This window comes from Lentzea sp. NPDC058450, from assembly GCF_042721395.1.
Taxonomy (GTDB): domain Bacteria; phylum Actinomycetota; class Actinomycetes; order Mycobacteriales; family Pseudonocardiaceae; genus Lentzea.
The window spans coordinates 227,540-342,882 of record NZ_JBHXLO010000004.1 but is presented as its reverse complement, the minus strand read 5'-3'; the positions used below and the strand labels follow the sequence as shown (position 1 = coordinate 342,882).

Here is a 115,343-nt window from a genome sequence, read left to right as displayed (position 1 = left end):
TACGACACCACGAGCGCGATGGCGCCGAACATGATCGGCACCGACGCCCAGCCGGTGTGCTTCACGTCGCCGAGGGTGAAGTCGATCGCTCCCCAGCCGGCACGGGCGATCAGGTAGCCGGCGAGCAGGAACATCACGACGTAGACGGCGGGACCGCAGAAGTCGATGAACCGCCTGATCGTCTCCATGCCCGTCCAGAACACGGCCGCCTGCAACAGCCACAGCGCCGTGAACGACGCCCAGCCGAGCAACGACAGCCCGAGGAACCCGTGCTGCTGCACGTCCGCGTACGGCAGCAGCGACGGGAACAGCTTGAGCAGCACCACGTCCAGCGCCGCCGACGCGAGGTAGGTCTGGATGCCGTACCAGGCCACCGCGATCAGCCCGCGGATCACCGCCGGGACGTTCGCCCCGAGCACCCCGAACACGCTGCGGCAGATCACCGGGAACGGCACGCCGGTCTGCTGGCTGGGCTTCGCGACCAGGTTGCAGAAGAAGTACACGATGCCGATGCCCGCGAGCAGCGCGACCAGCACCTGCCAGCCGCTCAGGCCCAGCAGGAACAGGCTGCCCGCGGTGACGTACCCGCCGACGCTGTGCACGTCCGACATCCAGAACGCGAAGATGTTGTAGGAGCCCCAGGTCTGCTTCTCCAACGGGGCCAGGTCGGCGTTGGTCAGCCTCGGGTCGTAGGCGGGCCTGGTCTGCGTGTTCGCCGCTGTCGCTGTCATCGCCGCACTCCTGCCTGGTGGGGTGACGCCACCGTAGGAAGGAGTTGTTTCCCGATTGCTACGGGAACCGTATATCTTCCCCGTCCGCGAACAGCCCGGTGTCGCGCGGCACCGCCGCCAGCGACGACCGCAGCCGTTCGTGGTGCGTCCGCGCCGCCTCCACGAGTGCCGCCGCGTCCCGTGCGACGAACGCCGCGAGCATGCCCTCGTGGTCCGCGTGCAGCGCCACGCGTCGTTCCTCTGCCACGTGTGCCATGGGCTGCAACGGTTCGGTGAGGTTCCAGGCGGACTCGAACATGCCCAGCAACCGCTTCATGCCGCTCGGTGAGACCAGCGCGAGGTGGAACCGGCGGCTCTCCCGGTGGTACGCCCGCACGTCGCCGGCGGCCAGCGCGTCGGCCAGCGCGGAGTGCGCGGCACGGGCCTGGTCGTCGTGCTCCGGGAGCGCCCGCGAGACCGCGGCCCCCAGCGCCGCGGCTTCGAGCACGCCCCGCACCACGTACAGCTCGTGCAGCTCCTCGGGGGTCAGCTTCGCGACGAAGTAGCCGAAGTTCGGCCGGTGCTCGACCAGGCCCTCGCCGATCAACGTCTTGAGCGCCTCCCGCACCGGGATACGGCTCACGCCGAACACCGCGGCCACCTCGTCGAGCGGGATGGCGCTGCCGGGCGGCACGCCGTCCAGCAGGCACCTCCGCAGCTCGGCGAGGATGGCCGCCTGCGCACTGCCACCGCGGCCGGCCTCCAGCCTGGCCACCACGATCGACCTTCTCCTGGGCGCTCGCATCGGGTCACGGTAGCCCTCGGAGCTCGGCCCCTACCTCCAGGCGGAGGCCAGGGTCTGGGTCACGACCGGCCGCAGCTCGGCGTTCCCGCCGGACGCGCCGAGCGTGATGGCGCCTCCGCTGGGCAGGTAGCACCGCGAGATCGAGACCTCGCCGTCGTTGGCGAACACCTCGATCGAGGTGCGGTCGATGACGACGTCCAGCGACGTGACGGGCCCCGCGAGCGGCTGGGGGCCGGATCCCGCGTCGACGGTCTGCCTGGTCACGAGGATCGGCACGCCGAAGACGTCGAACCGCAGCGTGGCCTGCGCGGACACGTCGACCTCGGCGGTGATCCGGAACTCGCCCCTGGCGCTGCTCAGCGTCCGCGGCGATCCCGGGCGCAGCGTGCCGTACCACTGCTTCTGGCTGCGCCGCAGGAGGTCCAGCTCCTTCACCGGGGTGCGCACCAGCCTCGGTTTGCCACCGATCGTGCGCAGCTTCAGCTCGCACGGGATGGTGACCTGCTGGTTGAACGGCATGCCGGGGTACGCGCCGTCGCGCATCCACGCCGCCTGGATCCGGCGGCCGTCCCCGGTCTCGGTGTTGTTCCAGGTCTGGGTGGCGTAGAAGTTCAGCCCCGCGTCCGACCGCTGCCGCGAGGTCTCCTCGGTGAACCGCTGCCCGTCGAACCGGCCGGTGGTGTAGTCGCCGTTGCCCTGGACGAGCACCCACTTCTTGGTGGCGGCGTTGCCGTCCAGGGGCAGCTCGAAGAAGTCCGGGCACTCGAAGCTGTTCGGGATCGTGTTGCCGGTCCTGGTCCAGTGCAGCAGGTCCGGTGAGGTCAGGACGTGGTAGGCGCCGTCGCCGTAGAGGAACATCACCCAGTGGCCGCCCGGCTCGTACCGGAAGACCTTCGGGTCGCGTTCCGCCATGGTCAGGATCGGGTTGCCCGGGTAGTACTTCCAGGTGCGGCCCTTGTCGAGGCTGTAGGACAGGCACTGGCTGCGGTTGTCGTTGCGGGACCAGAAGGCGACCATCGGCGGCGTCGCCGGGTTCGGGGACAGGCCGGAGGTGTTGCGGTAGTCGATGACGATCGACCCGGACTGCACGCCGGAGCCGAGCGACTCCTCGAAGAACGCCGGGCGCAGCTCGGTCCAGTGCACGAGGTCCGGGCTGACGGCGTGGATCCAGCACTTGTTCCAGCGCTGGGCGAACAGGTGGTACTCGCCCTCGTAGTAGACGAGCCCGTTGAGGTCGTTCAGCCAACCTTCCTGGCGCTGACCGGGTTCCAGGCGGTCCATCGCCCACTGGCGCGCGGTGAAGTGCACCTGGGGCCGCCAGGTCTCGCGGTACAACGGCTGGGTCGAGAGCGGGGGCGTCTCGGGCTCGTCGGTCTGCACGATGTGGTCGACGAGGACGTGGCCCCAGTCCCCCGTGGCCGTGTCGACGATCTGGAGCTGCGCCCGGCGGCCGGCGAACTCGGCGACGTCCCAGCTGCCCTGCTTGAAGGTGTCGCTGGTGCGGCCGGTCGCGGTGCGGACCACCTGGCCGTCCACGAGCAGGTTCAGGCAGGTCACGTACTCGTAGTCGCCACCCGCTACGCCGTAGGAGATGTACCGGCGCTGCACGGTGAACGGCGGTGAGGTGATCGTCCCGGTCGGGCCGTCGCCGGCTCGTTCGCTGCTCGCGATCCCGTCGCCGCGGTAGCCGCGGACGTCCATCGACAGCAACTGCTGCCCGCCGTGCACGGGGCCGTTGCCGAACGCGTCACCGGTGACGGTCCAGCCGTTCCAGTCCGTGCCCTCGAAGTCGGCGATCACCAGGTCCGAGGCCGCCTTCCGGCCACTGGACGCAGGTGCCGCGGAGACGGGTGGAGCGGCCGCGGGCGGCAGGCTCAGGGCGAGCCCGGTGGCGGCACCGGTGCGGAGCAGATCTCTACGCTTCATTGCGTACCTCCTGCAGGGTTTCGGAGCGAGGGAAGTTCCACAGAGGACTGTTCAGAGGACGCTGGAGATGACCAGGTCCGCGCGGGAGGCGGTGGCGTTGATCAGCACCGCGTTGTGCTCGTCGGAGCCGAGCGTGCGGGTGCGGGCCTCGTCGAGGCTCCGTCCGAACTCGCGGTGCCGGGCGATGAGGCGGTCCCGGCGCAGCGCGTCGTCCGGGCGCAGGAACCAGACCTCGTCCAGCAGGTCGCGCACGGGCCGCCAGGGGCCGTCCATCAGCAGGTAGTTGCCCTCGGTCACGACGTAGCCGTGGTCGCGCCGGACCGGCACCTCACCCGCCACCGGTTCCTCGATCTCCCGGTGGAACCGCGGCGCGTACACGACGCCGGACTCCTGGTCCCGCACGCGGCGCAGCAGGTCGACGTACCCGTCCGGGTCGAACGTGTCCGGAGCGCCCTTGCGTTCCGCCCGGCCGAGCCTCGCCAGTTCGGACTGGGCGAGGTGGTAGCCGTCCATGCCGACGCAGATCGCCTCGCCGAGGGCGGCGGTGAGGCGGTCGGCCAGCGTCGACTTGCCCGCGCCGGGTGGTCCGCAGATGCCCACGAGCGGCCTTCCGGGCAGTGCCCGCACCCGCGCCACGAGCTCCGCGAACCGCACCCGCGCCGTCACCGGCCAAGTCCGGTGGTCAGCCCGACCTCGTCGATCACACCGTCGCCGTTCATCCGCAACGCCCCGGTCAGCAGGCCGACGACCGTGTTCATCGACTGCTCCCGCGGCGACACGACCGCGACGCGCCGCCCGAGGCGGTGCACGTGGACGCGGTCCGCGATCTCGAAGACGTGGGGCATGTTGTGGCTGATCAGCACCACCGGCAGGCCGCGGGCGCGGATCCGGTCGATCAGCTCCAGCACCTTGCCGGACTCCTGCACGCCCAGGGCGGCGGTCGGCTCGTCCATGATGACCACCCGCGACCCGAACGCGGCCGCACGGGCGACGGCGACCGCCTGCCGCTGGCCGCCGGAGAGCGTTTCCACGAGCTGGTCCATGGACTTCACGCCGACGCCCAGCTCGTCGAGCACCCGGCGGGCCTCCTCGCGCATCCCCCTGGCGTCGAGCCGGCGGAACACCGAGCCGAGCAGGTCCGCGCGGCGGCGTTCGCGGCCGAGGAACAGGTTCGTCGCGATGTCGAGGGCGGGTGCGAGCGCGAGGTCCTGGTAGACGGTCTCGATGCCGGCGCGCCGGGCGTCGAGCGGGCCGTGGAAGCGCACCTCCTCGCCGTCGAGCAGGATCGTGCCCTCGTCCGGGACCACCGCGCCGGACAACGTCTTGATCAGGGTCGACCTGCCTGCGCCGTTGTCCCCCACCACGGCCAGGACCTCGCCGGGCCGCAGGTCGAAGTCGGCGCCGTCCATCGCGGTGACCCGGCCGTACCGCTTGACCAGGCCGCGTGCCTCGATCACCGGGGTCATCGCCGCCTCCCCCGGGAGAACCGGTCCACGGCCACCGCCACGATCACCAGGGCGCCGGTCGCGATGTCCTGGTAGAGGTTGTCGATCCCGGCCTGGGTCAGGCCCGACCGCAGCACCGCCACGATCAACGCGCCCACCAGCGTCCCGAGCACGCTGCCCCGGCCGCCGAACAGGCTGGTGCCGCCGATCACGACGGCGGTGATCGAGTCGAGGTTGCCGAGTTGGTAGGCGTTCGGGTCGGCGTTGGGCACCCGGCCGAGCGCCTGCCAGGCCGCGAACCCGTAGCAGAGCCCCGCGACCGCGTACACCGACACCATCGTGCGGCGGACCCGGATGCCGGAGAGCCGGGACGCCTCCGGGTCGTTGCCGACGGCGTAGACGTGCTTGCCCCAGCCCGTCTTGGTGAGCGCGTACCAGAGGCCGGCGAACATCGCGATCATCACGGCCATGCCGTAGGTGACCTCGACCTGGCCGAACAGGTACTGGGTCGTGCCGAGCCAGCCGAGCGCGTCGTCGGTGACGGGAAAGCTCTGGCCTCCGGCGTAGACGCGGCTGACCGCCGTGACGATCGTCAGCAGACCGAGCGTCACGATGAACGGCGGCAGCCGCAGCCCGGTCACGAGACCTCCCGTGACCGCACCGATCGCGGCCGCGGCGAGCACTCCGACGACCACCGCGAGAGGCCCCGCGGTGCCGGTCAGCGTCAGCTTCGCGATGAGCAGCGTCGCGAAGACGGCGATGGCCGCGTTGGCGAGGTCGATGCCGGCGATGAGCACGACCAGCGTCTGGCCGAGCGCGAGCGTGCCGACCACGAGCGACTGCTGGACGACCAGCGACAGGTTGTCGAGGGTGGAGAACGTGTCGGTGGTCAGGGCGAAGACGGCCACCGCGACGACGAGTGCGATCGCGGGTCCGACGGCAGGGGTGCGCAGCACGAACTCGCTGGGCGAGAGGCGGGTCGTCATCGGCTCAGCCCCAGCAGTTCTGCAGGCCCCAGGCGGTGTCCTTGCTGTCCACGCCCGCGACCGGCTTGTCCGTGATCGTCGCGGTCTCGGTCTCCACCAGCCCGCTCGGCTTCTTGCCGGTCTTGGCGAACTCGACGCCGAACGTCACGCCCTGTTCCGCCATCTTCTTGGGGAACTGCATGACGGTCACGGCGATCTCGCCCTTCTGCACCGCCCGCACGCCGTCGCACGACCCGTCGATGGAGCCGATGACGACCTTGTCGCTCAGTCCCTTGGCCTTCAGCGCGCTGAACGCGCCACGAGCGGCGGGTTCGTTGAGCGTGTACACCGCGTTGATCTTGTCGGCGACCCGTTGCAGGAGGTTCTCGGTGGCCTGCTGCGCCTTGTTCTGCTCGCCGTTGGTGGACTCGGTGCCGAGGTCCTCCGGCGCGGCGGCCTCGACGAAGCCGCGGTGGCGCTGCTCGGAGACGGTCGAGCCGGGGGTGCCGTCGAGCAGGATGGACCGCACGGGTTGCCCGTTCAGCGCGGCCTTGACGTACTTGCCCTGGAACGAGCCCGCCTTGGTGTTGTCGGTGGCGATCGTGGCGTCGACGGCGTCGCGCGGGTCGGTCTCGGTGTCCAGGGCGATGACCAGCACACCCTTGTCCCTGGCCTTCTTGATGGCCGCCAGGATGCCGGTCGAGTTGCTGGGCGTGACCAGGATCGTCTTCGCGCCCTTCTGCACCAGGTTCTCGATGGCGGCGACCTGCCCGTCGTTGTCACCGTCGAATTTCCCGGCGAGCGCGATCAGTTCCGCACCGCTCTTGTCCGCCTGCGCCTTGGCGGCGTCGCGCAATGCCACGAAATAGGGGTTGCTGTCGGTCTTCGTGACGAGTCCGATCCTGATTGGACCGTCGCCAGTGGACTCACTGGAGCCGGATTTCGCGCTGGTGCAAGCACCTGTGAGCGCGACGGCGGCGAGCAGGCTGAGGAGAACAGGACCTCGGTGTCCCATGCGAGCCTCCCGGGCTGGCGGATTTCGACGAAAGGTATTGCGCTCGGCAAACGCGACGCAATAATTTGCGCAAACGCCTCCCGCCTCACTGCCGAGGAGTTCCCATGGCCACGATGAAGGACGTTGCGGACCTCGCCGGGGTGTCCATCACGACCGTGTCGCACGTGGTGAACTCGACGAGATCGGTCGCTCCCGAGACCAGGGCGCGGGTCCTCGACGCCGTCGAACGGACCGGGTACACCGGCGACGCCGTCCCCCGGACGGTCTCCACGAGCGGCACCCGGACGGTCGGCGTGGCGATCTCCCTGGTCGCCAACCCGTACTTCGGCGAGCTGCTGACCGCGATCGAGCACGAGCTCTCCCGGTCCGGGTACACGCTGCTGCTCGTGGACACACACGACCAGCCGTCCGCCGAACAGGCCGCGGTGCGCACGTTGCGGTCGCGCAAGGTCGACGGCCTGATCCTCACGCCGTCGCAGGGCGGTGGCGCGTCCACGCTGGCCGAGCTGCGGCAGCTCAAGATGCCGGTCGTGCTCGTGGACCGCCTGACGACCGCGCAGGACGTCGACCAGGTGGGACCGGAGAACATCTACGCCACGGCCGGGCTCGTGCGGCACCTCGCGTCGCTCGGCCACCGGCGGATCGGGATGATCAGCGGCGCCGAGGGCCTCGCCACGTCGACCGAACGCGTGCTCGGCTACCAGCTCGGGCTCAGCCGCGAGAAGCTGCCGCTCGACCCGGAACTGGTGCTGTGCGGGGAGTCCGCCGCCGCGCCCGCGGCCGCCGCGCTAGGCCGGTTGCTCGCGTTGCCGTCGCCGCCGACCGCGGTGGTGGCGGCCAACAACAGCATGCTCTCCGGAGTCCTGCACGAGTGCCGGCAACGCGGGGTGCGGGTCGGCCGCGACCTCGCGGTCGTGGGCTACGACGAGGTGGAGTGGGCGGACCTGGTGGACCCGCCCGTCACGACGGTGGCGCAGCCGATCGCCGCGATGGGCCGCACGGCCGCGCGCATGCTGCTCGACCGGATCGCGGACCCGACCAGAAAGCACTTCACGGCAAGGCTTCCGACGACGTTGCGGCATCGCAGCTCCTGCGGGTGCGGGTTGTGAGTCAGGAGCCGACGCCGAACGCCTGAAGGTCTGCCGGCAACACCGCCCGAAAACGAGTGCAACGCTTCCTCCCGTACCGGCCACTCCCCGGCGGCACCACTGGCTGACTGGGGGCGAGGACTGTGCGCAGACTGATGACGGGAGCTCTCGTCGCGGCCGCGACGTTGGGGACGACGACGGGTACCGCGGCGGCGCAGGACGGCGGCGAGGTCGAGATCTTCTGGGACCACGACCGCGACGGCGTGAGGCAGGACGGCGAGCCGCCGTTCGTCGGCGGGTCGTTCCAGGTGTCCACATCGGACCACCTCGCCTACCGGCTGACGACCACGTACACCGGGGAGGCGACGCTGGACCCCGGCCGGTGGACGGTGACGTTCGACGACAGCCGGTTCCTGGTCACGACGGCCGCGAGTGGCGTCGTCGATCCGGCGCGGGGCAGTCCGAAGCTGGTGATCGGCGTGGTGGGCGCCTCGGTCTGCGGCACGGCGTGGCTCGACGAGAACGCCGACGGCGCACGCCAGGACGGGGAACGCGGGATCGAGCAACACCTGATGTACATCGACTACCTGGGGGCCCAGCGCGGCGACACGACGGTGGCGACGGGCGGCGACGGCACCTACTGCTTCCACGACGTGCCCGCCGGCGAGGCCGCGGTGCGATCCCACGACCGCCGCACGATCGACGGATTGGCCTGGGGCGACGCGGACTGGCGCGCCGAGAACCCGGACGAGGGACAGGCGTCGAGGTTCGACGTGCGGGACGGCAGGTCCCGCACGCTGACCGTCGGCGCGGGCGCGGAGGTCACCGGCCTCGACACGGCGTTCGTCTCCACGGAGGGCAGGGACGCACGAGCGCTGTCGATCACCATCGTGAACGACGACGGTTCGACTGATCCACGTGACCTCCGGGTCGGCGACCGAGTAGCGGTCAAGGGCCGTTATCGGGTCGACTCTCCCGCCCGTGACAACTACAAGACGCTGGTCGAACTCCCGCTCGGCATGAAGGTGGTCGAGATCCACGGCGTTCCGGGCGCCGCCAACGGCAACGACGACACGTCCGTCTACGCCGAGTTCCCCGATCGGCAGCCACCGGGTCAGGAGGTGGAGGTCGTGGTGATCGCGACGGTCGACGAACCGTTCGAGCACCGCGAGATCGCACTGCACGTCGCCGGCCTGGACGCCGACCGGGGCAACGACCGGTACTCGGTCCTGGTGCGCGCGCTGCCCGCGGACCCGAAGCCGGAGGGGTGGCGGTGGGACCTGTTCGTCCCGTTCCTCGCCGTCTCGGCACTGCTCGTCGGAGTCGCCCTGTGGCGCAGGAGGAGTGCGAAGTGAAGGCCCTGCTGCTGACCGTGCTGATCCTGCTCACCGGCACCCCGCTCGCCCACGCGTCCGACGGCGCGCTCATCACGGTGTTCTGGGACCGCAACACCAACGGCGCCCGCGACGAGGGCGAACCCGGCTACCGCAACGCGGAGATCGCCATCCGCGACGACTCGGGCTACTCCGCCATCGTCAACGCGAACGACGAGGGCACGTACCGCCTGCCCCGCAAGGGGAACTGGAAGATCAGCCACGAGGAGGCGAAGTTCGCCACGACCACTCCCACCTCCGTCGAGTCGAACGGCGAGGACGTCGAGTTCGGCGTCCGCGGCGCCGAGGTGTGCGGCACGGTGTGGCGGGACCACGACCAGGACGTGAAGCTGGGCGACGCCGACCCCCGAGTCGAAGGACATCGCATCTCGGTCGTCGGCAACCCCGAGCTCAGCACGACGTCGGCGGCCGACGGCACCTACTGCCTGCACGACCTGCCCGTCGGCAGGATCCGGCTGCAGTCGCAGGACCGGGCTCCCGTCGACGGGATGGCCTGGTCCTACGCGGACTTCTCCAACACGGCCGTGGAGTTCTCCTCGAAGTTCGACTGGCACACCGGCCAGACGAGGGAGATCGTGATCGACAGGCCCGGCGTGGCGATCACCGGCTACGACTCGGGCATCACCGAGCCGCGCGGCCCGAGCGCCGACGCGGGACCGGTCACGATCGACGAGATCGACTACGACGGAGTCCGCGTGGGCGACACGCTGATCATCCGATGCGAGTACCGGAAATCCGGCAACGTGCCCGACACCATCGGCGCCACCCTCACCCTGCCGGAGGGGCTGGAGGTCAAGAGGGCGTTCGGCCACCGCGACTCGAAGACCGGCATCGAGGACCAGGTGGTGGTGGAAGGTCAGAAGGTCGTCGTTCGCTCGAACGTGCGCGTCATGCGGGACGGGAATTCGGAGATCATCGTCCACGCGGACGTGCGGCACGCGTTCGTCGCCCAGGACATGGTCTGCGAGGCCCACCCGAGCATCTACGTGGCGCAGCCGCGGGAACCGTGGCGGTTCGAGATCGCGGCGGCGAACGCGGATGGGTCGGGCCCGTCGAGCTCGGCACCGTTCTGGCAGACCGCTCTCGTGGTGGCTCTCGTGACCGGGGCCGTCCTCCTCGTGGTGCGCCACCGCAAGCGCGCGTGACGGTCCACCTCGCGTCTACTTCGGACGGTCAGGCGGCCGGACCTGCCGTGTTCACCATGATGTAGACGACCTGTTGCATCTGGGTCCAGTCGGCGGCGTTCGAGGCGCCGTAGACGATGTAGTCGAGGCCCGCCCGCCGCCAGTAGCGCGCGAACGCGTGCCGTTGCACGCCTTCCGCCGTGTACAGGAACTCCCATTCCACGACTTCCGCGCTGGACGACACGGTGGCCAGCTTGAGCCGCTGGTAGCCGTTCTTGACGCCGGACTCGTTGGCGGCGACCGCGTCGTAGAGCGGGCGGGCCTCGGAAGCGCTGGCTCCGTAACGGATGACGGCCCCCGGCGTGGCCGGGTCCTCCGCCTGGTGGTTGGTCGGCTGACTGCCGGGCCCGACGGTCCAGGTCTGCGGGATCGAGACGAAGACCCCGTTCGGTCCGGACACGGCGCGGTATCCGGTGGGAGTGGACACAGAACTGGACACCGAAGTGGACGGTCGAGTGGTCGTGTACCTCTGCTGCGGCGGCGTGGTGACCGGCGCGAACCTATTCGACGTCACGGGGACTGGTGCGCCGCCGACGCCCTGTCCGTTCGGGGATTCCTCTTCGCCGCGCATGAAACTGACGGCCACCACGGCGGTGACGGCCACGAAGGCCACGACCACGGCCGCGATGACGGCCTTGCCCTCAACGGACTTCTTCACCGCCGGTGGCGCGACGTACGCACCCGCACCCCACGCGGGCGGGTCCTCGTAGACCGGCGCGGCCGGTGGCGGCGGCGTGCCCCGCGCCGGGGCCGGGCCCCACAGCGGAGCTCGCTGACCCGCGTTTTCCCTTGTCACATCGGTGTTCGCGGCGTCTTCCATGCCGGTCCGTCCTTCCCGAGACCACTTCCACGAGAAACAATCGCCACCACATCGCGCGATGTTTCTCGCATGACGAGGAGAGCACGATGACCGACGAGCGTTCCGCGGCAGGAGATCTGACGGACCGGCCCGTGCCGGGCCGGGTGGCGGTCGGCACCGTCACCCGGATCGGCGCCGTCCGCCAGGAGCCTTTCGCGAGGAGAACCGGCCTGACCGTCGCGGCGTGGGGATGCGCCGCGCTGACCGTCGCCGAGGTGGCGGTCAGCGCGGCGGTCGGCGGGATGTCCTTGCTGGCCAAGGCGATTGTGGTCACCGTTGTGGTCACGGCGGCGGCGTACGTGCTGCGTCGCTCGGCGCCCAGGCCGGGCGAGGTGGACGTGCATCACCTGTGGGTGAAGGACGCGGACGGCGCGGAACATGCCTGTCGCGTCAGGGGTTCGATCAAACAGGGCCTGCCGCTGGAGGGCACCGGGGTCGAGGTGTACGGCCGGGCGGAGAAGTCGGGATCGGTGCTGGTCCGGGAGCTGGTCGCGGACGGCGGCGAGACGTGGCGCCCCAGGTTGCCGCTGCCCCAACGGATCTCGCGCGGCGCCGAGGTGCTGACCGTCGCGCTGTGGGCCGGAGCGGCGCTCGCGGTGGCGTGGTTGCTGGTGTTCTCACGATGAGCGGTTGCTCCGGTCGAGTGACTGTTCGGCGGAAGTCCCGCTCGGCGTAATGGATTTTCCGCCGCGGTCGATGAGACCGGCATCGAACGCGTGACGTCCTCGATGGACATGAGGGAGCTGGTGGCGTGCCGAGGCCGCTGATGAACAACAGGCCGGACTCCACGACCTGGACCGGGCGGACGACGGGGTCGACCTCCCCGGCGCGGACGAAGGTGCTCGATGGGCGCCGGTCCGCGCGGTACCTGAAGGCACTGCGGGCGCTCGACGGTTCCGGCAAGCTCGCCACGGCCGACGTCGACGAGCTCGTCGGCGCCGTGCACCGGGAGTTCGCCGAGAAGTTCTGCACGGCGCCGCTCGGCATCGTCTCCCGCTGCTACCTCGGCGCACCGTACGAGGTGCACACGCTCGCGCTGGACGGCTCGATCATCTCGCACTACCGCGCCGGGGAACCGTTGCCGCACGGCATGGACCGCGCGCGTTCCCTCGCGGAGTCCGAACGCTACCTCGCCATCGAGGTCTACCCGGACCGACTGATGTGCGTCCGCCCCGACGGCACGACCGTTCTGCTGGAGAGTGACCGGTGAACTCGATCCACATCCCTCAGCTCGGCCAGTTGACCGATGCCGTGCGAAAGGTGACGCAGAACCAGGAAGCGCTCAACCAGCAACAGATCGTGTTGCACGGAGCGATGTCCACCGTGCAACGCAACCAGGACAGTACCCAGCGGGAGCTGCTGGACCTCAAGTCGCAGTTCGTCGAGTACGTCCGGCGCGACGAGCTGCGGCAGAACCTCCAGCTCGCCCAGGTGCAGATCCTCGAGGTGCGCGGCGAGCTGAACGACAAGTTCGGGAAGTTCGCCGAGGTGCGCGAGCTCGCCACCGGCACGTTGCAGGCGCTCGACGCGGGCATCGTCTCGCAGGGCGCCATCCGCGACCTGTCCGAGGAGCTGATGCTGCGCACACCGGGCTACTGGCTCGCGCCCGCGCTGATCGCCGTGGCCGCCTGGATCAGGGACGAACCGGCGCTCGCGACCAAGGCGATCGGTGAGGCGCTGCGCAGGGACAACGACAAGGCGTCGCTGTTCTTCGCGCTCGTGCTCCGCCGGCACCAGCGCGACCGGGCGACCGCCGCCTGGGTGCGGCAGTACGCGGCGCGGCAGGACCCGACGAAGCTGTCCCGCGAGTTCGTCGTCGTGCTGGACGCAGTGTCGACCGGCGCGTTCGGGCGCGAGGCGAAACCCATGCTGCTGGAACAGATGTCCGAGTGGTACGGACGACTGGGCCAGGATCAGGACACTGTGGACAGACAGGTCGAGCGCTGGGCGAAGATGATCGACACGATGCGCCGCCCCGCCGACGCCCGCTACGAGCTGCTGCCCGCGCTCAGCCCCACCTGGCCACAGCTCAAGGATCTGCTCGAAGGCGCGACCGTGCACGGCGCGACGGAGGAGATGCTGCGCACCACGTTCGAGGGACCCGTCCCGCAGAGCCAGGACCTCCACGAGCGCGTGGACGGCATCCTCGACAACCTGGTGCGCGACTTCGACGCGGAGGAAGCCCCGTACCGCAAACGGGAAGCGGAACTGCAGGCCATCGTGGAAGCGCAGGGCGACCACGACCTGGCCAAGAAGAAGATGGCCGCGGAAGACCCGTTGCACGAGCAGACGGTCGACTTCCTCACGCTGCTCAGCAACGCCGCCCTGCACGGCGACCGCGCGGGGGCCTCCGCCGGCACCCAGAGGTTCACGCTGGCGCTGGCCCGCGACTGGCTGGTGCAGGGCGCGGGACGACTCGAGGCCGCCAACATCGCCGCCATGCCGTCCCGCGTCGAGCTGCGTGCCGAGGGCTGGACCGGCTGGGTCGACGGCGACACCGACGAGCAGCAGCTGGTCGGATCGCTGTCCGAACACATCGACCGGGAGACGGCGAAGGCCGTCAGCGAGGTGCAGATGAGCGGTGCCGCGCAGGCGGCCGCGGTCTGCGGTGGCCTGGCGCTGCTGGTGGCGTTGCTCTCGGCGGTCGGTGGCGCCAGCGGGTTCGCGGTGTTCCTGCTGCTCGTGGCGGCCGCGCTGGGCGTGTGGGTCGGGTTCGACATCCGTGCGCTGCCCGCCCGCCGCGCGGAGATCCGCCGCAGAGGCGACCAGCGACGCGTCGCCGCCGTGGTGCGGCTGCGCGGGGCCATCGCCGAACTGGTCGACCTGCGCGGCGAGTGGCAGCGGGAGATCGCGAAGGCGGACTCGCTGCGCACCTTCGCGGAAGGGCTCACCGCCACCGCCTTCGTCGCCATCGCACCCGACCAGCCGCGAGGAGCCTGACCATGCCCGGCCCGGCACACAGCCAGGAACAGCAGCACCCGAACCAGCAGCCCGTCGCGCGGCACGGCGTCTCCGAACAGGACATCGCCGTGCAGCTGCCCGCGTGGGACCTCCTGCCTCCCGCGGAGTTCCTCGACCGACACCGCCGGCGGTAGCCCGATGCGGAACGTTCCCGGGCCCTACGCGGACTGGCGCGCGTGGCTCGACGCCTTCGGCGAGGGCACCGACCTGCCGTCGGACCACCTCGCGCCGATCGGCGAGCAGATGGGGCCGCACGTGCAGGAACGGGTGCTGCGGCACGTCGCCGAGGCGTTCTCGCGCCGGCAACGCCGCTGGGCGGACACGTTCCAGCGCGATCTCGGCGCCATCAGCGGGGATCCGGTGCACGCGCTGGCCGCGACGCTGACGAGCGCCCGCACCCGGCTAGCGCCGTTGCGCAGGTTCTGCGCCTCGCCCGCCATGTCACCGGAGTTGCGCGAGGAGCTCACCAGCGCCCTGAACGAAACCCTTCGGTCGTCGCAGCAGAGCCTCGACGACTCGGTCCGGCACGCCCCGATCGCGTTGCAGGCCGTGGTGCGCGAGAACCGCCTGACGACCGCACCGCCCCCTCCCCCGTCGCCCGGCAGGCAGAGCCCCGGCCGGCGCGTGATCATCTGACCATCGGAGAACCACATGCCCAACGGAGCGGAGACCAAGGCCCGCGTCGAGTCGTACCTGCTCGCCCGGATCCCGTTCGTCTCCATCCGGACCGTCGAACGCGCCCGCGTGCTGGACGCGCTCGGCGAGCTGGCCCGCGAGAAGCAGCTCGACGTCCTGGTGCACACGCTGAGTCAGGGGCTGCGCGACCTGCGGACCAGGACGACGATCAGCGAGGACAAGTCGTTGCTGGGCGCGCTCGACCTCGCCGGCGAGTGGTTCCAGTCGAGGTCCAACCTGACGATCGTCTTCACGGACGTGCAGCACCTCTCCGACGACAACGACGTCGCCCGGCGGTTCGCCGACCTGGCCGCCCTCGCCGAGGAGCACGGCGGCTGCATCGTGATCATCACGTCCGACCCGGTGTGGAGCACGTTGCAGCGCATGGGCATGTCCGTGCGCCTCGACCTGCCGGACTTCGACGAGATGCACCAGGCGATCCGGGAGTTCCTCCGCCCGTACGCCACCGACATCCGCATCGAGTGGAACCCGGCGGACTACGAGCAGGCGGCGTCCATCCTCGCCGGCGTGACCAAGACCGAGGCGCTGAACATCCTCGCCACGTTCGTGGTGAAGAAGGAGATCACCAAGGCGGACCTCGTCCAGCTGAGCCGTGCCAAGGACTCCATCTTCAGCGAGCTCTCCGGCATCGAGCGCGTCGAGCTGCGCCCCGGCGAGTACGAGGTGGGCGGCCTCAACGGACTGCGGCAGTGGCTCGACCGCAAACGCGACCTGCTCACCATGGACCTGCGCGACCGGGGCATCCGCGCCCCGCGAGGCGTGCTGCTCGTGGGCGTGCCGGGCTGCGGCAAGTCGTTGTCCGCCAAGACGATCGCCTCCGACTGGCAGCTCCCCCTCTACCGCCTCGACATGGGCTCCGTGCTGGGCGCGTACGTCGGCCAGTCGGAGAAACGCCTGCGCGAGGCACTGGCCACCGCCGACACGGTCGCCCCGTGCGTCCTGTGGATAGACGAGATCGAGAAGGGCCTCGCCGGCTCCGGCACCGACTCCACCGGCGTCACCACCCGCCTGGTGGGCCAGTTCCTCTACTGGCTGCAGGAGTCGCGCGCGCGGGTCTTCGTCGTGGCGACCGCGAACGACGTCCGCTCCCTGCCCCAGGAACTGCTGCGCAGCGGCCGCTTCGACGACATGTTCTTCGTGGACCTGCCGGAGCCCGACGAGCGGCGCGAGATCATCTCGATCTACCTGCGCAAGTACCTGCGCACCCCGGTCGAGCCGGACCTCGTGGAGGAGCTCGTCCGCATCAGCGACGGCTTCGCGGGCTCCGACATCCAGTCGGCCGTGACCGAGATCTGCCACGAGGCCATCCGCGTCGGCGACCAGAACGTCGGCAGGGACTACTACCTGAGCTGCTTCCGCAACGTCGTCCCGCTGCTGCGGTCCGCGCCGGAGAAGGTCGAGGAGATCAGGCAGCTGCGCGACCGGGCGATCCCGGCGTCAGGCCGCACCCGTCCCGCGGTCGTCGAGTCGGCCGCGAGCCGCCGGGTCGTGCTCGGCTGACCGCGGCACCAGGCATCGGCCGCGCGTTTTCCCAGCCGATGATCCGGGCCGTCCAGCCGGTCTGGTGTGCGATCCCGGTGCGCCGGAGACCAGGTAGGCGATGCGAGGCACGTGTTCCCCTCCCGCGCCGGGCCCGTCATCGCGCCCGGCGCCGTGGGATTACATCGCAAAATGGCCCGCCGGGCACCCTCAGGCGCGGGCGATCGGGTGCAGGAACGGCAACGTCGGGAGGCGGTGCGGACCGTAGAGGAAGCTCGACATCAGGACCACCAGCCAGGGCACCTGGGGCCCGGCGAGCTGAAGCGGCTCGGCGCCGTCGAAGATGAGGTAGCAGACGCCGTTGAGCATGTCCGCGTTGAAGTCCACGACGGCCGGATACGCGAATCGCAGCCACTGGCCGTGCACGAAGCACATGACGCAGTAGTTCGTCACGATCACCCTGGCCAGGCAGTGTTCTCGCCATTGGGCCGCGGCCAGGTTCTGCGCGCGGTTCTTGGCGCGACTGTTGCTCACCGCGGTGGCCGCCATGCCCGCCGCCACGAACAGCGCCGACCCGAAGAACATGCTGTCGGACCGCTGGTAGGTGACGTCCATGCCGTAGTAGCGGGCGTAGCGGAACGGGAGGTCGCAGTAGGTCGCCTCACCGGGCGCGAGCAGCAGGGACGTGCTGACCTCGTCCGGCACACCGCCCGCCACGATGTGCCGGTACAGGTGCACCGCCGCGTTCCAGGACGCGGCCCACTCGGGATTCGCCGGCAACGGCTCGAGGGTCATTAATCCATACCTCGCTGATCACATGTTTCCTCGTCGAGCTGGAATACGACGAAGCGAGCACCGCTAAAGCGTCAGTTCCCCAGCCCCACTGCCACTGTCGCACGGTCCACATCAGTTGTTACGGCCGCACCGGAGATCGACACCATGCCGCGTGAACTGGTCCGGATCAGGTCATACCGGTCCTGTCACGACCCTTCGACGGCATTTCACACGATCAGGTGACGAATTCGCGTCCACTCAGAAATGTCCATGACCACTATTACGTCCACTTCGAAGTTCTCATTGATGCATCCGCGCCGGGCGTGCAAACATTCGCATCCGAACAGCGAGAGGCGCGCTTTCCAGCGCAGGATCCGCCGGTCGCCAGAACCTCGAGCACGGAGGACGTCAACGGGTGTCGCACACCAGTCGCAGGATCAGTGCAGTGCTGGAGCGAAGACAGGTCCAGCTGCCGTTGGTGGACCACGAGATCGCCAGGTGGAACAAGATCACCGAGCTGCTCGCCCGGCTGCGTCCGTTCGGTGTGGACGATCACGCGCTGGAGCGGGCGGGCCTGCTCGACGCCGATCTCGCCGACCTCGCCGGGCTCGCGGCGGAGTCGATCGTCCTGCTGGGACGCGTGCGCTCGCGCGTCTCGCGGCGCACGGTGAACATCGGGGTCAGCGGCCAGGCGCGCAACGGCAAGAGCACCCTGCTGCGCTCGCTCTCCGGGCTGGGCGACGACCAGGTCCCGACCGGCAAGGGCCGTCCGGTGACCGCGGTCCGCAGCCGGATCTTCCACTCGACCGAGCACCACCACGCCCGCCTGACGACGCACACCGAGTCGTCGTTCCTGGACGAGGTGCTCTACCCCTACTACGCCGAGTTCGGTGTGGTCGCCGCGCCTTCGAGCCTCGGCGAGTTCACCGCGCTGCCCGACGTGCTGTCCGACACCGCGCTCGCGGACCGGCTGGCCGCGGACCCCCGGACCGGTCCCCTGCTGGCGCGGCTGCGCGAGATCCACGCGAGCGCCCACACCTGGCTTCCGTTCCTGACCGGCGCGGCCGTCGACGTGCCGCTCGCCGACCTGCGCACCTGGGTCGCCTACCCCGCCGAGGAGTCCGCCGACCCCGACCGCCGCTACCTCGCGGTGCGGGAGGCGGTGATCCACTGCCCGTTCCCCAGGACCGACGCCGTCGCCATCGGCCTCATCGACCTGCCCGGTCTCGGTGAGCTGACGCCGCGCGCGGAGGAACGCCACATCGCGGGACTGCACAACGACGTCGACCTCGTGCTGATGGTGAAGTGGCCGACCGACACCAACGCGCTGTGGACCACCGCGGACGCGATGGCGATGGACCTCGCGAACAAGGCGCGGGGCGCCGCCGCGATGCGCGACTTCGCGATGATCCAGGTGAACACCGGCCTGTGCGACCCGGCGAACGTGGCGGCACTGCGGGCCGACCTGTCCGAGCGGGTCAACAACCGCACCGCCGAGGCGTACTTCCGCGTCCTGGAGGCGGACGTCGCCGATCCGGAGATCGTGCGCGAGGCCGTGCTCGACACCGTGCTCGACCACCTGGCCGACGCGTTGCCGAGGATGGACGCCGCGGTGATCGGCGACGCGATGGAACGCTGCGCGCGCAATCGGGACACCATCGTCGAACGGGTGCGTGCGGCGCTGCAGGCGATGCGCAAGGTGGTCACCCACACGCCCAACGAGACGCTGGTCATCCTCGCGCGGTCGTTGCAGGCCGAGCTGGCGCAGTCGTTGCAGGGGTGGATCGCCGGCCTGGAGGACCAGGCCTCCCGCGAGGACGTGGGCGACAGCTTCCTGTCCCGCGCGCAGGAGGTGCGGGCCGACATCCGGGCGTGGATCGACGGTGGTTTCGGCGACGGCCCCGAACACTGGCAGGAGCTGGCCGTCCAGGACTTCAGCCGCAAGAAGGCCTCCCGCCCGTTCGCCGCGGCCGCGCTGAACGGCGTCCGGGTCGAGCTGGCCCGCAGGCTCGCCGCCGTGGACGACGTGCTGCTGGCCAGGCGAGCCGAGTTCTGGGCGAGCCTCGTGGCCGCGCTCGGCCGGCTCGGGGTGCTGTGCGCGGACGAACGCGACCCGCACACCGCGCTGACCCGGCTGGTCGACGTCCTGCGGGAGCTCCCCGAGCCGTGCCCGGCCACCGTGGAGGCGTTCGAGTTCGTCCTCGACGTGCGCCTGGACTTCCGCACCCTGGTGCTCCCCGACGTCCGCGACGCGCTTCAGCTGCTCTACCCCGAACCTCCCGGCGAGGACGGGGTGCACATGGCGTCCCTGCTCGGTGTCACCCACGACGCCAAAGGTGCTTCCCTTCTCTACCAACGGGTCACGCAGCTGGCGCGGCAGGGCGTGCACGACAGCGGACGGGTGATGACCACGATCCCCGAACGCGCGGCCAAGGTGCTGCTGGCGTTCGCCGAGCAGTTCGAGGACGCGCTCATCCGGGGCAGGGAGGCCGAGCACGAGCTGGCGCGGGTGGTCGACGCGTTCCGGGACCAGATGTGGCCCGTCGAGGGCAAGGCCGACGCCGCCGTCGGCATCGGGTTGCAACGGCTGCGCGGGGTGCTCGCGGAGCTGAACGCCACCCTCTCCGACGAGTGGGAGGTGGCGGCGTGACCGAGTCCTTCAAGGCCGCGATGGTGGGTCCGAGCTCGGTGGGCAAGACGACCCTCCTGTCGGCGATCCTCTCCCAGACCCAGACCCTGCTGGCCGGCACGCCGATCGAGGTGGCCGCCGACGACGAGACCAACCGCAAGCTCGCCGCCAACCGCAAGGACCTCGCCAAGGCGCTGGCCGCGGAGGAGTTCGAGGCCGCCGCGCTCACCAGCACCCAGCGGGTGACGAACTACGACGTGCGGCTCCGGTCGGTCGACGTGCCCTCGCTGTCGGTGCCGTTCTCGATCCTCGACTTCCCCGGCGGCTGGCTCGACCCCGAGGTGCGGGCCGACTCACCGCTGGGGAGCGCCCAGTGGCCGCAGTGCGTGGAGCACATCCAGCAGAGCATGATGCTGGTGGTGCCGATCGACGCGGCCGTGCTGATGGAGACCTCGACCGGCAAGGAACGGGCGGCGCGGGTCGTGCGACTGGGCCTGACCGAGGTCGTCGAGGTCGTGCGCAGGTGGGCGCAGCAGCGCAACCAGGTGCCGGAAGAGCCCGCGATCCTCGTGCTCGCACCGCTCAAGTGCGAGAAGTACTTCTCCGACAACGGCCGCGACACCGGCTTCACCGGCCGCGAGCTGGCCGCCGAGGTCCGCGCCGTCTACGAGGACGTGCTCGACGCGGCCCGCGAGCAGGCCTCCGCACGTCCCATCAGGATCGTGTACGCCCCGATCGACACCTACGGGTGCGTCGAGCTGATGGAGGCGTTCTGGGAGCCGGCGCCCGACGGGGACCTCAAGCTCACCACCCGCTACCGGTTCCGCGGAGCGCCCCCGAAGATCTCGATCCGGGCGGCGTCGACCATCACCCAGGAGCTGTGCCAGGCGATCGTCGCGGCGCGCAGGGCCGAGGAGGAGGCGAACCGCGCGGGCACCAGGCGCAGTGTCGACGACCTGACCGGGCGGCGGGACCAGAAGAAGGGGTTCTTCGGGACGTTGCGCTACTACGTCAGCGGCGAGGCGTCCAAAGTGGACGCCGGTATCGAGTCCGGCACGTCCCGCCTGGCCCTGATCGAACGGCGGCACTGGCAACTGGCCGCCGCGCTCGAGGCGCTCGCCGCGCACCAGCACGACGACAGAGTGGAGATCTGGTGAACCGGACGCAGGTCACCGCCGTGATCACGCGCGGTCTGACCAAGGACTACGGCTACCTGGGTGCGCGTGGGGACGAGTGGTGGGCCGAGGCGGCGAGCTTCGTGGACGTGGACGAGCCCGCCGTCATCGCGTCGCGCGACGCCGACGGCCTCCGCCTGCTGGTGAGCGGCATCCCGTCCGCCCGCAGGGACTCCGCGCACCGCCGGATCCGGGTCACCCTGGTCCTCGCGGGCGACGACCGGCCCGACGTGCTCCGCACGCTCGTCCGCACCGTGCTCGACGACGCCTGCCGCGCCGACGCCGGCGCCAGACTCGACGCCGTGCTCCCCGAGTCCGCGGTCGAAGAACTCCTCGGTGACCGAACGCGCCCGATCGCCGACCTGGGCGACGCCGTGCTCGACGCCCTCGCCCCGTCGCCGAGCACGCCCCACAGCGCGCGCAGGGACCTGCCCCACTCGTGGGTGGGAGCCGTGCACGACGAGGAGTCGACCGGCCGGTTCCTCGGGAGGTTCGACGCCCTGCTCGCCGGCGAGGCCGACGGGTACGCCCTGGCGACGCACCAGGTGGTCAGCGCGGAGGGAGCCACCCGCGCGGCGGCGGCCCTCGGCACGGACACCGCCGTCCTGACGCTCAGCGAACACTCGACGGTGACGGGCGTGACGCGCCTGGGAAAAGCCGGCAGGCCGGACCCCGTTCCGGCCACGACGCGCCCGACCTCGAAGGTGCTGGTCGCCGCAGCCGCGCTGGTGCTCCTGGTGGTGGCCGTGGTGATCTGGCTCCGCTGACCCTGCGCGTCCCGCTCACCTTCGACGTCGAGCTCTGGCACGCACCCCCGACGCTCCAGGGCGCCCTGCCGGACGGCACCGGCTTCGCCGGACGGTTCCTCACCGCCGAGCAGCTCGCCGACGGCAGCGCACGAGCCGAACTGGACCTGTGGCTCGCCAGGACCACGATCCCGGACCCCTTGCCCCACAACGGCGACGTCCCCGGCATCCGCCTGACCGCGGTCGTCCCGCCACCGCTGGCCGACCGGGTGCTGGCGGCGGCCGGCGGACTGCCGTGGACCGACGACGTGCCGCCCACCCGCACACCGATCATCACGCTCTCGATCGACCTCGACGACGTCCCCGCCGTCCTGCGGAGCACACTCCGCATGGCCTTCGAGCTCGGCCAGGCCACCTGCCTCCAGGTCGTCCGGATCATCAGGACGGTGCTCGACGGCGAGATCGGATCACCGCTCCACACCACCGGAGCACGGGCACCGGAACCCGTGACCGGATCGCGCCCGGAGACGTGACGGCTCAGCCGTGCTGGACGATCTGGATCAGGTTGCCGCAGGTGTCGTCCAGCACCGCCGTGGTGACCGGCCCCATCTCCAGCGGTTCCTGGGTGAACCGGACCCCGAGCCCGGTCAGCCGCTCGAACTCCTTGCGCACGTCGTCCACCGCGAACTGGGTGGCCGGGATGCCGTCCTCGACCAGCGCCGTCTTGTACGGCCGCACGGCGGGGTGGCCGTCGGGCTCCAGCAGCAGTTCGGTGCCGTCGGGGTCCTCCGGTGAGACGACGGTCAGCCAGCGGTCCGCGCCGATCGGCACCTCGGTCTTCTTCACGAAGCCGAGCACGTCGGTGTAGAAGGCGAGCGCCTTGTCCTGGTCGTCGACGAAGACGCTGGTCAGGTGGATCTTCATGAGGTGCCCTCCGGCGGTCTCGGCCTGAGCCATCGGGTGACGACGTGCTCAAGCGGTGCGGTGTCGAGGTCGTGGAACTTGTAACGGCCCTCGCGGCGCGAGCGGACCAGACCCGCCTGCTCCAGCACGGCCAGGTGCTGGCTCACGGCCTGCCGGGTGAGGCTCAGCCCGTGCTTGGTCAGCAGGCGTGTGCAGATCTCGAACAGCGTCTGCCCGTCGCGTTCCGTCAGTTCGTCGAGGATGCGCCGCCGGTTCGGATCGGCCAGCGCCTTGAACAGCTCCTCTTCCACGACACCCACCATAGGCAAGTGACGGCTTGCCTGCAAGCCGTCACTTGCCTATCGGGCGATCAGCTCGCTCTGAGCGGGATCGCCCAGCGCTGCTGCGGCGTGCCGACGCAGTCCCAGAGCTGCATCTTCGCCCCGTTCTCCACGCTCGCCGACTGCACGTCCAGGCACCGCGAGGCCTCGACGTGCACGAACGTGGCGTTCGGGCGGACCGCCCACTGCTGACTGTTGCCGTTGTGGCAGTTCGCGATGACGGTCGGGGTGCCGTTGGTCAGCGCGCTGACGTCGAGGCAGGCGCCCATCGACCGCGCCGAGCCGTCCCCGATCGCCGCCCACACCTCACCGGGCGGGCTGAAGCACTGCCACAGCCACACCACGCCGTTGGCCGGGTTCTCGCCCTTGACGTCGGCGCACTTGCCGCCGTTGCCGACGATGCTGCCGGTCCACAACGACTGGGCGCTCATCCGCCACACCTGGTTCAGCCCGCCCGAGCAGTCCTGAATGGACTGACCGGAGCCGTTGACCAGACCCGAGGCCGTCAGGCACCGGCCCGACACCGGGTTCACGACGGAACCGTCGGTGCGGGCCTGCCACTGCTGGTTGGCGCCGCCGTTGCAGTCGAAGATGTTCACCGCGGTGCCGGCGGCCGTGCCTCCGTTGAAGACGTCGAGGCACTTGCCGCTGCTGGTGATCCTCCCGTCACCGGTGACGGCCCACTGCTGCGCGGAGTTGCCGTAGCAGTCCCACGACTGCGCCTTGTTGCTGCGCGAGTCGTTGTTGGCGATGTCCAGGCAACGGCCGGAGGCACCGTTGACGAAGGCGCCGATCTGGCCGTGCTGGTCGGGCAGTCCCCACACCTGGTCGGACCGCGAGGTGCAGTCCTGCAGCTGCAGGGCCGCGCCCCGGTCCGAGGTGGTGGGCGTGAGGCAACGGCCGGAGCGGACGTTGACGACCGCGCCGTCCGGGCGGACGACCCACTGCTGGTAGTACTCCGGGTTGCACGCCACCAGCACGACCGGGGTGCCGGCCGCGGTGCCCTGGTTCTGCGCGCCGAGGCACCTGCCGACGTTCGTGATCAGCATGTCGACGGTGGTGGTCCAGCGCTGGTTCGGGAAGCTGTTGCAGTCCCACACCTGCACCTGGCCCGCCGCCGGGTCGTTGCCGACCACGTCGAGGCAGCGGCTGTTGATGCCCTTGATCTCGCCGTTGCGCACCGCCGTGTTGTTCTTCACGCGGAGGTTGCGCAGGTACGACGTGCGGAAGGCGCCGTCGTTCTGCACGCCGATGAAGCTGTTCGCGAACGCCCGTCCGGCCGCGGTCACGGTGTGGCGGTTGATCTCCTGGCCGTCGAGTTTGACGATCACCGTGTTCCACGCGACCGTCACCTCGACCGCGTGCCACTGGCCGGGTGCCGGGGCAGGGCGGGTGATCGGCTTGCCCGGCAAGATCGAGCCCATCGTGTCGTCGGTGGACAGGTCGACCTCGACGCCGTTGTCGCGCGGGACCGCCGGGTTGGTGCCGGGGTCCGGGAACATGACGAACAGGCCGCTGTTGACGCCCGTCGAGTTGCCCTTCCAGTCGAACTTCACCGTGTAGTCGTTGCCGAACGAATGCGCGGCGTACCAGCTGATGTCGGTGCCCTCGGTGGTGGCGAGCTCACAGCCGGACGAGCCGACGGACGTACTGCCCGCGACCCGCCACGCGGACAGGTTCGTCTCCGCGCGGCCGTCGAACATGCTGGTGTAGCCCGCTTCCCCGGTCGGCAGCGCGCACGCGCCGTCGTCGGTGAACCTGGCGCCGCCCAGGAAGTAGCCCTGCGCGTCCAACGCCACCTGCGCGTTGCCGCGCTCGTTGCGCACGGCCACCTTGCCGCTCGCGCCCAGCGGTGCGAGCACGGTCGTGGACAGCCGCTGCCGTTGCCTGGTCGCGATGTTCGTGACCGGGGACCACGCGCTCTCCCCCGGCGACACGGACAGCTCGGTGCCGAGCGCGTCCTCCGCGACCGACGGCATCAGGACGGCACCGGTGGCGTTGGCGGGAACTCCGGCGAGGCCGGTGACCTGGAACCGGGTCGTCTCGCCCTGGCCCAGCGCGGCGTTGTCGGCGATCCGGGTCGGCTCGTCGAGCGGCACGTACTTCGCCCCGTCACCGGGACCGAACCAGCCGGCGACGTCGAGCAGCACGTGCGAACGGCCGGAGGCGTTGCGAATCCGGATGTTCCCGTCCTCGGCAATGGCGACGATCGACGCGTTCGACCGGCGTTCGTTGCGGTTGACGCTCAGCGCCGTACCACCGTTCTCGGTCGCGAAGATCCCCATCGCGGTGCCCTGCGTCGACTCCACCGAGGTGAGGCTGACCGCGACCGCCGTGGCGTTGTCCGGCACACCGTTGGCACCGCGGGCCTTCACGGTGATGACCTCGCCCGCGCCGAGCGGCGTCGAGCGCGGGCTGCCGTTCAGGCCGCGGGTGTCGAGCACCCGGACCGGGCTGTGCTGCGGGAAGTAGCTCGACGCGCTGTTCTCGCTGAAGTAGCCGAGCAGGTCGACGTTGTCGAACACCGGCCCGGCGCCGGCGCGCAGCCGGATCGCGCGGTCCTGGCCGACCTTGGCGATCACCAGGGCGTTGACCCAGCCGTCGCCGGGCTGCACCCGCACGGTCGTCGCCTTGCTGGTCGACTGCGCCGGGTTCTCCGGGAACACGTCGAGGCCGCTCGGCACGTCGGCGGCACCGGACGCCGGGTTGGTGCGCACGGAGACGTTCAGCGCCACGGCCGTGGTGTCACCGGGGATGTCCGGAATGGGCAACGTGAAGATCTCGCCCGCCGTGAACGCCTTGCCGTGGATCGTCGCGATCTTGGGGAACGGCGTGTACCCGTTGCCCTTCACGACCGGCACGGTGTCCGGGGTGCCCATCGCGAGCACGCCGGTCCCCCACTGGTTGTCGGACTTGCGCGGGTTGGTGCGGGTCTGCAACGCGCTCTGGATCTGCCCGGGGTCGAGCTGCGGGTTCGCGGACTTGAGCAACACCGCCGCGCCCGCCACGTGAGCTGCCGCCGTGGACGTGCCCGCGAGCTGCTGCGGGCCGTAGGTGGAGGTGCTGACCTTGGTGAACCCGGTGATGTCCGGCTTGGACCTGCCGTCGATCGTCGGGCCCTGGCCGCTGTAGCCCTCGACCGTGCCGCTGCCCGGCTGGGTCGCGCCGACCGCCATCACGTACGGCGAGGTGGCCGGCTCGGTCACGCTGCCGGCAGGAGTGTTGTACTGCAACGGATCGCTCGGCCCGGACACGAACAGGTCGAGCCGCGTCGTGAACTTCGCGGTGTGGTTGCGGACGTAGAGGTAGTAGAACTGCGCGGCGCCGGTGTCGTTGGTGAACGTCACCTCCTCGGTCGGGCGCGCACCTCCCGCGACGTCGCGCTGGTTGGTCGTCGAGGCCGCCTTGATCGCGGTGTCGGCGGGGTCGCTCGGCACCTTCGGCTGCTTCATGACGTAGAGGTCGAGGTCCTCGTTCGTCTTCGGCCACGCGTCCCACTTCAGCGCCACGGTGGCGGTCGCGCCCGCCGCGAGGTTGAAGCCGTTGTTCTGCGCGGTGCCGTCGAACTCGACGTACCCGTTGCCGTTGGCGTCGACGGCCTTGCCGGCGAAGTGCGTCCTGGCGAGGTTGCCCGCCGCCACCGACCACGTCACCCCGGCCTCGCGGGCCTTGCGGACCACGTCGGCGGGGCTGCCCGGCTCACCGGTGCCGTCGCCGCGGCCGGAGCTGAGGAACCCGATCGCGGCCGTGATGACCTGGACTCCCTGCTGCTGCAACCACTCCGTGGCCGCCTGGAAGTCCAGCGGGCCGTCGATGCACGCGAGGAACAGCTGGGCGTCCGGGGCCATGTCGTGCACGACCTCGGCGATCGCCGTGCCGTGGTCGTCGGACCTCGTCACGTCGTGGCAGCCGTTGTTGTTGACGGCGATGCCGGCCGGCAGTTCGCCTTCCTGCTGCGCCTCGTCCAGGCGGGCGAAGCCGACGTCGATCACGCCGACCTTGACGCCCTGGCCCTTCTTCCCGTCGGCGATCCACCCGGCGGCACCGGAGGCCTGCACGCCCTCGGACGTGATGGCCATCGGGACCGCGCGTTCCGGCCGCTTCAACTCGACGACGGCCTGCTCCTCGCCCAGCGCGGCCACCTGGTCGGCGGGGACGGCGATCTGGGCACGGGTGCCCTGAGCACCGGTGACCTCGCCGCCGTGCTTGGCCACCGCGTCGCGGACCGACTTCTGGTCGCGGCCGTCGACGTAGAGCAGGACCTTGCCGTCGCGGTCCTTCGGGGTCGCCTCGCCGGGTCTCGGGTCGGCGATCGCCTGTGGGACGTCGGCCGTCGCGACCGCCGGAGCGGTCACCAGCCCGGACAGTCCCAGCGCGACCCCAGTGGCCAGTGCGGCCACGCGCTGTCGGGTTCTCACTGTTTCTCCCATCATCGGTTTCAGATCCCGTTCGCGCCGGCGGGGTTCTGACATCGCGGCCGTGGCGCGTACTTGTCCCACTTCTCCCTGGTGTAGAGATCTGTGTTCGGGATGATCTGCACGCACAGGAATCCCTTGTCCCCCACCGCGTAGAGGCTGATCGACGAGGGAATCGCCGTGGTCGCGTTGTCGTACTTGGCGACGACCCGGTAGTAGACGCGCTGGCCCTGGTACCCCACGGCACGCGCGATGTCGTTCTCCACGTCCCGCATCACCGGCGTGTTCGACTTCTCGTACTGCGGAACGATGTTCTCCACCTCGCGGCTGCCGTGGAACTGGTGGCCGATCAGGTGGCCGCGGTGCATGCCGGGCAGGCGGCCGACCGGGTCCTTCGGTCGCTTGCGCTCCTCGCCGTTGGTCTCGGTGAGGCACACCTCGCCGCCGGTGGCGCGTTCCGCCGGGCTGCCCTGGTAGGTGAACGCCTCCATCGGGTCGTTGTAGGCCTCGTCGGTGTCCACGGTGGAGTCACCGTCGAGACAGCCCTCCTCGTCGGGCTTGCGCTTGGGGCCGCCGCCGAAGACGAACGGCAGTGCCAGACCGGCCACGTCGACCAGGGCCTGGAGTCCCGTGCTGACCGTCGTCACCGCGGTCGCCCCGGCCGACGTCACCGCGGTGGCGGCGTCGACGAGCGCCGCGCCGATGTCCGTGATGAGGGTCAGCGGGTTCGTCGGGTCGTACGAGCCGGGCGGGTTGATCACGGTGTGCCCGGCAGGCGGCTTGGGGATGCCCTTGTGCAGGTCCAGCCACCAGCGCGGCGGGGGCGGCGGAGCGGGCTTGGTGATCGGCTTCGGCCTGCCGCCGGGACCGGTCGGCTTGCCGCCCTTGGTGCCGGGCACCGGCGGCGGTGGCGGTGGCACGTAGCGGCGGGCGTCGCAGCCGCCGATGTTGTACTTGCAGTTGCCCATGCGCAGATCACCGGCGTCGCCCTGCTTGTTGCACCGGTAGTACCAGCACTCGGCGTTCTGCACGGGGCTCGCGCTGCAGACCATCTCGTCGAAGATGAAGCCGATCACGGTGCCGGCCTTGATCGCGCGCTTCACCCAGCGCTTCGCCGTCCTGACCCCCGAGCCGCCACCTCCGAGGTCGCAGACGTCCTGGATCCAGTCGTGACCGGACGGGTCGGTGCCCGAGAGCGGGCTCGCGTTGCCGTAGGCGAAGCGGTTCGCGGCGGCCGAGGGCGACGGGTCGAGCGTCCAGTCGTCGCGGCTCGCGAACGTCCCGGTGCCCGGCTGGTACCAGCGCGCGGCCATGTTGACCGCGCCGGTGTCGCCGTCGGTCCAGCCGCCCTGGTAGCCGACCGTGGACGTGTCCCCGGACGACGCCGTCACGCTGCCGAACGGGTCGAACGCACGTTGCCCGTCGACGGTGTTGCCGAGGTAGCGGCCGACCACATCTCCGTGGCCGTCGGCGAACAGCATCCTGGCCGTGCCGCTGCCCTTGTCCGCGAAGGCGGTCCCGTCCGGCAGGCGGCTGACCGTGCGGGTGCCGTCGGTCACGGTCTCGTTGGTCTGGGCCAGGTACTGGAAGTTCGTGCCGTTGCGCGACGACACCCGGTCCAGCGAGTCGTAGTCGTACTTGGCCGCGCCCATCGACGTCAGGCGGTCGAACGCGTCGAACGCCGAGGCGTTCGCGTTGCCGTCCTTGGTGACCGAGGACAGCGTGCCGCGTGCCGTGTAGGTGTACGTGGCGCCGTCACCGGTCTTCAGCCGGTTCCGCTCGTCGTAGGAGAACGCCCTGTCCCCCGCCGACGTCCGGTTGCCGGAGTCGTCCCAGCCGTAGGCCGTGGTCCTGCCCGCCGGGTCGGTCCACGACGTGAGCCGTCCGGCGCCGTCGTACCCGTACCCGTTGGCGCCCTTGGCGGTCAGCTCGTTGTCGCGGTCGTAGCCGTAGGTCGTGCCGAGCAGGACCCGTGGCGGCACGCCCGCGTCGATCGTCTGCTCGACCTTGTCGGAGGTGAGGCGGCCGAGCTCGTCGTAGCCCAGGCGCCGCACGGTCTTGCCGCCCAGCGCGCGGTCCGCGATCGAGGCCGGGCGGCCGGCCTGGTCGTAGCCGTAGTCGACGGTGCGGCCTGTCAGCCCGTCCGCCATCGACGTCAGGCGGCCCGCCTTGTCGTAGCCGAACGTCGCCGTGCCGCTGGCGTCCGTGCGGGTCGCGACCGTGCCGTCGCCGTTGTAGGTGAACGTGGTCGAGCCGCCAGGGCCGCGCGCGGTCAGCAGGTTGCCGCGGTCGTCGTAGCGGTAGAGGTCGTCTCCCGCCGCCGCCAAGCGACCTGCGGCGTCGTAGCCGAACGTGCGGTCCGCCGTCGGTGCCTCGGCGCCGGATCCCTTCTCCCGCTTCACCCTTCCCTGCGCGTCGAACTCGCGGTCGACGGCGACGCTGCCCGGCTTGACCAGCTTGATCGCCTGGCCCGCCGCGTCGTAGGACGTGGTCCAGGCGCCGCCGCCGGGTTCGACGACGGACTCCGGCAGGCCCCAGGACGTGAAGGTGTACGCGGTGGCGTTGCCGCGCCCGTCCACGTACCGGCTGCGGTTGCCGAGCTTGTCGTAGCCGGTGGTGGTGACGATCTGCTTGGTGTCGCTGACCTTCTCGGTCTGCTGCACCTGACGGTCGAGCGTGTCGTACCCGTACGTCACCGTGCGGCCCTCGGCGCTGACCGTGGCGACGATGTTGTCGTTGGCGTCGTAGTCGGTCCGGGCGGCCCGCTTCTCCTGCCCTCCGACGGACTGCGCGACGCGCACCGCCCGGCCGAGCAGGTCGTAGGACGTGGTGGAGGTGAGCCCGAGGGCGTCGGCCACCGTGCTCCGGCGACCGGCGATGTCGTAGCCGTAGGTGGTGGTGCGCTGGGTGGCGTCGGTCGTGGAGGTCACCTGGCCGGCGGCGTTGTAGGCCGCGGTCGAGGTGAAGTTCTGCGGGGTGGTGACGGCGACCGGGTTGCCGGCGTCGTCGTAGTCGGTCCTGGTCGTGTAGAAGAGCGTGCCGCCCGGCGTGCGGTCGGCCTGGGTGGCGGTCAGCCGCCGGCCCAGCTCGTCGTAGGTGAACGTGGTCTGCGCGCCGCTCGCGTCCGTCCGGCCGGTCAGCTCGCCGTTCTTGTCGTAGCGGGACGTGAGCACCGTCGGCTGGTCACCGACCTGCGGCAGCGTCTCGGTGAGCACGCGGCCGTACGGGTCGAAGGTGCGCGTGGTGATCCGGTTCAGCGCGTCGGCCGACTTGACCGGGTTGCCCGCGCGGTCGTACTCGGTGCGCGACCCTGCTCCCTTGATCGGGACGCCGCCGGGCGGGGTGTACTCGGGCAGCTTCGCCCCGGCCGCACGCCCCATCGGGTCGCGGTCGGTCGTGGTGACGCCGCCCGCGCCGTCCCTGGTGTGGGTGGTGTCGCCGAACGTGTTGTAGCCGACCAGTTCGGCGCGGGTGAACGAGGCCGTGCGGGTGCCGGCGACCCAGGCCTCGGCGGCCGGGCTCGTCGTGCGGGTGAGCCGTCCGGCTAGGTCGTGGTCGTAGAAGGTGGTGATGCCGCGGCGGTCCGTCGTGCTGCGCGGCAGTCCTCGTTCGTCGCGGTCGACGCTCGTGGAGAACGTCGTCGAGGCGTCGAGGAACGCGTCCTCGCGCACCAGCCTGCCCTCGGGGTCGTAGCCGAACGTCGTGGTCTCGACCCGGTTCGGGTCGGCCGCGCCGCGCAGCTCGGAGCGGATCACGTTGCCGTCGAGGTCGAACTGGTCGGTGGTCACGCGGTTCAGCCCGGCCGGGTCGAACGCCGTCGTCACGACGTTGCCCGCCGCGTCGTGGGCGAACGTCGTGCGCCGCCCGCCCGCGGTGGTCCGGTCGGTCAGCTGTCCCGCCGGGTCGTAGCCGCGTTGGTCGAGCTTGACGTCGCGGCCCTGCACCTTGCGGGTCGTGCCTTCGAGCAGGTCGTCGTCGTAGTAGCTGTAGGAGGTCAGGCGGCCCATGGCGTCCGTGACCGAGGCCAGGCGTCCGGCCGGGTCGTAGGCGCGGGCCTCCAGGGTCATGGTGGTCGCGGCGGGGTCCTCCGGGTTGACGCCGGAGCCGGTCGCGACGCGGGACAGCAGCCTGCCCAGCTCGTCGTGGCGATCGGTCCACGAGGTGCCGCGGACGTCCTTCACCACCTCGGTGAGGGTGTCCGGGTAGCTGCGCTCCTCGACGCCGCCGTCCGGGAACTCGGTGCGGCTCAGGCGGTCCGCGCCGTCGTAGGCGTACTTCGTGGTGCGGGTCGGGTCACCGCCGGTGGCATCGGAGACGGCGGTCTCCAGCAGGTTGCCGTTGCCGTCGTAGCGGTGGGTGGTGACCCTCGTGTGCGTGACGCCGGTGACCTCGTTGCGGATCGCCGGTTCGGTGACCTTCAGGACCTCGGAGCGGGGCGTGTACTCGTAGGTCGTCGTGCCCAGGTCGCCGTTGCCGCTGTTCAGCGACGACACGGCGACCTGCCGCCCGAACGCGTCGTAGCCGTACCTCGTGCGCAGCCCGGTCGGTCCGGTCAGCTCGTCGAGATCACCGTTGGCGCGGTACGAGCGTTTCGTCAGCTGGCCTCGCGCACCGGTCTCGGTGAGCAGCAGACCTGCGGGCACCTTGCCACCACCGGCGGCGTCCTCGGCGCCCGTCGAGTACCCGGTGTTCTCCGTCGGCGCGACGGTCTGGCCTGCCGGGACCGGGTAGGCGACGCGCACCGGCCGTCCGGCGGCGTCGTAGGTGTAGCTGGTGCGGTAGCGGGTGTCGGCCGGGCCTGAGGACCGTGCGTCCGAGGCGGACTCCAGCTTGTCGCGGCGCGGGTCGAGCACCACGTCGGACTTGACGTAGGTGAAGTAGGCCGTGTTGCAGGACTTGTCGGTGCGACAGGTCTTGCGGCTCAACATGTTGCCGCGCTCGTCGGTGGTCTGCTCGGTCCGGTGGCCGTTCTCGTCCACCACGGCGGCGGGGAACCCGGCGACGTTGTACTCGTACCGCACCACGTCGTCGCCGTGCGCCCGCGAGGTCAGCCTGCCGCCGTTGTCCGCGTCGAAGGTGTAGACCCAGTCGCCGTAGCCCGACGGTCCGCGCACCTTCGCGGTGCGCACGGAGTCCTGCAGGACCGGCGTCTCGACCGTCCACACGCGACCGAGGTGGTCGGTGAGCGTGCGCACCCGGTCGTGGATGTCGTCGTAGCTCACGGCGGCGAACCGGCGTTCGTCCTGCGGCAGCTTGATCTCCGTGAGCTGCTCGGTGGCGGCGCCGGCTCGGAAGTGCGTGGCGGCGGCGAGCGAGCCGAGGGTGTTCTGGTAGAGCGCCACCTCGTCGATGGCGCCGGCGAAGTAGAAGTCACCGCCGTTGGTGGCGGGCCAGTCCTTGGTGTTGCCCGCGCCCAGGGTCAGGCGGCCCTGCCGGCGGTGGTCGACGAACCCGAGCAGTTCGCTGCCCGTCGGCACGCCGTCGAGGTACATCCGCTGCCGGTCGATCGCCGCGGACAGCACCACGTGGTGCCACTTGCCGTCGTCGACCTGTTGCGTGCTGACGATCTGGCGCGGTCCGCCGGTGTCGCGCAACGAGAAACCGCCGTACAGCAGGCCGTCCGTGCCCACGTACAGGATCGGAGTCGACCTGCCCGGCGCAGCGGGGAACGACTCGTCGGCGTAGCTCAGGAGCGTGCCCTGGGCGTCGGTCTTGAACCACAGCTCGGCGGCCAGGGACATGGTCGAGGTGGTGAGCTGCTCCGGCAGCGTCACGTAGCTGCTGCTGCCGTCGAACGTGCCCGCCTTGTCGGCCGTGCCGGCGATCCCGCCCGCGCCGCCGAGCAGGACGCCGTGCTGCTGCCCCGCGTCCGCGCCGGCACGCCGGGCGACCGCGTTGCCGAACGTCGAGCCGCTGGTCTCGCCGAGCCGCCAGTAGCCGCGCGGGGCGTTGTCCAGCACCGTGCTGCGGTAGTGCGATCCCTGCTGGTAGCCGTACGTGGTGCAGTTCGGTGCGGCGCCGGGCGCGCAGGCCTTGGTCAGCTTGTCGCCGTCGTAGGTGTAGGTCCACGTCTGGTCGCCGCCCGCCGTGACGGACGTGACGTGCGCGCCCTGCCAGGTCATCCTCAGCGACCGCTTGCTCACGTCGTTCGTGATCGTCGTGACGCGGTCGGCGGTGTCGTAGGTCAGCGTCTCGGTGAGGCCTGCCGGATCGGTGATCGTCACCAGCCTGCCGAGGTTGTCGAACGTCCAGCGGCTGCCGGAGACGTCGCGCATCGTGTAGGTGGCGGTGTCCGTGCGGTACACCAGATCCACGTTCTGGCCGAGCGGGGAGACGTAGCCGCCGTCGGGGTTGCGACCGAAGCGGACCTGCCGCCCGGTCGGGAACGTCAGCACCTCGTTGCCCGAGCGGTCGTCGTCGTGCCGGAGCCGCATGTCGAGCCGGGACGCCCAGCCGAGGCCGAACGCGGTGTCGCGGCGCGGGTCGAGGCTGTTGTAGGTGCGGGTGATCGTGAGGTCGGGGCCCACCGTCGATACGGCAGCGTCGGTGGCGACCGTGGAGTAGTTGCCGATCTGCGGGTCGACGCCGGGCGCCTCGGTACCGTCGGGGTTGCCCGCGAGGTGCGAGGTGATCTCCGGCTGGTGCACGCGGGTCGTGAACGACAGGCGCACGCCGTCCTTGACGCTCACCCAGAACGGCGTCTCGTTCACGGTGTCGAAGACCTTGACACCCCAGAAGTAGGTGCGGCCCCAGAACAGGCCGGGTGGCGCGTACGACTGGGCGGTCCAGCCGGACTCCTGGCAGTCCTTGGTCAGGTCGGGGTCGGAGCAGACGCGGAACTTGTAGGTGAAGCCCTTCTTCGGCCAGTCGTCCGGGTCCACGCCCTCGGCGTAGAGCGTCGGTGTGAGCGTCTCCACGACCGCGCCCGCACCCGGTTGCTGCAGGTTCGACGTGGGCGGGACGTTGCTGACCTTGAGCGCGAACTCGCCGTACGGCACCTGGTAGGCGACGAAGAAGTCGTTGCCCTGCGGGTTGAACATCGTCAGGAAGACCCGGTAGTCGCCGGGGGTGAGCGGGTCGATCGGCACCTCGAACGTCTGCGTCTGCATCGGCGCGACGGTGGCCTTCCAGCCGCGCGCGGTCCGGACCTTCGTGCTGCCCTGCAGGATGATGTAGCCGAAGTCGAAACCGTTGGACGGCATCCACGTGGTGGAGCCGAGGTTGGTGACTTTGGCGGTGATCTTGCCGGCGGTCGCGGCCGTCGGCAGCGTCACGGCCGTGACCTCGAACGCCACGCCCTCCGGGGAGTACCGGACGTCGAGGAACGGCGGGTTGGGCGAGTTCGCCGAGCCGAAGCGCATGCCGTTGGGGTCGGCCTCGTCGCTCGACCGGAGTGAGAGGCCGTGCTGCAGCGCGGTGCCGTGCGACCACCGGGACATCAACTCGTACGGCAGCGGGATGGCCTCACGCGCGGAGGTCGCGCAGCCGGGGCCGCCGTGGGCGAAGGCCTTGCTCGCGATCGCCTGACCGACCTCGGCGCCGGGCCAGTTCGTGCCGCCGTTCCACGGGCTCGTGACCTCGTACACCGAGACCGAGCGGGCGGCGCAGGTGGTGGACTGGACGTTCCACAGGTTGAGAGAGGCGCCAAGGACGTACTGGTTGCGCAACGAGCTCTGGGCGCCACCGAAGTGCAGGTACGACCTCGCGAGCCCGCCGGCCATGAACCCGGTGCGCAGCTCGTCCGAGTCGTCCCTGGTGGTCTGGCCCCTCTGCACGAACTTGTCGTCGAGGTCGGCGTTCGGCTGCGCCGCGGACGGGTCGACGACGACCGGGTAGGCCCGCGCGGGATCGCGCAGCCAGGCCTGGTCCAGCTCCACTTTCAGCTGCCAGCGATTGTCTGTTTTGGACAGTCCATAGCGGATGCCGTCGGAGCGCGCCCCCTGGGCGTCGTCCATGAAACCGGACGGCACGACGCCGATGACCTTCTCGCCGTCGCGCAGCTCGATCGCGCCCGACTCGGTCAGCTTCGGTTCGAGGCCGGTGAGACGCAGCGAGAACGTGTAGCTCGGTGAGACGTCCGGCCGGGCGAGGACGAGCTCCTCCTTGAGGCCGGTGCGCTGGGCGGTGAGGCGGAGGTCGACGCCGCCGTGCACCTGCGGGTAGGTGATCGACGCGGCGGCGACCTGGCCGCGCACGTCCGCGGCGCCGTCGAGCGTGAACTCCATGCGGTGCTTGTCGTCGAACGCGATGGTGGTGATGCCGGTGCCGGTGTGCCCGAAGCCGAGTTCGACGGCGCTGTTCTTCGGTTCCCAGCGTCCGTCGCGGTCGGTCAGCGCGAGGTCGATCGGCGCCCACGAACCGTCGGGCCGGCGAGCGTTGTTCGGCGCGGAGTGCAGCCGCAGCGTCCGGGTGCCGTCCGGGTTCTGGAACGTCTCGGTGGTGGCGGTGCGGTCACCCGTGCGTTCGCGGGCGGCGGGATCGATGGCCGGGATGTCCGTTCTGGCGGCCAGATCCGGTTTTGTCTGGTGCGGTGCCGCCACATCGGGCTGCGGGTCCGCTGTGGACGGTGCCACGCGGTCCGCGACCGCTCCGGCCGGTCGGGGTTGCTCGCGAACGGGGCCGGCGAGCGTCGTTCCGGTCTTGCCCGCCCGGTGCTCGACGCCGTCCGCCGTGCCGCTGACCTGTTCGGGAGCCGTGTCCGACGCACCGAGCGGCACCGAGCCACCGGACAAAAAGGATCTCGGTACCGAAGCAGTCGAAACGGATGCCACCAAAGCAAGAACGACGACGGCGATCAACGAACGGCGCGCTAAAGCGACGCGTCTGCGCATGGCCCATCCCCCAGTGCCGGCGGATGCCTCCCTCTAGGCACCCAAGCCGGGGCGAACAATGCTCGGCCGACCTTGCACGAACCTGTCACGCGTCTGATAGAACCAACGGCATGGGGATTGGGGACCCTGTGAGCGCTCGGTTTCGGCTGCTCGGGGAAGTAGGCGTGGTGGTGGCCGGGCAACCGGTACCGATCAGGCATGCACGCGTGCGATGCGTGCTCGCGGCTCTGCTCGTGGACGTGAACAGGACCGTGTCCGCCGACACGCTCGTCGAACGGTTGTGGGACGAGCGGCTGCCGCGCCGTCCCAAGGACGCCGTCTACAGCTACCTGTCCCGGCTGCGGATGGTGCTGGCGGACGCGGAGAACGTCGAGATCGCGCGGCGGTCGGGTGGATACGTGCTGCGCGCCGACCCGGACGTCGTTGACCTGCATCGGTTTCGCGAGCTGGTCGCGCGGCGCGTGCCCGACGACCGCGCCCGCGCCGACGTGCTCACCGAGGCGCTCGGGTTGTGGACCGGCGAGGCGCTGACCGGGGTGGACTCGCCGTGGGCGGCGGCGTTGCGGGAGGCGCTCGCGAGCGAGCGGCTGGCCGCCCGGCTCGAGGACCACGACCTCCGGTTGCGGCTCGGCGGCCACGCCGGTCTGGTGGCACCGCTGACGGCGCTCGCCGCCGCCAGGCCGTTGGACGAGCGGGTCGCGCATCAGCTGATCGACGCGCTGGCCCGCAGCGGGCGGCAGGCGCAGGCGTTGGCGCACTACGAGACGGTGCGGCGGCATCTGGCCGATGAGCTCGGCGTCGACCCGAGTCAGGAGCTGCGGTCCCTGCACCAGCGGCTGCTCGCGCCGGCCGCCGGGGTGCCGCGGGACGTGCCGCGCCAGCTTCCGTTGGCGCCCAGGCACTTCCAGGGCCGCGCCCGCGAGCTGGACGTGCTGTCCGAGGGTCACACCGTGATCGTCTCGGCGATCCGCGGGTCCGGCGGCGTCGGCAAGACGTGGCTGGCGCTGCACTGGGCTCACCGGCACGCTGCGGCGTTCCCGGACGGTCAGCTCTACGTGAACCTGCGCGGGTTCGACCACACGGTGAAACCGACGGACCCGGCGGTGGTGCTGCGCGGGTTCCTCACGTCGCTCGGCACCGCGCCGGACCGGCTGCCCGACGACGTGGACACGCTCGCGAGCATGTACCGCAGCGCGGTCGCGGGGCGCACGATGCTGATCCTGTTGGACAACGCGGCCGACACCGAGCAGGTCACGCCGTTGCTGCCGGGCACCGACACGTGCCGGACGCTCGTCACGAGCAGGCACCCGCTGACGGGCCTGGTCGCCACGCACGGAGCGGTACCCGTGCCGTTGGACGTGCTGTCCGACGACGAGGCGTCCGAACTGCTCACCGCGCGGCTCGGCGCGCGCGAACCCGAGGCGATGGCCGAGATCCTGCGGCATTGCGGAGGCCTGCCGCTGGCGTTGGGCATCGTCGCCGCCCGTGCCGCCGTCCGCGCGGACCTGAGCCTGGCCGCGATCGCGGCCGAACTGCACGACTCCCGGCTGGACGCGCTCGACACCGGGGACGTGAGCCTGCGCGCCACGCTCTCCTGGTCGCACCGCGCGCTGAGCCCCGCCGCCGCCACCCTGTTCGCTTTGCTGGGCCTGGCTCCCGCGCTGGACCTGAACACCGCCGCGATCGAAGCACTGGCGGGCACCGACTCCGCCGCCCTGCCCGAACTGGAATCCGCGCACTTGGTCGTCCGCACCACCGCGGACCGCTACCGCATGCACGACCTGGTCCACCACTACGCCCGCGAACAGCAGGCGTCCGACAGCGAGGCGGCGCTACAGCGTCTGGTGGACCTCTACCTGCACACCGCACACGTGGCAGACCGCCTGCTGGAGCCCGAACGCCCGCCCTACCCGCTCCCCTCCTCCACCGTCGCACCCCTGGACCTGGCGGACAAGGACGCCGCGCTGGCGTGGCTCGAGGCAGAACACCCGATGCTGCAAGCGATCCAGCTCATCGCGGCTGACCACGGCTGGCACAGCCGGGCGTGGTCGTTCGCCTTCACGCTCATGTCGTACCACTGGCAACAGGGCCACCGCACCGAAGCCCTGGCCGTCGGCCACACCGCCATCACCGCGGCCGAAACCGCAGGCGCCCAGGAGAACCAGGCCCGCCTGCTGCACGCCCAAGGTCACCTCTACGCCCGCGCGGGCCTCAACGACCAGGCCGTGGCACACCTGGAAGAGTCCGCGAGGCTCAGCTTCCAACTGGGCGACGTGGTCTCCGAAGGCCACGCCCACCTGATCCTGGCCCGCGCGTGGGGCCAGCAGAACGACCTGGACCGAGCCAAACACCACGCCGCCACCGGCCTGGACCTGTACCGCCAGGCCGAAGACCCTGGCCTGCAGGCCAGAGCGCTCAACAACCTGGGCTGGATCTGCGCCCTCCGAGGCGAACACGCCGAGGCACTCCGCTACTGCGAGTCCGCCGCGCTCCTGCACCGCGCCGCCAACCAATTCTCCGGAGTGGCCGAAACCCTGGACAGCATCGGCTACATCCACGAACAGAGCGGCGCCCTCGCCCAGGCCGCCACCGCCTACCGCGAATCGATCGACCTGTTCTCCCGGCACGGCCACGACTACGAGGCGGCCGTCACCCTGGAGCGCCTGGGCGGCGTGCTACCGGACCCGGCGGCGGCCCGCACGGTGTGGGAACGGGCCTTGAAGATCTTCCGCTCCCGGGGACTGGCCGAAGCCGACGCACTGGAACGCCGCATCGCCGCACTCTGATCAGGTCGTCTGTCGCTTGATGACCTTCCAGGCCGCTTCTCCGACCACGAACTTCACCACGACGTCGAACTTTCCGTCCGCGGTCTCCTTGATCTTCTCGAAAACCTTCTTCAGGCCTTGGGAAGCTTCTTCGGCGGTCTGACTCGCCACGAGGCAGTACCCGAGCGTGACGAACAGGACCGGCAGCACCGACCTCACGGACGCGGGCATGACCGGCACGCTCAGCACCAACAGCAGAAGACCGGTGGCGGGGACCAGCAAACGGGCCAGGCGGTCACTGCGCAGCGACTGCATCAGCACGACAACGGCGGCGCCCCAAAGAAGTCCACCAGCCAACACCGCCACGGACCCGTCCTGCGCTACGACGAGCCCGGCCACCGCGCAGGAGAACAGACCGATGACCTGGAAACCCGACAGAAGGGTCGGCCGACCCGAGGTGAGTGCAGCGGCGACCTTCGGCCACATCACCCGCAGTTCCTTCGGCTTCTTCCCGCCGCACGCGGTATCGAGTTGATCGGTCGCGACCGGCGTGCGGGCCCGGAGAATCCCCGATGCGGCCGCCGCGTACCAGACGTGCGGCTTCGCGCGGAGGGCTTGTGCGTCCACGACGCAGTTCTCGTCCAGGAACTGCATCGCCTCGAGAGCCCAGGCGATCTGGACGTAGGCCAGCCCGAACAGCCCGACAGCGACCGCGACGGCCACGACGGTGCCCGTGCCGCCGCCTGCGATGACCGCACAAAGATAGCCGCGCGCCGCGTAGCCGCAGGCGGTCAGAACCGACAACACCGCGAACGACCACCTCGCGTGCCTCCACTCCAAGGCGTCTTTCCAGGTTCTGCACTTCTCGTACAACACGGCGAGAACCACCACGGCGACGCCCGCTTGGAGCAACGCCTGCCGATCTTCGTCGGTGAGCACCGGAGCCAGGCCGGGAACGAGGCACACCGCCAGCCAGAGCACCAGCCGCAGCGCTATCCCGCTGAGCAGCAGCCCCACCTCCGATGCGCGGAGGCCGTACGGCAGCCGCGCGCGATCCTCCCTGTCGCCACGTTCCTTCTCGGCATCGATCCCACGCAGGTCGTTCCACGAGTACCGCGCCTGGTAGAGCACCATCTCGAAGACCACCAGCGCGAACACGACCGACGACGCCCGGACGGGGTGATCAGGGATACCGACGGCCCACACGTACACGACCGGGAAGATCACGGTCGGCAGCTTCGCCAGGCCATCCCGTCGCGGCAGGAAGAACCTGACCAGCACCTCCGGTCGGATGCCCGCGCCGTCGCCGCTGCGGATGCTCGCCTTCCACAGCGAGGTGGTGTGCAGGTTGCCTCTGACGGCACAGACCAGCACCAGGACAACAGCGAGCCCGTACAGGATCGTCAGCCACCCGCCGAGTACCGGGTGGTCGTGGATCAGCCGCGCGGCCAGCCCGACGCAGGCCGCCGAGAAGATCAGCAGCACGAGCCCGACACCGAAGGTCAACAGCCAGCCCAGCGGCTCACCCGGCCGTGGCCGCGCTATCCACAGATGGGCGCGAGCGGTGCCCGGTATGGGCACCTTCGGAAGGAGCGCCTTCTCGACGTCATCGCGTCCACGCGCGGAGGTGTGGGTCGCCCCCACGCGTTCGTTGAGCTCACGCTCGACCTCGCGGAACTGCTTGGCGCGGAACGAGATCAGCGCGGTGAAGTAGACCAGGACGGCGAGATACGCGAGCGGCACGAGCGGAGCGCACGCCTGGATCCACAGTGGAGCGGCGGCGAGGATGGCGCCGACTTCCTTGGCCACGAAGAACAGCGCCACCAGGCCGATGCTGCCGATGGAAGCGAGTGTCGACGCGGCCGAGGTGTCGTAGCTGCCCAGCATCTGGTACTCGGTCTTGAGCAACTGCACCGCGTCGTCATTGCTCGGCGCGGGTTCGCCGTCGGAAGGCGTCATCTCGGCTCCTGCTCGCGGTGTGGTTCGGTATCGACCACTCCGCGAGCAGCGTTACGAGCGCACCGCGGGTTGCGGTGCCTTGATGCGGTCGAGCCGGACGATGGTGGAGGCCGGGGTCGGGCTCGACGACGTGCGACTGTCAGCGACGTCCGGTGGTCAGCACGACGAGGAACTGGCCGCCGCCCGCCTCGACGCCGGCGGTCACCGACAGGCCCGGCACGAGGCGGGAGAAGCGGTCCTCCAACCACTCCGCCGCCTCCTGGGCGTCCTGCCGCGTGGGGCACCGGGCCACGAGTTCGCGTCCGCCCTTGCGCTCCAGCCGACCGGCGACGGTGATCAGCGGCGCCGGCTCGGCCACGTGCAGGCGGTCCGGCCACGCGATTACCACCTTGACCGCCCCCTTGCGGGTGTTGCAGCCGCGGTGGGCCAGGCGCTCGGCCACCTTCGCCTTCCGATCCGCGGTCCGGCTGTCCACGCTGGGGCCGCGCGGGTCGTTCACCGACATGCCGGGGTCGACCGGCTCGTCGCACACCCAGCACCGCCAGCCGTCGCGTTCGGCCACGTCGTCGAGAGAGCTCACGCGAGCAAACTAGCGCCCCGGACCGCGAGATCCCGATCGTGGGTGCGCCCCGACGTCGCCTGGGCCGCGATGCGCACGATGGACGGCGGCCGCCACCTCGGCACGGCGAGCACAAGAGAGCGCTTCCAGCCGTGGTTCCACGCCATCGACGCGGTCAGCACCAGCCGAGCGGGGCCTGGAGCAGGAGCCGTCCGAACTCACCCTGTGCCGCCGCATCCAGACCGGCTGAAACCCTTCGGCGCGGTCATGCCGGGTGACCTGGCATCCGACTAACACCGCCTGGTCGTCCGGCGACTGCACAGGCATGGCAACAGCGATCTTCGGCTTCGTCGGAGTGCTGCTCGGCTCGCTCACCACGTTGCTCGCGGCCATCTACAAGGAGCGCGTGACCGACCGGCGCGAGGCCGCACTCCGCGACGTGGTGCACGAGCGCGAACGCCTCAGCACCCGCAACGCGTTCCAGCGCGACAGCGTGCTCGCGCTGCAGTCGGCCGTCACCGACGTGATCCAGTCCGCGTACGCCGAGCTGGATCGCGTGATCGCCGCGGAACGGGAGACGGGCACCTGGCCCGCTCGGCAGTGGGCCACCCCCACCGCCGAGGGATGGTCCCAGGCGATCCTGGCGCTCGAGTCCGCCCGCGCACGAGTGTTCGACGACGAACTGCGCAGGCGAGCCGACGAACTGCGTACTCGCGCTGGTGAGTCCGTCTGGGCGGACAGCCACGCGACCGCGCAGCGCACCAGCGAACCCCTTGAGCGGCTGCTGACGGAGTTCCACGACGTGGTGAACAGGACCTTGCCCAGTCTCTACTGAGGATGGCGTCCACAAACGAATACGGCCGACCTGGAATTGGCCGGCATCAGAAATCTCGATCGTGCTTTTGTAACGAGAATCTCCGCGGAACCTATGTGCGTGGCATGACGTCGCCCAAACGAAGACCAACGACACAAATGAATCGACTGGCGTCTTTCGCGCTGGCCACCTTCCTGACCGTGGCACCCTCCGCAGTCACCGCACCCGCGGGCCAGGCAGAGCCGGCCCCGTGCGGGAAAGTCGAGGTGGTGACGTTCCGCGGCAGCGGCGAGGACGGCGTGGACGACGCGGGCAGGTCGAACGGCCTGTCCGGCGCGACCCTGCAGAAGATCATCGACAAAGCCCGCGCACTGCCGTCCCCGACGGGGTACACGCTGGCCGACGTCACTGTGTACGGCGTTCCCTATCCGGCCATTCCGCTCGCGGAGTACAACGACGAGGACCAGGACCTCTTCGACTCGGTCGAGTACGGTCGCCTGTTCGGCAACGCTTATCTCCAGAAGCGCCGCGAAGAATGCGAATCTGTCGGCACCCGGTTCGTCCTGGCCGGCTACTCGCAGGGTGTCATCGCCGCCCGCGAGGTCGCGCAGGACGTCCCGGCCGGCTGGATCGCCGGTGTATTCGGTCTGGGTGATCCCGCGCAGAAGCCCAACGCGCGTGGTGTCACCGGTGGTGGTGCGAACGGCAACGGGATGTACCGCGAGCTGATCAAGAAGGAGGACGGCACGGCCGGCAGCGACTCGTTCTACGACCTGCTCGTGCCCAGCTTCCTCTTCTGCCACGACGACGACCCGGTGTGCGACCTGACGTTCAAGGCCCAGTGGCCACCGGTCGACATCGGTCCGCACACGAACTACGGCGGCACCGACGCCGAGCTCACCGACCTCGCCGCCAAGTTGCGCGGCATGGCCGAGGACGCCACGACCGCGCCCGCTCCCCCGGACGGCACCGGCACCGGCCCCGCGGACCTGATGTTCGCCATCGACACGACCGGATCCATGACGCCGTACCTCTCCGCCGCGGTCGCCAGTGCCAAGAGCACCGCCGACGCGATGCACGCGGCCAGTTCGAAGGCACGCGTCGGCCTGGTCGAGTACCGGGACCACGGCGACGCCTACGTCGCCCGCGTCGTCGTGCCGCTCACGGAGGACTTCGACGCGTTCGACGCCGGGTTGCGCGCTCTCAGTGCCAACGGTGGAGGCGACACCCCGGAGGCCGTCTACTCAGGCCTCGTCACGGCCCTCGGCGCGGACTGGGACAGGTCCGCCACCCGCGCGCTGATCGTGCTCGGCGACGCGCCCGCCCACGACCCCGAGCCGGTCACGGGACTCACCGCCGCAGCGGTCACCGAGATCGCCAAGGGCATCGCACCGATGCCGGACCTCCCGCCCACCGTGGGCACCGCCCGCGTGGCTGCCGAACCGGACGCCCCCGGCCAGGAACGCACCGAGAAGGCCGAAGAGGCGGCCCCGGCAGCACGACTCGCCGCCGCGCCAGGCGAGAAGATCCCCGCCGTGCCCGTCTACGCCCTCTCCGCCCACGACGACCTCAGCACGCAGATGGGTCCGATCACCACCGCGACGGGCGGCGCGACGTTCCCCATCGGCTCGCCTGACGAGGTGACCAAGAGCGTCGTGCGCGCCGTCGAGGACGCGTCGACCGCCCCCACCGCGCGCCTCAAGGCCGCGGGCACCGTGCTCGCCGGCAACAAGACCACGCTCAGCGGCCTCGCCTCCAGCCACGCCGGCGACGCCACCTTCGCGTTCGACTTCGACAACGACGGCACGATCGACCAGACCGGCCAGGAAGCCGCGGTGGCACACACCTACCCGAACACCGGTGGCGTCAAGGCACGACTGGTCGTGACCGACGACCGCGGCCGTTCGTCCGAGGCCGTGGTGGACATCGACGTCCGCGCGCTCGACTCGCTCCACTTCGACGTGCAGGCCCCGACCACGGGACCGAGCACCCCGCAGTCCCCGACGCCGGGCCCGTCCTCCTCGCCGGCACCGGTGCCGGCACCGAACCCGCCGTCGACCGGCGGCCTGGCCCTCACCGGCACCACCGGGCTCGTCACGTACCTCGGCCTCGGCTGCGTCCTGCTCGGCTGCGGCGTCCTCCTGTTCGTCACGGCGAAGCGCCGCAGGCGAGCCGCCCCTCGCCCCTGAACGGCCGGGGACGTCACCTGGTCCTGTCGGAGTTCCTGAGGTCCTCGACGATCTGCTGCACCGCTGCCTTGATCTCGTCGTCGATCGGGACCTCGGACACCGAGATCCGCACGTTCCACCGTCCGGCGACGGCGTGCACCGACAGTCCGCCTTCGCCGGGCGGTCCGGCCTCGCACGACTTGGTCTTCGCGTCCAGCACGCCGCTGGTGCAGAGCATCGGGGTGAGGCGCTCCGACTCCTCCTCGCTCGCGTACGCCACGAGGCCCAGGCCGAGCACCTTCTTGCCGGTCGACACGAAGACCTGGCAGCTGTCGGGCACCTCGGAGTTCACCTCGGAGACCTGGAGCCCCTGGGTGATGACCGCCACCGGTTCGGGCTTGAGCAGGCCAGGACAGCCCGCCTCGATCTTCTCGGCCAGTCCGGACGGCACGTCGGTGCCGCACGCCGTCACGAACGCGAGCGCCGCCAGTGCTCCCGCGAGCCTGATTCCCACTGTGTTCCCCCAGAATCGCGCCTGGTCGTGCGGCGCGCCGGGCCATGATCGCACGGCCGGGGTGCCGGCGCCGGGATGTTGCACGTGACGTAGCGGCATGTGCTGTCCTTTGTGGCACCACAGCTGGAAAGGCACCGTCCACGATGCACCTCTCGTTCACGCCGCCCCGTCAGGTCAAGATCGGTGATGCCGCCGCCTTCGCCGGGACGACGCCGCGTGCGATCCGTCACTACCACCAGATCGGCCTGTTGCAGGAGCCCGCGCGGGGTGCGGACGGCCGTCGTCGCTACGGCTACGACGACATGATCCGGCTGCTGTGGATCCGGCGGATGGTGGAGGCCGGGGTCGGGCTCGACGACGTGCGGGCGGCGTTCGACGGGACGCAGGACGTCGACGAGAACCTGCGGCGCCTCGACGAGAGCCTGGCGGCACAGGAGGCTCGCCTCCAGCGACAGCGTGCGGTCATCCGGCGTGTGCGAGCCGTGGGCAGTCCCTTGGGGTTGTTGTCTGACCTGGTGACGGATCGACTCGCGGACCTGCCCGCCGGCGCGGTGCGTCCGTCCGATGTGGACAGCCTGATGGTCACCGAGCGGATCTTCGGTCCGGTGGCCGCGGCGATCCAGGCCAGCACGTTCATCGTGCTGGCCACGCATCCCGAGTTGCGGGCCGAGGACGACCGCCTCGACGCCGCCGAGGCCGCGCTCGACGACGGGGTCGAGCCTGACGACCCCCGCGTCGAAGCACTGGCCCAGCAGCGGTTCGCCCACTACAAGGCGTTGGAACGGGCCGGCGCGGCCGCCGGGCTGGACGTGGTCGAGAAAGAGCTCTTCGAGCGTGACGAGGAGGAGCACGACCTGCTGATGAGCGCCTACGAGGCGTTCACCAAGATGCCGTACGACTTCTCCCCTGCTCGGTTGCGCTGCATGGAACTCACCGGGCAACTCCTCGGACAGGACACGGACGATGACTCGTGACGGACCCGCGCACTAACCTCACGCGGGTGAGCGATGTGTGGCACGAGTTCCGCCGAGAGGTGTTCGGCGATCCGTACCTGGTGTGGCACGAAGGCGCCGATGTGGACGCGCTGATCGCCGAGCACGCGCGCGGGCCCGAGCGAGCGGAACGGATGTTGCGGGCCGGCCTCGGCGAGCACGATCACGTCGCGGTCGAGTCGCTGGGCGCACTGGCCCGCGTAGGACGTGCGCCCTCGGACACCACCGAGTTGCTGCGGTCGGCGATGTCGTCCGCAGACGGCGTGTTCCGCGTGCGCCTCGCGCAGGTGCTGTACGAACTGACCGGCGACACCGAGCACGTGTCCGAGGTGGCCGCGGTGCTCGAAGGCGACGGGCACTGGGGCGAACGGATCGACGCGGCCATGGCGCTCGCGACGCTCCCCGTCACCCCGCGCTCGGTGGCGGCGCTGCACAGCGGGATGCTCGACCAGGAGTACCTGGTGCGCTACCACTGCGCGAACGGACTGCTCCGGCTGGCAGGAAAACGGACCGACATCGCCAACCACAAGGACTTCCAGCGCGTCAGCGGCGAGGACCCGGCCCAGTGGCGGGCCGTGGCCGACGAGCTGCGCACCGCGGTCGGCAGGTGACAGCGGCCGTCAGAACCGGCTGATGTCGACCGCCTCGTGCGCCGTCGTCTCGCGGGTGGCGGACGCCAGGAGCGCGCTGATCTTCTCGGCCGACGCGGGGGCGGCGGCCGCGGTGAGGTAGACCCAGCCCGCGTACTCCTGCAGGTCGAGGCCTTCCGGAGCGGGCTCGTGGTACGGGGCCACGTACGCGGGCATGTCGCGTTCACTGCGCCAGCTGTCGGCCAGGGTGCCGTAGTCGAGCGCGTCGAAGCCGAGGTCGTCCAGCAGGCGCGTCACCTCGGCCTTGGCGGACTCGTCGTCGCCCGCGATCGGGAGCGTGGCGCGGTCCGGGGAGCCGGACGGGCGGGGCAGGTCGGCCAGGTGCCGGAACACGATGTTGTTGAACGCCTTCACGACGCGCGCTCCGGGCAGTGCGCGCTGGAGCAGGCCGGATTCGGTGAGCTCGCCGCTCTCCAGCTCGGCGATGTCGCCGTCGCGCTGCGGGTAGTAGTTAATCGCGTCGATGACGATCTTGCCGGCGAGCTGGTCCGCGGGCAGGTTCCGGTACGCGAGCAGCGGCACGCTGACGACCACCAGATCGCTCTTGGCCACGGCTTCCTCCGCGGTGGCGGCGGTGGCGCGGTCGCCCAGGGACGCAACGAGTTCCGCGAGGGTCTCGGGGCCGCGCGAGTTGCTCAGGACGACGGTCCAGCCGGCGTCCACGGCGAGTTTGGCGATGGCTCCGCCGACGTTGCCGCTGCCGATGAGGGCGAGAGTTCCAGACATGATCACGACTACTTTCTCGGAAGCTGATTAAGTCGACCCGGCGGTCGACTTAGAACGCTAGCACGAACTCGACCGGGTGGTCGAGTTAGCTAGGATGACCCCATGACAGGTGACAGGACCGCGGCACGGCCGATGCGCGCTGACGCCGTGCGCACCAGACGAGCACTCCTGGCGGCGGCCGCGGACGTGTTCGCCGAGCTGGGGATCGACGCGTCCGTGGCCCAGGTCGCGGCCCGCGCGGGCATCGGCAAGGGGACGGTCTTCGGCCACTTCCCCACCAAGGAGTCCCTGCTCGCGGCCATCGTCACAGACGAGGTGGACGGCCTCGTGGCCGCGACCGCCGCGCTGCCCGGCGACCTGGGCCCCGACGCGGCGCTGCTCGCGTTCATGAAGCTGCAGGTCGACCGGTACGCGAGCAACCGCGCGTTCATCGAGTTGCTCAACACCTCGCGCGCGGCGGAGCAGCCCGACATCCAGGCGCAGGTGGGCAGGTTGGTCGAGGCCGGGCGCCCGCTCGTGGACCGCGCCCACCGCGACGGCACCCTCAACGAGGAGCTGGACGCGCGCGACATCGTGTTGCTGGCGTGCGGGCTCTACGGCGCCGCGGAACCGTTGCTCGCCGCGGAGCCAGGGGCCGGAGACCGGTACCTGCGGGTGGTCTTCCGGGGCGTCGCGCGCGGCGACTAGTCCTGCGCGAACCGTTCCAGCAGGCCGAGCGCCCTGGCCAGCACAGGTGAGTCGTCGTCGGCCCGGACGGCGGCCATCAGGTCGATGCCGTCCCGTCCGGCCAGTGGACGGTAGGTCGTCCCCGGCACGCCCAACTCCGCCACGGGTTGCGGGACCACGGCCACGCCCAGTCCGGATGCCACGAACGTGACGAGCGTGGAGGTCTCCGCCACCTCGTGGCGGATCCGCGGGGCGAACCCGGCCGCGCGGCACAGGTCCGTGACGATGCCGTGCATGACGGAACGACCCTGTGCGGCGTGCACGATCAGGTCCTCGCCGCGCAGGTCCTCGATCTTCAGCCTGCGCCGGTGAGCGAGCCGGTGGCCTTCGGGCAGCGCCACGATGAACCCGTCGCGGCGCAGGGTCAGGACCCGCACGTCCGGGTGTTCGACGGGTGGGCGCAGCAGGGCCAGGTCGATGCGGCGGGCGAGCAACGACTCCAGCTGGTCCGGTGCCAGCATCTCGCCGCGGAACACGAAGTCGACGGCCGGCAGCTCGTCGCGCAGGACGCGGGCGAACGCGGGCAGCAGGCTGTAGGTGGCCGACCCCACGCACCCCACGACCAGGCGCCCCTGCCGCCCTTCCGCCACCCGCAACGCCTCCGCACCGGCATCGTCCACAGCGGACAGCACGGCTCGCGCGCGGTCGAGGTAGACCGTGCCGGCCTCGGTCAGCTCGACCTTGCGGGTCGTGCGGCGCAGCAACGTCACGCCCAGCTCGGCCTCCAGCTGCTGGATCTGCTGCGACAGCGGCGGCTGGGCCATGTGCAGGCGTTCGGCGGCGCGCCCGAAGTGCCTCTCCTCGGCGACCGCGACGAAGTAGCGCAGGTGACGGAGTTCCACCCGATTGATACTCCCAGAGTCTCAGCGGCCGCGAAATGAGTATTTCCGGATATGAGAGTGGCGTCCTAGGGTCGAGGACATGACCGACGTCGTGATCTGTGAGCCCCTCCGCACCCCGGTAGGACGGTTCGGCGGGGCGTTGTCCTCGCTGAGCGCCGCCGACCTCGCCACCGCCGTGCTCACGGAACTGGTGCGGCGCACGGGACTCGGCGAGGGCGACGTCGACGACGTCGTGCTCGGGCAGAGCTACCCCAACGGCGAGTCGCCCGCGGTCGGCCGGATCGCGGCGCTGGACGCGGGTCTCGGCGTCGGCGTTCCCGGGCTGCAGATCGACCGGCGCTGCGGCTCCGGGTTGCAGGCGGTGCTGTACGCGGCGGCCCAGGTCGCGACCGGGGCGGCGAACGTCGTCGTCGCCGGCGGTGTGGAGTCGATGTCGCAGGTCGAGCACTACGCGCTGGGGTTGCGCGCGGGCGTCCGCAGCGGTGGCGTGCAGCTCGCCGACCGCCTCGACCGCGCGCGGGAGACGGCCGGTGGACGGTTCCACCCGGTGCCCGGCGGCATGCTGGAGACGGCCGAGAACCTGCGTCGCGAGTACGGCATCTCCCGCGCCGAGCAGGACGAGTACGCGGTCCGGTCGCAGCAGCGCTGGGGCGCCGCGCACGAGGCCGGCCGGTTCGCCGACGAACTCGTGCCCGTCACCGTTCCCGGCGGACGCAAGCCGGACGTCGTCGTCGATCGCGACGAGCACCCGCGTCCGGAGACGACCCTCGAAGACCTCACCAAGCTCCGGCCGGTGCGGCTGAAGATCGACGCCGAGTCCACCGTCACGGCGGGCAACGCGAGCGGCCAGAACGACGGCGCCGCGCTGTGCGTGGTGACCACCCGCGCCGAGGCCGAGAAGCGCGGCCTGCGGCCGATGCTCGCGCTCCGGTCGTGGGCCGTCGCCGGGGTCGGGCCGGAGGTGATGGGCATCGGGCCCGTCCCCGCCTCGCAGGCCGCCCTCGACCGCGCCGGGCTCACCCTCGACGACATGGACGTGCTGGAACTCAACGAGGCGTTCGCCGCCCAGGTGCTCGCCGTGCTGCGCGAGTGGAAGGTCGACAGCGCCGACGAACGCCTCAACCCCAACGGGTCCGGCATCTCGCTCGGTCACCCGGTGGGCGCGACCGGCGCGCGGATCCTGGCCACCCTCGCGCACGAGATGCACCGCCGCGGCAGCCGGTACGGCCTGGAGACGATGTGCATCGGCGGCGGCCAGGGCCTCGCCGCGGTCTTCGAGGCGGTGCGCTGATGGCCGTCGCCGAGGTCCACCACGTCGTCAGCGGCAACCCCGCCGGCCCGGTCGTGGTGCTGTCCAACTCGCTCGGCTCGACGCTGGAGATGTGGGACGCCACCGTCCCCGCGCTCGAGGAGCACTTCCGCGTCGTCCGCTACGACACGCGCGGGCACGGCCGGTCCCCCGTCCTGCCCGGCCCGGCCACCATCGACGCGCTCGCCACCGACCTCGTCGTGCTGCTCAACCGCCTGAACGCCGAGAAGGCGCACCTGGTCGGCCTGTCGCTCGGCGGCATGACGGCCCTGCGCGTCGCGATCCGCAACCCCGAACGCGTCGACCGGCTCGCCGTGCTGTGCACCAGCGCCCACCTCGGCCCGGCCTCGAACTGGACCGACCGCGCCGCCCTCGTCCGCGCGGAGGGAACCCAGGCCGTCGCGAAGGCCGTGGTCGACCGCTGGTTCACCCCGGCCCACCGCGACCGCGCGCGCTGGGAGGCGATGGTCGCGGCCACGCCGGCGGAGGGCTACGCGGGGTGCTGCGAGGCGATCGCCGCCATGGACCAGCGCGCCGACCTGCACCGGATCACCGCGCCCACCCTCGCGATCGCGGGCGCCGACGACCCGGCCACCCCGCCGCCGCACCTCGACCACATCGCCACGTCCGTGCGGGACGGCCGGCTGCTGGTCGTGCCGGACGCGGCCCACCTCGCCAACGCCGAACGCCCCGAGGTCGTCACGGCGGCGCTGCTCGACCACCTCACGAAGGAGAGCTCATGAGTCTGGACAAGGTGGTCGGCGGCCCGGCCGAGGCGGTGGCCGGCATCCGGTCCGGCGCCAGCGTCGCGGTCGGCGGGTTCGGGCTCGCGGGCATCCCGTGGTTCCTCATCGAGGCGTTGCTGGAGCAGGGCGCCGACGACCTCACGATCGTCTCCAACAACTGCGGTGTCGACGGCGCGGGCCTCGGCCTGCTGCTGGAAAGCCGCCGCATCAGCCGCGTGATCGCGTCGTACGTCGGCGAGAACAAGGAGTTCGCCCGCCAGTACCTCGCGGGCGAGCTGACCGTCGAGCTCACTCCACAAGGGACACTCGCGGAACGGCTGCGCGCCGGCGGTTCCGGCGTGGGCGCCTTCTACACCCCCACCGGCGTCGGCACGCTCGTGTCCGAGGGCGGCCTGCCGTGGCGGTACAACGCCGACGGCACCGTCGCGATCTCCTCCCCTCCCAAGGAGGTGCGGACGTTCCACGGCAAGGAGATGGTGCTGGAGGAGTCGATCGTCACCGACGCCGCCCTCATCCGCGCCGCCGTCGCCGACCGCGCCGGCAACTGCGTCTTCCACGCCGCCGCCCGCAACTTCAACCCGGCCGCCGCGATGGCCGGCCGGTTCACCGTCGTCGAGGCCGAGCGCGTCGTCGAGGTCGGCGAGATCCACCCCGACCAGGTCCACCTGCCCGGCGTGTTCGTGCAGAGCGTCGTCGCGCTCACGCCGGAGCAGGCCGCCCGCAAGGACATCGAGAAGCGCACCACCCGCAGCCGGGAGGCGAACTGACATGGCCTGGACCCGCGACGAGATGGCCGCCCGCGCCGCGCTGGAACTGCGCGACGGCGAGTACGTCAACCTCGGCATCGGCCTGCCGACGCTGATCCCCGACCACCTGCCCGCCGGCTCGACCGTCACGCTGCACGCGGAGAACGGCATCCTCGGCGTCGGCCCGTTCCCCTACGACGACGAGGTCGACCCCGACCTGATCAACGCCGGCAAGCAGACCGTCAGCGTGCTGCCGGGAGCGTCGTTCTTCGACTCCCCCACCAGCTTCGCCATGATCCGCGGCGGCCACATCGACACCGCCGTCCTCGGTGGCATGCAGGTCTCCGCGCACGGCGACCTGGCCAACTGGATGGTGCCGGGCTCCATGGTCAAGGGCATGGGCGGCGCGATGGACCTCGTCAGCGGCGCGCGCCGGGTCATCGTCCTGATGGAGCACAACGCCCGCAACGGCGACGCCAAGCTCGTCGCCGCCTGCACGTTGCCGCTCACCGGACGCCGGGTCGTCTCGCGGGTGATCACCGACCTGGCCGTGCTCGACGTCGAGGACGGCACGTTCCGGCTGGTCGAACTCGCACCCGGCGTCACGGTCGAGGAGGTCGCGGCCAGGACCGGCGCCCCGGTCGCGCTCAGCCCGGAGTCGCCAGCCGGTCACCGTCCACTCGTGTCCCCGCCTGCTTGAGCTGCCGGAGCACCGGACTGACCTCCATCGTCTCCACTCCCGGCAGGCCGCCGAGCCTGCCGGTGCTGAACTCGAAGAGGTGGTCGAGGTCGCGGCACTGCACGACGGCGTGCAGGTTGTGCGGTCCGGTCACGGCCGCGGCGAAACCCACCTCGGGCATCTCCGCGGTCGCCCGGCCGACCGCCTTGATCTTGCTGGGGTGCACCCGGAGCCACAGGTTCGCGCGGGTGCGGAAGCCCAGCGCCTCGGGCGTGATCTCGACGTCGACGTGCACGACTCCCCCGGCGACCAGCGCCTGCAACCGCCGTGACGCACGGCCGGGCGTCAGATCCGCGGCGGCGCCCAGGTCCACGAAACTGGCCCGCCCGTCGACGGCGAGCGCGGCGAGCAGCTTCGTGTCCTGGTCACTCAGCCGGTGCGGTTGTCGTTGCACGGCAGGGCGTTCGGTGAACGGGGTGCCGGCCGCTCCCAGCGCGGTCTCCTGCTCGGCGGTCAGGGCCCCGGTGAGCGCGGCCCAGTAGTGGCCGCGACCGCCGACGAACTGGCGCAGGATCGCCGACGCCTGGAGGTCGAGCACGGCGGCGGCGCGGGGAAGCCGGTGGCCGAGCAGGTCGTCGCGCTGTTCCCGCGACCGCGAGCGCACCGCGAACGTGACCTCGGCGCCGGCCGCGCTCAGGGCGACCCAGCTGACGTCCTCCCGCTGTGCCAGCGACTCGGCCATGGCCGTGGCGCTGCCCGGACGGCACCGCAGGCGCACCATCCACCTGCTCTGCCCCAGCGCTCCGGGGTCGACCACGCCGATCACCCGGATCGTCCCGGCGCGCACCATGCGGCGGTAGCGGCGGGCGACGGTGAGCTCGGACAGGCCCAGCACAGTCGCGACCGTGGCGAAGCTGATCCTCGGATCGATCTGCAGGGCGCGAAGGATTCTCACGTCCTCTGGCTCCAGCATGCCGGAATCAGCGATCTGGGACCCGTTCATGATGGCGATCTTACGAAGAGACGGGAATCTGGACAGGTCGAAGCCCTCGCGCGGCGCACCCTGGACCGCGACCGAACGAAGGAGCCCGATCTTGTCTCTTCCCAGCACCTCTCCCACGATCCTGATCGTCGCCGCCGGACGCGGTCTGGGCCACGCCCTCGCGGAGCAGTTCCACCTCAGGGGGTGGCACGTCATCGGCACCGTCCGGCCCGGCAGCGGGCACACCTCGTTGCACGACCTCGCCGAGAACGGCGGCGTGGAGATCGAGACGCTCGACATCGGCGAACCCGGCCAGATCGCCGCACTCCGCCGGCGCCTCGACGGCCGCGTGCTGGACGCCCTGTTCGTCAACGCGGGGATCACCACGGAGGACCAGGACGTGACGCCCGGCGAGGTCACGGACGACGAGTTCACCGCCGTCATGCTCACCAACGCGCTCAACCCGATGCGCGTGATCGAGGCGTTCCAAGACCTCGCGACCCCGACCAGCCTGCTCGGCGTCATGTCGTCCGGCCAGGGCAGCATCGCCAACAACGAGCGCGGACGGCGCGAGATCTACCGCAGCAGCAAAGCAGCCCTCAACCAGCTCATGCGCAGCTACGCGGCCCGTCAGCAGGAGCCGAAGCGCACGCTGCTGCTCACCGCGCCCGGCTGGATCCGCACCGACCTGGGCGGCCCCGACGCCCCACTCGCCATCGAGGACAGCATTCCGAGGCTCGTGACCGTGATGCTGGACCAGCTCGGCACGCCGGGCCTGCGGTTCCTCGACTACCAGGGCCAGGTCGTGCCCTGGTGAACGGCCGGGCCGCAGCCTGCTGATCACCGTGATATGACTGGGGCGATCCGTGAGCACAGGAGGAAACCGAGTGGTCGAGGACGCCCGCGTGCAGGGCCCGGACCCGGTGTCGGTCGGCGAGATGTGGCGGCGGGAACTGCCCGGCGTCGACGTCACCAACATCGTGCTGGCCTCGGCCGTGCACCGCGTGGCCCAGTTGCTGGAGCAGGACTTCACCGAGCTCGCCCGCGAGCACGACCTGCTGCCGTCGGAGCTGCGGGTGCTCTTCGCCCTGCGGCGCTCGCCCGGCGAGACGCTGAGCCCGACCCAGCTGTTCCGCCAGTTGATGATCACCTCCGGTGCGGTGAGCAAGCAGGTGGCCAGGCTGTGCGAACGGCACCTGGTCAGCCGCCGGCTCGACCCGGACGTGCCGCGCGGCGTGCTGGTGCAGCTGGAACCGGCCGGGCGGGACATCGCGGAACAGGCCGTGCGGCGGATGAGCCTGCGGCACGCCGGCCTGGAGGACCTCGACCGGGGCACGGCCAAGTCGGCGATCACGGCCCTGCGCGAGGTGCTCGCCGCCCTCGACACCTCGCTCTCCACCGACTGACAGGTCTGTGCCGCGCGCCACTTTTCGGCGCCACATTTGCCGTGCCCCTCCACGCCCGCTTATCTTCCTAGGAAGATAGCTTCCAAGGAAGTATGCGAGGGAAAGTCATGGGCAAGGACTCGAAGGTCGTTCTGATCACGGGCGCGAGCAGCGGCATCGGCGCGGTGGCGGCGGAACGACTCGCGGCGGCGGGCCACACCGTGGTGCTGGGCGCCCGCCGTGCCGACCGGCTGGCGGAGGTGGCCGAGAAGATCAACGCGAACGGCGGCACGGCCACCGCCCTGCCGCTCGACGTGACCGACCGGGCCGGCTTCGCGCGGTTCGCCGACACCGCCCGCGACCGGCACGGCCGGATCGATGTGCTGGTCAACAACGCCGGCGTGATGCCGCTGTCGCGCCTGGACGCGCTGCGCGTCGACGAGTGGCAGCAGACGATCGACGTCAACCTGACCGGCACGCTGCACGGCATCGCCGCGGTGCTGCCGTGGATGACCGAGCACGGCGGCCACATCGTGAACATCTCGTCCACGCTCGCGTTCGAGGTCGTGCCGGCCTCGGCGGTCTACAGCGCGACCAAGGCCGCCGTGCGCGCGCTGTCCGACGGGCTGCGCAAGGAGCACCAGAACATCCGGGTGAGCGTGATCAGCCCGTCCTTCACCGAGTCGGAGCTGCTGGGTTCCGGCGGCGACCCCGGCACGATGGCCTGGGTGCAGGACATGGCGAGCAAGCTGAACATGCCCACGTCGGTCGTCGCCGACGCCATCGCGTACGCCGTCGACCAGCCGGCCACGATCGACGTCAGCGAGATCGTCGTCCGGCCGGCGGCTCAGGCGGGCTGACGCGGCACCCGTCCCGCCACCAGCGCGACGCCGACCTGCACCACGCCGAGCACACCGACCAGGACGAGCGACGCGGTCCACGTCCCGGTGTGCTCGGCGAGGTACCCGGCGAGCACCGGGCCGAGCGCGGCGAGCAGGTACCCGAGCGACTGGGCCATGCCGGACAGCTGCGTGGTCCCGTGCTGGCCCCGGCCGCGCAGGCTGATCAGCGTGAGCGCGACGACCAGCGCGGCCCCGGTGCCCAGCCCGGCGATCACCACCCACACGATGCTCCACGCCGGCATCAGCAGCAGCCCGGCCACCCCGACGACCATCGGCACGCTCGCCGTGACCGCCGCGCGGACCACGTCGTCCCCGTGCCGCATCAGCCGCGGGATCGCGAGACCCGCACCGACACCGACCAGCTGGTAGACGAAGAGGTGCAGCCCGGCGCGTTCGGCGGGCACGCCCTCGGACATCTCGATCGTGGGAAGCCACGTGACTATGACGTAGAACGTCGTGGACTGCAGGCCCATGAACGCGGTGACCAGCCACGCGGTCGGCTGCCGCCACACGCTCACCGCCGCCTGCGCCTCATCGGCGGGCACAGCGGGGCTGCCCAGCCAGGCCCGCGGCGACCAGATCACGGCGGCGACGACCGCCGGAACCGCCCAGAACGCCAGCGCACCACGCCAGCCCATCCCGTGCGAGAGCGGAACGGCCACCGCCGACGCGACCGAAGCCCCCACGGTTATGCACGCCGAGTAGACACCCGTCGCCGGCGACACGTGATCGCGGTAGTCCCTCTTGACGATCGTCGGCACCAGCACGTTGCCCACCGCGATCGCACACCCGGCGACCGCCGTCCCGGCCCACAGGCCGACGTCCCCGAACACCGCCCGCGACGCCGCACCGATCGCCAGCACCACCAGCGCCACCAGCAAGGTGCGCTCGACCCCGAACCGCCGTGCGGGATGCTGCACCAGCGGAGAGATCGCCGCGAACGCCAGCAACGGCAACGCGCCCAGGAACCCCTGCGCCCCTTCGGAAAGCCCGGTCTCGTCCCCGATCCGCGGCAGCAGCGGCCCGACCGTCGTCAACGTCGGCCGGAGGTTGAGCGCGACCAGGAACACCAACGCGACCAGCACCGGCGCCATCGCGCCTGTCCGCGCCGTGCGCGTGTTCATCGGCCTACCTCCGGCTCCACGACATCGCTAGGGCACGGGGAGTACAGCAGAGCCGGCGACCGGGACCAGGGCCACCCCGTCCTCGTCCGCGTGCAGCACGTCGCCCGGCCGGAACTCGATGCCGCCGAACGTCACGGGCGCATCCACCTCGCCCGCGCCGGTCTTGCCGCTCTTGCGCGGGATGGTGCCCAGCGCGAACACCCCGAGGTCCATGCCCGCGAGCGCGGCGCTGTCCCGCACGGCCCCGTGCAGCACGAGCCCGGCCCAGCCGTTCTCGACGGCGGCCGCGGCGATGAGGTCACCGGTCAGCGCGGTGCGCAGGGAGCCGCCACCGTCGACGACGAGGACGTGGCCTTCGCCCGGCGTGCGCAGCAGCGAGCGCACGAGGTCGTTGTCCTCGAAGCACCGCACCGTGCGGACCGGTCCGGCGAACCGCGTCCGGCCGCCGAAGGAGCGGAACTGCAGGTCGCACACGCACAGTGCGTCGCCGTGCTCGTCGACCAGGTCGGCCGTCGCGACTGGGGTGATGATCACAGGTGCTCCTCCGGTTCGTCCGCCGTCGTGGTGCGAAGTCCTCGCAGCAGAAGGTAGATGCGGGCGGTCTCTTCGAGTTCCTCGGCCGCGTCCGCGGCGGTGAGGAGGTCAGGGCCCGCGACGACCGATCCGTGGTTGGCCAGCAGGAACGCGTGGTGGTCGCGGGCGGCCCGCTCCACGACGGGGCCGAGGGCGGTGTCGCCGGGAGCGTGGAACGGCAGCAGCGGGAGCTTGCCCACCCGCATCGCGTAGTACGCGGTGAGCGGCGGGAGCACGTCGGCGGGATCGAGGCCGGCCAGGCACGACACCGCGACGGCGTGGGTGGAGTGCAGGTGCACCACCGCGTGCGCCTCGGGACGGGCGCGGTAGACGGCGGCGTGCAGGAACGCCTCCTTGGTCGGCGGCGGGCCGCTGACGTGCCGTCCCCCGGTGTCGATGACGGACAGGGCGTGCTCGTCCAGGGCGCCGAGACTCACGCCCGTCGGCGTGACCAGGATCCGGTCGCCCACGCGGACGCTGAGGTTGCCGGTGCGGCCGTGGGTGAGGCGTCGCTCGAACAGCGAAGCGCCGAGGGCGACGAGCTGCGCGACGGTCATCGGGAGTCCTGCGCGGCGCGCACCAGCAGGTCGGGGCGGCCGAAGTTGCCCGACTTCAACAACAACGCCACGGGGTCGTTCCCGGTGGTGACGCACCAGGGCACGCCCCGGTCGGCCTCCTCCCCGACCAGCACCTGCTCCACGCCGAGTGCCGTGGTCACCGCACCGGAGGTCTCGCCACCGGCGACGACCACCCGGCGCGCGCCCAGTGCGACCGCCCGCCCGGCCAACCGGCCGAGGGTGCGTTCGAGGATCTCCGACGTCCGCGCGCCCATCGCCGCACGAGCCGCCTCGCGTTGTTCGGGCCGTGCGGACGCGTACAGCACGACCGGGCCGTCGCCGAAGTGCTCGTCCAGCCAGCGGAACGCGGTGCGGGCGAGTTCCTCGGGGTCGGGCGTGGCGACCGGGTCGAGGCGGTGGGCGGGGAACCGGGCCAGCGCGTGGTCGAGCTGGTCCAGGGTGGCCGCCGAACAGCTGCCGGCGAGGACGACCGCGGGACCGGCGGGCAGGCGGGTTCCCTCGTCCGGCCGGGAGAACGCGGTCGTCCTCGCGATCGCACCGGCCAGCCCGGCGCCACCGGTGACGACCGGGAGGTGCGCCGTCGCGCGGGCGACCGCGAGCAGGTCCGCCTCCTCGGTCGCGTCCACCACGACGTGCCGGATTCCCTTGGCCACCAACGCGTCGAGGTGCTCGCGGATCGATGCGCCGCGCACGACGTCCAGCGGCAGCAGGCCCACCGGGTGCGGTGTCTGGCGGCCGAGCACGCGCACCAGGTCGGAGTCGGTCATCGGGGTGAGCGGGTGGTGGCGCATCGACGACTCCGACAGCAACACGCCGCCGACGAACAGGTGCCCGAGGTAGGTCGTGCGGCCGTGCTCGGGGGTGGCCGGGCAGATCACCGTGACCTCGCCGCCCGCCAGCGCGTCGACCACGGGCCCGATGTTGCCCTCGTCGGTCGAGTCGAACGTCGAGCAGTACTTGACGTACAGGCGCTGAACTCCCTGCGCGGCAAGCCATCGCCGCGCACGGACGCTCTGCGCCACGGCCTCGTCCGCCGGGAGCGCGCGGGTCTTGAGCGCGACGACCACCGCGTCGCAGTCGGGCAGCACGGCATCGGGACCGGGGACGCCGAACCTCAGCACCGTGCGCAGGCCGGCCCGGCGCAGCGCGGCCGCGACGTCGCTGCCGCCGGTGTGGTCGTCGGCGACGCAGCCGAGCACCGGGCTCACCGGGCGGCCAGCGCGGTGTGGACCGCCCGTGCCGCGAGGTGCGGAGGACTGAGCACCGGCACACCGGCGAGCGCCCGCACGCGTTCGGCGACCGGGGCGAGGGAGAACTGGCCGAGCACCACGACGTCGGCGGGCTGGGCGCGCGCCGCCGCGGCGAGCAGGTGAGCGGCGTGCTCGACGTCGCCGGCGGCCACCGCGTCGCGCACCCCGGCCACCGTGCGGCCGTGCACCGTCGCCTCGGGCCCGAGATGGGAACGCAGCCTGCCGGCGGTGTCGTTCGTCCCCGCCTCGGCCGCCCCGAGCACGAGCACCGTGGCGGGTTGCAGCCGCACGACCTCGTCGAACAGCGCGCGGTCCGGCGGCAGCACGGGCACCGGACCGGCCGTCACCTCCGCCGCGACGGGGCCGTACATCGAGCACGTCAGCAGCACGGCGTCGGCTCCGTTCTCGACGGCGTACCCGATCAGCGCGCGCATCCTGTCCCGCAGGGCCGGGGTCAGCCCGCCGGCCTTCTCCACCTCGCCGATCAGGGTGTCGTCGAGCAGGTTCCACAGCCGCGCCTGCGGCATCACGGCGGCGAACGCCTCGGCGGCAGGCCCCATCGGCGCCGCGGTGGCGTGCACGAGTGCGACAACGGTCATGGGCGTCAGGCGTTCTCGATCGCGGCCACGACGGCCTCGGTGAACCCGGTGGTGGACGCGGAGCCGCCCAGGTCGCGGGTGCTGGTGCCGCCGGTCACGGTCGCGGTGACGCCTGCCTCCACGCGTGCGGCGGCGTCGCGCAGCCGGGGGTCGTCGTGCTTGCCCGCCAGCCATTCCAGCAGCATCGCGCCCGAGTGGATCATGGCGATCGGGTTGGCGAGGTTCTGTCCCGCGATGTCGGGGGCGGAGCCGTGCGCGGCCTGCGCCATGGCGTGGGTGTCGGAGGAGTTCACCGAGGCCGCGATGCCGAGCGAGCCGGCGAGCTCTCCCGCGAGGTCGGACAGGATGTCGCCGAACATGTTCTCGGTGACGATGACGTCGAACGCGTCGGCGCGGCGCACGAGGTGCACGGTCATGGCGTCGATGTGGAAGTCGTCCACGGTGACGTCCGGGTACTGCTCGGCGATCTCGCGGCAGACGTCGCGGAACAGGCCGCTGGTCAGGCGGAGCACGTTGGCCTTGTGCACGATCGTGACGCGCTTGTCGCGCTGCAAAGCCAGTTCGAACGCCGTGCGCGCGATCCGTTCGGTGGCGGCGCGGGTGATGATGCCCATCGCGACCGCGACGTCCGGGGTGGGCATGTACTCGCCGGTGCCCGCGAAGGTGTTGCGGTCGGCGTAGAAGCCTTCGGTGTTCTCGCGGACGATGACCAGGTCGGTGTCCGGCACGACGGCGTTGCCGCCGGGGAACGCCTTGGCGGGGCGGATGTTGGCGTAGAGGTCGAAGTGCTTGCGGATCGTGCCGCTGGGGTTGAGCTGCGAGCGGTGCGGCTGCGGGTAGGACGCGCTGTCGTGCGGGCCGAGCAGCCATCCGTCCACAGTGGCCAGTGCGTCGAGCGTCTCCTGCGGGGTGTGGGCGCCGTGGGTCTCGATCGCGGTGGCGCCCAGCGGGAGCTCGGTCCACTCGATCGGCTCGACGCCCGCGGCGCGCACCGCCGCGTCGAGGATCGCGACGGTGGCGGGCACGATCTCCGGGCCGATGCCGTCGCCGTGCAGCACGCCGAGGCGGTAGGGCTTGGTCATGTCGGATCTGCCTTTCAGCTCAGCGGGAGTGCTCGGCGTCGACGCGGGTGGTCAGCCCGGTCGAGACGATCGTGCGGGTGGCCTCGACCGAGGCGTAGGTCCACAGGATGCGCATGGGGGCGGTGCCGGAGGCGTTGCGGAAGCGGTGGGGCACGCCCGCGTCGACGTAGGTGGTGTCGAACCGGGTCAGGTGGTGCTCCACGCCGTCGATCTCGACCACGGCGTCGCCTTCGAGGATCACGACGCTCTCCGGGCAGTTGTGGGTGTGCAGGGGGATTCCCGCGCCACCCTCGAACAACGTCTGTCCGTTGAGGAACACCTCGGCGCCGCGCGCACTCGTGACGAGCGGGATCGTGCGGGCGCCTCCGCCGCGGGAGAACGGCGTCAACTCGGCCGGGCGCAGCACCGAGGCGGGGAAGGAGTGGGTCATCGGAGCGTCCGATCGGGGTTTCGTGATGGTGTCGCCACCGTAAACCCATCTTGGTATTTTGCCAACAAGTAATACCAACGAGGTGACCCGCGTCTCCGCACCGCGCCGTAGACTGCGGCGAACGATCACCACCCCGAGGATGGACGCATGCCGCCGACTCAGCTCACCCGTCAGGTCGCCGCGCGCATCGTCGACTACATCCGCACCGAGCAGGTCGCCACCGGAACGCGCCTGGTCGAACGCACCCTGGCCGACCACCTGCGGGTCTCCCGGTCGCCGGTGCGCAACGCGCTGCGCCTGCTCGCCGACTCCGGCGCGGTCGCCGAGGCCGAACGGGGCGGCTACACCGTCCTCGACCTCGCGGACCTCCGCCTCGAGCTCACCGAGGACGCGGAGGACGGCGTCGACGAGTCCGTCTACCTCAGGATCGCCTCGGACCGGCTGGACGGGACCCTGCCCGACCGCGTCACCGAGAGCGCGCTGACCCGTCAGTACGCGCTCACCCCCGCGCAGCTCAACCGCATCCTGCGCCGGGCCTCCTCGGAGGGCTGGATCGAGCGGACACCCGGCTACGGCTGGGAGTTCCGGCCGACGCTGACGTCCGAACAGTCCTATGCGGACAGTTACCGCTTCCGGCTCACCATCGAACCGGCGGCGATCCTCGAACCGACGTTCGTGCTGGACCGGGCCGCGCTGGAGCACGTGCGCGACCAGCAGCAGCGCCTCGCGGACGGGGCGATCCACGAGCTGGACAACATCGAGCTGTTCAACATCAACCACGTCTTCCACGAGACGATCGCCGAGTGCAGCCGCAACGAGTTCTTCATCGAGGCGCTGCGCCGGATCGACAACCTGCGCCGGCTGGTCGAGTACCGCCGTTCGCTCCCCCGCGACCGCGGCGTGGTGCGGTGCCGCGAGCACGTCGAGATCGCCGACCTGCTGCTGGCCGGTCGCCGGACCGAGGCCGCCGAACGCATGCGTGAGCACCTCAGCTCCGTCACCACCGAGAAAACAGGCTCCTAGCAGCACGAACACCGCACCGGGGTGATCGACGACCACCTCTCGGGGTTCGTCACGACCAAGATTCTTGGTACTTCCTACTTGTAAAATACCGAGCGCGCCCCTACCGTCGCCTTCACCGTTTCCCGGACCCGACGGCCGATCGGTGCGGCACGAACCGCGCGACCTCCCCGGCCGAAGCACTCAATCCGCGCGAGTGGAGAAGCAAAGATGCTTGCCGTTCTCGGTTTTCTCACGCTGGGCACGTTCATGGTGCTCGTGCTGCGCAAGTACGCCACGGCGTTCGTCGCGATCATCGCGGCGCCGGTCGTCTTCGCGATCCTCGCCGGTCGAGGGGGCGATCTCGGGGACATGGCCGTCAGCGGCATCAAGACCGTCGCGCCGACCGCGATCCTGCTGCTGTTCGCGATCCTCTACTTCGGCGTCATGATGGACGCCAGGCTGTTCGATCCCGTGTCCCGCGCGATCATCCGACTGTCCAAAGGGGACCCCGTCCGGATCTGCGTGGGCACCGCCGTGCTGGCGCTGCTGGTCGCGCTCGACGGCGACGGCACCACCAGCTACATGATCATCTGCTCGGCGTTCCTGCCGATCTACCGCCGGCTCGGCATCAACCCGCTGGTCATCGCCACGATCGCGACGATGGCGCTGGGCGCGGTCTCGGGGTCGACGCCGTGGGGTGGCGCCGCGACGCGGGCGATCAGCGTCCTGCACCTCGACGCCACCGCGTACTTCGTGCCGTTCCTGCCCTCGCTCGCGCTGACCGGCGGCGTCATCGTGCTCCTCGCGTACGTCCTGGGCGTGCGTCAGCGCCGGCGGATCGACCCGCTGGTGATCGCCGAGGTGGCCCAGGAGCTCGCCGCGGGCCGCACCCGTGGCGGCGGCACCACCACGACGATCACCGGTGGGTCCGCCGGCGCGGGCGACGACGGCGAGCCCGGGACCGTGACGCCGCGCTGGCGGATGTGGTTCAACGCGGGCCTCACCGCGGTGCTGCTGGTGTTGCTGGTCCTCGGCGTCGCCCCGCTGGTCACGTTGTTCATCGCCGGGTTCGTCATCGCCCTGCTGGTGAACCACCCGCAGCTCGCCGATCAGGGCGACGTGATCAAGCGGCACGCCGCGAGCGCGGTCCCCGTGGTGGTGCTGGCGCTGGCCGCGGGCATCTTCACCGGGATCCTCACCGACACCGGCATGGTCGAGGCGATGGCGAAGTCGATGCTGTCGATCGTGCCCGAGGGGATGGGCAACCTGATCCCGGTGTTCACCGCCGTCATCGGACTGCCGCTGAGCTTCTTCATGTCCAACGACGCTTACTTCTTCGGCGTCCTGCCGGTGCTCGCCGAGTCCGCCGCGCAGTTCGGCATCCCCGCCGACGAGATCGCCCGCGCCGGCGTCATCGGCCAGATGCTGCACTCGGTCGGCCCGGCCTCGGCGCCGCTGTGGGTGCTGCTCGGCCTGGTCAAGCGCGACCTCGGCGACTTCCAGCGGTTCAGCCTGCTCTGGGTCACCCTCGCGTCCCTGGCCTGGATCGTCTTCGCCGTGCTCACCGGCGCCATCAGCATCGCCTGACCACCTCACGACCGTGACCGAAACGCCCGCAGCACGCCTGAGCCGGGAGCCGCCCCCATGCCCACGATCACCACCGTCAACCCGGCCACCGGCGAGCCGCTCGCCGGCTACGAGGCCTTCACACCGTCCGAAGTGGACACCGCGATCGCCACGACCCGCCGTGCCGCGGACACCTGGGCCGCCACGCCGCTGCCACGCCGCCTCGCGCACCTGCGCGTGCTCGCCGGCGAGCTGCGGGCGTCCCGGGACGCGCTGGCGTCGCTGATCACCGCCGAGATGGGCAAGCCGACCGCGGAAGCCCTGGGCGAGGTGGAGAAGTCCGCCCTCACCGCCGAGTACTACGCGGCGAACGCCGAACGCATCCTCGCCGACGAACCCGTCGACGTCGGCCCCGGCGCCGAGGCCTGGATCCGCTGCGAACCGCTCGGCGTCGTCTTCGCCGTGATGCCCTGGAACTTCCCGCTGTGGCAGGTGATGCGCTTCGCCGTCCCCACCCTCGCCGCCGGGAACACCGTCCTGCTCAAGCACTCCCCCAACGTCACCGGCAGCGCGCTCGCGATTCAGGACCTCCTGGCCCGCGCGGGCTTCCCGACCGGCGCGCTCACCGCTCTCGTCGTCGCCGAGGCCGACGTGCCCGCCGTGAGCGAGAGGATCATCGCGGACGACCGGATCGCCGCCGTCACGCTCACCGGCAGCAACCGGGCGGGCGCGGCGGTCGGCGCGGCGGCGGGCCGTGCCGTCAAGAAGGCGGTCCTCGAGCTCGGCGGTTCCGACCCGTTCATCGTGCTCGACGACGCGGACGTCGCCACCGCCGCGGCCGCCGCGGTCCGCGCCCGGTTCACCAACGCGGGCCAGAGCTGCGTGTGCGCCAAGCGGTTCCTGCTGCACGACGCCATCGCCGAGGAGTTCACCGCCAGGTTCGTCGCCGGCGTGCGCGCCCTGACCGTCGGCGACCCGGCGCACAGCGACATGGGCCCGCTCGCCCGCGCCGACCTGCGCGACCAGCTCCACGTCCAGGTCGAGAAGTCCGTCGGCCAGGGCGCCGCGCTGGTGCTCGGCGGCAACCCGATCGACGGCCCCGGCCACTTCTACGAACCGACCGTCCTGACCGGCACCGGTCCGGGCGTCATCGCGTTCGACGAGGAGACCTTCGGCCCCGTCGCCGCCCTCGCCACCGCGCCGGACGACGACGCGCTCGCCGGTCTCGCCGACGCGAGCGAGTACGGCCTGGCGGTGAGCATCTGGACCGCGAACCCCGACCGCGCTCAGGCCCTCGCCCGGAAGATCACCACCGGGGCGGTGTTCGTCAACGCCGTCGTCGCCTCCGACCCGCGACTTCCTTTCGGTGGCACCAAACGCAGCGGCCACGGCCGTGAGCTGGCCGCGGCGGGCATCCGCGAGTTCACGACCGTCCGCACCTACTGGGTCGCCCGATGACGACCCGGCGACCGTCCACACCGGACTTGCGTTGACCGGCACGCCGCGGCGTCTGCTCGTGCTGCTCCTGGCCCACTCCGTGCTGGCCCAGGTGATCACGTTCGTCCTGCGCCCCGCCGTCACCTACCGGGCGATCGAGCTCGACGTCCCCGGAGGCTGGCTGGGCGCGCTCGCGGCGTCGTTCGCGGTCGTCCCGCTGCTGCTCGCCGTCCCGTCGGGCCAGGCCACCGACCGGTTCGGCGAACGGCGCGTGATGATCGCCGGAGCACTGCTGATGACCGCGTCGGCCGCGATCCTGCTGCTCACCGGCACCACCGCGGCGGGCCTCGCCGCGGGCATCGCGGTCCTCGGCACCGGACACCTGCTCTGCGTGGTCGGGCAGCAGGCTGCCGTGGCCAACGCCGCGCCACCGGAGAAGTTCGACACCGCCTTCGGCCACTACACCTTCGCGGCGTCGCTCGGCCAGGCCCTCGGCCCCGTCCTGATCACGCTGACCGGCGGCGGCTCGGCGGTCCCCGACACCACGACCCTGTTCGCCGCGTCGATCGCCCTCGGCCTGACCCTCACCGTCAGCGCGCTGCTCCTCCGGACGCCGGCGCGCCCGACGGGCGCACGTGAGCAGGAGACGGGCGGCATGCGCACCCTGGTCCGCCTGCCAGGACTCCCGCAGGCGTTGCTGGTCAGCTGCGTCGTGCTCGCCGCCGTCGACATCACCCTCGTCTACCTGCCCGCCCTGGGCACCGACCGCGGCCTCACGGCGGGTTTCGTCGGCCTCCTGCTGACCCTGCGCGCCGCCGCGTCCATGACCTCGCGGCTCTTCCTGGGCCGCCTGGTCCCCCTGCTGGGCAGGCAACGCCTCATGATCGTCACGACGATCCTGTCCGCGACGTCCATGGCCGCCCTGGCCCTGCCGCTCCCACCGGCCGCCCTGGCCTGCCTGGTCGTCGCCCTGGGCCTCGGCCTGGGCGTGGGCCAGCCGCTCACCATGGCCTGGCTGGCCGCCTCCACCCCACCGGGACTGCGCGGCCGTGCCATGTCCCTGCGCCTCACCGGCAACCGCCTCGGCCAGGTGGTGCTCCCCAGCGCGGTCGGCGCCCTCGCCGTGACCACGGGAGCGGCGGGTGTCCTCTGCGCGACGGCCGCCGCGCTCGCCGCCGTCGCACCCCTGGCGCGCCGCCCGGCCACCGATCAGGGCACCTGAGCTCACGTCCGCGGCTACGGGAGAACGGTGATGTCCAGGAGTATTCCTTGGCCCTTCTTCGCCACGAACAAGTCGTGGTGAAGAACGTCGGCCAGCCCGGTGGGGGCGTGCTCGAGGTGCTCCTTCACCACCTGCCGCAGCGCGGCGAGGTCTTCGGCGCTGTGCAGTTCCCAGCGGAACGCGTTCATGCCCCAGTCCCTGGTCCACTCGGCCTGACGGACGAGTTGGTCGAAGACGCCCTTGGGGAGCTTGCCGCGGTGGGCCTTGATCGCCAGCGGCATCTTGATCTCCTGGCCGGCCTTCGCCGCGAAGTCGAAGTGGTCGATGTCCACGAAGGGGCCGGCCTTGGTCTGGCCCTTGAGGTTCAGGGACGGCAGCTTCTGACTGAGGTCGGCTTCGGACACCGCTTCGAAGATGCCGCCTTCGCTGCCTCGCGGGGAATGCGCCTTCGCCGAGGTGTGGAACGGCGCGTCGCCCAGGCCGGGGCGGCGCGCGTTGGAGTAGCCGAGGGCCTCGTTCATCTGGCTGGCGTAGGAGTCGCGGATCGCTCTGTCGATCGCGGCCACCGACTTCTTGGTCGGCTTCTGGACGGCCTCGCGGATGAGGTGCTGGATGTCGGGCGGGTAGTGGCCGATGTTGCGTTCGAAGAAGGGCAGGAAGCGGTTCACGGCCTCGGCCGCTCGGGTCTTGCCGATGCCTTCCCTGGGGATCGGTGGTTCCTGGGGGCCCAGTGGTCTGCGGGGCGGGTCTGCCGGCACGCCGCCCGAGCCGCCGCCGGAACCGCCTGAACCGCCGCGTTTGCCGCCTGAACCTCCTGAACCGCCTCCGCCGGAGCCTTGGGCCGGTGTCTTCTGCGTTCTGGTGGTGGTGTTGGTGGTAGTGCGGGGCGGCCGGTTCGGGCCCGCCGTGGCCATCGCGTGGTCGGCGGTGGCGGGGACGTGGTCGACCTCTGCGGCGGTGCGGGCGGAGGCTTCTTCGGCCTCCAGAACTTCGGCCAGTTCGGCTTCCGACTTGAACGGGGGCGGATCCTTGCGTTTGCGGCGTAGGGGGAACGGCTCCACCGGCTTGGGTTCGGGTGGCAGGGGTTTCGGCTCGGGGACGAACGGCTTGCGCGGCTCGGGTGGCGGGAAGAAGGGTTCCGGCGCCGGGGCCGGGCGGCGCCAGCCCGGGATGCCCGGCTCGACGGGACGGGGTGCTTCCTTGGGCAGGACCGGCGGTTTCGGTTGTGTCGCGGGCTTCAGGCCTTCGGCCACCGCCTCGACGCGTTTGGCGGTTCCCGCGGTCTTGGCCACGTCGCCCGCCTTCGCCACGTCGCCTGCCCTGCCCAGCTCTCCGGCCAGGTCGGCTGCTTTGGCCGCCTCGCCGAGCCTCCCCGCCGCTCCGGCGCCCCGGCCCAGGGAGCCTGCCGCCTTGGCCTCGCCCGCGCCGATGAAGAAGCTGCCCACGTCGCCCAGCAGCAGGCCCGGGATCTCGGCGTAGCGGCCCTTCTCCCAGGCGGCGATGTAGTTCTCTCCCAGGCCCTTCACCAGGGCCAGGCTGTCCGCCTGGCGGCGTTTGACCTTGGCGTCCTCCGCGGCCAGGTAGTTCGCGCCGGCCTGCCGGGCGGAGACGGCCGGATCGACCAGGTCCGAGGCCAGGTTGGCCACGTTGGTCATCGTGTCCCTGCCGGGCACGGGGGTGCCCATCTCGGCGATCTTGTTGAGGCCTTCGACCGTGCGGACCGGGTGGACGACGATGTTCGCCAGGCCCTCGCCCATGGTGTAGACGGACTTCGCCAGGCCGCCCTGGATCTGGCGGGAGTAGGCGGAGGCCTTGCCGCCGGTTCTCGCGTCGACCGCCTTCGTGAACAGGTCGGCGGGGGTGCCGAACTTGCCGTCCTCGTAGGCCTCGATGCCGGCGAACACCTCCTTCTTGAGGCCGGCCAGGCCTTCGTCCATGCCCTTCTGGTAGTCCTGCACGGCTTGGACGGGGTGGCCGTCGAGGGTGGCTTTCAGCATCGCGCGGCGCGGCTGGGTGGTCACCTTGGCGGCGGCCGTCATCACCTTCGCCGTGGTCTGCAGCACCGCCACCTCAGGCTTCTTGGCCGCGTACTGCTCGACCTTCTGAGCGGCCACCTCGGCGAGCGACGGGGCGTCGTTGACCTTGGCCACGAAGTCCTTGGCCTTCTCGATGGCCGGGGCCGCCCGGTGGTAGGCCTCGCGGGCCTTGCGTTCCAGCCAGGACATCTCCCCCGCCTGACGGGCGATGCCGGGGGTGCTCGCGCCCGCGACCTCGACCGGGCCACCGGTCACCGCCCGGTCGGCTGCCTGGTGCGCGTCCTGCTCCAAGCCGGGGGACGGCGGGCCGCCGCGGGACTGCTGCACGACGTGCGCGAGTTCGTGGGCCAGGGAGCGTTTGCCGCGTTCGTCGCCCGGGGTGTACTCGCCCGTGTTGAAGACGATGTGGTCGCCTGCGGTGTAGGCCTTGGCACCGACGGCGGTGGCCGACTCGGCCGCCACGGCGTCGGTGTGGACGCGGACGTGGGCGAAGTCGTGGCGGAAGCGCTCCTGCATGAGGGCACGGACCGCTGGGTCGAGCGGCTCTCCCGGTGACCGGAGCGTGCGCTCGTGCAGGACCTGAGGTGCCTGTGCCACCTCGGTTTCAGCGAGCTGCGGGTCACGTTCGGAAGTCATGCCCGCCCCTCACGTGAGGATCAGCCGGTAGGCGTCGCCGTGGTCGGGCAGCCGCGTCGCGACCACCCGTTCGGCGAGACCCGCCGCGCTCGCTCGCACCCGGTAGTCGCCGGGTGCCAGGCCCTGGAAGAGATAGCGACCGTCCTCATCGGACTCCACGGCCCCGATCCCGGTGCCGTCCGGTCGTTCGAGCCGGACCCTGGCGTGCGGGACCGGCTCTCCCGCCGCGTCCACGACCGTGCCGCCGAACGTGATCAGCTCCTCGTCCGCGACCCTGGTGACCACGGTGGTGGCAGGCACGGCGGTGGCCCTCGTCCCGAACTCGACCGGGATCGTGAGCCGCAGGTAGATCGCGGGCCGCCACGGGTGGGTCCCCGCCATGGTCCCCCAGAACTCGGCGTACTTCGCGAACCCTTCCCCCGGCATCACGACGGCAGGCAGTTCGGCCTCGGCGAGGGCGGGCGGGAAGTCCGCGGGCAACCCGGCGGCGCCGTAGACCCGTTTCGGCACAACGGGTTCCGCTTCGCACAGCACGGCCGCGACGCGGTACAGCAGGTCGTGCTCGTCGACCGTCGGTTCGACGGCGGGGGTCACGGCGGCGGCGCTCCACGCCGTGATCAGGTAGTGCAGGTCGGCCCGGCGGGGCGGCACACCGGTCCGCAGCTCCCCGTCGACCAGCCGGTGCGTCCGCTCGACGCTGCGCAGGCCGCGGTTCTCCCGCAGCTCCACGAGGTAGACGTTGACGGCGTCGCGTTCCAGCGTGGCGACGTACTGCTTCCAGGTGTCGTCCGGCGGCTGGAACCGCACCTGGGTCTCGGCGTCGATCCCGGCCACCCCGGAGATCAGCAGGTGGCGCAGCATCCGGTCGACGTGGGCGATCACGGCTGGAACTCCGCCTCGGAGAGCTGCTTGCCCATCTTCTGGTACTCCCTGCGCACGGCCTGCAACACGTGCCGCAGGCGGATCGGGCCGTCGCCGGCGAGGTACGCGGCGGCCAGCGCGCAGTTCTTGATGTTGCCGCCGCCCAACGGGTAGCGCCCCGCCAGCAGGTCGATGTCGACGTCGTCGGACAGCGGCGCCCGGCCCGGCCAGATCTGCGCCCAGATCCGCCGCCTGCTCGCCTCGTCGGGGAACGGGAAGTGCACCGCGAAGGCGAGCCGCCGCACGAACGCCTCGTCGAGGTGGTGCCGCAGGTTCGTGCCGAGGATCGCCAGCCCCCGGTAGGACTCCATCGCCTGCAGCAGGTAGCCGATCTCCAGGTTCGCGTACCGGTCGTGGGAGTCGCGGACCTCGCTGCGCTTGCCGACGAGCACGTCCGCCTCGTCAAACAGCAGCACGGCGTCGGCCTCCTCGGCGGCGGTGAAGATCCGCTTGAGGTTCTTCTCCGTCTCGCCGATGTACTTGTCGACCACCCTGGCGAGGTCGATCCGGTACAGGCCCAGCCCCAGCTCGCCCGCCACCACCTCGGCCGCCATCGTCTTGCCGGTGCCGGGCGGTCCGGAGAACAACGCCGCGATCCCCGTGCCCCGCGACAGCTTCTCGGCGAACCCCCACGTGCCGAGCACCCGATCCCGTCCGGCGACGGTGGCGCAGATCTCCCGCAACGCGGCGGTCGTGTCGTCCGGCAGCACCAGGTCGGCCCACCCGGCACGCGGGGTGATCTGCTCGGTGAGGTCCGTCAGCCGGGAGGCCGCCCGCATCCGTGCAGCGGCGGCCAGCTGCCCGTCCCCACCGCGGTCCCCGACCAGCGCGTCCACGATCCCGGCGTCGACGACGACGTAGCGGGCCCGGGTCGGCGGCGCGACGTCCCGTGGATCGGCGACCAGCTCCACCAGCCCGTGTCTCCGCAACGGCGCGTCCGCCGCGAACCTCGCCAAGCAGGCGTGACGGTCGTCGGCGTTGGCGCACAACAACGTCAGCACCACGTCCACGGTCGGCCTGCCGCGCGCCGGGTCCTCCTGCAACAGCGCGAAGGCCCGTTCGTACCGCGCGTCGACCTCGGGGGCCAACGCCACCACCAGCACGTCGACGTCGAACGGCGACAGGCCGAACTCCCCGGCCAGCCAGGCGAAACCGGACCCCTCGACCGTCGTGTCGGCCAGCTCCGCGCCCTGCCAGCCGGTGCCCTCCACGACGTCGACCAGCCGCCGGTCGAGCCGGTCGAGCACCAGCTCCTCCGCCACCGGACTCAGCCCTCGTCCGGCCGGTCGGCCAGCGTCCGCGTCGACACCTCGAACGGCACGGCCCGCTCGCCGGGTTCGCCGTGCGCGTCCGGGTGCAGGTAGTTCCCGCGCTCGTACCCCTCCTTCTCGGTCTCCACCTCGAACGGGTGCGCGCGGGCGTAGGCGTCGTGCCGCACACCGGTCAGCTGCCAGCACACCTTCGCCCCGGCGGGCCCTCCCGCCACACCGAACCGCCCGCCGGACACCTCGGCCGCCACGTGCAGGTCCGGCGCCGCCGCCCCGATCGCGGTGAGCTGGTAGCGGAACCCGGTGTTCAACGCCTCGAACCACGGCGGCAGCTCCACGACCGCCGCACCGGAGTCGTCGAGCACGACCACCCCGTCGTAGACGTTCTTCATCTCGTCGCTCTCGACCGCGGAGTGCGTCAGGTACCGGTTCGCCGGGTCCACCGGGTGGTCGATCTTGAAGCTCAGGAACGTCTTGGTCAGCCTGCCACGCACCTCGACGTCGCCGTTGAAGACGGCGGCCGGGCTGCCCTGCGCGAACACCGCAGGGCCGCCGCCGAGGTGGAACGCCGCGACCGCGGCCTTGCCCGCTCCCCTGGCCACGCCCTTGACGCCGTCGCCTGTGGTGAGCCCGTCACCCCACACGCCCGAGGCACCGGAACCGGCGGGTGCGTGGGTCTCGCCGTAGACGCCGATCCACGACCGCCCGATGCCGGAGAACCCGGTGGCCCCGTCCGCGCCGGCCCCGGTCCCGGCCGGCGCGCTGCCGAACACCCCGAACCACGTCTCGCTCTCCCCGAGGACCCCGGCGGCGCGGCTCTTGCCCCACACCCCCGGACCGGCGTTGCCGCCCTGGTTGGTGTTCACGCCGATCACGCCGGGGTGGAACTCGGCCTGGGTCCGCCCGACGACGCCGCGGCGCGTCGCCGACTCCCCCAGCACCGCGTCGACGTTCGCGCCGTCCCGCGCCACCACGCCGTTCGGGGCGGTGAGCGGGCCCGACACCACCAACGCACCTTCGGTCGTGAGCACGCCGTCCGGCCGTGCCGAGATCGCCGCGGTCACCCGGTGATCGACGTTCGTCACCCCCGCCGTGGTGGTCACGGCCGGCACGCGGAACTCGACCCGTTCCACCGCGATCGCCGCCGTCCGGCGCCGCTGCGCGCTCACCGCCGTGATCCTGCCGGCCCCGTCGAGCTGCAGGTGGGCGAGCACCACCTCGGCCCCGGCGTCCACGACGGCGTCGGCCCGCTGGATCCGCAGCAACGGTGTCTCCATCATCAGGAAGGCCTGGTTCGCCTGGAACCCCGCCTTGTCGAACGTCTCCGCCCACCCGACCGTCACGACCACAGGCCCGCTCAACCCGTTGGTGGACAACACGACTCCGATGTCCACAACGGACACGAGCGTCTGGTCCTCCAGCTTCGCCGACCCACCGGCGGCCAGCGAGATGTGCCGCCCCTCCGCGTCGACCGCCACCCCGGTCGCCACCCGCGCGGACGTCTGCCCCACCATCGCCGACACCCCGAGCCCGGAGCAGATGCCCCACTGGTGCAACGACGCGGCGTGCGCGCCGACCAGCGGACGCACGTACCGCTCGACGTCGATCCGGCTCTCCCGCAACGCCGTGGTCCCCTGCCGCAGCTGCCCGGTGACGTCCACGTAGCTCGTCCGGACCAGCTTCTCCGCCATGACCTACACCTCCCGGGCCTGGGACGGGGTGAGGAAAGCCGAACGCTCCACGGGCTCGCCGTGCACCTCGGGGTGCAGGTAGGTGCCCTGTTCGTGCTCGGGCTTCTCCTCCTCTACGACCAGCGGGTTGGCCACGGCGTAGGCGTCGCGCCGCACGCCGGTGAGCGTCCAGCTGACCTCCTGGCCCGGCCGCCCGCCCGCGATCCGGAACCGTCCACTCGCGACCTTGGCCGCGACGTGCAGGTCCGGGGCGGGACCGCCGATCGGGGTCAGCTGGTAGCGGATGTGGTCGTTGAGCGCCTCGAACCACTCCGGCAGCTCGACCTCCGCGGCACCCGAGTCGTCCAGCACGACCAGGCCGTCGTAGAGGTTCTTCATCTCGTCGCTCTCGACGACGGAGTGGTTGAGGTAGCGGGAGTCCGGCGTGACCGGATGGTCGATCCTGAACTGGACGAGGCTCTTCTTCAGGGTTCCGACGACCTCGACGTCACCCCAGAACAACGCGGCCTTGCCGTACTGGCCCGGTTGCGGTGGCCACGGCACCACGCGCCTGTTGTGGCCGCGCACCACCAGCTTCGGAAAGCTCGTGTGGTACGCCGTGAGCCCGTCGACCCCGATGGCCACCCCACCGCCGCCGCTCTGCGCCGAGATCCAGCCCTGGGCACTGCCCGAGTTGACGAACCAGTCGCCCTCGGGACCTTCGTAGAGATGGCTCGGCACCGAGGTCGGTGACGTGCCCGAGATCGAGGCCTTGCCACCGATCGCCACGCTCGTGGGCACCTGGAACACGTTGTCGCCGTCGACGTGGAACGGATCCGTCGCCGCGTTGCCGACCGAGTTCGCCTCGGCCTTGCCCCGACGGAAGACCAGCCGTCCGACCTCGATGCCGGGCGCCCTCCGGAAACCCACCCTCAGCTCCGCGACCTTCCCGTCCTCCAGCCGGATCTGGGCCAGCCCGGTCTCGGTTCCGCTGTCCGGAAAGCCGACCGTGGGGTGCCAGGTCACCAGCGGCGTCTCCATCAGCTGGAAGACCTGGTTGGCCTGGAACGCGGCCTTGTCGAACGTCTCGGCCCAGCTGAGGTTCAGCAGCCACAGGCCCGTCCGCGCCCCGGTCGGGACGGTGAAGCCGGACGCGGTCACCGGCACCAGCGTCTGGTCGTCCAGCTTCACCCACCCGCCCTCGGCGACCACGACGTGCCTGCCCTCGACGTCCACCGCGACACCGGGTGCCACCGTCACCTCGGTCGCACCCGCCGCGGCCGTGACCTCCAGGCCGGAGGCGACACCGCGCCCGTGCAACGAGGAGGCGTGGGCGCGCAGCAACGGCTGCACGTACCGTTCGACGTCGATCCTGCTCTCCCGCAACGAGGTCGTGCCCTGGCGGGGCTGCCCGGACACGTCCACGTAGCTGGTGCGCGTGAGTTTCTCGGCCATGGCCGCCTCCCTCTCAGGTTCCGACCGCGGACATCAGCCAGTACCAGGCCGCCGCCGGTCGCTGCCGGTCCACGATCTCCGCGATGGCCGCGTGCACGGCTCGCTGGTAGACGCTGTCGGTGTCGTCCGCGTCGAAGTGGACGGCGACGGCGAACTCGTGGCTCGCGGCCCGGAAGTTCCGCTTCACCGCCACCTCCGAGCCCATCGCCGGGTCGTTCGGGTCGCCGCGCTCGCCGACGTACAGGGTGCGGTCGCGCAGGGCCATGCCGGTCGGGAACACGAGCCGGCCGCGGGTGCCGACCTGCTCGACCGACGGCTGCGGTCCCGGCCGGACCCGGTGGACGACGGCCGGTTCGACGACGGTGCGCAGGAACGGTCCCGCGCCGGAGCGCCACGGTCGCAGGCCCGCGTCGGCCACCAGCAACGACCCGTCGCGGTCCTCGACCACCGCGACCGGCGCGACCAGGGGGTTGCGCGGCACGGCGGACAGCAGGCTCACCGCGGTCCACGCGGCCGGGTTGGCCCGGTTCACCTTCAGCAGGTCGCCCGGGGTCGCGGCGCCGTCCTGCTCCCGCGCGTCGGTGACGATCAGGTCGCCGGCCGCGGTCCTGACCATCCCCACCGGGGTCTGGGCGCCGGTCAACGGCCGGCGCCTCCCGGTGCCGGTGGTGAGGTCGACGTCGACGACGTCGGTCACGTCCAGGATCAGCAGGTGGCCCGCTTCGAACACCACGGCGCTGGGCAGGTTCAGCTCGATCCCCGCCGGCAGGGCGACCACGGTCTCGGCGAACGGGTCGGCGGCGGTGATCCGGACGATCCGGAACGCGCCCGCGCGCAGGTCGACGACGTACAGCACCCAGCCGACGCCGGAGGTGTCGAAGGCCAGCGCCACCGGCTGCTCCCACTTGCCCGCGCCGAGCGGCCGCGGCCGTGCCGGAGCGCCGGACAGGTCGGCGAACTCACCGGTCAGCGTCATCCGCCACACCCCGGCGGCCTGCACGCCGGGCGCTCCCGAGTCACCGACGACGAGCCGCCCGTCCGGGCTGATGCCCAGGCACGCGACGCTGGTGAGGCCCGGATACGGCTTCTCCGGCGGTGGCAGGACGCACGGTCCCTGCGTGACCAGGGCGTGGAAGTCGGCGGCCTCCCCGGCGCGCAGCCGGGCGAAGTGCACCTTGGTCACGCCGTCGACGGTGATCCGGTGCTTCGCGACGTCCGCGCCGCGCAGGTCGAGGTACCGGGCGAGGCCCTCGTGGCTCCCGCGTCGCCCGTAGATCGAGACGATGTCGCGGATCGCGCGCCGTTGCTGCCGTTCGTCCCACGTGGACTGGAACTCCAGGCCGACCACGCTCGCGAGCCACGGCAGGAGGTCCGCGCCGACCGACGAGGGGTCGAACAGGGAGGGCAGCAGGTCGATGGTCTCGGCCAGCCCCGGCGCGGCGTGCTCGACGTCGTCGGCGCGCCCGCTGAGGATCTTCTCGAACGCCTTGAGCAGGCCGTCGAGATCCGCGTTCCCGTGGTAGATCCGGGGCAGGTGGGCGAAGTACGAGCTCGGCGTGGTCACAGGTCCTGCTCCGCGAGCACGTCGTGGCCGCCGAAGCACACCAGCTCGTAGTCCGTCACCCGGACCAGGCTCGGCGAGTCCTTGGTCAGCTTGAACGGCCGGTGCTTGGCGTCGTCCCAGGCGAGCCCCGCCGGGTGGTACGGCGGCGGGGACTCCGCGGACAGCAGCAGCGCGCTGATGTACCCGATCCGGTCGTCAGGCTTGATCGCCCGGTAGAGGTCCGACGCGTACAGGTTCTGGCCGATCTCCCAGCCGTCTCCCGAGTCGCCGCCGCGGGTCGGGTGGAGGAAGGCGGTGATGCTCCTGCGGATCTCCTCCTCGACGAGGGCGACGGTGGTCTGCCCTCCGGACACCGCGCCGGGGAACACCTTGGCGCGCACCGAGACCTTGACCGGCAGGTAGCGCGGCCCGCTCACGCGCAACGCCGCCGTGACGTCCCTGGCCGCGTCGAGCGCCGAGATCACCTGGTGCACCTGCGCGACCGACGGATCTGGCCGTGCCACGCCCTCGTCGCCCCTGGGCACCACGAGCACGTGCACGTTGCCCGGCGCGCGCACCAGCCCGGCGTACGTCCACGGGCCTCGGGTCTTGTCGACGTACGGCGGCAGGCAGCGCACCTTCGCGATCTCCGGCAGGGCCTGCCGGGCGAGGAACTCGTAGTCCTCCGCGGTGATCGCCCGGTCCCGCGTGCGCAGCAACTGCGGTGCCCGCAGCTTGGCCTTCTCGACGGACTCCTCGTCCGCACCACCGGAACCGCCCACCGGGTTCGTGACGCCCGCGATGTCGGCGATGCCCTCGGCCGGCATCGTCACCGCTCCCGCCGCCACGTTGCCCGCCGCGCCGGAGGCGACGTACCGGTACCGCGCGGTGACGGCCGAGCCGCGCGGCGGTGCCGGACGCCCGGACGGGGTGCCGAAGGTGATCTCCGCGCTCGACGGGTCGAGGTGGAACGTGGCCGGGGCGGTCGTGTCCGGCTGCGCGAGCCGCCACGGCGTGCCGTCGATCGCGACCTCGACGTGGTGCAGCGGATCGGGGTTCGACCGGTCGAGGAACACCGGCCGGTTGCGCAACGGCAGCAGCTGGGCGGTGCCGGTGGCGACGCCGGCCACCTCCGGCGCGTCCCGCCCGGCTGTCAGCGCCGTGGAGGCGGGCACCGTGTTGGGCAGCACCCGCAGGACGGTCACGCGTTGTGCCGCCGTGGGGTGCTGCAGCACCAGCCCGATCCAGCGGCGCGCCGGGTCGTTCGCGGTCGCCCCGGCGGGCTTGCGGTTCCAGGCGAACGGGTTCTGCGCGGTCCAAACCGGGGCCGCGGGCAGCCGCAGCCGCACCCGGCCGGCGTGCGACGGCCCGACCAGGACCGGCGGGATCTCGACCGCGAGCCTCGGCCAGTCCTTCGGTTCCTTCTTCGGATCACCTGCAGGCGCGGTGTCGCTCGAGAACGTCCAGCTCGCGGTGGCGAGGTCGGCGGGGATCGGTTCGTCGACGCCCTGGACCCGGTACTCGACCTCCACGTACACGTCGAGCGTCTCCACCGGGAGCACGAAGTCCTTCGAGAACCCCAGCAGGATCATCGCGCGGTCCCTCGGCGGGGCCAGGTCGATCCGCGTCGGCGCCGGGTCGGGCGGCAGCATCGGCGCCGCGTCGACCGGAACTCCCTCCGCCCCGGCCGCCGTCTTCTCGACCAGGAACACCTTCTCGACCACGCCCGGCACGACCCGGCAGTCGGTCTCGGTCTGGAACACCACCGGTGGCTGCGACTCGGTGCCCCTCGTCTGCGCCCGCACGGCTTTCGGCACGAGCACCGACCGTCCGGCGATCGGCGTGAACGTCAGCAGCGTGCGCGCGGGCACGGCGGCGGCGCAGGTGACGCCGAGCAGGTTCAGGAACGCCACCTGGCTCTTGGCCGGCACCTGGTTGAGCCGGTAGATGAGCTGTTCGACCAGGTACGCGAACAGCTCGACCAGTGTCATCCCCGGATCGCTGGGCGCACGGGTCGTCAGCTGCGGCGCGTACTGCTCGATCAGCTTCGTGGCGTCCTCGACCAGGTCGTCGAACGTCCGGTCGTCGAGGTTCGGCGGGACGAGCCGGCCGCGGTCGGAACCGGGCGCGGTCATCGCGGTGCCCCGAGGCCGACGGTGACCACGGTGGACCGCTGCCCGGCGCTCTCCCGGGCCTGGTAGTGGACAGTGACGACGAGAGCGTCGCGGTCCAGGTCGTTCGCGACGTCCACGGCCCCCAGCTCGATGCGCGGCTCCCACCGGGTCAGCGCCGACTCGACGTAGAGGCGGGCGAGGTTCGCCGTCGCCGCGTTGTTGGGCGCGAACGCGAGACTCGCGAGGTCGCACCCGAAGTCGGGCCGCATCACGCGTTCGCCAGGGGTGGTCCCGAGGATGATCCGGATCGACTGGTCGAGGACGTCGGCGCCCGCGACCTCGGCCACCCCGCCGCGGTCGGTGATCGAGATCGGGAACGCGACACCGCGGCCGTGCGGGTCGACGGGCGTCATGCCACCACCCCCGCGCTGAGGAACGCCTGGTTCGGCACCGCGGCCAGGCCGGGCGCGGGCGGCACGCCGTCGGTCGTGCCGGCGAAGCCCTGCAGGGCGAGCACGGGCTTGCCCTCCACGGTCAGCCGCGCGGCGAGCCCACCGGCGACCGTCACGATCCGCGTGCACTTCTTGGTGGACGGCGGGTTGTCCACCGTCAGACAGCTGGTCGGCGGAATCGTCTTTCCCACCAGGCTGTCCAGGATCAGCACGCCAGCGCCCAGGACCGTGAGCCGCAGAGAGCCCACGACGGGAATCGGTGCCAGCAGGTGGCCGCAGCTGAGAGTGCTCGCGGCGGTGAGGACGGGGTTCACGACGTCCTCCCGCTCACGTCCATGGTGCCGATGACGCCGACGCGCACGTTGACGGCCTTGATCTCGATGTCCCCGGTGGGCGTGAAGGTCAGTGAGCTGCCCGTCTTGTGGGTGATCGAGATCTCGCCCGGGGTCGTGCCCGGTGGCGGCGGTTCCTGCACGCTGCGCAGGCTGCCCAGCACGATCGGGTTCGCGAACTGCCCGTGCTCGAACGCGACGACGACCTTGTCCCCCGGCTCCGGCAGGAACACCGTGCCGCTGAGCTTGCCCGCCAGCGGGGTCACGCACGGCGCCATCACGATGTCGGCGGCGTCGGAGAACCACGGGAACCGGATGCCGAGCTTGTGCGTGACGGGGTCGGCCATCAGCACCTCGGCGATCACCACGCCGGTGACGGGTTCCTCCGCGTCCGGGGGCGCCGACCCGCCGATCGCCTTGCGCACCAGCTGGAGCACGCTCGCCCCGGCGCGCTGGGTGACGTCGAACTCCGTGCGGTAGCCGCGGCCGTCGAGCGTGTGGGTCACCCGGCTCAGCCGGTACAGCCCGCTGAACCGCTTGCCGACGCCGCGCACGGACACGAAGGTGTTGGCGCGCAACTGAGGCAGCCCCACGCACGAGCCGTGTGCCTCGTACATGCCGTCGAGCAGCTGTTGCAGCAGGGACTTCGCCAGGGCGAACGCGTCGATCGGCGACTTGACCGGACGGCCGCGCACGACCCGGCGGCCGAGCGTGGTGAGGGCCTGCAAGGCGTTGCTGCCCAGGCGTTCCACGAGCGCGTCGAGGTCCAGCGCGGCCGTGCTCATGATGCCGACGATGCTCTGCGCCAGGTCCTCGTTGTAGCCGCGGACCACCTGGACGCCGGCGAGCTTCGCGTTGCCGACGCGCGGGGTGAAGCTGCTGAGGTTGCGGCCCCACTCCAGTTCCACGGCCTCCAGCTGCGGGCGCGGGTAGCGGAAGAACAGCTTGTCCCACCACACGTAGACGTCGAAGAAGTTGTCGGCCGCCCTGCGCTTGAGCAACGCCATGTCGGTGCCCGTCTGCGGCAGCGTGGTGTGGGTGAACGGCGACGGGTCCACGATCGGGATGAGGCCCGCCTCGACGGCGATCTGGGCGGCGACCGCGCTGTCGTTGACGAACCGGAACGCGGGCCGGTCGGGCACGTCGTGCCGCAGCCGCAACGACCGGTCGTAGCCGACGATCGTGATGGTCGGCGGGCCGGACTGCGGGAAGTCCGGTTCGATGGACGCGATCTCGCCCAGCATCATGGGTTCCGTGCCGGAGCCGTAGCCCAGGTGGATCTCCACGGTCTTGCCGAGATCGAACAGCGGCGAGTCGGTGAACCGGTTGCCGGCGTTGTCGAGCACGATCGTGAACATGTCGGCCAGCTCGACGTTGTTGTCGTAGCGCACGCTGATCAGGTGCCGCGCCACGTCGGCGGCGAGGGTGACGCCGCTGATCCGGATGTCGGCGCGCGGGGCGTAGGTGTCGATCTTCACGGCTGCCTCCCCGGCAGCACGAGCCGTTGTCCCGGCCGCAGCCCGAGCGGGTCGGTGATGTCGTTGGCGTCGGCGATCTCCCGCCAGCGGCGCGGGTCCCCGAGGTGCCGGGCGGCCAGCTTGGCGAGGGTGTCCCCCTCGGCGATCACGTGCACCCGCGCGTCCAGGAGGTTGTTCACGGTCGGGGCGCCGACGAAGAAGCCCTGCCGGACGTTCAGGTCGACGCGCACGAACTCGGTGAAGCGCACGGAGATCCGGGCGCGCACCGGGGTGCCGTCCGGCAGGAACATGGCGAACCGCTGGTCGGCCTCGGACAGCACGCAGGTGAGCCCGAAGCTGCCCATGACGAACACCAGCACCGGCGGCGCGTGCGTGCCCGGCAGCGGCGCGAGCAGGGCGACGATCCGCTGGGTGTGCCGCCGGACGTCGGTCGCCGCCTCGTAGGTGTCGAGGAAGAGGTCCATGCTGAGCACCCGCGCCTGGCCGCGGACGTACTGCACGGGTGAGGCGCCGAGGCCGGGGATCGGGATCTCCGCGAACTCGTTGCGCTGCTCGACCCGGTACTCCTCCGGGTTGTACATCACCGCGAGCCGCTCGCCCGAGTCGGTGTTGACGATGGTCGCCTTGGCCAGCTGCGCCGCCATGCTCAGCCACCTCGCTCGACGTCGGAACGGATGCGGCGCACCAGGTCCCGGTAGATCGTCTCGGACAGCTCGGCGACGTCCGGGGCCGCCGCCGGTGTCGTCTCGGGCTCGATCGTCCGGCCGGTGGCGGCCGTCATCGGCGTCGCGGCGGTGTGCGGCGAGACGGCGAGGCTCGCCGGTTCGCGTCCTGGAACCGTTGTGCGGTCGGCAGAAGCGGGAACGGCGTGGAGCCGGGCGCCTTCCAGTGCCGCTCGTTCGTGCCGGTGCGCCTGGTGTTCCTCTGCCGCCCGGCCCGCCGTGGTGGCGCGGTCCCAGGAGGCCGCCGTGGAGTTCTGCCGCACGTGCCAGGCCTCGTGGACCAGCAGCGCGAACCCCTCCGGCTCCGCCGGCGCGAACCTGCCGTCGCGGAAGAGGATCTCGTCGCCGGTCGTCACCGCGTCGGCGTCGTGGGCCCAGGCGACGGCGTCCGCGGCGGGGCCGGTGCGCACCCGCACCGGAGGCAGGTCCGGGCCGACGACCGCGCGCAGCCGCCGGGTGACGTCGCCGGGGAGGTCGTGCCGGGTGCCCGGCTCTTCCTGGTGGGCCGGCCACTCCGGCTCGGTGAGGGTGAGCGGCTCGACCTCGTCGGGCACCGCCACCTCGACCCGTTCGCGACCGATCCGCGCGGACCTCGCGAGCTCCGCCGCGCGGGCGGTCGCGGTCAGGGCGGCCTCGTGCCACGCCGGTGCCGCGGTGCGCCGCCGGGTCAGCGCCCGCACCTGCTCGGCCAGCTGCTCGCCGAGTGTCCGATGTGGATCTGGCACGGCCGGTCCCTCCTACGCGTCGTGCTGGGGTGTCACCGCTCGTGCCGCGGCGAGCCAGCGCCGTCGTTCGGCGTGGTCGAGCTCCATCAGTTCGGTGTGGGTCCAGTGGACGAGATGTCCCAGCTGGGCGACCTCGTGGTAGACCCGGTCCACGGGGTAGCCGTCGATTCCCCCGGCGGGGGCGCCTCCGCGGTGAACTCGCGGTCGCAGTGCGGGCAGGTGACGCCGAACTCGCGCGAGGACAGGCCGTTGACGCGGTTGTAGAGCTCCTGCAGGTAGGTGAGGTCCTGGGAGAACAGGCCCTCGATCGTGGCGGGGTTGACCTCGGTGACCGTGCCGATCCGCAGGACCACCCGCGACAGCAGGATGACGATCAGGTAGGTCGGCAGGGCGCGCACCCTGGGGTCCTTCATCGGCAGGATCTCGTCGGCCGCCGTCGCGAGGCGCATCACCCCGGTGCGGTGCAGCGTGCCCTCGGCGTCCAGGTAGCCCACCGGCAGCTCGAAGTCGTGTTCGGTCGTCAGCACCGGCTCATGCCCTCGTGATGCCCTCGTGCGCGAGCACGAGGGTCTCGACGGCGATCTCGTTGCCGGTGGCCTGGAAGGACGCGCCCTCCCACTTGGTCGGCCAGGCCGCGACGAAGTTCCACCGCACCACCTCGCGGCGGTTGGCGAGGTCGTAGACGACGATCGAGCCGTTCTTGCGCGCGACCGTCCCGTTGATCACCTGCTGCCGCCAGTTCCACAGCTCGGTGGAGTCGGTGAGGCCCCACTTCAGGGTCAGGTTGCCGTAGCTCGTCCTGCCGGGCAGCTTGCGGACGGTGACGTTGTCGCCGCCCTCCCTGGTCTCGATCACCTCGGTGGTGGCCTCCATCCCGCTGCACTCGCGGAAGCTCGCCTGCGCGATGCCGTCCAGCTCCACGAGGAAGTTGAAGCTGACGTACGGGTCGACGCGTGCGCCGGTCTGCGCCATGGGTTCATCCCTCCTGGACCTGGCCGCCGCCGGCCGACATGCCGATGCGGACGACCACGAACTCGGCCGGGCGCACCGGGGCGGTGCCGATGTCCAGCACCACCTGCCCGAGCTCGCGCAGGCCCGGCGGGTTGTTCTCGTCGTCGATCTTCACGTAGAACGCCTCGCCGGCCGTCGCGCCGAACAGCGCGCCACTGGCCCACACCCTGGTGAGGAACTCGGTGGCGGTGCGTTCGAGCTTCTTGCGCAGCGACAGGTCGTTCGGCTGGAACACCGCCCAGCGCAGGCCCTCCTGCAGGGACTCCTCGACGAACATGAGGAGCCTGCGCACGTTGACGTACCGCCAGACCACGTCGTCGGAGGTGGTGCGCGCACCCCACACCAACGGCCGTCCGCCGCCGAAGACCCGCAACACGTTGACACCGTTGGCGTTCAGGTCGCCCTGGTCGACGTCGTCGAACGCGGCCGCCACCCCGACCGCGCCGCTGATCGGCTCGTTGGCGGGGGCCTTGTGCACGCCGTGCTCGGCGTCGCTGCGGGCGTAGACGCCGGCCAGGTGACCGGACGGCGGCACCTGGATCGTGCCCGGCCCGCCCGGATCGGGCACGGTGAGCCACGGGTAGTAGAGGGCGGCGTAGCGCGAGCGGACGGTGAGCCGGTGGGCGAGGACTCCGGCGGCCTGCTGGTCGGCTCTGGGCGGGTCGACGATCGCGAAGCGGTCCTTCATCCGTTCGCAGTGGGCGATGACGTCGGCCTGGACGCCCGCGTCCGGTCCCACGGCGTCGGGCACGCACACCAGGCTGATGTCGTCCACCGTCGCGAGGAGGTCCAGTGCCGCCACGTACCTCGCGCGGTCCACTGTGGACGGGTTGTCGGCGGTGCCGCCCGCGAGGGGTTTGGTCGCCACGGCGGCCGGGCGGTTCTTCGGCGGCGGCGTGGTGTTGGGGACCGCCGCGACCGTCACCGCCGGAGAGTCGACCACCTTGGCGAAGTGACGGCTGTGCCTGGGATCCAGGGCGAGCTTGTCGTAGGACTGCGTGCCGTCCGGGTGGGTGACGGTGAGCAGGAACTCGGCCGACGCGATCGTCGCCTGGGGCTGACCTGCCGCGAGCGAGTAGGCGTTCGCGAGGCCGGGCGTGACCGTGACGAGGCCGGCGACCACGGAGTCGACGACGACGCTCTCCTTGGTGGCGCCCTTGGTGATCTGCAGGACGGTGCCGCGTTCGACGCCGGTCGCGGCGGTGAGCCGGAACGTCGTCTGCCCCTGCACCAGATCAGCGGTGCGCACCGATCCGGTCGCGGGGGCGTCCGGGGGCAACGCCGAGTCGAGGAACAGCCTGCCGTCCCTGACCCTGGCGACGACCGCCCGCCTGCCCTCGTAGTCGACGGTGTCGCCCGCGGCGAAGTTGCGGGCGTCGTCGGGTGTCGTCAGGGTGATGACCGTGCCCGCGCCGGACGCCGGTTTCGCCGCCACGGCCAGGAACTTGGCGCCGGACACGATCTCGGCGGCGGCGGTCGTGACGGTGATCAGCTGGCCGCCCGGGCCCTCCTGCCTCGCCGTCACCCTCAGCACGGCCTTGCCCGTCTCGTCGAGCAGGTCGAGCGACGAACTCGTCGCCGTGCCGACGCGGACGACGTAGGCCGTGGTGCCGCCGTTCTCGAAGAAGCCGCGCACGGCGTGGGCGAGGTACCGGGCGTTGAGGTACTCCCCGAACGTCTCGGTGAAGCGGGTCCAGCTGGTCACCTTCTCCGGGCTGCCGACCGGCCCCTTGACCGCCGGCCCGACGAACGCCGCCGTGCTGGTGCCCACCCCGGGAATCGGCCCGACCGCGGGCCGTTCCTCGACGTACACACCGGGAGCCCGGCCCTGGTAGTCGACCATCGAACGCCTCCGCTCCGTCCGCCTCGTTCGGCAGACCGTCGCAGAGGCGGTGTCACCCGGCTGTCACCGGCGCATCACCGCGCGGCGGAGTCCGTCCGATCAACGCCGCCATCAACGGCGACGGAGCGGCACCGAGCTCGCTGCGGATCAACGACCGATAGGCGTCGTACGTGCGGAAGGCAGCGACCAGGTTGCCCTCCGCCATGTGCGCCTGGATCAACGCGCGCTGGGCGCTCTCCCGCAACGGATCCGCGCCGACCGCCACCAGCGCGGCCTCCACCGCCTCGGCGAACCGGCCCGCCGCCGCCAGGTGCCTGCTGAGGTCCTCGAGGGCGTGCAGCACTCGTTGCCGCAGCCGTTCCCGTTCGTGCACCGCCCAGTCGTCGTACCACCCCGGCAACAGGTCGAGCGCCTCGTCGCACCACGGCATCAACGCGAGGTCGCTCGCCCGCACCTCCCCCGCGATGAGCCGCCGGGCCCAGTCCCCGGCGATGTGGGCGTCGACCGCCACGTCCGGCCGCAACCCGACCGAACAGCTGTCGGCGTCCACCAGCTCGACCCCGGCCCCGCGCATCCGCCACAACGCGGACCGCAGGTTGCCCGCGGCCCGGCGATCGGACACGGCGGGCCACAGCACCCCGGCGACCGCGGTCCGGTCGATCCGCAACCGCCGCATGGCGACCAGCGCGATCAGCCGCTTGCAGCCCTCCGGCAGATCGGTGCGGTCGCCCCCGACCGTGACGAACGGCCCGCCGAACAGGTGGAGGTAGGGCCTGTCGGTCTCCGCGAGTGCTGACATGACCCTCCCCTCGCACGGTCCGTTGTCAGTGAAGACATCGCTCCGTGCGAACCGGAGGTACAGACGCCACGAGCGAATCACCCGGATGGCCCCTACCGGGACTTCTAATGCGTCAGGTCCCGGACGGCGGCGAGCAGGGCCGCCGCGAGCACCGCGGTGGGCACCTCCGACCTGGCCGCCCCGGTCAGCGCGCGGTAGAACACCGGCCCGGTGAGGATCGCCGCGGCCTCGGCGAACGGCACGGCGGGCGCGATGTCACCCCGGTCGACCGCCCGCGTGAGAACGCCGTGCACGGGCTTCTCGAACAACGCCGCCGAACCGAGCAGCCGCGCCACCTCCGCGTCGTGCTGCGCCTCGCCCACCAGCACCCGGTACGCGAGGCCGGCGTCCGAGGTGGTCAGGAACCTCTCGGCGCCGTCCAGGTACGCGACGACGTCCTCGATCGTCGTCGCCCGCGGGGTGTCGCTCAGCTCCTTGGCCGCGTCCGTGATGGCGGCCTCGAACAGGACCTCGGCCTTGGTCGACCACCACCGGTAGATCGTCTGCCGGCCGACGCCGGCGCGTTCGGCGATGCCCTTCATCGTCAGCGCGGCGTACCCGACCTCGACCAGCAGGTCGTCGACCGCGTGCAGCACGGCCTGGCGGGACTGCTCGCTGCGCGGCCTCCCGGTGCGGGGTCGCGACTCGTTCATGAGGACACCTTACTGGACACGGTGTCTCGAAACACCTACTGTTCCGAGACACGAAGTATCGAAACTGTCGCTCGAAGGAGAACCCGCACGTGTTCGACACCACGGACAGGACCGCACTCGTCGTCGGCGCCTCCCGCACCCTCGGTCTCGCCATCACCGCCGAACTGCTGCGCCGCGGCTGGCACGTGATCAGCACCGTCCGCGGCGGTCACCGCACCGGCCTGCACGACCTCGCGGAGACCTCTGACCGGCTCGAGATCGAGTCGGTGGACATCACCGCCCCGGACCAGGTCGACGCCCTGCGCGCACGACTCGAGGGCCGCACGCTCGACCTGCTCTTCGTCAACGCGGGCATCGCCCACGCCAACGTCCCGGTCACCGAGGTGAGCACGGAGTCGTTCACCGAGGTGATGATCACCAACGCGCTGAGCCCCGTCCGCGTGGTCGAGCGCCTGCGCCCGCTCGTCGCCGAGAACGGCACGATCGGCGTCATGTCCTCCAGGCAGGGCAGCCTCACCCTCAACACCAACGGCGGCCACGAGGTCTACCGCGCCAGCAAGTCCGCGCTGAACCAGCTCATGCGCAGCTACGCGGCCCGCCACGCGGACGACCGGCGCGCCGTGCTGCTCATCAACCCCGGCTGGGTGCGGACCGAACTGGGCGGCCCCGGCGCGGTGCTGACCGTCGAGCAGAGCGCGCCCGGCGTGGTCGACGTGCTCGAACGCCACCACGGCGAGCCCGGCCTGCGGTTCCTGGACCACGAGGACAACGCGCTCCCCTGGTGAGCGCTCCCTTGCGAGGGAGCACCCATCGGAGGCCCCAGCCGTCCGTGCCGCGTCAAGGCGTCCGTTCTGCTCGAGCCTGATGGAACACCTGCCATGGCGAACAACGGCCTAAATTCGGTCAACACTGAAGAGATAGTGAGAATCTCAACACAAGCGTGCAGAAAATTCCCCCTGACGGGATGTAGACGGGACCCGCGCGGCTCCGACGTCTCCCGCGAGGATGGGGCCGACCGGCCGCGTCCACGCCGAACACCCAGGAGCCGACGGTGAAGTACGTGATCATGATCCACTCCAACCCGCAGCCGTGGGGGCACCCGACCTCGGACTACCTGCCCGACTACCAGGACCTGCCGGAGGAGCAGCGGGCGCGGATGAACGCCGAGTTCGAGACGATGCTCGGGGAGCTGCAGCGCAACGGCGAACTGCTCGGGGGCGAGGCGCTGGGGGCACCCGAGTCGTCGCGGCTCTACCGCTGGAGCGACGGCAAGCCGCTGGTCACCGACGGTCCATACGCGGAGGCCAAGGAGCACCTGGCCGGGTTCTTCCTCATCGACGTGGACAGCCAGGAGCGCGCGGAGGAGATCGCGGAACGGTTCTCCGGCCCCGGTGAGACCGTCGAACTGCGGCCCGCCATGTGGCCTGGCGGTTCCGACCAGTGAGCGCCGGGGTGGTGGAGGACGTGTGGCGGCGCGAGTCGGCACACGTCCTCGCCGCTCTGCTGCACCGGTACGGCGACCTGGGCGACTGCGAGGACGCGGCGCAGGAGGCGGCGGAGGCGGCGGCACGGCAGTGGGAACGCGACGGCGTGCCCGACAGCCCGCGCGGCTGGCTCATCCGGGTCGCGTCCCGGCGGCTGATCGACCGGGTGCGGGCCGACGGGGCGCGGGCGGGACGGGAGAACGCCGTCAACGCCGCGCTTCCCGTCGACGCCCACCTCTCCCCCGCGGCCGACCAGGCGCCTCACGACGACGGCGACGACACCCTGCGGTTGTCGCTGCTGTGCTGCCATCCGAGCCTGACCCGCTCCTCGCAGGTCGCACTGACGCTGCACGCCGTCGGCGGGCTGAGCACCGCGCAGATCGCCGCCGCCTACCTGGTGCCGGAGCGCACGATGACGCAACGCCTCACCAGGGCGCGGTCCACGTTGCGCGCCGCGGGCGCGGTGTTCGAACTGCCGGACCAGGCCGACCTGCCGGCCCGCATCGCCGCCGTGCTCGACGTCTGCCACCTCATGTTCACCGAGGGGCACACCAGGTCCACCGGCGCCGGGCTGGTCGACGCCCCGCTGGCCGACGAGGCCGTCCGCCTCACCCGGCAGCTGCACGCGGCCGTCCCCGACCACGACGAGGTGGCCGGCGCGCTGGCGTTGATGCTGCTGACCCACGCCCGCGCGGCGGCCAGGGCCGAGGACGGCGACCTGGTGCCGCTGGCCGAGCAGGACCGCTCCCGGTGGGACCGCGAGTTGATCTCGGAGGGCGTGCGGATCCTGGAACGGGTGCTGCCGCGCGGCCACGTCGGCAGGTTCCAGCTGCAGGCCGCGATCGCCGCCGTCCACGCGGAGGCCGAGAGCCCGGAGGCAACCGACTGGCGACAGATCACCCTGCTCTACGCCATGCTCGCGCGGGTGGCGCCGAGCCCCGCCGTGACGCTCAACCAGGCCGTCGCACTCGGCATGGCGTTCGGTCCGGAACACGGCCTGGCGCTAATCGGTCCGTTGCTCGACGATCCCGCGATGCGACGGCATCACCGCACGCACGCCGTACGCGCGCACCTGCTGGAGATGACGGGCGACCTGCCCGGCGCGCTCGACAGCTATCGCCAAGCGGCCCGGCTCACCGCGAGCCAGCCCGAGCAGCGCTACCTCAACACCCGGATCCGCCGCCTCGACTGCGGCTGACGCGCGGAAAGGGGCCGCCTTCACGAGGAAGGCGGCCCCGGACAGCGTCAGGAAGCGAGGGGGATGTCCCCCGGCACGCCCCACGCGACGCTGAACTGGTTGCGCACGAACCACGTCCCGGTGGACGGGCGCCACACCGCGAGGTCGCCGACCCCGTCGCCGTTGTAGTCGCCCGGCACCGGGATGTCGCCCTGCTGACCCCACTGCGTCGAACTGACGCCCCGGACGTGCCACGTCCCGGTCGACGGACGCCACACGGTCAGGTCGAACCCGCCGTCGCCGTCGTAGTCCGCGACCACGGGGACGTCACCGCTCTGTCCCCATTGGACGGACACGACCGTGCCGAACGCCGCGACGTAGTGCCAGGTTCCGGTGGACGGACGCCACACGGCGGGCTGCACCGCACCGTCGCCGTCACCGTCGAACGGCACCGGGACGTCGCCCTGCTGACCCCACTGGCGGGTGAACTGGTTGCGCACGAACCACGTTCCGGTGGACGGGCGCCACACCGCAACGTCGGTGATCTCGTCGCCGTTGTAGTCGCCCGGCACCGGGATGTCGCCCTGCTGGCCCCACGCCACGGTGAACTGGCCGTTCACGAACCACTGGCCCGTGGACGGACGCCAGACCGCCGCGTCGGACACGCCGTCGCCGTTGTAGTCACCGGGCACCGGGACGTCGCCCTGCTGGCCCCACGCGGTCGTGCTGATGTTGCGCACGAACCACTGCCCGGTCGACGGGCGCCACACCGTGGTGTCGGTGCGCTGGTCGTCGTTGTAGTCGCCGTCCGGCCCGCCGAAGGTGTAGCGGGAGTTGAGCAACAGGTTCGGCGAGCCCGTTCCCGGGTTCACCACGACGTCCTTCGTGGACTCGACGAACGCCATCTCGAACCAGACCGTGGTCGGGGACGCGTTGGCGTTGCGCTGCAGGTAGAGCGCGGCCACGCCGGCGGCGTGCGGTGAGGCCATCGACGTGCCGCTGAGCGACCTGGTGGCGGTGTCGCTCGTGTTCGACGCCGAGGTGATGTCGTCGCCGGGGGCGAAGACGTCCACGCAGCTGCCGAAGTTGCTGCCGCCGCTGGTCCAGTTCGTCGGCCGCACGTCGTTGCGGTCGGTGGCGCCGACCGTGATCGCGTTCGGCGTGCGGGCCGGTGAGCTCTGGCACGCGTCGACGTTCGAGTTGCCCGCGGCGACCGCGTACGTGACACCCGAGGCGATCGACGCCTCGACCGCCGCGTCCAGCGCCGCACTCGCGGCGCCGCCGAGGCTCATGTTCGCCACGGCCGGGCGCACCGCGTTCTGGGTGACCCAGTTGACGCCGCTGATGACACCGGACGTGCTGCCCGAGCCGAAGCAGTTGAGGACCTTGACCGCCACCAGCCGCACCTGCTTCGCGACGCCGTGGGTGGCGCCGCCGATGGTGCCCGCCACGTGCGTGCCGTGGCCGTTGCAGTCGGTGTTGTTGTTGTCCCCGGTGGTGTTCGTGCCCCAGCTCGCGCGCCCGCCGAAGTCCGTGTGCGTCGTGCGGATGCCGGTGTCGATCACGTACGCCCGCACGTTGCGGGCACCGGAACCGGCCGAGACGTACTTGCCGTCCGAACGGCCGGTGATCTGGTCGAGCCGGTCGAGGCCCCACAACGCCGACGGCGTCGGCTGGCTGGTGTCCGCGGTGATCTCCGCGTCCTGCTCGACGTAGGCGACGCGCGGGTCCGCCGCGATCCGCCTGGCCGTGGTTTCATCGGCTGCCAAAGCAAAACCGTGGAGCGCGTGCCGCCAGGTCTCCCGCACCTCACCGCCACCGTTCTTGGTGACGACGTCGGCCGCGTCCGCGTCGTCCTTGAGCACCACGACGTATCGGCCGGCGATGGTCTTCGCCCCCGCACCGACGCGGATCTCCCCCTGTGCCGCCGTCGCGGGCGTCGCCAGCCCCGCGAACGCGACCGCCGCCACCGCGACAGTCAGCAGCACCCGTCTTGATGAGTACGACAATTCCGTCCTCCCAACGAAATCTCGCGGACATGTCCCCCGACGTCCGGAAACAACGGTCGCTGAGCGGAAGGGGCGGAAGCGAGGAAAACCGCCGGAGTTTCCGGTGAACTTCCGCTACGGTCGCCCGATGTCCGCGTTCGCCGAGCTGCTGCGCCGTCATCGGGCGGCCGCCGGGCTGAGCCAGGTGGAGCTCGCTCGGCTCAGCGGGATCAGCGACCGCGCGTTGCGGGATCTGGAGCAGGGCAAGAGGGTTCCCCGTGCGCAGTCGGCGCGGCTGATGGCCACGGCGCTGAAGCTCACCGGCGACGACCTGACCGCGTTCCTCGCCTCGGCCCGTTCCTCCGCCACGCCCGCCCCGTCGGCGCCGGTCAGCACGGACGGGCTCGTGGGGCGTGCCGACGAGCTGCGGTCGTTGCTGGACCTGGTGCTGGGGGCCAGGCACCGGATCGTCTCGATCACCGGCCCGGCGGGCGCCGGCAAGTCGCGGCTCGCCGCCGAACTCGCCGCGGTGCTGGGCGGACGCACCGATCTGGAGGTCCGCACGCTCGACCTGTCCGCCGTCACCGACGTGGCACTGGTAGGTGACCTCGTGGCCGACGCGCTGGGCTGCGGCCCGTCACGGCTGGCGCCGCCGGACCGGGTGGCGGCGCACCTGCGGGATCGGCGGGTGGTGCTGGTCGCCGACCGGTTCGAGCAGCTCGTGGACGCCGCGCCGGACCTAGCCGCGCTCCCTCGCCGATGCCCCGGCCTGACCGTCGTCGTCACGAGCCAGCGGCCGCTGCGGGTGCGCGACGAACGCGTGCTCGCCCTGGCCGGGCTGCCTCGGGAAGCGGCGGCGGCGTTGTTCGTGCGCAGGGCCGGGCTGGAGGCCGACGACGACGCGGTCCGCACGATCTGCCAGAAGGTCGACCACCTGCCGCTGGCGATCGAACTGGCGGCGGGCTGGGTGCGGCTGATGAGCCCGGCGGACCTGGCCGTCCGGCTGGAGAACCGGTTGCGCTACCTCACCGACGGGCCCCGCGACCTGCCCGCGCGGCACCGTTCGCTGCGCGCGGCCGTGGAGGCCACGCTGGACCTGGTGACCACCGAGGCGCGCGGCACGTTCCGGTTCCTGGGCGGTTTCCACGGCGGCGTCCGGCTGGACGACCTGGAAACGCTGCTGGGACAACCGTTGCCGCACCTGACCGAGCTGGTCGACATCAACCTGGTCCGGCTCGTCCCGGACGGTGACACGTCGCGCTACACGCTGCCGGACACCGTCGCCGAACTTGCCGCCGAGCAGCTCGACTCCCCCGGCGCCCGTGCCCGGATCGCCGCGCACTACCTCGACCGGCTGCGCGCCGGAGCGACGTTCGGTCCCCTGGAGGCGGCCAACGTCCGGGCCGCGGTGCGCTGGGCGGCGGCCGAGGACCCCGCCCTGCTCGACGCGGACGCGGCGATGGCGCTGACCCGGTTCTACGAGGCCACCGGACGGCTCGGCGAGGGCGCGGAGCTGCTCAGCCAGGTGGGCACGGGCGGGATCCCGCCGTTGCTGATCAGGTCGGGGCAGCTGGCGGCGTTGCGCGGCGACATCGACGCGGCCGGCGAGTCGGCTGAGCGCGCGCTGGCCGTGGCCGCGGAGGACGACCACGGCACCCGGACCGCCGGGCTGAGCCTGCTCGGCATGGTCGCGGTGGAACGGGGCGATCCCGTCGCCGCCATGGGGCACCTGCGCAGGGCGCTCGCCGCCGCCCGCCGCTCCGGCGACGACGCGATGCTCGGCCGCGTGCTGAACAACTTCTCGTCGGTCTCCTCCGAGAGCGGCCGCCCGCACGACGCGTTCCGCCAGCTGGAGGCGGCGCTCGCGGCGAAGCGAAGAGCCGGGGCCGGGCCGTTCGAGCTGGGCCGCACGCTGTTCAACCTCGCCTTCCTGGCACTGGATCTCGGCGACACCATCGCGGCCGTCGACCGCGCGGCGCAGGCCCTGCCGTTGCTCACCGAGGGCGGCCACACCCTGCTGGCGGCGTTCGCGGAGGTCACCGCCGCGCTGGCGCTGGCCGAGACCGACCCCGCCGCGGCGGCGGCCCACCTGAGAAACGCCGACCGCCTGGTCGCGGACACCGTGGTGGACAACGGGAACGACCGCGTCGAGGCCACCGTCCACCTGCGCGCCAGCGTGGTCCGGCACGTGCTCGGCGACGCGGCGGCGTGGCGGGAGCTGGCGGACGCGATCCGGATCTCGCTGGGCCACACGACCCGCGACCGCGACTCGGTGGCGGAGGCCCTGACCCTGCACGCCCGCCACCTCTGCGCTCGCGACCCCGAGTCGGCCGCGGTGCTGCTCGGCACGGCGGATCGCCTGCGGCGCAAGAAGATCACGCCGTACGTGGAGGCCGCGCGGGAACACGTGCTGGCCGTCGTCCAGACTGGCGCCGCACTGGACGACGCGGCGCTCATCGCGTTCGCCGACGACCTCGCCGCGCGGTCCTAGCGGGGCCGGTCGAACACCTGCGCGTCCCAGGTGGCCGCGTCGGCGGGGCGGCCGAACAGGTAGCCCTGCGCGTACGAACACCCGGCCTCGCGCAGCCAGTCCGCCTGCTCCGGCGTCTCGATGCCCTCGGCGACCGTCTGCGCGCCCAGCACGTCGGCGAGGGCGATGATGCAGCGGATCACCCCCTCGGTGCGGCCGTTGCGGCCGAGCGCGCGCGTGAACGAGCTGTCGATCTTCACCACGTCGAACGGGTAGCGCTGCAGGTAGCTCAGCGACGAGTAGCCGGTGCCGAAGTCGTCCAGCGCCACCCGGATGCCCGCCTCGCGGACGGCCACCAGGGTCCGCATCGCGGTCTCGTCCGCCCACACGCTCTCGGTCACCTCGACGGTGAGCCGCGCCGGCGCCAGGCCGGTCGTGGCGACGACCCGGTCGAGCCGGGACAGGAACCCCGGCGTCGAGAGCTCGCGGGTGGACACGTTCACCGTCACGCCGAGCGCCCGGCCCTCGGTCTGCCAGCGGACGGCCTGGGCGCACGCCATCTCGAGCACCTTCTCGCCCAGCGGCACGATGAGGCCGGTCTCCTCGGCGAGCCCGATGAACGCGTCGGGGCTCTGCAGTCCCCGGCCCGGCCGCTGCCAGCGGACCAGCGCCTCCGCACTCGTGATCGCGTTCGTCGCGAGGTCGATGATCGGCTGGTAGTGCACGACGAGCTGGCCGTCCTCGATCGCGGTGCGCAGGTCGGCCCGGTCCCGCTGACGGGCCAGCGCCTGCTCGCCCATCTCCGGGTGGAACAGGCGGATCCGGTTGCCGCCCTCGCGCTTCGCGACGTACATCGCGGTGTCCGCGTCCCGCAGCAGGTCGGCCGTGCCGGCGTCCGGGTCCGCCACCGCCGCGCCGATGCTCGCCCCGAACTGCTCGGGGGCGGAGTTCAGCTCCGTCAGCACGGACTTCGCGAGGCCCACGACGTCCTCGACGTCGCAGCCCGGTGCGAGCACGGCGAACTCGTCGCCGCCGAGCCGACCGGCGACGGTCTCCGGCGGCAGCGCCGAGACCATGCGGGCCGCCACGGCCTTCAGGTAGTGGTCGCCCGCCTCGTGCCCGTCGGCGTCGTTGACGTCCTTGAACCTGTCGAGGTCCACGATCAGCAACCCGACGCTCGGGTGGCGGTCCATCGCGTCCCGCACGAGGTGCAGGAAGTGCGCGCGGCTGGCCAGGCCGGTCAGCTCGTCGCGTTCCGCCCGGTCGCGCAGGGCGTCCTCCCAGAGCCGGCGGCCGCTCACGTCCACGGCCGCGACCACGGTGTGGTCGGGTCCCGCGGGCCGTTCCACCGGGCCGGTGTGCAGGGCGAGCACCATGCCTCCGCTGTCCACCTCGACCGGGCCGTCCGCACATCCGTCGCGGCACCGCGTGATCGGGACGCCGTGCGCGCAGGACACCGCGTCCGGCTCGGCGGAGTCGACCCAGCCGAACATCTCGCGGGCGCGGACGTTGTGCAGCTGGGGCGTGCCGTGTTCGTCGAGCAGGGCGAGACCGACCGGGGTCGCCTGGAGGAACGCCGCCACGGTCCGGCGCGCGGCCTGCTGGGCCCGCACCGCGCGCACCGTCTCGTGCAACGCGAACGTCCCGATCACCAGGCCGAGCAACGGCATCACGGCGGGCATCAGCACGTCCGGATCGATCCGGACCTGGCGCGACACCGACACGAGCAGCCCCGCCAGGTACCCGGCCAGGCTGACGAGCGACTTCACGGGGTACCGCCGCGGGCCGCCCTGCACCGCGCGCCGGGTCGTCACGCCGAAGAGGAACGCGAGCACGGGCTGGACGTCGGGCAGCACCAGCGCCGCGCCGGCCGTCACGAGTCCCTCGGCGACCGCCGCCGTCCACCCGTTCTGACGCGGCCGCACCCACCACGACCCCACCAGGACCAGGATCAACGCCGCCAGCGGAAAGCGCACCGGACCGGTGCCGACGAACAGGAGATTGCCCGCCAGAGCGGCGGCGCCCAGCACGGCGAAAGCATTGGTGAGCAATCGAACCGTCCACAGAGGATCACGGATCGCGCGGCTCACCGACTCGTCCACCAGCACCATTTCCCTCTGCGAAAAAATGCACTATCTGAGGAAAGAAGTAACAGTGCAACCGCCGATCGGGTACCGGCGGCCGCTCAAGGTTTTGCGCAAGGTTTTGAGCATGGTCCCCCACGCAGGCTTTGACAGCACAAGCAAAACCTCGATCCCGAGGGGGGACGAACGTGAAGATTTTTTCATCTGTCGCTGCCGTGCTGTTCGCGGCCACGACGACACTCGCGCTGGCGGGAATTGCGAACGCCGCGGACGAGAAGCCGCTGCCCGTCACCACGGGTGCCGCGGACACCGACCAGTCCGGTTTCGGCATCTTGGCGTGTACTGGCCACGGCCACTCCAACAAGGACTCGCGGACCGGCCGGCTCTTCGACGGCAGCAACGTCAACATCCGCCGCGGGCCGCACACCGCGTGCACGTCCGACGGGCAGGGCCAGCTCACCCACAACGTCGACTACCACTGCTACGCCATCGGTGACTCGGTGACCAGGAACGGCGTCACGTACACCACGTGGACGTACCTGCGGGACACCACGACCGGCGTGCAGGGCTGGGTCAGCGACTCCCTGCTGGACCTCAACCCGAGCGGCGCGACCAGGGGCAGCCTGGAACCGTGCTGACCCGGTGACGGCGGCCGGTCTCGAAAAGGCCTCTCGGGACCGGCCACGCCGGGCCGTCATCGGCCGACCGGCCGCGGTTCCGCGCCGAGCTGGCGGGCGTACAACCGCAGCAGGTCGTGCATCACGAACCGGTCCGGCGCGGTCTGCTCGATCAGGTGCGCGGCCCTGAGCACGTCCAGCAAGCGCCGTGCGGCGGGCAGGTCCGTGCCGGTCAGCGCGGCGGCCGTGGTGGCGCTGTGCTCGGGTCCGGGATGCCACCCGAGCCGGCGGAACAGCCGTGCGGCCGGCAGCGGCAACGCCCGGTACGACCAGGAGAACGCGCTGCGCACCCCCGAGGCCGGGTCACCGGGCACGTCCAGCGCGTCGAGGTCGTCCAGCTCCGCCACGAGGTCCGCCAGCCCGGCCGCCCGGTCCGCTGCCACCCGCAACGCGAGCGGCAGCCCCGCGCACCGCCGGGCCAGCTCGACCGCCGCCGCGCGCTCCGCGTCGACCCGGTCCGCGCCGAGCACCTGCCGCAGCAGCGCCAGCGCCTCCGGTTCGGTCAAGCGCCCCAACGTGATCCGGTGCGCGCCGTCCCGCGCGACCAGCCCGGCCAGGTCGTCGCGGCTCGTCACCAGCACGACGCCACCGTGCCTGCCCGGCAGCAACGGCCGCACCTGGTCGGCCGACCGCGCGTTGTCCAGCAGCACCAGCATCCTCAGCCCGGCCAGCGTCGAGCGGTACAACGCGGACCGCTCGTCCACTCCGGGCGGAATCCGCTCCACCCCCAGCGCGCGCAGAAACCCTTCCAGCGCAGCGGAAGCGGACATCGGCTCGGCGCTGTCGTAACCGCGCAGGTTCACGTACAGCTGCCCGTCGGGGAAGTCGCCGCTGTGCAGATGCGCCCAATGCGTTGCGAGAGCGGACTTTCCCACCCCACCGGTACCCACGATCACCGACACCGGCCGGCCGAGCTCCCGCAACGCCTCCGTGCGACCGACGAAGTGCGGCACGCCACCGGGCACCTGCGCCGGCCGCCGGACCTCGACCGGCGGCGCCACCTCGGGCGCCTGCCGCAACAACTCCGCGTGCAGCCGTTGCACCTCCGGCAACGGGTCGACCCCGAGCGCCTCGGCCAGCCGGTCGCGCAGCCCCCAGTAGGCCGCGAGCGCCTCCGCCTGCCGCCCCGACCGGTACAGCGCCAGCATGAACTGCCTGGCCAGCCGCTCGTCCAGCGGGTGCTCCCGCACCGCCGCGGCCAGCTCCGTCACCAGTTCGCCGTGCAGTCCCAGCGCGAGCCGCAGGTCGACCCGGTCCAGCTCGACGCCGAACCGTTCCTTGGCCAGGCTTTCCCGCACGTCGTCGAGCCACGGCGTGCTCAACCCGGCGAACGCCTCACCCCGCCACAACGCCACCGCCCGGTCGTACCGCGCGAGACTCGCCGGCCCCGCCTCCGACCGCGCCTGCGCCAGCAACCGGTGAAACCGGTGCAGGTCCACCGCCTCCGGATCCACGACCAGCACGTACCCACCGGACCGGCGCGCGATCGCCACGTCCAGCCCCTGAAACGCGTGCCGCAGCCGCGAGAGGTACGTGTACAGGGTGTCCCGCCCCTGCCGCGGCACCCCGTCCCCCCACGCCCGATCGAGCAGCTGGTCCGCCGACACCACCTGGTTCGCGTCGACCAGCAACGCCGCCAGCACACACCGTCTTCGGCCGTGCCCGAGCTGGACCGCGTGACCCCCGCTCCACGCCTCCACAGCCCCGAGCAGCCGGAACTCGACTTCCCCCATCGCTCTGGGATAGCACGCCCGCCCGCGGGCGCGGGCCTAGTTGCCGGGCCGTTCGCCCGACGGGACCAGCCCGCGATGAGTTCTGCCCGTCGCCGCGGTCTTCAGTAACGTCCCCCTGTCCCACGCGGAGGTCCTCATGAAGCTGCTGCTCACCTCAGGTGGCGTCACGAACGCCGGCATCCACACGGCGCTCGTGGAGCTGCTCGGCAAACCGATCTCCGAGTGCCGAGCCCTCTGCGTTCCCACCGCCCAGTGGGGTCACCCGATGTGCGGCCCGGCGTCGGTGAGGGGCTTCGTGGCGGCCGAACCGAGGTGGCGGCACTTCTCCGGCCTGGGCTGGCAGTCGCTCGGCGTCCTGGAGCTCACCGCACTGCCGTCCGTCGGCGCACGGCGGTGGGTCCCGTGGGTCGAGGAGGCCGACGTGCTGCTGGTCGACGGCGGCGACGCGACCTACCTGTGCCACTGGATGCGCGAGTCGGGGCTCGCCGACCTGTTGCCCTCGCTGCCCGACCTGGTCTGGGTGGGCGTGAGCGCCGGCAGCATGGTGCTGACGCCCCGGATCGGCTCGTACTTCGTCGAGTGGGCCGGCGCACCGGACGACCGCGCGCTCGGGGTCGTCGACTTCTCGATCTTCCCGCACCTCGGCGCGTTCCCCACGAACACCCCGGCCGATGCCGAGCGGTGGGCCGCCGACATCGGCGGGCTTGCCTACGCGATCGACGAGCAGACGGCGATCACCGTGGTCGACGGCAAGGTCGAGGTGGTGTCCGAGGGAGAGTGGACCAAGTACCCCTAGAGGCCCAGACGCTGCTGTTCGGCCTGCACCACGCGCTGCTCCACCGACACCGCCGAGTCCAGCGCGCTCGCGTGCGAGTGCTTCGTGTCGCTCTCCCGCGCGTAGTGGTCGAACAGCAACGTCTTGTGGTCGCGGATCTCCCGCACCCGCGCGTCCACGCTGTCCTTGACCAGCAACCGGTGCACGTGGACCTTGCGGACCTGGCCCATCCGGTGGCAGCGGGCGATCGCCTGGTCCTCGGTGCTCGGCTTCCACTGCGGCTCCGCGATGATCACCACGGAAGCGGCCTGGATGTTCAGGCCCACGCCGCCCGCCTCGATCTGGGCCAGCAGCACCGCGTGTCCTTCGCGCGCCGTGAAAGCGTCCACCAGCTGCTGGCGGCCCTCGGCCGAGGTCGCGCCGGTCAGCGGGCCGAACGCCTCGATGTGGTCCGCGACGGCGTCCAGCACGTCGTGGAAGTACGAGAACACCACGACCTTCCAGCCGTTTTCCCGCGACTCCTCGACGATCTCCAGCAGCCGCTCCAGCTTCGCCGAGCCACGGGGTGTGCGCGGGGTGAAGGCGGCGCGGCGCATCGCCATCAGGTTGCCCTCGCGCACGGCGTCGAGGTACGCGCCGCGGTCCTGCTTGCCGAACTCGACCCAGTCCTCGACCTCGAGCAGTTCCGGCAGCTCGCCCAGCACGTCCTCCTGGTTGCGCCGCAGGTACACCGGCGCGACCACGCGGCGGAAGGCCTTCGCTCCCACCACGGCCCCGGTGTCGCCCGTGCGGGCCGCGACGCTCGGCTGGAGGTAGGCGACCAGGGTGCGGAACTCCTCGACGCGGTTCTCCATGGGTGTGCCGGTGAGGAGCACGGCCCGTTCGGCGCGTTGCACGACCGCGTTGACGGCCTGGGAGCGTTGCGTGTCCGGGTTCTTCACGTAGTGCGCCTCGTCGACCACGACCAGCGTCGGGCGGAACTTCTTCGGCAGCACCAGTTTCGGCAGCGTGCCGAACGTCGTCACGCCGACGCCGCCCTGCGCCAGCCACTCGCTGACCGCGCCGTCGCGGCCCGTGCCGTGCAGGCGGTGCGGCACGAGGTCGCTGTGCCGGGCGATCTCGTTGACCCAGTTGACGACGACGCTCGCCGGGCAGATCACCAGGAACCCGCGCCGCCCTCCGGCAGCGATCGAGGCCATCACGGCGATGGCCTCGATCGTCTTGCCCAGTCCCATCTCGTCGCCGATGATCACGCGTTTGCGGGCCAGCGCGAACTTCGCCCCGAACACCTGGTAGCCGCGCAACGACACCTTCAGCAGGCTGGTGTCCAGCGGGGTCGCGTCGACCTCGTGCTCGATGTCCGTCGGCACGAAACCCTTGGCGGCACTGCGATCCGGCGTCGCGTCCGGACCGGCGAGGTCGGCGAGGAGCGTGTTGTACGCGGCCGCGTCGAGCTCGTAGTCACGCCACAACGCGCGCCGGTCCAGGTCCGGCACGCGCAGCTGGGCACCGACCGCGCGCAACGCCGTCACGTCGCGGCTCGCCAGCAACGTCTCGAGCCGGTCGAGCGAGTCGAGGGCCGCCTGCCGGTTCTTCCTCAGCGAGAAGAACATCCGCACCCGGCTCCAGGCACGGGACGCGGCGCGCACGTCGGCGTCGACCCTGCCCAGGACGTCCGCGAGCGGCTCGCGCAGCGGCCCGACGAGCTGGTTCGCCCTGCGCAGCTTGGACAACAGCTGCAACAGCTCGGTCTGGGCGCCGTCGGCCCGGTCCGGGTTCAGCCGGACGGTCGTGTCCCGCACGACACCGTCCACGACGGCGCGCACGACGTCCATGATCTGCTCGGCCGACTGCCTGCCGACGCCGGGCACGCCGTCGAGCTGCTCCAGCCGGGCCCGCGCGACGTCGGCGACGGTCCGGTACCCGGCGGCCTCCAGCGTGCTCAGCCGCAGGTTCCCCTTGGCCTCGCGGAGCCTGTCCACGGGCATGGCGGTGAGCCGCTCCGCCACCAGCGCGTCCCGCATCGCCGCGTACTGCGCGGAGGCCCGTTCGAGCAGCCGGTCCGGTTCCGCGCGCACCCCTGCCACCTCGGCACGGAACGCCTCCGCGGCGTCCAGCACCGCACGCGCGTGCTTACCGACCTTCGACGAGTCGCCCACGGGTGTCCCTTCTCCAGGCGGTCAGAGGGTACCCAAGGAGCTCAGCGGCCCCACTCGACGCAGCTCAGTCCTCAAAGTCCGAGAACCGGCAGTTCCACGTCCACAGCAGGCGCGCCGCCCGGTTCGCGCCAAGCCCGGTACCGGAGCTCTTCCGGGCTGGTGATCCCGTATGTCTCGTGCAGCGCGCCGACACAACACCGCGCTAGAAGCACGAACTCGGCCGTGAGCGCCGGGCGTCGCAACGACGACGTCCAGTTGGGCTGTGCGACGTCCGGCGCGGTCCAGCCGTGCCTGCGCAGCTGGAACTCGTCGGCGTCCGCCACGACGTCCGTCCCCGGCGCCTCCGCGTCGAGCCGGTCCGGCGAGGCCGCGAACTGCACGTACCTCTTCGGGTCGGCCGCCGCGTGCACGACGAGGAACACGCCGTCGGTCACGTCGCGCACCGCGTCCGCGAGGCGTTCGGCGAACTGCTCCCAGTCGTGCGCCAGCGTCCACGGCATGAGCACGGGCGTGAGCGTGGTGGTGAACTCCAGCTCCGCGTCCTCGAACGCGATCTGCTTCTCCATCGGCGTCCGGTGGTCGCGCCGTTGGAAACCCTCCGCGTGCGCCCGAGGGTCGCGCGTGGTCACCACGTACTCGTCGGCCGTGTTGCCGACGACCTCGACGGTCATGCCGCGGTAGGTGCCGGGCCGGGCGAGGTCGTAGCAGTCCAGCACGTCGTCGTGCGCCAGCTGCTTCGTGAACGTGCGCCGTCCTTTCTGGACGAACGACTCGTCGACCGCGTGGTCGGCCGTGATCCACCACCTGCCGGGCGGCATGTGCTGCAGCCGGTAGGCGACGTCGAGGTACCGGACGAAACGTCCCGGTGCGGGCAGCCGGTTCACCTGCGTCCTGCCCTTCGGTCGAGCGCGATGCCTTGCGGGGTCTCGAACCTCGCGCGGAGACTCTTCAGCGCGAGGTTGAACGAGATCCTCCCACCGGACGCCGTGTCCCACCTGGCGCTGGACACCCCCTCCCGGTCCGACATCGCCGGCACGCCCCACCGGGACTCCCCTTCGCGCACCATCAGAGCGAAGGCGTCCCCGAGGAATCGCCGCGACGCCGGGGTGACCTCGTGGATCGCGTCGGCCACGTGGAGACCGAGGTAGGACAGGTTCCTCCGGGCGCCGATCGCCGACACGTCCGGAACCGTGAAGCCGGACACCGTGTTCATGAGGTACCGGACACCGCCGTCGACCTCGATCGTCCATCCGAAACGGTCGACGGCCAGCTCCTGCACCTCGTCGCGGGTGAGCGGCCACGGCGCGGCGCCCCAGAAGTCCATGAGGTCACACGCCTCGGCAGGCGTCATCGCTGTCCAGCTCACCTCTCGATCTTCGCACGCCGACTGGCCCTCCGCGCACCCTTCAGGCAGGTAGCACCACGGCCCTGGAGAACGGTTTCCCGGATCTGGGACCATGCCGCACCATGGATCGTTACGAGCAGTTCCACCGCGCGGCAACAGATCGAGGCATCCCCGGCGACGAGATCGGCAGGTTCGCCGACCAGCTCCGGTTCGCGGTCTGGGCGGGGATCGCCCAGGACGGCGACGACGTCGTCGGACAGTTCGGAGGGCTGCCGCGGTTACCGGTGGGCGTGAAGTGGCCGAGCAGCGCGGACGGTTCCCCGTTGCCCTTCCTCGCCTCCGTCGACTGCGCGGCGCTCCCCCGCGCCGAAGGACTCGCCCTCCCGGAGACCGGCTCGCTGCTCTTCTTCCTGCACCACGAGGACGACCTGCTCGCGCCCCTCACCGCGGACGAGCCGGAGTTCGCCCGCGTCGTCCACGTTCCGGCGGGCACCGAGACGGCACCGGCGGACCCACCGGCCGACCACGCCGACAGGACGTTCTTCCACGAGGACATCCCTTTCCTGCTCACCGAACGCCCGCTCTCGGCCTCGGTCGAGCCCGTGCTGCCGAAGTGGGTCGGCGACGAGGACTTCGACTTCGACTCGGACGTGCTGGAAGAGCTGGCCGGCGAACTGGAGCACGCCGCCGAGCTCGTCGAGGTGGTCGACGAGCTGTGGCCGGAGCCGGACCGGAGTGCCTGGTTGCGCCTCGGCGGGTACTGCTCGCAGATCGGCGGCCAGGACACGCCGTGGACGCGGATGAAGCTGGCCGGCATCGCCAGCCGGCGCGAGGCACGGCTTCCCGACGCGGAGCGGCTCAGCTCGGGCGACGTCGAGGAGTACCGGCTGACCCGGGAATGGCTGCCGCTCGCCCAGTTCTACACGGCGAGCGACTACCACTACGGGTGCTTCCTGATCAGCTCGGACGACCTGGAGGCCGGGCGCTTCGACCGGATGCGCTCGTTCACCATGTTCAGCGAGTAGCCGCCTCCTGGAAGAGGCTGGCGTGCGACCACTGGGCGGCGGGCGACGTCCCCGCCCTGCTGTCCGCGACGACCAGGTCGGGATGGCTGAACAGGCCCTGGCCGGTGGTCGGCGAGGCGGGGGCCGACGGCTGACCGTCGTGGGCGGTGTGCTGAGAGCGCAAGAGCGTCGGCTTTCTGTGTGTCCGGGGAACGGCTGTGAGCGCGTATCGGTGGATGCGCGCTCACAGCGGTCCGGGGATGCCCACACCGAGAGAAGATCAATCCTCGATTTCGGAACTTCCTGACCCCGCGGTCCCGGTCAGCGTCGCAGGGTCAGCAGACCTGGCCGGTACGGCAGGCGGCCGTAGTCGCCGCCGGAGTTCGGATCACGCCCCTGGTACAACAACTGCAGGTTGCACGGGTCGATGGTCTTGGTCTGGTCGGGGTTGCTGCGGATCAGGTCGCCGTGGCTGATGTCGTTGGTCCAGGTGGCACCGCTGTTGGCCTTTCCGGCGAACGGGTTGCTCTCGGTCGCGGCCTGCGGGGTCCAGGACCCGTTGAGGCTGCTGGAGGTGAACGACCGGAAGTAGCGGCCGTTGGCGCCCATCGCCTCGACGAGCATGAGGTACTGGTTCTGGCCCTGGACCTTGTACACCTCGACGCCCTCGAACAGGTTCGCCGTCGTGTCGCTCATGATCTGCGTCCAGGACGAGCCGAAGCTGCCGGGGAAGTTCCCGATCGGCATGCTCGCGCGGTAGATCTTTCCGTTGTCACCGGCGAAGAACAGGTACATCGTCGTGCTGTCGCCGATGAGCGTCTGGTCGATCGGGCCGGTGCCGGAGTCGGGAATCGTGCCGGTGAACAGCGTCTGCGGAGACGACCACCCGTTGGGGTTCGTGGGGTCGCTCGACGTGCGGTAGCTGAAGGTGGTCGGGCCCCACTGGTAGGTGAGCACCCAGATGTTCCTGGGGGCGAAGTAGAACAGCGTCGGGGCGACCGCGCCCGTGCTCATGGCGTTCTGGCTCGCCGAGGCCATGTCCGGCCAGTCGGCGAAGGTGCCGAAGTTCATCGAACCCCAGGTCGTGCCGGTGTCGTGGGTGGTCGCGTAGACGAGGTGCCTGCCGTTGTGGACGACGTGGGTGAAGTCCTTGAGCGACACCCAGCCCTGCCTCGGCGTGGCGAGCGGCCCGGTCGAGGACCAGCGGTACGCCGACGGGAGCTGACAGCCTCCTCCCCCGCTGCCGACCCGGACGAGCTGCCACTGCTGGTTCGCGCCGTTCCAGTCGCCGTACTGCACGACGTTGCCGCCGTCGGCGGTCGACGCGCCCTGGACCTCGACGGCCTTGCCGCTGTTGCGGTTGATCAGCCGCACGTGGCCGCCGTCGGAGTCGGCGAGGCGGAACTGCTGGTTCGTGCCGTTGCCGTCGGCCCACTGGACGATGCTGCCACCGTCGGCCGTCGAGAAGTTGTAGACGTCGAGAACCTTGCCGGACAGCCTGGACTTCAGCCGGTAGTAGCCGCCGCCCGAGTCGACGAACTGCCACTGCTGCTGGTTGCCGTCGTTGCGGGCCCACTGCACGATGCGCGCGCCGTCGTTCGTGGCGAGGTTGTAGACGTCGAGTGCCTTGCCGCTGTTGCGGTTGACCAGGACGTACCACGCACTGGTGTCCACGGTCGCCGCGGAGACCGGTGCCGCGCTCACCACCAGGCCGCTGAACAGGACGACCACCGCGGCGAAGATGCCTGCCGTACGACTTCTGCGGCCGACGGGACGACGGCCTGATGCGGACATGACGATGCTCCTCTTCGCTGAGGCGTCGCGCCGTCGCCGGGGATCCGATCACGTCCACCACACTGTGGAGGATCGCCCGCACACCGGTCAAGGAAGTGTCGAACGCGTTCGACACAACGTCCACAGTGGACGTTGCTGTCAGCACTGGGGCTGCCCCCCGTGGCGAGGTGCGGTCGGCACCAACGCGGATCGAGGGGCCGGCCCCATCGCCCGGCGGCGGGCGCGTTCCTAGTGTTCCCCACCATGGTCGGACATCAGATCTCCTTACCGCGCAAAGCGATCGCACTCGGCTCGGCGATCCTCCTCGGCGTCGCGCTCACCGCGGTCTCGGCGTCCGAGGCCGCGAGCAGCCCACCCACCTCCACGACCCGCAAGGTGACCAACGCCGAGCACGAGCTGGTCTTCCACGTCACGGAGGGAAAGTCACCCGCCCTGGTCCTGGACGCGGGCGGCGGGCTCAGCTCGTCCTACTGGAGGCAGCTGGCACCCAGGCTGGCGAGGGCCACCGGCTCGAAGGTCATCACCTACGACCGCGCCGGCGAGGGCGAGAGCGACGAGGTCTCGGGTCCGTGGCTCGTGCAGAACGCCGTGTCGGACCTGGAGGCCGGGCTCAGGAAACTGGGCGTGACCAGGAACGTCGTGCTGGTGTCCCACTCGATCGCGGGAGAGGTCGCGACCAACTTCGCCGCCAGGAACCCCGGCTGGGTCTCGGGAGCGGTCCTGGTCGACGCGAACGTCCCGGACTTCTTCACCGACGACGTGCTCACGGCCTTCGCGCCCGTCATCGAGCAGCAGCGCGCCGCCCTGCTGGCACAGCCCTCGACCAAGAAGAACCGCCAGCTGCTCGCGGTCATGGTCGACTACGCCCCCGTCCACCGCGTCTTCCACCGGCTCGCCTGGCCCGCGAACGTGCCGGTGACCGCGATCGTCGCCTCCGGAACGCCGTTCCCCGGCTCCCCCGAGGCGGCGCAGTCGTGGCGCGACGCCCAGGTGCGGTTCGCCCAGGGCGCGCCGAACCGCAAGCACGTGCTCGCCGACGGCACCACGCACGAGGGAATCGTGACCGAGCGGCCGGACATCATCGTCCAGGCGATCACCGACGTGCTGAAAGCCGTTGGATAGCAACGACTTTTCGAAAAGTGGGCATCGACGCTGGACAACGCGGTGCCACCCGGAACCGGCCTTGATGACTCGGACGTCTTGTGCCAATACTGTTTGGAGCTCAGGCACAGCCCCCGCGGACACGGCGCAGTCCCGGGGGTTTCCCACCACACCAACGAACAGAAAGCGCCACCATGTCACTGACAGCGAAGTCAGTCGCACGAGCGTCGCTCGTGTCCGCCCTCGTCGCCGCGGCCGCCGGAGCCGCGATCATCGGAGCCTCGCCCGCCAGCGGCGCGGCCTCCACGCTCGGCGCGGCCGCCCAGCAGAGCGGCCGGTACTTCGGCACCGCCGTCGCCGCCAACAAGTTGGGCGACTCGACCTACGTGGGGATCCTGAACCGCGAGTTCGACATGGTCACGGCCGAGAACGAGATGAAGATGGACGCGACCGAGCCGAACCAGAACCAGTTCAGCTACGCCAACGGCGACCGGATCGTGAACCAGGCGCGCGGTCAGGGCAAGCGGGTGCGCGGGCACGCGCTGGCGTGGCACTCGCAGCAGCCGGGCTGGATGCAGAACATGTCCGGGTCATCCCTGCGCAACGCGATGCTCAACCACGTCACGCAGGTCGCGACCTACTACCGCGGCAAGATCTACGCCTGGGACGTCGTCAACGAGGCGTACGCCGACGGCAGCAGCGGCGGACGGCGCGATTCCAACCTCCAGCGCACCGGCAACGACTGGATCGAAGCCGCGTTCCGGGCGGCCCGATCCGCGGACCCCAATGCCAAGCTCTGCTACAACGACTACAACACGGACAACTGGTCGCACGCCAAGACCCAGGGCGTCTACCGGATGGTGCAGGACTTCAAGTCGCGCGGCGTCCCCATCGACTGCGTCGGCTTCCAAGCGCACTTCAACAGCGGCAACCCGGTGCCCTCGAACTACCACACGACGTTGCAGAACTTCGCGAACCTCGGCGTGGACGTGCAGATCACCGAACTCGACATCGAGGGCTCCGGCAGCTCGCAGGCCCAGCAGTACCAGGGCGTGACGCAGGCCTGCCTCGCCGTCTCGCGCTGCACCGGCATCACCGTCTGGGGCATCCGTGACACCGACTCGTGGCGCGCCTCCGGCACCCCGTTGCTCTTCGACGGCAGCGGTAACAAGAAGGCCGCCTACAACTCGGTCCTGAGCGTCCTCAACAACGGCACGAGCCCCACCCCGACGTCCACCACCACGACGACCTCGAACCCCGGCGGCGGGGGTTGTACGGCCACGTACTCCGAGGGCGAGAAGTGGAGTGACCGCTTCAACGGCAACGTCACCGTGACGGGCACGGACAACTGGATCGTCACCGTGACCGTCAGCTCACCGCAGCGGATCATCGCCACCTGGAACACCAGTCCCAACTGGGACACCGCGAACGTGATGACCGCACGCCCCAACGGCAACGGCAACACGTTCGGCTTCACCGTCCAGCACGGCGGAAACTGGACCTGGCCGGCCCTCAGCTGCCGGGTGGGCTGAGAAACCGCAGCGCGCTCTCTTCGCCGGCCCGCACTTTCGCCACGTGGTCGGCGAAGTTGAGCCGTTCGAAGAGCGAGGCACCTGCTCCCATCGACAGGACGAGGGCTTCCTCGGTGAGCCTGATGCTCTCCGCCTTGTCGATGGCGGCGGCCATTTCTTCTTCTGTGGCAACGATGATGCCGTCGCTGTCCCCGACGAGGAGGTCTCCCGGCGTCACGACGATCCCGTCGAGGCTCACCGGAACGTTGATGCTCGGCACCTTGCGGGCGGTGCCGGCCCGGGGCGTGGTGCCCAGCGCGAAGACCGGAAGTGTCAAGCGCGCCAGGGCATGGCTGTCGCGCACCATTCCGTGGACGACGAGCCCGGCCAGCCCGCGCCGGGCCGCCTCGGTGGCGAACAGCTCGCCGGCGACCGCGTTCGCGGACCCGTTGGCGTTCACCACCAGCACGTCGCCGGGGCCGCACGCCTCCAGTCCCGCGAGAACGGACAGGAGGTCGTCGTCGGAGTCGGCGGTGACGGCGCGGCCAGCCATCCGGGTGCCGGCCGAGACGAGGCGCAGGGCCGCGGGAAGCACGCGCAGGGACTTGTTCGCGTCCGACAGGGCGGCCGCGTCGACGCGGGCCACCCGATCGAGGAGGGAGTGGTCGCGGAGCGGTCGGGAGGTCATGGCCACTGCCTTTCCGGGGCGGACGAGGATCGCGGGCGGTCGTGCTCATCCTCCACCCCGGAGTCGGCGCCCGCCCGGCTCCGCTACCTCGCGGTGAGGAACTCGTTCCGCCGCAGCACCCTGCCGACGATCCCGGTGTCGCCGAGCGCTCCGCAGAAGCCTGGCCTCAGCGCAGGGCTCCTGCATGCCGCCCGAATTCTGTGGGAGCGCTCTCGCGACCTCGAAGAACGTTGTTAACTCTCCGTTCGCCGGCAAGTCGATCAAGAACATCTAGGGTGCCGGGCGGGAACAACCCTGCCCAGTCCGCACCTCAAGTCCCTACGAAGGACGAGTGACTCCCCATGAACTCGCACACCCTGCGCAAATCGATCGTCGCCGCCCTCGCGGCAACCGGGCTCGCCCTGGGCTCGGCACCTGCGGCCACCGCCGCGACCACGGTGAACCTGATGACGCTCAACGTCTACCTGCGCGGCACGGGCGACCCGGCTCCCGACTCGGCGGGTGCCGTGGCGGCGACCATCCGCGCGCACAACTCCAAGATCGTGGCACTCCAGGAGACCTCCTCGGCCTTCACCGCCGCCGTGGCCGCGAAGCTCGGCTGGAGCCACGTCACGCACGGCGACGTGGCGGTGATCTCCGCGTCCACCCAGACCTCCACCGACCGCCTCACCGCCTCCGGCGCCCCCGTCGTCGGCGGGCAGATCGGCGGCGTCTGGTACTACTCCACCCACCTCAGCCACCACCCGTACGGCCCGTACCTGTTCTGCGACGACGGCGCCCCGGCCGCCACGGTGACCGCCCAGATGCAGTCCCAGGTCGACCAGGCGATCGCCATCGAGAACTGGGCGCGCACGCCGAAGGCGCAGATCCTGATGGGCGACTTCAACAGCCCGTCGGGCCTCGACTGGGTCGCCTCGGCCAGGGCGCACAACTGCGGCACCGTCTACGACTGGCAGACGCTGCGGACGTTCTACGCCGCGGGCTGGCAGGACACGTTCCGCGTGGCAAACCCGAACCCGGCGACCACGCCGGGCGACAGCTGGTCGGCCAAGCCGTCCAACAGCGGCGACCCGCAGGACAGGATCGACTACATCCTGACGAAGAGCGGGAGCTCGGCGAGCGCGGCCGTCCGGACGAGCTCCAGTGCGATGATCGGCAACTGGTCGGACCCCGACTGGATCAGCGACCACTACGGGTTCGTCTCGACGATCACCATCGGCTGAGCGAGCACCGGCCGGCCGTCGGCACCGTTGCGGAGTTGACCGCCGGGGTGAACCTGGCCCCGGCGGTCAGCGTTCCGCTTCGTCGCCCAGAGCGCGCAGCACGTCGGCCAGCCACACGAATCCGTACCCCACGGCGCTGTCGGGATCGGACAGCATCCTCTCCAGGTGTGCCCAGGACTCGGAAAGCATCCCGATAGTGAGTTCGCTCGGCTCGCTGTTCATCTCGTACGCCTGGTCTCGCGGTACCGACCAGAACGCCTCCTCGTCGATCCGCACCACCTGCTCGCCGGCGCGGATCCGTTCGAGCAGCAGGTCGAACACACCTTTGAGCCGGTCCACCGGAACGTCGACCATCAGCGAACTCCCCCAGTTTCTGAACGATCTCCGGCAAATGACGCGCGGTCAGCCGCCCAGCAGGCGGGTGCTCTCCTCCGCGCGGCGCAGGGCGGTCAGCAGCGCGGCCCGGCCCGCGTGGTCGATGTCGTGGGTCAGCGCGTCGACCGCGGCCGAGCCGCCCTGCTGGAGCCTGTCGGCCAGCTCTCGGTGGACGGCGGCCAGGCTCCGGGCGTCGAAGTCGGGGCGGACGAAGGTGAGCAGGAGGCGCACCTCGTCCTCGCAGCGGCGGTAGCTGTCGAGCAGGTGGCGGTTGCCGGCCGCCGCGACGATCGCCCGGTGGAACGCGCTGTGCACTCGGGTCAGTTCGCGCCAGGTCGGGGCCGGTGAGCGGGTGGCCAGCGACTCCAGGTTCTCCACCTCTGCCAGCACCGGGCCGAGGTCCGCGCCCGCGGCCAGCGCCATGCGCAGCGCGCCCAGTTCGAGCACCTTGCGGTAGTCGAAGATCTCGTCGATCCGGGCCTGGGTGAGCGGTGCGACGACGGCACCGCGGTGTCGTTCGTGCACCAGCAGGCCGCGTTCTACGAGCAGGCGCAGTGCCGAGCGGACCGTGTGGCGGCCCACGCCGAAGCGGGCGACCAGTTCTTCCTCGCGGAAGCGGGTGCCCACCGGGTGTGCGCCGTCCAGCAGTTCGCCGCGCACGGCTGCGGCGATGCGCTCGGGAGCGGCTGTCGCGGTGTCCACGTTCAGGATTGTGTCACAATCGAGGTGGAGTGTGTGACACAAGATAGGGGGCGCCATGGTCGACGTTCAGGTGTTCGGTGAGTCCGGGCCGCCGGTGCTGCTCCTGCCGGGTGGCGCCGAGTCCGCCGACGGGTTCTTCCCCGGTCTGCGCGCGGGGCTGGCGGACGCGCGGGTGATCGAGCACGACCGGCCTGGCACCGGGAGGTCCGCGGTGGGCGGCGAGCTCTCCGTTGCCGCCAAGGCGCTCAGCGTGCTCATCGACGAACTCGGGCACGGGCCGGTGGTCGTGGTCGGGCAGAGCCTCGGCGGGGCGGTGGGGGCGCTGCTCGCCCGGGATCATCCCGCGCAGGTGGCGGGGCTGGTGCTGCTCGACCCGACGCCGATCAACGACCCCCGCACGTGCGCGACCATCGAGCGGATGACGGTCGTGCTGGGGAAGGCGGCCGCCGTGCCCGGCCTGCGGGGTCTGGTGGCGGCGGCGTTCCGCAGGACCGCGCTCCGGACCGCTCGCGGACTGCGGCCCGACTGCGCCGCCGCGGCCGAACGCACGGCGCGGCTCGACATCCCCCAGCTGGCGCGTGCGGTGCGCGGTCTCAGCGCGCTGTCGCAGGGCTTCCGGGAGTCGGAGCTTCCTCGGCTGCCCGCGGTCGTGGTCACGGCCGAGCGCAAGCCGGACCACGCGGTCCGCCAGGCGCACGAACGGCTGGCGGCTGCTTTCGGTGGCGAGGTCAGGACCTGGCCCGGAGCCACGCACAGCGTTCATCTCGACCACCCGGACGAGGTGCTCGCCACCGTGCGGGAGGTCGTGCGACAGGTCGCGAGCTAGCTCAGGTCGCGTGCGGCGGGGACGGCCTCCAGCAGGTACCAGCGCCAGAACGCGGCCCGGCGGACGGCGTCGCCGCTCTCCTCCCACGTCGCGCCACCGGCTTCCGCGGCGGCCGCGAAGAAGCACGGCGGCCAGTAGTCCGGGTCGAACTCGCGCTCGTCCTCCGCCTCGATCTCGGTCACCTCGCCCGCCGCGGCCTCGTTGGCGACGGCCCAGCACGCCATCCCGGCCGCGAACGCCGGGCCGAACGGCGGTTCCGGCGCGTAGACCGCGTCGAGCTTCGTGCGCAGCGCGCCCAGCCGGTTCTGCACGTCGCGGCCCGCCAGCGCGTCGTCCAGCACCTCGACGGGCTCGGCGTCGTCCGGGAACGCCGCCGTCCACAGCGGCGCGACGCGCCGGGCGCACTGCTCCCCCAGCCGCACGACGTGACCGTGCCCCAGCTCCGCCAGCGCCAGCCTGATCTCGCGGCGCGGCGGGTAGGGCAGCTCGCCGTCGTCCGGCAGCGCGGAGGCGAGGCGGCGCAGTTCGTCGTCATGCAGGGTCAAAGTTGACGCTCCCGTCGGGCAGGTACGTTCGGGTTCCGTCCGGGCCGGTCACGACCTGGGTCTGGCCCCGGTGCTCGGCCAGCCGCCGGAAGAACTCCTGGCAGTCCGGACATTGTGGTAGGTCGACGCGCACCGGCGCATTCGGGTCCAGCACGGCGGCCTGCCGTTCCGCGTGCGACGCGTAGTGCTGGCCGGGCACACCGTTGTCCAGGAACGAGTTGGGCCTGATCGGGTGGCCGATCTCGTCCATCAGGTCCATGACCTCCTGCGGCGGCACCCGCGTGGTGCCGGCCGGGGGCGGTGGCCGGTCGCTCCACCCGCTCATCGTCTGCACGTTGTCGGTGTTGGCGAGGCACTTCTTGCGACCCCAGATCACCGCGAGGCCCAGCGGGTCGCACGCGTTGACGGGGTTGCCCGCGTACGCCCGCGGGTTGGTGCCGCCGCCCAGCCCGAGCGGGTCCACGCTGCAGTAACGCCCGGTCGCCGGGTCGTAGAACCGCGCGTAGTTGTAGTGCAGTCCCGTTTCCTGGTCGAAGTACTGGCCCTGGAACCGCCACGGCGTGGACGCGGCCGACGCCAGCCTGCCCAGCGCCTCGCCCCACAGCGTGCTCTCGGAACGCCACGCGAGCGCGCCGGACGGGTCGACCAGCTCGGAGGCCGTGCCGATCACGTCGACCACGATCGAGTAGAACCGGCGGTCCACCCACTCCTGCGGCGCCGTGCGGGCCCGTTCCCGCTGGGTGATCGGGCGGAACCCGCCGGGCTCCCAGTCCCAGGTCGTCGCGCCCGAGCCGGTGTCCTGCTCGGCGAGCACCGTGCCGTCCCAGTGGAACGTCACCTGCTCGGCGATCCCGTCCGCGCCGAGCCGTTGCTTGGCCACGCGACGGCCGAGCGGGTCGTAGACGTACCGCCAGCGCGTGCCGTCCGGTGTCGTCACGCCGACCAGCCTGCCCTCGGCGTTCCACCGGAACCGCCAGCTGTCCGGCTTGGCGGACAGCCGTTTGCGCTGGCGCAGCACGACCCTGCCCTCGGCGTCGTAGCGGTAGCGGACGTTGCCGGTCTCGACCAGCATCGTGCCGACGTAGTTCCACGGCCGGTCGAGCCGGTCGCCGAACGCGTCGCTGCTCCGGATGTTGCCCGCGTCGTCGTAGTCGAACCGCTGCTGCCGCCCCGGTCCGTCGGCCGAGGTGATGCGGCCCCTCGCGTCGAACTCGTAGCGCTGGCCGCCGCGCAACCGGTCGGCGACCGACTCGATCAGCCCGTCGGGACGGTAGCGGTAGGAGCGCTGCTGGAGCTGTCGCGGACTGCCGGTGAGGCCGATCGTCTGGTGCGCCAGCCGGCTGTTCACGTCCCAGCCCTGGGTGATCGACGTGGTGTCGTCCAGCAGCCGCAGCGTTTCCCGGCCCGCGGCGTCGTGCCGGAACGTGATGGTGTGCCCGCCCGAGGTCAGCGCGGCCGGGCGGCCCTCGGAGTCGTACGACCACGTGCTGCGGGCGCCGCTCGGGGTCGTGCGGGAGGTGCGCCGCCCGAGGACGTCGTAGGTGGACACCACGCCGGCGCCGTTGACGGTCTCGCGGACGACCCGGCCGAGCCGGTCGCGGTCGAACTCCACCCGCACGTCGGCGTTCGCGGTCTCCAGCAACCGCCCGACCGGGTCGTAGCGGTAGGTGGACGTACCGGCGTCCGAGCGCCGTTCGACCAGCTTGCCGAGCGCGTCGTAGCGGTAGGCGACGGCCTCGCCGGCGGCGTTGGTGCGCCGCACGACCTGGCCCGCCGCGTCGTGGTCGTGGTCGAGCAGCCGTCCGTCGAAGTCGATCTCGCGGATCCGGTTGCCGGCGGCGTCGTACTCGTAGCGCCACTCGGCACCCTGCTCGTTGACCACCGCGACAAGGCGCAGCTCGCGGTCGTAGCGGTAAATCAGCCGCGACCCGTCCGGGCCGATCTCCGCGGCCGGAAGGCCGAAGTGGGTGCGTTCGAGCCGGGTGACCGCGCCCAGCGGGTCGACGTACTCGATCTGGTTGCCCTCGGGGTCCTGCCGCCAGGTCGCCGAGGTGCCGTCGGGCAAGGTGCGGCTGCGCAGCCCGCCTTCGACCGTCCAGCTCTGCCGCACGGTGTTGCCCGCCGGGTCGACCACCGTGCCGATCCGGCCGAACGGGTCGCGCACGTAGCGGGTGGTCTCGCCGAGCGAGTCGGTCAGCGCGACGGGCAGGCCGGCGCGGTCGGCCTCGATCCGGCGCGTCACGCCGGTGGGGTCGGTGACCGCCGCCAGGCCGCCGCGGTCGTCGTAGGCGTAGGTCGTGCGCTCACCCGCGGGATCGGTGGAGGTGATGACGTTGCCGGTGGCGTCGTAGGTGTAGTGCCAGGTCGCGCCGTCCGGTTCCACGACGCGCACGGGCAGGGCGAGGTCGTTGTACTCGGCGGTGGTGGTGCTGCCGTCCGGCCTGGTGACCGCGGTCGGGTTGCCGTTGTCGTCGTAGGCGATGCTCGTCCTGCGCCCCAACGGGTCCGTGCGGGCCAGCACGCGGTCGAAGCGGTCCCACTCCTGGAGGGTGCGGTGGCCCAGCGGGTCGATCTGCTCGACGACCTGGTGGCGCGCGTTGAGGCGGTACGTCGTCGTGTCGCCCAAAGCGTTGGTGTACAAGGTGGTCAGCGGCGCGGAGTCGTAGTCCCAGACCCCGGTGACGGCGCCGCCGGAACCGTCGGTGCGGGTGACGCGGCCGCGGTCGTCGTAGAAGTACTGGTACCACTCGTCGTTGCGGTCGACCCACTTGGTGATGCGCGCGGCGTCGTCGTACTCCAGCCGGAACGGCAGGCCGGACGAGTTGACGATCTCCGTCAGGTCGCCGCGGTCGTCGTAGCGGTACCGGCTGACGGTGATCTCACCACCGTTGCCGTCGGCCAGCCACAACCGCGTGACGCGGCCGTGTTCGCTGCCGACCCCGACGCGGTAGCCGCCGGAGTGGACCACCTCGACCGGCGTGAGGCCGTCGTCGTAGCGGAACTCGACGACGTGGCCGCAGCGGTTGGTGATCGTGGCGAGCACGTGGGTGCGCAACCCGCGCTGGAACGTGAGGGTCCAGCCGTTCTCCGGCTTGTGCAGGGAGTACGTGCCCGCGGTGCTGAGCGACAACCGCCAGCGCGGTCCTTCTTCCGGCAGCACGGCGGGTCCGCCTGGCGTGGGCAGCGGGAACACCAGCCGGGTCGCCGCGTCGTCCACGAAGTAGACGCCGTCCGCCTCGACGTCGAGCCGCTGGTCGAGGCTCGACGCCCAGGACCGGCCGAACGCCCTTCCCGAGCGGTAGTGGGAGAAGTGCGTG

100 protein-coding genes and 1 tRNA gene (2 of these 101 running past the window's edge) are annotated in these 115,343 nt (G+C 71.4%); 42 read left to right on the top strand and 59 right to left on the bottom strand.

The window, feature by feature from the left end; all coding sequences use genetic code 11:
* The 7 genes in view from ACFWNN_RS09660 to ACFWNN_RS09630 are tightly spaced (at most 58 nt apart) and all read right to left on the bottom strand, a layout consistent with a single transcriptional unit that may run on beyond the window.
* Positions 1–731 carry the 5' portion of an NCS1 family nucleobase:cation symporter-1 gene (locus ACFWNN_RS09660; protein WP_382439462.1) on the bottom strand. 709 nt of this gene lie to the left of the window's left edge, so 731 of the gene's 1,440 nt are visible here — the first part of the coding sequence; the start codon lies at positions 729–731; its stop codon lies beyond the left edge, outside the window.
* Between the two features lie 58 nt (positions 732–789).
* Complete coding sequence (locus ACFWNN_RS09655; protein WP_382439461.1) at positions 790–1,515, bottom strand: GntR family transcriptional regulator; 726 nt, start codon at positions 1,513–1,515, stop codon at positions 790–792.
* Between the two features lie 30 nt (positions 1,516–1,545).
* Positions 1,546–3,441: a GH32 C-terminal domain-containing protein gene (locus ACFWNN_RS09650; RefSeq protein WP_382439460.1), complete on the bottom strand. Its 1,896-nt coding sequence runs from the start codon at positions 3,439–3,441 to the stop codon at positions 1,546–1,548.
* 51 nt (positions 3,442–3,492) lie between these two features.
* A complete protein-coding gene (locus ACFWNN_RS09645) occupies positions 3,493–4,107 on the bottom strand; it encodes a nucleoside/nucleotide kinase family protein (protein ID WP_382439459.1) in 615 nt (204 codons plus the stop codon).
* Entirely contained in the window at positions 4,104–4,907 is an 804-nt protein-coding gene (locus tag ACFWNN_RS09640) for an ATP-binding cassette domain-containing protein (RefSeq protein WP_382439458.1), read from the bottom strand. Before ACFWNN_RS09640 ends, ACFWNN_RS09645 begins: the two co-directional genes overlap by 4 nt.
* Positions 4,904–5,872, bottom strand: coding sequence for an ABC transporter permease (locus ACFWNN_RS09635; protein WP_382439457.1), 969 nt, complete (start codon positions 5,870–5,872; stop codon positions 4,904–4,906). Before ACFWNN_RS09635 ends, ACFWNN_RS09640 begins: the two co-directional genes overlap by 4 nt.
* A 4-nt stretch (positions 5,873–5,876) precedes the next feature.
* Positions 5,877–6,866, bottom strand: a complete 990-nt coding sequence (locus ACFWNN_RS09630; protein WP_382439456.1) for a substrate-binding domain-containing protein — start codon at positions 6,864–6,866, stop codon at positions 5,877–5,879.
* A gap of 104 nt (positions 6,867–6,970) precedes the next feature.
* Between ACFWNN_RS09630 and ACFWNN_RS09625 the strand changes: the two genes are divergently transcribed.
* The 3 genes from ACFWNN_RS09625 to ACFWNN_RS09615 all read left to right on the top strand — a co-directional run bounded on the left by ACFWNN_RS09625 (position 6,971) and on the right by ACFWNN_RS09615 (position 10,493).
* Positions 6,971–7,975 (top strand): LacI family DNA-binding transcriptional regulator, encoded by a 1,005-nt coding sequence (locus ACFWNN_RS09625; protein ID WP_382439455.1) that lies wholly within the window; start codon positions 6,971–6,973, stop codon positions 7,973–7,975.
* A 134-nt stretch (positions 7,976–8,109) separates the two neighbouring features.
* Positions 8,110–9,309 carry a hypothetical protein gene (locus ACFWNN_RS09620; RefSeq protein WP_382439454.1) on the top strand — a complete coding sequence of 400 codons (1,200 nt, stop codon included), beginning with the start codon at positions 8,110–8,112 and terminating at the stop codon, positions 9,307–9,309.
* Entirely contained in the window at positions 9,306–10,493 is a 1,188-nt protein-coding gene (locus tag ACFWNN_RS09615) for a hypothetical protein (RefSeq protein WP_382439453.1), read from the top strand. The genes ACFWNN_RS09620 and ACFWNN_RS09615 overlap by 4 nt, the downstream gene beginning before the upstream one ends.
* Positions 10,494–10,521: 28 nt before the next feature.
* On the opposite strand, the gene ACFWNN_RS09610 is transcribed toward ACFWNN_RS09615, so the two are convergent.
* Positions 10,522–11,352: a hypothetical protein gene (locus ACFWNN_RS09610; RefSeq protein ID WP_382439452.1), complete on the bottom strand. Its 831-nt coding sequence runs from the start codon at positions 11,350–11,352 to the stop codon at positions 10,522–10,524.
* Between the two features lie 86 nt (positions 11,353–11,438).
* Here ACFWNN_RS09610 and ACFWNN_RS09605 point away from each other — a divergent pair, with 86 nt between their 5' ends.
* The 6 genes from ACFWNN_RS09605 to ACFWNN_RS09580 all read left to right on the top strand — a co-directional run bounded on the left by ACFWNN_RS09605 (position 11,439) and on the right by ACFWNN_RS09580 (position 16,548).
* The gene (locus ACFWNN_RS09605; protein ID WP_382439451.1) at positions 11,439–12,017 is read left to right on the top strand and encodes a hypothetical protein; all 579 of its coding nucleotides are present in this window, start codon (positions 11,439–11,441) and stop codon (positions 12,015–12,017) included.
* A gap of 125 nt (positions 12,018–12,142) precedes the next feature.
* Positions 12,143–12,601, top strand: a complete 459-nt coding sequence (locus ACFWNN_RS09600) for a hypothetical protein (RefSeq protein WP_382439450.1) — start codon at positions 12,143–12,145, stop codon at positions 12,599–12,601.
* Entirely contained in the window at positions 12,598–14,331 is a 1,734-nt protein-coding gene (locus ACFWNN_RS09595) for a hypothetical protein (protein ID WP_382439449.1), read from the top strand. The genes ACFWNN_RS09600 and ACFWNN_RS09595 overlap by 4 nt, the downstream gene beginning before the upstream one ends.
* A 2-nt stretch (positions 14,332–14,333) precedes the next feature.
* Positions 14,334–14,486 (top strand): hypothetical protein, encoded by a 153-nt coding sequence (locus tag ACFWNN_RS09590; protein ID WP_382439448.1) that lies wholly within the window; start codon positions 14,334–14,336, stop codon positions 14,484–14,486.
* 4 nt (positions 14,487–14,490) lie between these two features.
* On the top strand, positions 14,491–14,988 hold the full coding sequence (locus ACFWNN_RS09585) for a hypothetical protein (RefSeq protein WP_382439447.1): 498 nt from the start codon (positions 14,491–14,493) through the stop codon (positions 14,986–14,988).
* 15 nt (positions 14,989–15,003) lie between these two features.
* Complete coding sequence (locus tag ACFWNN_RS09580) at positions 15,004–16,548, top strand: AAA family ATPase (protein ID WP_382439446.1); 1,545 nt, start codon at positions 15,004–15,006, stop codon at positions 16,546–16,548.
* Positions 16,549–16,737: 189 nt separating this feature from the next.
* Here ACFWNN_RS09580 and ACFWNN_RS09575 read toward each other — a convergent pair whose 3' ends face one another.
* Positions 16,738–17,322, bottom strand: coding sequence for a hypothetical protein (locus ACFWNN_RS09575; RefSeq protein WP_382439445.1), 585 nt, complete (start codon positions 17,320–17,322; stop codon positions 16,738–16,740).
* Positions 17,323–17,746: 424 nt separating this feature from the next.
* On the opposite strand from ACFWNN_RS09575, the gene ACFWNN_RS09570 reads away from it, so the two are divergent.
* Complete coding sequence (locus tag ACFWNN_RS09570) at positions 17,747–19,951, top strand: hypothetical protein (RefSeq protein ID WP_382439444.1); 2,205 nt, start codon at positions 17,747–17,749, stop codon at positions 19,949–19,951.
* A 229-nt stretch (positions 19,952–20,180) separates the two neighbouring features.
* Here ACFWNN_RS09570 and ACFWNN_RS09565 read toward each other — a convergent pair whose 3' ends face one another.
* The gene (locus ACFWNN_RS09565) at positions 20,181–20,561 is read right to left on the bottom strand and encodes a hypothetical protein (RefSeq protein ID WP_382439443.1); all 381 of its coding nucleotides are present in this window, start codon (positions 20,559–20,561) and stop codon (positions 20,181–20,183) included.
* Positions 20,562–20,744: 183 nt separating this feature from the next.
* Positions 20,745–20,867 carry a hypothetical protein gene (locus ACFWNN_RS09560; RefSeq protein WP_382439442.1) on the bottom strand — a complete coding sequence of 41 codons (123 nt, stop codon included), beginning with the start codon at positions 20,865–20,867 and terminating at the stop codon, positions 20,745–20,747.
* 55 nt (positions 20,868–20,922) lie between these two features.
* Here ACFWNN_RS09560 and ACFWNN_RS09555 point away from each other — a divergent pair.
* The 4 genes from ACFWNN_RS09555 to ACFWNN_RS09540 all read left to right on the top strand — a co-directional run bounded on the left by ACFWNN_RS09555 (position 20,923) and on the right by ACFWNN_RS09540 (position 22,384).
* A tRNA-OTHER gene (locus tag ACFWNN_RS09555) sits at positions 20,923–20,993 on the top strand.
* Entirely contained in the window at positions 20,962–21,087 is a 126-nt protein-coding gene (locus ACFWNN_RS09550) for a hypothetical protein (protein ID WP_382439441.1), read from the top strand. The genes ACFWNN_RS09555 and ACFWNN_RS09550 overlap by 32 nt, the downstream gene beginning before the upstream one ends.
* Positions 21,084–21,872 (top strand): hypothetical protein, encoded by a 789-nt coding sequence (locus tag ACFWNN_RS09545; RefSeq protein WP_382439440.1) that lies wholly within the window; start codon positions 21,084–21,086, stop codon positions 21,870–21,872. Before ACFWNN_RS09550 ends, ACFWNN_RS09545 begins: the two co-directional genes overlap by 4 nt.
* Before the next feature lie 179 nt (positions 21,873–22,051).
* Positions 22,052–22,384, top strand: coding sequence for a hypothetical protein (locus tag ACFWNN_RS09540; protein WP_382439439.1), 333 nt, complete (start codon positions 22,052–22,054; stop codon positions 22,382–22,384).
* A gap of 4 nt (positions 22,385–22,388) precedes the next feature.
* Here the strand turns inward: ACFWNN_RS09540 and ACFWNN_RS09535 are convergent, their stop codons facing one another.
* From ACFWNN_RS09535 to ACFWNN_RS09520, 4 genes are read right to left on the bottom strand one after another with little or no spacing between them, the layout of a single operon-like run.
* Positions 22,389–22,775, bottom strand: coding sequence for a VOC family protein (locus tag ACFWNN_RS09535; RefSeq protein WP_382439438.1), 387 nt, complete (start codon positions 22,773–22,775; stop codon positions 22,389–22,391).
* The gene (locus ACFWNN_RS09530) at positions 22,772–23,077 is read right to left on the bottom strand and encodes an ArsR/SmtB family transcription factor (protein WP_382439494.1); all 306 of its coding nucleotides are present in this window, start codon (positions 23,075–23,077) and stop codon (positions 22,772–22,774) included. Before ACFWNN_RS09530 ends, ACFWNN_RS09535 begins: the two co-directional genes overlap by 4 nt.
* 47 nt (positions 23,078–23,124) lie before the next feature.
* Positions 23,125–27,513: a ricin-type beta-trefoil lectin domain protein gene (locus ACFWNN_RS09525; protein ID WP_382439437.1), complete on the bottom strand. Its 4,389-nt coding sequence runs from the start codon at positions 27,511–27,513 to the stop codon at positions 23,125–23,127.
* Positions 27,514–27,533: 20 nt separating this feature from the next.
* Entirely contained in the window at positions 27,534–36,227 is an 8,694-nt protein-coding gene (locus ACFWNN_RS09520) for a LamG-like jellyroll fold domain-containing protein (RefSeq protein WP_382439436.1), read from the bottom strand.
* 353 nt (positions 36,228–36,580) lie between these two features.
* Here ACFWNN_RS09520 and ACFWNN_RS09515 point away from each other — a divergent pair, with 353 nt between their 5' ends.
* Positions 36,581–39,127 (top strand): BTAD domain-containing putative transcriptional regulator, encoded by a 2,547-nt coding sequence (locus tag ACFWNN_RS09515; protein WP_382439435.1) that lies wholly within the window; start codon positions 36,581–36,583, stop codon positions 39,125–39,127.
* Here the strand turns inward: ACFWNN_RS09515 and ACFWNN_RS09510 are convergent, their stop codons facing one another.
* The 3 genes from ACFWNN_RS09510 to ACFWNN_RS09500 form a co-directional block, all read right to left on the bottom strand.
* Positions 39,128–41,065 carry a hypothetical protein gene (locus ACFWNN_RS09510; protein WP_382439434.1) on the bottom strand — a complete coding sequence of 646 codons (1,938 nt, stop codon included), beginning with the start codon at positions 41,063–41,065 and terminating at the stop codon, positions 39,128–39,130.
* A 139-nt stretch (positions 41,066–41,204) separates the two neighbouring features.
* The gene (locus ACFWNN_RS09505; RefSeq protein WP_382439433.1) at positions 41,205–41,645 is read right to left on the bottom strand and encodes a hypothetical protein; all 441 of its coding nucleotides are present in this window, start codon (positions 41,643–41,645) and stop codon (positions 41,205–41,207) included.
* Positions 41,642–41,806 (bottom strand): hypothetical protein, encoded by a 165-nt coding sequence (locus ACFWNN_RS09500; protein WP_382439432.1) that lies wholly within the window; start codon positions 41,804–41,806, stop codon positions 41,642–41,644. Before ACFWNN_RS09500 ends, ACFWNN_RS09505 begins: the two co-directional genes overlap by 4 nt.
* A gap of 143 nt (positions 41,807–41,949) precedes the next feature.
* Here ACFWNN_RS09500 and ACFWNN_RS09495 point away from each other — a divergent pair, with 143 nt between their 5' ends.
* Both ACFWNN_RS09495 and ACFWNN_RS09490 read left to right on the top strand, forming a co-directional pair.
* The gene (locus ACFWNN_RS09495) at positions 41,950–42,459 is read left to right on the top strand and encodes a hypothetical protein (RefSeq protein ID WP_382439431.1); all 510 of its coding nucleotides are present in this window, start codon (positions 41,950–41,952) and stop codon (positions 42,457–42,459) included.
* Between the two features lie 179 nt (positions 42,460–42,638).
* Complete coding sequence (locus tag ACFWNN_RS09490; protein ID WP_382439430.1) at positions 42,639–44,627, top strand: VWA domain-containing protein; 1,989 nt, start codon at positions 42,639–42,641, stop codon at positions 44,625–44,627.
* Between the two features lie 13 nt (positions 44,628–44,640).
* Here the strand turns inward: ACFWNN_RS09490 and ACFWNN_RS09485 are convergent, their stop codons facing one another.
* The gene (locus tag ACFWNN_RS09485) at positions 44,641–45,219 is read right to left on the bottom strand and encodes a hypothetical protein (RefSeq protein WP_382439429.1); all 579 of its coding nucleotides are present in this window, start codon (positions 45,217–45,219) and stop codon (positions 44,641–44,643) included.
* A 44-nt stretch (positions 45,220–45,263) separates the two neighbouring features.
* Here ACFWNN_RS09485 and ACFWNN_RS09480 point away from each other — a divergent pair, with 44 nt between their 5' ends.
* Positions 45,264–46,094 carry a MerR family transcriptional regulator gene (locus ACFWNN_RS09480; RefSeq protein ID WP_382439428.1) on the top strand — a complete coding sequence of 277 codons (831 nt, stop codon included), beginning with the start codon at positions 45,264–45,266 and terminating at the stop codon, positions 46,092–46,094.
* A gap of 26 nt (positions 46,095–46,120) precedes the next feature.
* Entirely contained in the window at positions 46,121–46,723 is a 603-nt protein-coding gene (locus ACFWNN_RS09475; protein WP_382439427.1) for a hypothetical protein, read from the top strand.
* A gap of 9 nt (positions 46,724–46,732) precedes the next feature.
* Here the strand turns inward: ACFWNN_RS09475 and ACFWNN_RS09470 are convergent, their stop codons facing one another.
* Positions 46,733–47,488 (bottom strand): NADPH-dependent F420 reductase, encoded by a 756-nt coding sequence (locus ACFWNN_RS09470; RefSeq protein WP_382439426.1) that lies wholly within the window; start codon positions 47,486–47,488, stop codon positions 46,733–46,735.
* Between the two features lie 102 nt (positions 47,489–47,590).
* Between ACFWNN_RS09470 and ACFWNN_RS09465 the strand changes: the two genes are divergently transcribed.
* On the top strand, positions 47,591–48,175 hold the full coding sequence (locus tag ACFWNN_RS09465; RefSeq protein ID WP_382439425.1) for a TetR/AcrR family transcriptional regulator: 585 nt from the start codon (positions 47,591–47,593) through the stop codon (positions 48,173–48,175).
* Here ACFWNN_RS09465 and ACFWNN_RS09460 read toward each other — a convergent pair.
* Complete coding sequence (locus ACFWNN_RS09460; RefSeq protein WP_382439424.1) at positions 48,172–49,056, bottom strand: LysR substrate-binding domain-containing protein; 885 nt, start codon at positions 49,054–49,056, stop codon at positions 48,172–48,174. The genes ACFWNN_RS09465 and ACFWNN_RS09460 overlap by 4 nt on opposite strands.
* A 79-nt stretch (positions 49,057–49,135) precedes the next feature.
* Between ACFWNN_RS09460 and ACFWNN_RS09455 the strand changes: the two genes are divergently transcribed.
* Genes ACFWNN_RS09455 through ACFWNN_RS09440 form a run of 4 tightly spaced genes read left to right on the top strand, consistent with a single transcriptional unit; the run spans position 49,136 to position 52,557 of the window.
* Positions 49,136–50,347 (top strand): acetyl-CoA C-acetyltransferase, encoded by a 1,212-nt coding sequence (locus ACFWNN_RS09455; RefSeq protein WP_382439423.1) that lies wholly within the window; start codon positions 49,136–49,138, stop codon positions 50,345–50,347.
* Positions 50,347–51,108, top strand: coding sequence for a 3-oxoadipate enol-lactonase (gene pcaD / locus ACFWNN_RS09450; RefSeq protein ID WP_382439422.1), 762 nt, complete (start codon positions 50,347–50,349; stop codon positions 51,106–51,108). Before ACFWNN_RS09455 ends, pcaD begins: the two co-directional genes overlap by 1 nt.
* The gene (locus ACFWNN_RS09445) at positions 51,105–51,878 is read left to right on the top strand and encodes a CoA transferase subunit A (RefSeq protein ID WP_382439421.1); all 774 of its coding nucleotides are present in this window, start codon (positions 51,105–51,107) and stop codon (positions 51,876–51,878) included. Before pcaD ends, ACFWNN_RS09445 begins: the two co-directional genes overlap by 4 nt.
* Position 51,879: 1 nt before the next feature.
* Positions 51,880–52,557, top strand: a complete 678-nt coding sequence (locus tag ACFWNN_RS09440; RefSeq protein ID WP_382439420.1) for a CoA transferase subunit B — start codon at positions 51,880–51,882, stop codon at positions 52,555–52,557.
* Here the strand turns inward: ACFWNN_RS09440 and ACFWNN_RS09435 are convergent.
* Positions 52,505–53,539 (bottom strand): Lrp/AsnC family transcriptional regulator, encoded by a 1,035-nt coding sequence (locus ACFWNN_RS09435; protein WP_382439419.1) that lies wholly within the window; start codon positions 53,537–53,539, stop codon positions 52,505–52,507. The two genes, ACFWNN_RS09440 and ACFWNN_RS09435, sit on opposite strands and share 53 nt — an antisense overlap.
* A 91-nt stretch (positions 53,540–53,630) precedes the next feature.
* Between ACFWNN_RS09435 and ACFWNN_RS09430 the strand changes: the two genes are divergently transcribed.
* The 3 genes from ACFWNN_RS09430 (at position 53,631) to ACFWNN_RS09420 (ending at position 55,763) form a co-directional block, all read left to right on the top strand.
* On the top strand, positions 53,631–54,335 hold the full coding sequence (locus ACFWNN_RS09430) for an SDR family oxidoreductase (RefSeq protein WP_382439418.1): 705 nt from the start codon (positions 53,631–53,633) through the stop codon (positions 54,333–54,335).
* Between the two features lie 49 nt (positions 54,336–54,384).
* Positions 54,385–54,924, top strand: coding sequence for a MarR family winged helix-turn-helix transcriptional regulator (locus ACFWNN_RS09425; protein ID WP_382439417.1), 540 nt, complete (start codon positions 54,385–54,387; stop codon positions 54,922–54,924).
* A 92-nt stretch (positions 54,925–55,016) separates the two neighbouring features.
* Entirely contained in the window at positions 55,017–55,763 is a 747-nt protein-coding gene (locus tag ACFWNN_RS09420; RefSeq protein WP_382439416.1) for an SDR family oxidoreductase, read from the top strand.
* On the opposite strand, the gene ACFWNN_RS09415 is transcribed toward ACFWNN_RS09420, so the two are convergent.
* The 7 genes from ACFWNN_RS09415 to ACFWNN_RS09385 are packed head-to-tail and all read right to left on the bottom strand — an operon-like array spanning position 55,751 to position 61,441.
* Complete coding sequence (locus tag ACFWNN_RS09415) at positions 55,751–56,929, bottom strand: CynX/NimT family MFS transporter (RefSeq protein ID WP_382439415.1); 1,179 nt, start codon at positions 56,927–56,929, stop codon at positions 55,751–55,753. The two genes, ACFWNN_RS09420 and ACFWNN_RS09415, sit on opposite strands and share 13 nt — an antisense overlap.
* A gap of 27 nt (positions 56,930–56,956) precedes the next feature.
* Positions 56,957–57,463: a ribonuclease E activity regulator RraA gene (gene rraA / locus ACFWNN_RS09410; RefSeq protein ID WP_382439414.1), complete on the bottom strand. Its 507-nt coding sequence runs from the start codon at positions 57,461–57,463 to the stop codon at positions 56,957–56,959.
* Complete coding sequence (gene otnC, locus ACFWNN_RS09405; RefSeq protein ID WP_382439413.1) at positions 57,460–58,059, bottom strand: 3-oxo-tetronate 4-phosphate decarboxylase; 600 nt, start codon at positions 58,057–58,059, stop codon at positions 57,460–57,462. The genes rraA and otnC overlap by 4 nt, the downstream gene beginning before the upstream one ends.
* Positions 58,056–59,288, bottom strand: a complete 1,233-nt coding sequence (otnK, locus tag ACFWNN_RS09400; protein ID WP_382439412.1) for a 3-oxo-tetronate kinase — start codon at positions 59,286–59,288, stop codon at positions 58,056–58,058. Before otnK ends, otnC begins: the two co-directional genes overlap by 4 nt.
* On the bottom strand, positions 59,285–59,929 hold the full coding sequence (locus tag ACFWNN_RS09395) for a hypothetical protein (protein WP_382439411.1): 645 nt from the start codon (positions 59,927–59,929) through the stop codon (positions 59,285–59,287). The genes otnK and ACFWNN_RS09395 overlap by 4 nt, the downstream gene beginning before the upstream one ends.
* Positions 59,930–59,934: 5 nt before the next feature.
* Positions 59,935–61,011: an isocitrate/isopropylmalate dehydrogenase family protein gene (locus ACFWNN_RS09390; protein WP_382439410.1), complete on the bottom strand. Its 1,077-nt coding sequence runs from the start codon at positions 61,009–61,011 to the stop codon at positions 59,935–59,937.
* A gap of 19 nt (positions 61,012–61,030) precedes the next feature.
* Complete coding sequence (locus ACFWNN_RS09385) at positions 61,031–61,441, bottom strand: cupin domain-containing protein (protein ID WP_382439409.1); 411 nt, start codon at positions 61,439–61,441, stop codon at positions 61,031–61,033.
* Positions 61,442–61,588: 147 nt separating this feature from the next.
* Here ACFWNN_RS09385 and ACFWNN_RS09380 point away from each other — a divergent pair, with 147 nt between their 5' ends.
* From ACFWNN_RS09380 to ACFWNN_RS09365, 4 genes are all read left to right on the top strand, one after another.
* Positions 61,589–62,464 carry a GntR family transcriptional regulator gene (locus tag ACFWNN_RS09380; protein ID WP_382439408.1) on the top strand — a complete coding sequence of 292 codons (876 nt, stop codon included), beginning with the start codon at positions 61,589–61,591 and terminating at the stop codon, positions 62,462–62,464.
* Positions 62,465–62,671: 207 nt separating this feature from the next.
* Positions 62,672–64,030 carry a CitMHS family transporter gene (locus tag ACFWNN_RS09375; RefSeq protein WP_382439407.1) on the top strand — a complete coding sequence of 453 codons (1,359 nt, stop codon included), beginning with the start codon at positions 62,672–62,674 and terminating at the stop codon, positions 64,028–64,030.
* Between the two features lie 57 nt (positions 64,031–64,087).
* Positions 64,088–65,467, top strand: a complete 1,380-nt coding sequence (locus ACFWNN_RS09370; RefSeq protein ID WP_382439406.1) for an aldehyde dehydrogenase family protein — start codon at positions 64,088–64,090, stop codon at positions 65,465–65,467.
* Positions 65,468–65,498: 31 nt separating this feature from the next.
* The gene (locus ACFWNN_RS09365) at positions 65,499–66,668 is read left to right on the top strand and encodes an MFS transporter (protein WP_382439405.1); all 1,170 of its coding nucleotides are present in this window, start codon (positions 65,499–65,501) and stop codon (positions 66,666–66,668) included.
* A gap of 14 nt (positions 66,669–66,682) precedes the next feature.
* Here ACFWNN_RS09365 and ACFWNN_RS09360 read toward each other — a convergent pair whose 3' ends face one another.
* From ACFWNN_RS09360 to ACFWNN_RS09280, 17 genes are all read right to left on the bottom strand, one after another.
* A complete protein-coding gene (locus tag ACFWNN_RS09360) occupies positions 66,683–69,340 on the bottom strand; it encodes a DUF4157 domain-containing protein (protein WP_382439404.1) in 2,658 nt (885 codons plus the stop codon).
* A 9-nt stretch (positions 69,341–69,349) separates the two neighbouring features.
* Entirely contained in the window at positions 69,350–70,222 is an 873-nt protein-coding gene (locus tag ACFWNN_RS09355) for a Pvc16 family protein (protein ID WP_382439403.1), read from the bottom strand.
* Positions 70,219–71,523, bottom strand: a complete 1,305-nt coding sequence (locus tag ACFWNN_RS09350) for an ATP-binding protein (RefSeq protein WP_382439402.1) — start codon at positions 71,521–71,523, stop codon at positions 70,219–70,221. Before ACFWNN_RS09350 ends, ACFWNN_RS09355 begins: the two co-directional genes overlap by 4 nt.
* A gap of 5 nt (positions 71,524–71,528) precedes the next feature.
* On the bottom strand, positions 71,529–73,220 hold the full coding sequence (locus ACFWNN_RS09345) for a hypothetical protein (RefSeq protein WP_382439401.1): 1,692 nt from the start codon (positions 73,218–73,220) through the stop codon (positions 71,529–71,531).
* Positions 73,221–73,223: 3 nt separating this feature from the next.
* Complete coding sequence (locus ACFWNN_RS09340) at positions 73,224–74,654, bottom strand: hypothetical protein (protein WP_382439400.1); 1,431 nt, start codon at positions 74,652–74,654, stop codon at positions 73,224–73,226.
* Between the two features lie 13 nt (positions 74,655–74,667).
* Positions 74,668–76,218 (bottom strand): phage tail protein, encoded by a 1,551-nt coding sequence (locus ACFWNN_RS09335; RefSeq protein ID WP_382439399.1) that lies wholly within the window; start codon positions 76,216–76,218, stop codon positions 74,668–74,670.
* On the bottom strand, positions 76,215–78,332 hold the full coding sequence (locus tag ACFWNN_RS09330; protein ID WP_382439398.1) for a baseplate J/gp47 family protein: 2,118 nt from the start codon (positions 78,330–78,332) through the stop codon (positions 76,215–76,217). Before ACFWNN_RS09330 ends, ACFWNN_RS09335 begins: the two co-directional genes overlap by 4 nt.
* Positions 78,329–78,724 carry a GPW/gp25 family protein gene (locus ACFWNN_RS09325; RefSeq protein WP_382439397.1) on the bottom strand — a complete coding sequence of 132 codons (396 nt, stop codon included), beginning with the start codon at positions 78,722–78,724 and terminating at the stop codon, positions 78,329–78,331. Before ACFWNN_RS09325 ends, ACFWNN_RS09330 begins: the two co-directional genes overlap by 4 nt.
* Positions 78,721–79,077, bottom strand: coding sequence for a hypothetical protein (locus tag ACFWNN_RS09320; RefSeq protein ID WP_382439396.1), 357 nt, complete (start codon positions 79,075–79,077; stop codon positions 78,721–78,723). Before ACFWNN_RS09320 ends, ACFWNN_RS09325 begins: the two co-directional genes overlap by 4 nt.
* Entirely contained in the window at positions 79,074–80,573 is a 1,500-nt protein-coding gene (locus ACFWNN_RS09315; RefSeq protein WP_382439395.1) for a phage baseplate assembly protein V, read from the bottom strand. Before ACFWNN_RS09315 ends, ACFWNN_RS09320 begins: the two co-directional genes overlap by 4 nt.
* The gene (locus tag ACFWNN_RS09310) at positions 80,570–81,217 is read right to left on the bottom strand and encodes a LysM peptidoglycan-binding domain-containing protein (protein WP_382439394.1); all 648 of its coding nucleotides are present in this window, start codon (positions 81,215–81,217) and stop codon (positions 80,570–80,572) included. Before ACFWNN_RS09310 ends, ACFWNN_RS09315 begins: the two co-directional genes overlap by 4 nt.
* 2 nt (positions 81,218–81,219) lie before the next feature.
* The gene (locus tag ACFWNN_RS09305; RefSeq protein WP_382439393.1) at positions 81,220–82,020 is read right to left on the bottom strand and encodes a DUF4157 domain-containing protein; all 801 of its coding nucleotides are present in this window, start codon (positions 82,018–82,020) and stop codon (positions 81,220–81,222) included.
* Between the two features lie 86 nt (positions 82,021–82,106).
* A complete protein-coding gene (locus tag ACFWNN_RS09300) occupies positions 82,107–82,547 on the bottom strand; it encodes a hypothetical protein (RefSeq protein WP_382439392.1) in 441 nt (146 codons plus the stop codon).
* A gap of 4 nt (positions 82,548–82,551) precedes the next feature.
* A complete protein-coding gene (locus tag ACFWNN_RS09295) occupies positions 82,552–82,992 on the bottom strand; it encodes a phage tail protein (protein ID WP_382439391.1) in 441 nt (146 codons plus the stop codon).
* Positions 82,993–82,996: 4 nt separating this feature from the next.
* Positions 82,997–84,874 carry a phage tail sheath family protein gene (locus ACFWNN_RS09290; RefSeq protein ID WP_382439390.1) on the bottom strand — a complete coding sequence of 626 codons (1,878 nt, stop codon included), beginning with the start codon at positions 84,872–84,874 and terminating at the stop codon, positions 82,997–82,999.
* Positions 84,875–84,926: 52 nt separating this feature from the next.
* A complete protein-coding gene (locus ACFWNN_RS09285) occupies positions 84,927–85,673 on the bottom strand; it encodes a BTAD domain-containing putative transcriptional regulator (RefSeq protein WP_382439389.1) in 747 nt (248 codons plus the stop codon).
* Between the two features lie 104 nt (positions 85,674–85,777).
* Positions 85,778–86,365, bottom strand: coding sequence for a TetR/AcrR family transcriptional regulator (locus tag ACFWNN_RS09280; protein WP_382439388.1), 588 nt, complete (start codon positions 86,363–86,365; stop codon positions 85,778–85,780).
* Positions 86,366–86,454: 89 nt separating this feature from the next.
* Between ACFWNN_RS09280 and ACFWNN_RS09275 the strand changes: the two genes are divergently transcribed.
* The 3 genes from ACFWNN_RS09275 (at position 86,455) to ACFWNN_RS09265 (ending at position 89,047) form a co-directional block, all read left to right on the top strand.
* A complete protein-coding gene (locus tag ACFWNN_RS09275; protein ID WP_382439387.1) occupies positions 86,455–87,150 on the top strand; it encodes an SDR family NAD(P)-dependent oxidoreductase in 696 nt (231 codons plus the stop codon).
* Positions 87,151–87,416: 266 nt separating this feature from the next.
* Positions 87,417–87,809: a YciI family protein gene (locus ACFWNN_RS09270; RefSeq protein ID WP_382439386.1), complete on the top strand. Its 393-nt coding sequence runs from the start codon at positions 87,417–87,419 to the stop codon at positions 87,807–87,809.
* Entirely contained in the window at positions 87,806–89,047 is a 1,242-nt protein-coding gene (locus ACFWNN_RS09265; RefSeq protein ID WP_382439385.1) for an RNA polymerase sigma factor, read from the top strand. The genes ACFWNN_RS09270 and ACFWNN_RS09265 overlap by 4 nt, the downstream gene beginning before the upstream one ends.
* A gap of 47 nt (positions 89,048–89,094) precedes the next feature.
* On the opposite strand, the gene ACFWNN_RS09260 is transcribed toward ACFWNN_RS09265, so the two are convergent.
* Positions 89,095–91,014, bottom strand: a complete 1,920-nt coding sequence (locus ACFWNN_RS09260; protein WP_382439384.1) for a S8 family serine peptidase — start codon at positions 91,012–91,014, stop codon at positions 89,095–89,097.
* 148 nt (positions 91,015–91,162) lie between these two features.
* Here ACFWNN_RS09260 and ACFWNN_RS09255 point away from each other — a divergent pair, with 148 nt between their 5' ends.
* A complete protein-coding gene (locus tag ACFWNN_RS09255) occupies positions 91,163–93,505 on the top strand; it encodes an ATP-binding protein (RefSeq protein ID WP_382439383.1) in 2,343 nt (780 codons plus the stop codon).
* Here ACFWNN_RS09255 and ACFWNN_RS09250 read toward each other — a convergent pair.
* Positions 93,502–95,535 (bottom strand): putative bifunctional diguanylate cyclase/phosphodiesterase, encoded by a 2,034-nt coding sequence (locus ACFWNN_RS09250; RefSeq protein ID WP_382439382.1) that lies wholly within the window; start codon positions 95,533–95,535, stop codon positions 93,502–93,504. The two genes, ACFWNN_RS09255 and ACFWNN_RS09250, sit on opposite strands and share 4 nt — an antisense overlap.
* A 221-nt stretch (positions 95,536–95,756) precedes the next feature.
* Between ACFWNN_RS09250 and ACFWNN_RS09245 the strand changes: the two genes are divergently transcribed.
* Positions 95,757–96,206 carry a hypothetical protein gene (locus ACFWNN_RS09245; RefSeq protein ID WP_382439381.1) on the top strand — a complete coding sequence of 150 codons (450 nt, stop codon included), beginning with the start codon at positions 95,757–95,759 and terminating at the stop codon, positions 96,204–96,206.
* Between the two features lie 56 nt (positions 96,207–96,262).
* Here the strand turns inward: ACFWNN_RS09245 and ACFWNN_RS09240 are convergent, their stop codons facing one another.
* Positions 96,263–97,978: a BTAD domain-containing putative transcriptional regulator gene (locus tag ACFWNN_RS09240; protein ID WP_382439380.1), complete on the bottom strand. Its 1,716-nt coding sequence runs from the start codon at positions 97,976–97,978 to the stop codon at positions 96,263–96,265.
* Between the two features lie 136 nt (positions 97,979–98,114).
* Here ACFWNN_RS09240 and ACFWNN_RS09235 point away from each other — a divergent pair, with 136 nt between their 5' ends.
* A complete protein-coding gene (locus ACFWNN_RS09235; RefSeq protein ID WP_382439379.1) occupies positions 98,115–98,774 on the top strand; it encodes a Type 1 glutamine amidotransferase-like domain-containing protein in 660 nt (219 codons plus the stop codon).
* Here the strand turns inward: ACFWNN_RS09235 and ACFWNN_RS09230 are convergent.
* From ACFWNN_RS09230 to ACFWNN_RS09220, 3 genes are all read right to left on the bottom strand, one after another.
* Positions 98,771–100,912 (bottom strand): DEAD/DEAH box helicase, encoded by a 2,142-nt coding sequence (locus tag ACFWNN_RS09230; protein ID WP_382439378.1) that lies wholly within the window; start codon positions 100,910–100,912, stop codon positions 98,771–98,773. The two genes, ACFWNN_RS09235 and ACFWNN_RS09230, sit on opposite strands and share 4 nt — an antisense overlap.
* Positions 100,913–100,983: 71 nt before the next feature.
* On the bottom strand, positions 100,984–101,796 hold the full coding sequence (locus tag ACFWNN_RS09225; RefSeq protein WP_382439377.1) for a hypothetical protein: 813 nt from the start codon (positions 101,794–101,796) through the stop codon (positions 100,984–100,986).
* Entirely contained in the window at positions 101,793–102,278 is a 486-nt protein-coding gene (locus ACFWNN_RS09220; RefSeq protein WP_382439376.1) for a DUF6301 family protein, read from the bottom strand. Before ACFWNN_RS09220 ends, ACFWNN_RS09225 begins: the two co-directional genes overlap by 4 nt.
* Before the next feature lie 101 nt (positions 102,279–102,379).
* On the opposite strand from ACFWNN_RS09220, the gene ACFWNN_RS09215 reads away from it, so the two are divergent.
* Positions 102,380–103,282, top strand: coding sequence for a DUF1963 domain-containing protein (locus ACFWNN_RS09215; RefSeq protein WP_382439375.1), 903 nt, complete (start codon positions 102,380–102,382; stop codon positions 103,280–103,282).
* Here ACFWNN_RS09215 and ACFWNN_RS09210 read toward each other — a convergent pair.
* Positions 103,272–103,445 (bottom strand): hypothetical protein, encoded by a 174-nt coding sequence (locus tag ACFWNN_RS09210; RefSeq protein ID WP_382439374.1) that lies wholly within the window; start codon positions 103,443–103,445, stop codon positions 103,272–103,274. The two genes, ACFWNN_RS09215 and ACFWNN_RS09210, sit on opposite strands and share 11 nt — an antisense overlap.
* A 137-nt stretch (positions 103,446–103,582) precedes the next feature.
* Positions 103,583–105,055: a non-reducing end alpha-L-arabinofuranosidase family hydrolase gene (locus tag ACFWNN_RS09205; RefSeq protein WP_382439373.1), complete on the bottom strand. Its 1,473-nt coding sequence runs from the start codon at positions 105,053–105,055 to the stop codon at positions 103,583–103,585.
* A gap of 243 nt (positions 105,056–105,298) precedes the next feature.
* Between ACFWNN_RS09205 and ACFWNN_RS09200 the strand changes: the two genes are divergently transcribed.
* Both ACFWNN_RS09200 and ACFWNN_RS09195 read left to right on the top strand, forming a co-directional pair.
* Positions 105,299–106,177: an alpha/beta fold hydrolase gene (locus ACFWNN_RS09200; protein ID WP_382439372.1), complete on the top strand. Its 879-nt coding sequence runs from the start codon at positions 105,299–105,301 to the stop codon at positions 106,175–106,177.
* A gap of 173 nt (positions 106,178–106,350) precedes the next feature.
* Positions 106,351–107,688 carry an endo-1,4-beta-xylanase gene (locus tag ACFWNN_RS09195; RefSeq protein WP_382439371.1) on the top strand — a complete coding sequence of 446 codons (1,338 nt, stop codon included), beginning with the start codon at positions 106,351–106,353 and terminating at the stop codon, positions 107,686–107,688.
* Here ACFWNN_RS09195 and ACFWNN_RS09190 read toward each other — a convergent pair.
* Positions 107,669–108,355: an RraA family protein gene (locus ACFWNN_RS09190; RefSeq protein WP_382439370.1), complete on the bottom strand. Its 687-nt coding sequence runs from the start codon at positions 108,353–108,355 to the stop codon at positions 107,669–107,671. The two genes, ACFWNN_RS09195 and ACFWNN_RS09190, sit on opposite strands and share 20 nt — an antisense overlap.
* Positions 108,356–108,696: 341 nt before the next feature.
* Here ACFWNN_RS09190 and ACFWNN_RS09185 point away from each other — a divergent pair, with 341 nt between their 5' ends.
* Positions 108,697–109,578 carry an endonuclease/exonuclease/phosphatase family protein gene (locus ACFWNN_RS09185; protein ID WP_382439369.1) on the top strand — a complete coding sequence of 294 codons (882 nt, stop codon included), beginning with the start codon at positions 108,697–108,699 and terminating at the stop codon, positions 109,576–109,578.
* A 66-nt stretch (positions 109,579–109,644) separates the two neighbouring features.
* Here the strand turns inward: ACFWNN_RS09185 and ACFWNN_RS09180 are convergent, their stop codons facing one another.
* Together ACFWNN_RS09180 and ACFWNN_RS09175 are read right to left on the bottom strand one after the other, a co-directional pair.
* Entirely contained in the window at positions 109,645–109,932 is a 288-nt protein-coding gene (locus ACFWNN_RS09180) for a hypothetical protein (RefSeq protein ID WP_382439368.1), read from the bottom strand.
* Between the two features lie 48 nt (positions 109,933–109,980).
* Positions 109,981–110,655 carry a GntR family transcriptional regulator gene (locus ACFWNN_RS09175; RefSeq protein WP_382439367.1) on the bottom strand — a complete coding sequence of 225 codons (675 nt, stop codon included), beginning with the start codon at positions 110,653–110,655 and terminating at the stop codon, positions 109,981–109,983.
* Between the two features lie 55 nt (positions 110,656–110,710).
* Between ACFWNN_RS09175 and ACFWNN_RS09170 the strand changes: the two genes are divergently transcribed.
* Entirely contained in the window at positions 110,711–111,481 is a 771-nt protein-coding gene (locus tag ACFWNN_RS09170; protein WP_382439366.1) for an alpha/beta fold hydrolase, read from the top strand.
* Here ACFWNN_RS09170 and ACFWNN_RS09165 read toward each other — a convergent pair.
* Together ACFWNN_RS09165 and ACFWNN_RS09160 are read right to left on the bottom strand one after the other, a co-directional pair.
* Positions 111,478–112,026, bottom strand: coding sequence for an Imm5 family immunity protein (locus tag ACFWNN_RS09165; RefSeq protein WP_382439365.1), 549 nt, complete (start codon positions 112,024–112,026; stop codon positions 111,478–111,480). The two genes, ACFWNN_RS09170 and ACFWNN_RS09165, sit on opposite strands and share 4 nt — an antisense overlap.
* Positions 112,013–115,343, bottom strand: partial view of an RHS repeat-associated core domain-containing protein gene (locus ACFWNN_RS09160; RefSeq protein ID WP_382439364.1) — the 3' portion only. It continues 1,067 nt past the right edge of the window; the window shows 3,331 of its 4,398 coding nt (coding positions 1,068–4,398); the start codon falls outside the window, past its right edge — the gene reads right to left on this strand; its stop codon occupies positions 112,013–112,015. The genes ACFWNN_RS09165 and ACFWNN_RS09160 overlap by 14 nt, the downstream gene beginning before the upstream one ends.

Coding starts and splice junctions, on each gene's coding strand:
- ACFWNN_RS09235 (WP_382439379.1), top strand. CDS start 98,115: ATGAAGCTGCTGCTCACCTCAGGTGGCGTCACGAACGCCGGCATCCAC.
- ACFWNN_RS09360 (WP_382439404.1), bottom strand. CDS start 69,340: ATGACTTCCGAACGTGACCCGCAGCTCGCTGAAACCGAGGTGGCACAG.
- ACFWNN_RS09205 (WP_382439373.1), bottom strand. CDS start 105,055: ATGTCCGCATCAGGCCGTCGTCCCGTCGGCCGCAGAAGTCGTACGGCA.
- ACFWNN_RS09280 (WP_382439388.1), bottom strand. CDS start 86,365: ATGAACGAGTCGCGACCCCGCACCGGGAGGCCGCGCAGCGAGCAGTCC.
- ACFWNN_RS09290 (WP_382439390.1), bottom strand. CDS start 84,874: ATGGTCGACTACCAGGGCCGGGCTCCCGGTGTGTACGTCGAGGAACGG.
- ACFWNN_RS09185 (WP_382439369.1), top strand. CDS start 108,697: ATGAACTCGCACACCCTGCGCAAATCGATCGTCGCCGCCCTCGCGGCA.
- ACFWNN_RS09590 (WP_382439448.1), top strand. CDS start 14,334: ATGCCCGGCCCGGCACACAGCCAGGAACAGCAGCACCCGAACCAGCAG.
- ACFWNN_RS09215 (WP_382439375.1), top strand. CDS start 102,380: ATGGATCGTTACGAGCAGTTCCACCGCGCGGCAACAGATCGAGGCATC.
- ACFWNN_RS09340 (WP_382439400.1), bottom strand. CDS start 74,654: ATGGCCGAGAAACTCACGCGCACCAGCTACGTGGACGTGTCCGGGCAG.
- ACFWNN_RS09585 (WP_382439447.1), top strand. CDS start 14,491: ATGCGGAACGTTCCCGGGCCCTACGCGGACTGGCGCGCGTGGCTCGAC.
- ACFWNN_RS09465 (WP_382439425.1), top strand. CDS start 47,591: ATGACAGGTGACAGGACCGCGGCACGGCCGATGCGCGCTGACGCCGTG.
- ACFWNN_RS09445 (WP_382439421.1), top strand. CDS start 51,105: ATGAGTCTGGACAAGGTGGTCGGCGGCCCGGCCGAGGCGGTGGCCGGC.
- ACFWNN_RS09420 (WP_382439416.1), top strand. CDS start 55,017: ATGCGAGGGAAAGTCATGGGCAAGGACTCGAAGGTCGTTCTGATCACG.
- ACFWNN_RS09200 (WP_382439372.1), top strand. CDS start 105,299: ATGGTCGGACATCAGATCTCCTTACCGCGCAAAGCGATCGCACTCGGC.
- ACFWNN_RS09240 (WP_382439380.1), bottom strand. CDS start 97,978: ATGGGGGAAGTCGAGTTCCGGCTGCTCGGGGCTGTGGAGGCGTGGAGC.
- ACFWNN_RS09530 (WP_382439494.1), bottom strand. CDS start 23,077: ATGGTGGGTGTCGTGGAAGAGGAGCTGTTCAAGGCGCTGGCCGATCCG.
- ACFWNN_RS09650 (WP_382439460.1), bottom strand. CDS start 3,441: ATGAAGCGTAGAGATCTGCTCCGCACCGGTGCCGCCACCGGGCTCGCC.
- ACFWNN_RS09375 (WP_382439407.1), top strand. CDS start 62,672: ATGCTTGCCGTTCTCGGTTTTCTCACGCTGGGCACGTTCATGGTGCTC.
- ACFWNN_RS09330 (WP_382439398.1), bottom strand. CDS start 78,332: ATGACCGCGCCCGGTTCCGACCGCGGCCGGCTCGTCCCGCCGAACCTC.
- ACFWNN_RS09455 (WP_382439423.1), top strand. CDS start 49,136: ATGACCGACGTCGTGATCTGTGAGCCCCTCCGCACCCCGGTAGGACGG.
- ACFWNN_RS09325 (WP_382439397.1), bottom strand. CDS start 78,724: ATGACGCCCGTCGACCCGCACGGCCGCGGTGTCGCGTTCCCGATCTCG.
- ACFWNN_RS09310 (WP_382439394.1), bottom strand. CDS start 81,217: ATGGCGGCGCAGCTGGCCAAGGCGACCATCGTCAACACCGACTCGGGC.
- ACFWNN_RS09470 (WP_382439426.1), bottom strand. CDS start 47,488: ATGTCTGGAACTCTCGCCCTCATCGGCAGCGGCAACGTCGGCGGAGCC.
- ACFWNN_RS09635 (WP_382439457.1), bottom strand. CDS start 5,872: ATGACGACCCGCCTCTCGCCCAGCGAGTTCGTGCTGCGCACCCCTGCC.
- ACFWNN_RS09610 (WP_382439452.1), bottom strand. CDS start 11,352: ATGGAAGACGCCGCGAACACCGATGTGACAAGGGAAAACGCGGGTCAG.
- ACFWNN_RS09190 (WP_382439370.1), bottom strand. CDS start 108,355: ATGACCTCCCGACCGCTCCGCGACCACTCCCTCCTCGATCGGGTGGCC.
- ACFWNN_RS09255 (WP_382439383.1), top strand. CDS start 91,163: ATGTCCGCGTTCGCCGAGCTGCTGCGCCGTCATCGGGCGGCCGCCGGG.
- ACFWNN_RS09345 (WP_382439401.1), bottom strand. CDS start 73,220: ATGGCGGAGAAGCTGGTCCGGACGAGCTACGTGGACGTCACCGGGCAG.
- ACFWNN_RS09170 (WP_382439366.1), top strand. CDS start 110,711: ATGGTCGACGTTCAGGTGTTCGGTGAGTCCGGGCCGCCGGTGCTGCTC.
- ACFWNN_RS09385 (WP_382439409.1), bottom strand. CDS start 61,441: ATGACCCACTCCTTCCCCGCCTCGGTGCTGCGCCCGGCCGAGTTGACG.
- ACFWNN_RS09640 (WP_382439458.1), bottom strand. CDS start 4,907: ATGACCCCGGTGATCGAGGCACGCGGCCTGGTCAAGCGGTACGGCCGG.
- ACFWNN_RS09380 (WP_382439408.1), top strand. CDS start 61,589: ATGCCGCCGACTCAGCTCACCCGTCAGGTCGCCGCGCGCATCGTCGAC.
- ACFWNN_RS09510 (WP_382439434.1), bottom strand. CDS start 41,065: ATGACGCCTTCCGACGGCGAACCCGCGCCGAGCAATGACGACGCGGTG.
- ACFWNN_RS09605 (WP_382439451.1), top strand. CDS start 11,439: ATGACCGACGAGCGTTCCGCGGCAGGAGATCTGACGGACCGGCCCGTG.
- ACFWNN_RS09435 (WP_382439419.1), bottom strand. CDS start 53,539: ATGAACGGGTCCCAGATCGCTGATTCCGGCATGCTGGAGCCAGAGGAC.
- ACFWNN_RS09535 (WP_382439438.1), bottom strand. CDS start 22,775: ATGAAGATCCACCTGACCAGCGTCTTCGTCGACGACCAGGACAAGGCG.
- ACFWNN_RS09580 (WP_382439446.1), top strand. CDS start 15,004: ATGCCCAACGGAGCGGAGACCAAGGCCCGCGTCGAGTCGTACCTGCTC.
- ACFWNN_RS09440 (WP_382439420.1), top strand. CDS start 51,880: ATGGCCTGGACCCGCGACGAGATGGCCGCCCGCGCCGCGCTGGAACTG.
- ACFWNN_RS09625 (WP_382439455.1), top strand. CDS start 6,971: ATGGCCACGATGAAGGACGTTGCGGACCTCGCCGGGGTGTCCATCACG.
- ACFWNN_RS09575 (WP_382439445.1), bottom strand. CDS start 17,322: ATGACCCTCGAGCCGTTGCCGGCGAATCCCGAGTGGGCCGCGTCCTGG.
- pcaD (WP_382439422.1), top strand. CDS start 50,347: ATGGCCGTCGCCGAGGTCCACCACGTCGTCAGCGGCAACCCCGCCGGC.
- ACFWNN_RS09630 (WP_382439456.1), bottom strand. CDS start 6,866: ATGGGACACCGAGGTCCTGTTCTCCTCAGCCTGCTCGCCGCCGTCGCG.
- ACFWNN_RS09180 (WP_382439368.1), bottom strand. CDS start 109,932: ATGGTCGACGTTCCGGTGGACCGGCTCAAAGGTGTGTTCGACCTGCTG.
- otnC (WP_382439413.1), bottom strand. CDS start 58,059: ATGACCGTCGCGCAGCTCGTCGCCCTCGGCGCTTCGCTGTTCGAGCGA.
- ACFWNN_RS09480 (WP_382439428.1), top strand. CDS start 45,264: ATGCACCTCTCGTTCACGCCGCCCCGTCAGGTCAAGATCGGTGATGCC.
- ACFWNN_RS09395 (WP_382439411.1), bottom strand. CDS start 59,929: ATGACCGTTGTCGCACTCGTGCACGCCACCGCGGCGCCGATGGGGCCT.
- ACFWNN_RS09370 (WP_382439406.1), top strand. CDS start 64,088: ATGCCCACGATCACCACCGTCAACCCGGCCACCGGCGAGCCGCTCGCC.
- ACFWNN_RS09390 (WP_382439410.1), bottom strand. CDS start 61,011: ATGACCAAGCCCTACCGCCTCGGCGTGCTGCACGGCGACGGCATCGGC.
- ACFWNN_RS09195 (WP_382439371.1), top strand. CDS start 106,351: ATGTCACTGACAGCGAAGTCAGTCGCACGAGCGTCGCTCGTGTCCGCC.
- ACFWNN_RS09285 (WP_382439389.1), bottom strand. CDS start 85,673: ATGTCAGCACTCGCGGAGACCGACAGGCCCTACCTCCACCTGTTCGGC.
- ACFWNN_RS09415 (WP_382439415.1), bottom strand. CDS start 56,929: ATGAACACGCGCACGGCGCGGACAGGCGCGATGGCGCCGGTGCTGGTC.
- ACFWNN_RS09620 (WP_382439454.1), top strand. CDS start 8,110: ATGACGGGAGCTCTCGTCGCGGCCGCGACGTTGGGGACGACGACGGGT.
- ACFWNN_RS09295 (WP_382439391.1), bottom strand. CDS start 82,992: ATGGCGCAGACCGGCGCACGCGTCGACCCGTACGTCAGCTTCAACTTC.
- ACFWNN_RS09495 (WP_382439431.1), top strand. CDS start 41,950: ATGGCAACAGCGATCTTCGGCTTCGTCGGAGTGCTGCTCGGCTCGCTC.
- ACFWNN_RS09485 (WP_382439429.1), bottom strand. CDS start 45,219: ATGCCGCTACGTCACGTGCAACATCCCGGCGCCGGCACCCCGGCCGTG.
- ACFWNN_RS09655 (WP_382439461.1), bottom strand. CDS start 1,515: ATGCGAGCGCCCAGGAGAAGGTCGATCGTGGTGGCCAGGCTGGAGGCC.